The organism is Agarivorans sp. JK6 (assembly GCF_045277145.1).
Taxonomy (GTDB): domain Bacteria; phylum Pseudomonadota; class Gammaproteobacteria; order Enterobacterales; family Celerinatantimonadaceae; genus Agarivorans; species Agarivorans albus.
Genome location: NZ_CP113525.1, coordinates 4,498,037 through 4,613,379, shown reverse-complemented (window position 1 = coordinate 4,613,379; position 115,343 = coordinate 4,498,037). Strand labels below are relative to the sequence as shown.

At 45.0% G+C, this 115,343-nt stretch carries 105 protein-coding genes (2 of these 105 running past the window's edge); 59 read left to right on the top strand and 46 right to left on the bottom strand.

Annotation, left to right across the window (positions count from 1 at the left end):
* The 4 genes from OV592_RS21215 to OV592_RS21200 form a co-directional block, all read left to right on the top strand.
* On the top strand, positions 1-292 hold the final stretch of the coding sequence (locus OV592_RS21215; RefSeq protein ID WP_406609935.1) for a helix-turn-helix domain-containing protein. It extends 569 nt beyond the left edge of the window; only the last 292 of its 861 coding nucleotides appear in the window; the start codon falls outside the window, past its left edge; it ends in the stop codon at positions 290-292.
* Between the two features lie 315 nt (positions 293-607).
* Entirely contained in the window at positions 608-2,962 is a 2,355-nt protein-coding gene (locus OV592_RS21210) for a right-handed parallel beta-helix repeat-containing protein (protein ID WP_406611452.1), read from the top strand.
* 62 nt (positions 2,963-3,024) lie between these two features.
* A complete protein-coding gene (locus OV592_RS21205) occupies positions 3,025-3,444 on the top strand; it encodes a DUF2141 domain-containing protein (protein ID WP_406609934.1) in 420 nt (139 codons plus the stop codon).
* 92 nt (positions 3,445-3,536) lie between these two features.
* On the top strand, positions 3,537-5,021 hold the full coding sequence (locus OV592_RS21200; RefSeq protein WP_406609933.1) for a hypothetical protein: 1,485 nt from the start codon (positions 3,537-3,539) through the stop codon (positions 5,019-5,021).
* Here OV592_RS21200 and OV592_RS21195 read toward each other — a convergent pair.
* The 4 genes from OV592_RS21195 to otnK all read right to left on the bottom strand — a co-directional run bounded on the left by OV592_RS21195 (position 5,004) and on the right by otnK (position 8,525).
* Entirely contained in the window at positions 5,004-6,209 is a 1,206-nt protein-coding gene (locus OV592_RS21195; RefSeq protein WP_406609931.1) for a winged helix-turn-helix domain-containing protein, read from the bottom strand. The genes OV592_RS21200 and OV592_RS21195 overlap by 18 nt on opposite strands.
* A gap of 84 nt (positions 6,210-6,293) precedes the next feature.
* On the bottom strand, positions 6,294-6,581 hold the full coding sequence (locus OV592_RS21190; RefSeq protein WP_016400182.1) for a putative quinol monooxygenase: 288 nt from the start codon (positions 6,579-6,581) through the stop codon (positions 6,294-6,296).
* Positions 6,582-6,603: 22 nt separating this feature from the next.
* Positions 6,604-7,254, bottom strand: coding sequence for an aldolase (locus OV592_RS21185; RefSeq protein WP_406609929.1), 651 nt, complete (start codon positions 7,252-7,254; stop codon positions 6,604-6,606).
* Complete coding sequence (gene otnK / locus OV592_RS21180) at positions 7,251-8,525, bottom strand: 3-oxo-tetronate kinase (RefSeq protein WP_406609928.1); 1,275 nt, start codon at positions 8,523-8,525, stop codon at positions 7,251-7,253. Before otnK ends, OV592_RS21185 begins: the two co-directional genes overlap by 4 nt.
* 137 nt (positions 8,526-8,662) lie before the next feature.
* Here otnK and OV592_RS21175 point away from each other — a divergent pair, with 137 nt between their 5' ends.
* The 10 genes from OV592_RS21175 to OV592_RS21130 all read left to right on the top strand — a co-directional run bounded on the left by OV592_RS21175 (position 8,663) and on the right by OV592_RS21130 (position 23,397).
* Positions 8,663-9,343, top strand: a complete 681-nt coding sequence (locus OV592_RS21175) for a GntR family transcriptional regulator (RefSeq protein ID WP_016400179.1) — start codon at positions 8,663-8,665, stop codon at positions 9,341-9,343.
* 212 nt (positions 9,344-9,555) lie between these two features.
* Positions 9,556-10,659 carry an isocitrate/isopropylmalate dehydrogenase family protein gene (locus OV592_RS21170; protein ID WP_406609927.1) on the top strand — a complete coding sequence of 368 codons (1,104 nt, stop codon included), beginning with the start codon at positions 9,556-9,558 and terminating at the stop codon, positions 10,657-10,659.
* Between the two features lie 102 nt (positions 10,660-10,761).
* Entirely contained in the window at positions 10,762-11,790 is a 1,029-nt protein-coding gene (locus tag OV592_RS21165; RefSeq protein WP_406609926.1) for a Bug family tripartite tricarboxylate transporter substrate binding protein, read from the top strand.
* Positions 11,791-11,894: 104 nt separating this feature from the next.
* Complete coding sequence (locus OV592_RS21160) at positions 11,895-12,677, top strand: tripartite tricarboxylate transporter TctB family protein (protein ID WP_406609925.1); 783 nt, start codon at positions 11,895-11,897, stop codon at positions 12,675-12,677.
* 31 nt (positions 12,678-12,708) lie between these two features.
* On the top strand, positions 12,709-14,238 hold the full coding sequence (locus OV592_RS21155; protein WP_406609924.1) for a tripartite tricarboxylate transporter permease: 1,530 nt from the start codon (positions 12,709-12,711) through the stop codon (positions 14,236-14,238).
* A gap of 2 nt (positions 14,239-14,240) precedes the next feature.
* Complete coding sequence (locus OV592_RS21150; RefSeq protein WP_406609923.1) at positions 14,241-15,272, top strand: Gfo/Idh/MocA family protein; 1,032 nt, start codon at positions 14,241-14,243, stop codon at positions 15,270-15,272.
* Entirely contained in the window at positions 15,272-16,234 is a 963-nt protein-coding gene (locus OV592_RS21145; RefSeq protein ID WP_406609922.1) for an SMP-30/gluconolactonase/LRE family protein, read from the top strand. The genes OV592_RS21150 and OV592_RS21145 overlap by 1 nt, the downstream gene beginning before the upstream one ends.
* Before the next feature lie 151 nt (positions 16,235-16,385).
* Complete coding sequence (locus tag OV592_RS21140) at positions 16,386-17,213, top strand: mechanosensitive ion channel family protein (protein ID WP_406609921.1); 828 nt, start codon at positions 16,386-16,388, stop codon at positions 17,211-17,213.
* Positions 17,214-17,364: 151 nt separating this feature from the next.
* Positions 17,365-18,918 carry a M14 family zinc carboxypeptidase gene (locus OV592_RS21135; protein ID WP_406609920.1) on the top strand — a complete coding sequence of 518 codons (1,554 nt, stop codon included), beginning with the start codon at positions 17,365-17,367 and terminating at the stop codon, positions 18,916-18,918.
* 300 nt (positions 18,919-19,218) lie between these two features.
* Entirely contained in the window at positions 19,219-23,397 is a 4,179-nt protein-coding gene (locus OV592_RS21130; RefSeq protein WP_406609919.1) for a putative Ig domain-containing protein, read from the top strand.
* Between the two features lie 251 nt (positions 23,398-23,648).
* On the opposite strand, the gene OV592_RS21125 is transcribed toward OV592_RS21130, so the two are convergent.
* Positions 23,649-24,914: a GGDEF domain-containing protein gene (locus OV592_RS21125; RefSeq protein ID WP_406609918.1), complete on the bottom strand. Its 1,266-nt coding sequence runs from the start codon at positions 24,912-24,914 to the stop codon at positions 23,649-23,651.
* Between the two features lie 136 nt (positions 24,915-25,050).
* The gene (locus tag OV592_RS21120; RefSeq protein WP_406609917.1) at positions 25,051-25,818 is read right to left on the bottom strand and encodes an endonuclease; all 768 of its coding nucleotides are present in this window, start codon (positions 25,816-25,818) and stop codon (positions 25,051-25,053) included.
* 365 nt (positions 25,819-26,183) lie between these two features.
* On the opposite strand from OV592_RS21120, the gene pulA reads away from it, so the two are divergent.
* Positions 26,184-33,377, top strand: coding sequence for a pullulanase-type alpha-1,6-glucosidase (gene pulA, locus OV592_RS21115; RefSeq protein ID WP_406609916.1), 7,194 nt, complete (start codon positions 26,184-26,186; stop codon positions 33,375-33,377).
* Between the two features lie 136 nt (positions 33,378-33,513).
* Here the strand turns inward: pulA and OV592_RS21110 are convergent, their stop codons facing one another.
* Both OV592_RS21110 and OV592_RS21105 read right to left on the bottom strand, forming a co-directional pair.
* Entirely contained in the window at positions 33,514-33,873 is a 360-nt protein-coding gene (locus OV592_RS21110; protein ID WP_406609915.1) for a DUF6172 family protein, read from the bottom strand.
* Positions 33,874-34,041: 168 nt separating this feature from the next.
* Positions 34,042-34,902, bottom strand: a complete 861-nt coding sequence (locus OV592_RS21105; RefSeq protein ID WP_137675385.1) for a YicC/YloC family endoribonuclease — start codon at positions 34,900-34,902, stop codon at positions 34,042-34,044.
* A 126-nt stretch (positions 34,903-35,028) separates the two neighbouring features.
* Here OV592_RS21105 and rph point away from each other — a divergent pair, with 126 nt between their 5' ends.
* From rph to OV592_RS21090, 3 genes are all read left to right on the top strand, one after another.
* Positions 35,029-35,745, top strand: a complete 717-nt coding sequence (rph, locus tag OV592_RS21100; protein WP_152785282.1) for a ribonuclease PH — start codon at positions 35,029-35,031, stop codon at positions 35,743-35,745.
* 13 nt (positions 35,746-35,758) lie between these two features.
* Positions 35,759-36,403, top strand: coding sequence for an orotate phosphoribosyltransferase (gene pyrE / locus OV592_RS21095; RefSeq protein WP_220719798.1), 645 nt, complete (start codon positions 35,759-35,761; stop codon positions 36,401-36,403).
* 180 nt (positions 36,404-36,583) lie between these two features.
* The gene (locus tag OV592_RS21090) at positions 36,584-37,174 is read left to right on the top strand and encodes a hypothetical protein (RefSeq protein ID WP_406609914.1); all 591 of its coding nucleotides are present in this window, start codon (positions 36,584-36,586) and stop codon (positions 37,172-37,174) included.
* 60 nt (positions 37,175-37,234) lie between these two features.
* On the opposite strand, the gene OV592_RS21085 is transcribed toward OV592_RS21090, so the two are convergent.
* Positions 37,235-37,912 (bottom strand): potassium channel family protein, encoded by a 678-nt coding sequence (locus tag OV592_RS21085; protein WP_152785288.1) that lies wholly within the window; start codon positions 37,910-37,912, stop codon positions 37,235-37,237.
* Positions 37,913-38,312: 400 nt separating this feature from the next.
* Between OV592_RS21085 and OV592_RS21080 the strand changes: the two genes are divergently transcribed.
* Positions 38,313-38,768 carry a hypothetical protein gene (locus tag OV592_RS21080; RefSeq protein WP_221075332.1) on the top strand — a complete coding sequence of 152 codons (456 nt, stop codon included), beginning with the start codon at positions 38,313-38,315 and terminating at the stop codon, positions 38,766-38,768.
* 64 nt (positions 38,769-38,832) lie between these two features.
* On the opposite strand, the gene mscS is transcribed toward OV592_RS21080, so the two are convergent.
* The 4 genes from mscS to coaBC all read right to left on the bottom strand — a co-directional run bounded on the left by mscS (position 38,833) and on the right by coaBC (position 42,113).
* The gene (gene mscS / locus OV592_RS21075; RefSeq protein ID WP_016400156.1) at positions 38,833-39,663 is read right to left on the bottom strand and encodes a small-conductance mechanosensitive channel MscS; all 831 of its coding nucleotides are present in this window, start codon (positions 39,661-39,663) and stop codon (positions 38,833-38,835) included.
* 127 nt (positions 39,664-39,790) lie between these two features.
* Positions 39,791-40,384, bottom strand: a complete 594-nt coding sequence (slmA, locus tag OV592_RS21070; protein ID WP_406609913.1) for a nucleoid occlusion factor SlmA — start codon at positions 40,382-40,384, stop codon at positions 39,791-39,793.
* 51 nt (positions 40,385-40,435) lie between these two features.
* Positions 40,436-40,891, bottom strand: a complete 456-nt coding sequence (gene dut, locus OV592_RS21065) for a dUTP diphosphatase (RefSeq protein ID WP_221075330.1) — start codon at positions 40,889-40,891, stop codon at positions 40,436-40,438.
* A 13-nt stretch (positions 40,892-40,904) separates the two neighbouring features.
* Complete coding sequence (gene coaBC, locus OV592_RS21060) at positions 40,905-42,113, bottom strand: bifunctional phosphopantothenoylcysteine decarboxylase/phosphopantothenate--cysteine ligase CoaBC (RefSeq protein WP_406609912.1); 1,209 nt, start codon at positions 42,111-42,113, stop codon at positions 40,905-40,907.
* Positions 42,114-42,244: 131 nt separating this feature from the next.
* On the opposite strand from coaBC, the gene radC reads away from it, so the two are divergent.
* From radC to mutM, 5 genes are all read left to right on the top strand, one after another.
* The gene (gene radC / locus OV592_RS21055) at positions 42,245-42,919 is read left to right on the top strand and encodes a DNA repair protein RadC (RefSeq protein WP_221075328.1); all 675 of its coding nucleotides are present in this window, start codon (positions 42,245-42,247) and stop codon (positions 42,917-42,919) included.
* A gap of 133 nt (positions 42,920-43,052) precedes the next feature.
* Positions 43,053-43,289: a 50S ribosomal protein L28 gene (rpmB, locus tag OV592_RS21050; protein WP_016400150.1), complete on the top strand. Its 237-nt coding sequence runs from the start codon at positions 43,053-43,055 to the stop codon at positions 43,287-43,289.
* Between the two features lie 23 nt (positions 43,290-43,312).
* A complete protein-coding gene (rpmG, locus tag OV592_RS21045; protein ID WP_285762680.1) occupies positions 43,313-43,468 on the top strand; it encodes a 50S ribosomal protein L33 in 156 nt (51 codons plus the stop codon).
* A gap of 139 nt (positions 43,469-43,607) precedes the next feature.
* On the top strand, positions 43,608-44,075 hold the full coding sequence (locus OV592_RS21040) for a hypothetical protein (RefSeq protein ID WP_406609911.1): 468 nt from the start codon (positions 43,608-43,610) through the stop codon (positions 44,073-44,075).
* On the top strand, positions 44,068-44,880 hold the full coding sequence (mutM, locus tag OV592_RS21035) for a bifunctional DNA-formamidopyrimidine glycosylase/DNA-(apurinic or apyrimidinic site) lyase (RefSeq protein WP_406609910.1): 813 nt from the start codon (positions 44,068-44,070) through the stop codon (positions 44,878-44,880). The genes OV592_RS21040 and mutM overlap by 8 nt, the downstream gene beginning before the upstream one ends.
* A gap of 5 nt (positions 44,881-44,885) precedes the next feature.
* Here the strand turns inward: mutM and coaD are convergent, their stop codons facing one another.
* The gene (gene coaD / locus OV592_RS21030) at positions 44,886-45,368 is read right to left on the bottom strand and encodes a pantetheine-phosphate adenylyltransferase (RefSeq protein ID WP_221075325.1); all 483 of its coding nucleotides are present in this window, start codon (positions 45,366-45,368) and stop codon (positions 44,886-44,888) included.
* 205 nt (positions 45,369-45,573) lie between these two features.
* Here coaD and OV592_RS21025 point away from each other — a divergent pair, with 205 nt between their 5' ends.
* Positions 45,574-46,617, top strand: a complete 1,044-nt coding sequence (locus OV592_RS21025) for a glycosyltransferase family 9 protein (RefSeq protein ID WP_406609909.1) — start codon at positions 45,574-45,576, stop codon at positions 46,615-46,617.
* A 4-nt stretch (positions 46,618-46,621) separates the two neighbouring features.
* On the top strand, positions 46,622-47,692 hold the full coding sequence (locus tag OV592_RS21020) for a glycosyltransferase family 9 protein (RefSeq protein ID WP_406609908.1): 1,071 nt from the start codon (positions 46,622-46,624) through the stop codon (positions 47,690-47,692).
* A 2-nt stretch (positions 47,693-47,694) separates the two neighbouring features.
* On the opposite strand, the gene OV592_RS21015 is transcribed toward OV592_RS21020, so the two are convergent.
* Entirely contained in the window at positions 47,695-48,480 is a 786-nt protein-coding gene (locus OV592_RS21015; RefSeq protein WP_406609907.1) for a glycosyltransferase family 2 protein, read from the bottom strand.
* Entirely contained in the window at positions 48,477-49,526 is a 1,050-nt protein-coding gene (locus OV592_RS21010) for a glycosyltransferase family 9 protein (RefSeq protein ID WP_406609906.1), read from the bottom strand. The genes OV592_RS21015 and OV592_RS21010 overlap by 4 nt, the downstream gene beginning before the upstream one ends.
* Before the next feature lie 89 nt (positions 49,527-49,615).
* Between OV592_RS21010 and OV592_RS21005 the strand changes: the two genes are divergently transcribed.
* Positions 49,616-50,335: a 3-deoxy-D-manno-octulosonic acid kinase gene (locus OV592_RS21005; RefSeq protein WP_406609905.1), complete on the top strand. Its 720-nt coding sequence runs from the start codon at positions 49,616-49,618 to the stop codon at positions 50,333-50,335.
* On the opposite strand, the gene waaA is transcribed toward OV592_RS21005, so the two are convergent.
* From waaA to rfaD, 6 genes are read right to left on the bottom strand one after another with little or no spacing between them, the layout of a single operon-like run.
* Positions 50,332-51,582 (bottom strand): lipid IV(A) 3-deoxy-D-manno-octulosonic acid transferase, encoded by a 1,251-nt coding sequence (gene waaA, locus OV592_RS21000; protein WP_406609904.1) that lies wholly within the window; start codon positions 51,580-51,582, stop codon positions 50,332-50,334. The genes OV592_RS21005 and waaA overlap by 4 nt on opposite strands.
* 6 nt (positions 51,583-51,588) lie before the next feature.
* A complete protein-coding gene (locus tag OV592_RS20995; RefSeq protein ID WP_406609903.1) occupies positions 51,589-52,923 on the bottom strand; it encodes a 3-deoxy-D-manno-octulosonic acid transferase in 1,335 nt (444 codons plus the stop codon).
* A 20-nt stretch (positions 52,924-52,943) separates the two neighbouring features.
* Entirely contained in the window at positions 52,944-53,345 is a 402-nt protein-coding gene (locus tag OV592_RS20990; RefSeq protein WP_406609902.1) for a GtrA family protein, read from the bottom strand.
* A 2-nt stretch (positions 53,346-53,347) separates the two neighbouring features.
* On the bottom strand, positions 53,348-54,280 hold the full coding sequence (locus tag OV592_RS20985; protein ID WP_338622653.1) for a glycosyltransferase family 2 protein: 933 nt from the start codon (positions 54,278-54,280) through the stop codon (positions 53,348-53,350).
* Positions 54,281-54,316: 36 nt separating this feature from the next.
* On the bottom strand, positions 54,317-55,348 hold the full coding sequence (waaF, locus tag OV592_RS20980) for a lipopolysaccharide heptosyltransferase II (RefSeq protein ID WP_406609901.1): 1,032 nt from the start codon (positions 55,346-55,348) through the stop codon (positions 54,317-54,319).
* A gap of 48 nt (positions 55,349-55,396) precedes the next feature.
* Positions 55,397-56,353: an ADP-glyceromanno-heptose 6-epimerase gene (rfaD, locus tag OV592_RS20975; RefSeq protein WP_016400135.1), complete on the bottom strand. Its 957-nt coding sequence runs from the start codon at positions 56,351-56,353 to the stop codon at positions 55,397-55,399.
* A gap of 156 nt (positions 56,354-56,509) precedes the next feature.
* Between rfaD and OV592_RS20970 the strand changes: the two genes are divergently transcribed.
* The 6 genes from OV592_RS20970 (at position 56,510) to OV592_RS20945 (ending at position 62,902) form a co-directional block, all read left to right on the top strand.
* Positions 56,510-57,154 carry a TetR/AcrR family transcriptional regulator gene (locus OV592_RS20970; protein WP_406609900.1) on the top strand — a complete coding sequence of 215 codons (645 nt, stop codon included), beginning with the start codon at positions 56,510-56,512 and terminating at the stop codon, positions 57,152-57,154.
* An 82-nt stretch (positions 57,155-57,236) separates the two neighbouring features.
* Positions 57,237-58,430, top strand: coding sequence for a glycine C-acetyltransferase (locus OV592_RS20965; RefSeq protein ID WP_406609899.1), 1,194 nt, complete (start codon positions 57,237-57,239; stop codon positions 58,428-58,430).
* 2 nt (positions 58,431-58,432) lie between these two features.
* Positions 58,433-59,458: an L-threonine 3-dehydrogenase gene (tdh, locus tag OV592_RS20960; protein WP_406611451.1), complete on the top strand. Its 1,026-nt coding sequence runs from the start codon at positions 58,433-58,435 to the stop codon at positions 59,456-59,458.
* Between the two features lie 188 nt (positions 59,459-59,646).
* Positions 59,647-61,065 carry a capsule assembly Wzi family protein gene (locus OV592_RS20955; protein ID WP_406609898.1) on the top strand — a complete coding sequence of 473 codons (1,419 nt, stop codon included), beginning with the start codon at positions 59,647-59,649 and terminating at the stop codon, positions 61,063-61,065.
* Positions 61,046-61,594, top strand: coding sequence for a hypothetical protein (locus OV592_RS20950; protein ID WP_406609897.1), 549 nt, complete (start codon positions 61,046-61,048; stop codon positions 61,592-61,594). Before OV592_RS20955 ends, OV592_RS20950 begins: the two co-directional genes overlap by 20 nt.
* Before the next feature lie 132 nt (positions 61,595-61,726).
* Entirely contained in the window at positions 61,727-62,902 is a 1,176-nt protein-coding gene (locus OV592_RS20945; protein WP_406609896.1) for a CDP-glycerol glycerophosphotransferase family protein, read from the top strand.
* Between the two features lie 15 nt (positions 62,903-62,917).
* Here OV592_RS20945 and OV592_RS20940 read toward each other — a convergent pair whose 3' ends face one another.
* Positions 62,918-63,346 (bottom strand): adenylyltransferase/cytidyltransferase family protein, encoded by a 429-nt coding sequence (locus OV592_RS20940; RefSeq protein ID WP_016400128.1) that lies wholly within the window; start codon positions 63,344-63,346, stop codon positions 62,918-62,920.
* A 125-nt stretch (positions 63,347-63,471) separates the two neighbouring features.
* Here OV592_RS20940 and OV592_RS20935 point away from each other — a divergent pair, with 125 nt between their 5' ends.
* Genes OV592_RS20935 through OV592_RS20925 form a run of 3 tightly spaced genes read left to right on the top strand, consistent with a single transcriptional unit; the run spans position 63,472 to position 66,407 of the window.
* The gene (locus OV592_RS20935; protein WP_406609894.1) at positions 63,472-64,554 is read left to right on the top strand and encodes a glycosyltransferase family 9 protein; all 1,083 of its coding nucleotides are present in this window, start codon (positions 63,472-63,474) and stop codon (positions 64,552-64,554) included.
* A gap of 14 nt (positions 64,555-64,568) precedes the next feature.
* Positions 64,569-65,342 (top strand): glycosyltransferase family 25 protein, encoded by a 774-nt coding sequence (locus OV592_RS20930; protein WP_406609893.1) that lies wholly within the window; start codon positions 64,569-64,571, stop codon positions 65,340-65,342.
* 42 nt (positions 65,343-65,384) lie between these two features.
* The gene (locus OV592_RS20925; RefSeq protein WP_406609892.1) at positions 65,385-66,407 is read left to right on the top strand and encodes a glycosyltransferase family 9 protein; all 1,023 of its coding nucleotides are present in this window, start codon (positions 65,385-65,387) and stop codon (positions 66,405-66,407) included.
* A gap of 3 nt (positions 66,408-66,410) precedes the next feature.
* Here OV592_RS20925 and OV592_RS20920 read toward each other — a convergent pair whose 3' ends face one another.
* Positions 66,411-68,198, bottom strand: coding sequence for a polysaccharide deacetylase family protein (locus tag OV592_RS20920; protein WP_406609891.1), 1,788 nt, complete (start codon positions 68,196-68,198; stop codon positions 66,411-66,413).
* Between the two features lie 131 nt (positions 68,199-68,329).
* Here OV592_RS20920 and OV592_RS20915 point away from each other — a divergent pair, with 131 nt between their 5' ends.
* Both OV592_RS20915 and OV592_RS20910 read left to right on the top strand, forming a co-directional pair.
* Positions 68,330-71,497, top strand: coding sequence for an ABC transporter substrate binding protein (locus OV592_RS20915; RefSeq protein WP_406609890.1), 3,168 nt, complete (start codon positions 68,330-68,332; stop codon positions 71,495-71,497).
* Between the two features lie 125 nt (positions 71,498-71,622).
* Entirely contained in the window at positions 71,623-72,300 is a 678-nt protein-coding gene (locus tag OV592_RS20910) for a class I SAM-dependent methyltransferase (protein WP_152785481.1), read from the top strand.
* Between the two features lie 692 nt (positions 72,301-72,992).
* On the opposite strand, the gene OV592_RS20905 is transcribed toward OV592_RS20910, so the two are convergent.
* From OV592_RS20905 to OV592_RS20855, 11 genes are all read right to left on the bottom strand, one after another.
* Positions 72,993-73,400, bottom strand: a complete 408-nt coding sequence (locus OV592_RS20905; protein WP_338622628.1) for a GNAT family N-acetyltransferase — start codon at positions 73,398-73,400, stop codon at positions 72,993-72,995.
* On the bottom strand, positions 73,397-74,590 hold the full coding sequence (fabV, locus tag OV592_RS20900) for an enoyl-ACP reductase FabV (protein ID WP_406609888.1): 1,194 nt from the start codon (positions 74,588-74,590) through the stop codon (positions 73,397-73,399). The genes OV592_RS20905 and fabV overlap by 4 nt, the downstream gene beginning before the upstream one ends.
* A gap of 125 nt (positions 74,591-74,715) precedes the next feature.
* Positions 74,716-76,359: a diguanylate cyclase domain-containing protein gene (locus OV592_RS20895; RefSeq protein ID WP_406609887.1), complete on the bottom strand. Its 1,644-nt coding sequence runs from the start codon at positions 76,357-76,359 to the stop codon at positions 74,716-74,718.
* Between the two features lie 185 nt (positions 76,360-76,544).
* Complete coding sequence (locus OV592_RS20890; RefSeq protein WP_406609886.1) at positions 76,545-78,017, bottom strand: dihydrolipoyl dehydrogenase; 1,473 nt, start codon at positions 78,015-78,017, stop codon at positions 76,545-76,547.
* Positions 78,018-78,088: 71 nt separating this feature from the next.
* Complete coding sequence (locus tag OV592_RS20885) at positions 78,089-78,817, bottom strand: glutathione peroxidase (protein ID WP_152785351.1); 729 nt, start codon at positions 78,815-78,817, stop codon at positions 78,089-78,091.
* Between the two features lie 274 nt (positions 78,818-79,091).
* On the bottom strand, positions 79,092-79,949 hold the full coding sequence (locus OV592_RS20880) for an ABC transporter permease (protein ID WP_152785353.1): 858 nt from the start codon (positions 79,947-79,949) through the stop codon (positions 79,092-79,094).
* Positions 79,950-79,951: 2 nt separating this feature from the next.
* On the bottom strand, positions 79,952-81,193 hold the full coding sequence (locus tag OV592_RS20875) for an ABC transporter permease (protein ID WP_406609885.1): 1,242 nt from the start codon (positions 81,191-81,193) through the stop codon (positions 79,952-79,954).
* A gap of 23 nt (positions 81,194-81,216) precedes the next feature.
* Positions 81,217-82,263: an ABC transporter substrate-binding protein gene (locus OV592_RS20870; RefSeq protein ID WP_016400114.1), complete on the bottom strand. Its 1,047-nt coding sequence runs from the start codon at positions 82,261-82,263 to the stop codon at positions 81,217-81,219.
* Between the two features lie 18 nt (positions 82,264-82,281).
* Positions 82,282-83,391 carry an ABC transporter ATP-binding protein gene (locus tag OV592_RS20865; RefSeq protein ID WP_016400113.1) on the bottom strand — a complete coding sequence of 370 codons (1,110 nt, stop codon included), beginning with the start codon at positions 83,389-83,391 and terminating at the stop codon, positions 82,282-82,284.
* A 186-nt stretch (positions 83,392-83,577) separates the two neighbouring features.
* Entirely contained in the window at positions 83,578-83,907 is a 330-nt protein-coding gene (locus OV592_RS20860) for a LysR substrate-binding domain-containing protein (protein ID WP_406609884.1), read from the bottom strand.
* Entirely contained in the window at positions 83,888-84,499 is a 612-nt protein-coding gene (locus OV592_RS20855; protein WP_406609883.1) for a LysR family transcriptional regulator, read from the bottom strand. Before OV592_RS20855 ends, OV592_RS20860 begins: the two co-directional genes overlap by 20 nt.
* Positions 84,500-84,622: 123 nt before the next feature.
* On the opposite strand from OV592_RS20855, the gene OV592_RS20850 reads away from it, so the two are divergent.
* Complete coding sequence (locus OV592_RS20850) at positions 84,623-85,618, top strand: NADP-dependent oxidoreductase (protein ID WP_406609882.1); 996 nt, start codon at positions 84,623-84,625, stop codon at positions 85,616-85,618.
* 43 nt (positions 85,619-85,661) lie between these two features.
* Here OV592_RS20850 and OV592_RS20845 read toward each other — a convergent pair whose 3' ends face one another.
* Positions 85,662-86,279 carry a glutathione S-transferase family protein gene (locus OV592_RS20845; protein ID WP_406609881.1) on the bottom strand — a complete coding sequence of 206 codons (618 nt, stop codon included), beginning with the start codon at positions 86,277-86,279 and terminating at the stop codon, positions 85,662-85,664.
* 104 nt (positions 86,280-86,383) lie between these two features.
* On the opposite strand from OV592_RS20845, the gene OV592_RS20840 reads away from it, so the two are divergent.
* The 9 genes from OV592_RS20840 to OV592_RS20800 all read left to right on the top strand — a co-directional run bounded on the left by OV592_RS20840 (position 86,384) and on the right by OV592_RS20800 (position 93,415).
* Positions 86,384-87,259, top strand: a complete 876-nt coding sequence (locus tag OV592_RS20840; RefSeq protein ID WP_406609880.1) for a LysR substrate-binding domain-containing protein — start codon at positions 86,384-86,386, stop codon at positions 87,257-87,259.
* Between the two features lie 35 nt (positions 87,260-87,294).
* Entirely contained in the window at positions 87,295-88,239 is a 945-nt protein-coding gene (locus OV592_RS20835; protein ID WP_152785366.1) for a chemotaxis protein, read from the top strand.
* A gap of 78 nt (positions 88,240-88,317) precedes the next feature.
* Positions 88,318-89,040: a substrate-binding periplasmic protein gene (locus OV592_RS20830; RefSeq protein ID WP_406609879.1), complete on the top strand. Its 723-nt coding sequence runs from the start codon at positions 88,318-88,320 to the stop codon at positions 89,038-89,040.
* An 84-nt stretch (positions 89,041-89,124) separates the two neighbouring features.
* A complete protein-coding gene (locus OV592_RS20825) occupies positions 89,125-89,943 on the top strand; it encodes a DUF2797 domain-containing protein (protein ID WP_406609878.1) in 819 nt (272 codons plus the stop codon).
* Between the two features lie 80 nt (positions 89,944-90,023).
* Positions 90,024-90,263, top strand: a complete 240-nt coding sequence (locus OV592_RS20820; protein ID WP_194164211.1) for a DUF2607 family protein — start codon at positions 90,024-90,026, stop codon at positions 90,261-90,263.
* Positions 90,264-90,410: 147 nt separating this feature from the next.
* The gene (locus tag OV592_RS20815) at positions 90,411-90,992 is read left to right on the top strand and encodes a DUF2796 domain-containing protein (protein WP_406609877.1); all 582 of its coding nucleotides are present in this window, start codon (positions 90,411-90,413) and stop codon (positions 90,990-90,992) included.
* Position 90,993: 1 nt separating this feature from the next.
* Complete coding sequence (locus OV592_RS20810) at positions 90,994-91,710, top strand: ABC transporter ATP-binding protein (protein ID WP_406609876.1); 717 nt, start codon at positions 90,994-90,996, stop codon at positions 91,708-91,710.
* On the top strand, positions 91,697-92,923 hold the full coding sequence (locus OV592_RS20805; RefSeq protein WP_406609875.1) for an ABC transporter permease: 1,227 nt from the start codon (positions 91,697-91,699) through the stop codon (positions 92,921-92,923). Before OV592_RS20810 ends, OV592_RS20805 begins: the two co-directional genes overlap by 14 nt.
* 12 nt (positions 92,924-92,935) lie before the next feature.
* Positions 92,936-93,415 (top strand): DUF3299 domain-containing protein, encoded by a 480-nt coding sequence (locus OV592_RS20800; protein ID WP_406609874.1) that lies wholly within the window; start codon positions 92,936-92,938, stop codon positions 93,413-93,415.
* On the opposite strand, the gene OV592_RS20795 is transcribed toward OV592_RS20800, so the two are convergent.
* Both OV592_RS20795 and OV592_RS20790 read right to left on the bottom strand, forming a co-directional pair.
* Positions 93,412-93,657, bottom strand: coding sequence for a DUF6868 family protein (locus tag OV592_RS20795; protein ID WP_016400099.1), 246 nt, complete (start codon positions 93,655-93,657; stop codon positions 93,412-93,414). The genes OV592_RS20800 and OV592_RS20795 overlap by 4 nt on opposite strands.
* 89 nt (positions 93,658-93,746) lie before the next feature.
* On the bottom strand, positions 93,747-94,739 hold the full coding sequence (locus tag OV592_RS20790) for a DUF2914 domain-containing protein (protein WP_406609873.1): 993 nt from the start codon (positions 94,737-94,739) through the stop codon (positions 93,747-93,749).
* A 335-nt stretch (positions 94,740-95,074) separates the two neighbouring features.
* On the opposite strand from OV592_RS20790, the gene OV592_RS20785 reads away from it, so the two are divergent.
* A complete protein-coding gene (locus tag OV592_RS20785) occupies positions 95,075-95,812 on the top strand; it encodes a gamma-glutamyl-gamma-aminobutyrate hydrolase family protein (protein ID WP_406609872.1) in 738 nt (245 codons plus the stop codon).
* A 35-nt stretch (positions 95,813-95,847) separates the two neighbouring features.
* The gene (locus OV592_RS20780) at positions 95,848-97,125 is read left to right on the top strand and encodes an NAD(P)/FAD-dependent oxidoreductase (protein WP_406609871.1); all 1,278 of its coding nucleotides are present in this window, start codon (positions 95,848-95,850) and stop codon (positions 97,123-97,125) included.
* A 5-nt stretch (positions 97,126-97,130) separates the two neighbouring features.
* On the opposite strand, the gene OV592_RS20775 is transcribed toward OV592_RS20780, so the two are convergent.
* Positions 97,131-98,132, bottom strand: coding sequence for a substrate-binding domain-containing protein (locus OV592_RS20775; RefSeq protein WP_016400094.1), 1,002 nt, complete (start codon positions 98,130-98,132; stop codon positions 97,131-97,133).
* A 322-nt stretch (positions 98,133-98,454) separates the two neighbouring features.
* Between OV592_RS20775 and hemB the strand changes: the two genes are divergently transcribed.
* Complete coding sequence (gene hemB / locus OV592_RS20770; RefSeq protein ID WP_406611450.1) at positions 98,455-99,447, top strand: porphobilinogen synthase; 993 nt, start codon at positions 98,455-98,457, stop codon at positions 99,445-99,447.
* 49 nt (positions 99,448-99,496) lie between these two features.
* Positions 99,497-100,798, top strand: a complete 1,302-nt coding sequence (locus OV592_RS20765; RefSeq protein WP_406609870.1) for a hypothetical protein — start codon at positions 99,497-99,499, stop codon at positions 100,796-100,798.
* A 260-nt stretch (positions 100,799-101,058) separates the two neighbouring features.
* On the opposite strand, the gene OV592_RS20760 is transcribed toward OV592_RS20765, so the two are convergent.
* The 4 genes from OV592_RS20760 to purE form a co-directional block, all read right to left on the bottom strand.
* The gene (locus OV592_RS20760; RefSeq protein WP_406609869.1) at positions 101,059-101,958 is read right to left on the bottom strand and encodes a DMT family transporter; all 900 of its coding nucleotides are present in this window, start codon (positions 101,956-101,958) and stop codon (positions 101,059-101,061) included.
* Between the two features lie 52 nt (positions 101,959-102,010).
* Complete coding sequence (locus OV592_RS20755; protein WP_406609868.1) at positions 102,011-103,084, bottom strand: GGDEF domain-containing protein; 1,074 nt, start codon at positions 103,082-103,084, stop codon at positions 102,011-102,013.
* A 135-nt stretch (positions 103,085-103,219) separates the two neighbouring features.
* Positions 103,220-104,296, bottom strand: coding sequence for a 5-(carboxyamino)imidazole ribonucleotide synthase (purK, locus tag OV592_RS20750; RefSeq protein ID WP_040306733.1), 1,077 nt, complete (start codon positions 104,294-104,296; stop codon positions 103,220-103,222).
* A gap of 11 nt (positions 104,297-104,307) precedes the next feature.
* Positions 104,308-104,805, bottom strand: a complete 498-nt coding sequence (gene purE / locus OV592_RS20745) for a 5-(carboxyamino)imidazole ribonucleotide mutase (protein ID WP_220719864.1) — start codon at positions 104,803-104,805, stop codon at positions 104,308-104,310.
* Between the two features lie 307 nt (positions 104,806-105,112).
* Between purE and OV592_RS20740 the strand changes: the two genes are divergently transcribed.
* Positions 105,113-105,907 (top strand): hypothetical protein, encoded by a 795-nt coding sequence (locus OV592_RS20740; RefSeq protein WP_406609867.1) that lies wholly within the window; start codon positions 105,113-105,115, stop codon positions 105,905-105,907.
* Between the two features lie 3 nt (positions 105,908-105,910).
* On the opposite strand, the gene gppA is transcribed toward OV592_RS20740, so the two are convergent.
* Both gppA and rhlB read right to left on the bottom strand, forming a co-directional pair.
* A complete protein-coding gene (gene gppA, locus OV592_RS20735) occupies positions 105,911-107,398 on the bottom strand; it encodes a guanosine-5'-triphosphate,3'-diphosphate diphosphatase (protein WP_406609866.1) in 1,488 nt (495 codons plus the stop codon).
* A 21-nt stretch (positions 107,399-107,419) separates the two neighbouring features.
* Complete coding sequence (rhlB, locus tag OV592_RS20730; RefSeq protein WP_016400084.1) at positions 107,420-108,709, bottom strand: ATP-dependent RNA helicase RhlB; 1,290 nt, start codon at positions 108,707-108,709, stop codon at positions 107,420-107,422.
* A 345-nt stretch (positions 108,710-109,054) separates the two neighbouring features.
* Between rhlB and trxA the strand changes: the two genes are divergently transcribed.
* The 6 genes from trxA (at position 109,055) to fre (ending at position 114,257) form a co-directional block, all read left to right on the top strand.
* Positions 109,055-109,381 (top strand): thioredoxin TrxA, encoded by a 327-nt coding sequence (gene trxA, locus OV592_RS20725; RefSeq protein ID WP_016400082.1) that lies wholly within the window; start codon positions 109,055-109,057, stop codon positions 109,379-109,381.
* Between the two features lie 201 nt (positions 109,382-109,582).
* Positions 109,583-110,848 (top strand): transcription termination factor Rho, encoded by a 1,266-nt coding sequence (rho, locus tag OV592_RS20720; RefSeq protein ID WP_040306731.1) that lies wholly within the window; start codon positions 109,583-109,585, stop codon positions 110,846-110,848.
* A gap of 38 nt (positions 110,849-110,886) precedes the next feature.
* Entirely contained in the window at positions 110,887-111,789 is a 903-nt protein-coding gene (locus tag OV592_RS20715; protein ID WP_406609865.1) for a hypothetical protein, read from the top strand.
* Positions 111,790-111,818: 29 nt separating this feature from the next.
* Complete coding sequence (gene ubiD, locus OV592_RS20710; RefSeq protein WP_152785397.1) at positions 111,819-113,285, top strand: 4-hydroxy-3-polyprenylbenzoate decarboxylase; 1,467 nt, start codon at positions 111,819-111,821, stop codon at positions 113,283-113,285.
* Positions 113,285-113,557, top strand: coding sequence for a 2Fe-2S iron-sulfur cluster-binding protein (locus tag OV592_RS20705; RefSeq protein WP_406609863.1), 273 nt, complete (start codon positions 113,285-113,287; stop codon positions 113,555-113,557). Before ubiD ends, OV592_RS20705 begins: the two co-directional genes overlap by 1 nt.
* 4 nt (positions 113,558-113,561) lie before the next feature.
* A complete protein-coding gene (gene fre / locus OV592_RS20700) occupies positions 113,562-114,257 on the top strand; it encodes an NAD(P)H-flavin reductase (RefSeq protein ID WP_016400077.1) in 696 nt (231 codons plus the stop codon).
* Positions 114,258-114,321: 64 nt separating this feature from the next.
* On the opposite strand, the gene OV592_RS20695 is transcribed toward fre, so the two are convergent.
* Positions 114,322-115,343, bottom strand: partial view of a heme biosynthesis HemY N-terminal domain-containing protein gene (locus OV592_RS20695; protein ID WP_406609862.1) — the 3' portion only. Its footprint extends 148 nt past the window's final position; the window shows 1,022 of its 1,170 coding nt (coding positions 149-1,170); the start codon falls outside the window, past its right edge — the gene reads right to left on this strand; the stop codon is at positions 114,322-114,324.

Genomic DNA, 115,343 nt, shown 5'->3' with positions numbered 1-115,343 from the left:
GCAGCGAACCTTGGAGAGAAGTTTTCAGCGGGTAACAGGGTTAACGCTTAAACAATGCCAATCGATGAATCGCTTAGAGGCGATGTTGGAGTATGTGTACCAACGTGAATCAGCAGAGCTAGATTGGGTAGACATCGCGTTTAGGTTTGGCTTTAGCGACCAACCTCATTTGATTCGACATCTCAAAAAGCAGTTAGGCTTTACGCCAAAAAACTATGAAAAAGAGCGTGGCTTAACCATTGATGTTTATGGTGGGGTGAGTTCCGCTGCTAGTTCTGAACAAAAGAAATAAATAATAAGGAGCTGAGTTACTTTACATCGCTTGGTGAGGGAGCCAATTTTGTTGTATCTCAAGCTGCGTTTCCTTAGCCAAGTTTAATGGCTTGCAACACCTGCTTTATTAACCCCCAGGCTTTACCTAAACTCAATCTAACAGTTGTTCTCAATATGACGCTCTCGGCCCTTTCTAAATATATATAATACAATTTAAGTCTTTGTTTTATAATAAATTGATCGCTTGTCTTATTTAGTATAGAGTTCCGCTCACTAATATTAAAAGTAATAATAATGAGAGCGCGTAGTGCAAAGGAACTTATTAAAAACAGGGATGTTAGTGGCGTTAATAGCTGTGTGTTTCCCACTTAGTGCAGCTAATTATTATGTTGCTACTAACGGCAACGACGCTAACGCGGGTACCTTGGCCAGCCCTTTTTTAACGCTTGCTAAAGCCGCTGAGCTGGCGCAAGCCGGTGACGTGGTAAACATTAGAGCAGGTAGTTACCACGAAGTATTACGCCCTAGCCATTCTGGCACTGCTGATCAGCCGATTGTATTTCAGCCTTATCAAGATGAGAAAGTGATTATTACCGCCATGGAAGCGGTGAATGGTTGGTCACTAGACGCTGAAAATATTTACGTTGCCGACGTTGGCTGGGATTTAGGCCAGTCCAATTTTGTTATGCAAGGCAACACTGCAATGGATTTGGCGCGTTGGCCAAATAATATTGATGGTGACCCTTTTACCCAAAACTCTTTAAGAAATACCGGTGGTAGCGGCAGCGATGTTGCCAATAACGCCTATCTAGATTACGCACCGGGCATCCCCGATGCGGATTGGTCGAAAGGCGGTTCGCTGTATTTTTACGGAGATAAGCCGGGCTCTGGTTGGACAACGTGGCGCGCATTTATTACCAGTAGCACTCCTACCCAAGTGAGTTTTGAACTGGATAAAAACCCTACTTGGATCCGCACTTTTCATGCCCCTGCCGACGGTGGCGACTTTTTTCTGCAGGGGATTAAACAAGCCTTAGATTACCAAAACGAATGGTACTTTGATGCTGACACTAAAAAGCTATATGTGCAGCTACCCAATGGCGTAATGCCTAGCGATAACCAAGTACAGATGCGCAAACGTGAACAAACCATCGATTTATCTGCACGCAGTTACATTCATATTAAAAACTTGGCGGTGTTTGGTGGGTCTATCGAGATTACTAATGGTGCATCCAATAACCATATTTACGGTGTAACCAGTTTGTACGGTAACTATACCTTGGGTGTGGTTAGTGGATTTTCTTCGAATAATCAGAGCATTAATATCCGTAGCGATTGGGGAAAATATAACTCGCTAAACAATGTTATCGAAAAAAGTGAAATTGGTTTTGGCTCGGGCACTGGCATTTATGATTCGGCTGAAAATACCCAAATTATTAACTCTTACATTCATGATTTTAATTACTTGGGTAACTACGACGCGATTATCAATGCCCGTGGCGGTAACAATACTAAGGTACTTAACAATACCATTACTCGCGCTGGGCGCGATGCGATTCAAGCTTTTAATAACAATGCTGAGTATGCCTATAACGATGTGTCGCGCAGTAACTTGATTGCCGATGATTGTGGCTTGTTTTACACCGTGGGTGGCCCAAGCAACAGCGAGATTCACCATAACTGGCTGCATGATGCTTATTCATCGGGTAGTAAAAGCAAAGCTGCGGGTATTTATTTAGATAACGACGCGGCCGGTTTTGAGGTTCACCACAACGTAATTTGGAATACCGAGTGGTCGAACATTCAAATTAACTGGAATGGCACCGACATTAACATTTACAACAATACTTTATGGAACGGCAGTGCCACCATGGGCGCGTGGCATAAAGAGGGAACTGAGTTTTCTAATGTAAATGTATGGAATAACTTGTCGGATAAAAGCTCGTGGGAGCCGCAATCGGATAAACAAAATAACCTAACGGTGGCTGACTCACCGTTTGAGGATTATGAAAATGGAGACTTTCGCCTTAAAGCTAACGCTAGCCCCATCGATGTGGGCAGGGTGATATCCGGCATTACCGACGATGTATTAGATGGTAAGCCCGATGTAGGTGCTTATGAGCGTGGTGGTGATAATGCCAATTGGGTGGCCGGTATTGATTGGGATCGTAAGCTGGGCCCTACAGGTAATGGCTGTTACGGCCTGCCTGGAGAAGATTGCCTTGATCCCGAAGTGAGCCTGCCTTTAGTTAACTTTGTTGTTTCAAATGTTGAGCTTAACGAAGGCCAAGAAATAACGCTAAGGCTTAATCTATCTAAGGCCGCAGCCATCTATCCGGTAATGATTCCCTATCACCTAAGCGGCACTGCCGATAGTAACGATCATAACCTAAGCGCCGGTGATATCGCGATTAATGCTGGAACCGAAGGTTTGTTAGAGGTGCAGGCTCTCGCCGATGCATTACTTGAGGGTGATGAAACCTTGGTGATAACTTTACAAGCACCTAGCAACGCACTGTTAGGTGAGAATAATACAGTTGTTGTAACCATTAAGGACCAAACTGTAGACCCAGACCCAGACCAGCCTAGCCAAGGTTCAGAAAATGGTGGAGGCAGCAGTGGGTATGAGGTGGTATTGTTGTTGCTACTGGCGACATGGCGTTTGAGTAAACGGATTAATCAGCCATAGTTAAAAAGAGCTAAGCGAGCATGGCCTGCATGTTGTGTTGGTTAATTAGAGGTTGGCGTTGTATGAAAAATTGGGCGTATCTCATCGCAACACTGCCATGCTATGTCTTTGCTGCAGATGTGCATATCGATGTAGTGGGGGTAAGTTCGGCAGAAGGGCAAATAGTGCTTAGAGCATGGGACTCTAGTGAAAGCTACTTAAAGCAGCCTATTTTTAGTAAAACCGTGCCAGTAAAAAATGTGGCTAACGGTGAGTTACGCATTAGCGTGAGTGAGCCCCTGCCAGCCGAGTGTGCGATAAACGTTTATCATGATAAAAATGCTAACGGAGTTCTTGATACCAATTGGTTTGGCATTCCCAAAGAGCCGACTGGAATGAGTAACAACCCCAAGGGGACATTTGGCCCACCAAGCTACCAAGACGCTAAAATTAAACTATCTGGGCAAGAGCAGGTAATTCGAATTAAAATTGAAGAAATTTGAGCAATTGCTTATTGTTGGTTCATAGCGATTAGCAGATCGCCTCTTCACTAAATTGGGCTGCAGGATGCAGCTTCAACGCAACAAGGATAGTAATGAGAAATCCTCTAGGTTTTTGCCTTGGCATATTTGCCCTGCTTACCTTGGCTGCTTGTTCTAGCAAAACCGTGATTCCAAGCGGTGAGCGAGAGGCTGTGCGACAGCAAGTTGAGCAACAAGCCAAAACGGCTATTGAGCGCTTGGTAGCACTAAATCCCGACCTACAGCAAGAACTCGACCAAGCCGAAGGCTACTTCTCCTCTGAGCTATCTAGCTTTAAGGTACCAGTGTTAGGCAAGTCCAGCGGCTTGGGCGCTCTTTACAATAAGCAAGACGACAGCATTACCTATATGGACGTGGAGCGCTACGATGTAGGCGTGGGCCTGGGTTTAAGCTCCTATTACATTATTGGCTTGTTTGAAGATCAGCAGAGTATAGACGCCTTTACTCAAGGTGGTTGGGGCACTGGCGTGTCGGCCGAATGGCGTTTGGGTGAAAGCGGCCAAACCTATGCAAGCACCATAGAAGTGAACCAACACAACATTCCAGCATACGTGGTGAACGATAGCGGAGCTAATGTTTCGGGCTCTGCGGTATTGGTGAATTTATCGCGTAATGAAGAACTTACCGATAGCGGCTTAAATAAAACCACTTTACCCATGCGCGATACTAAATCGCCTGGTAGCCAAACTGAGCACTCGCCACGAAAATGGGACCGAGTATTGCCATTTTATGGGCAGCGAGTGATTGATTTGGGCTACGATCTTCCCTTGCCTATTGGCATTAGTTTTATCTATGTTGATACCTATCAGCACATGGATCTCGATGAGTTAGAAGTGGGTGCTGGTGGCAGTGGTGCTAACGTACCCATCGATTTTGTCGCCTTTAGCGATAATGATAACCACACCCAAACGCCACAGATTAAAGTGGATGCTTGGATATTTCCTTTTATGAATGTGTTTGGCACCTTTGGCCGAATTACCGGCGAAGCCAATGTTAATTTTGCGCTAAACGGTGATGATTTATTGGAGCAGCTCGAAATAGACTGTTCCGGCATTATTAGCCACCCGGCTTGTCGCGTATTAGAAGGTAAAGAAACGGTGCCGTTTAATGTGAATGTAGACGTAGACGGCTATAGCTATAGTGTTGGCACAGTATTAGCCGGCGGTTGGCGCTCTTACTTTTTGGCAGTGCCGCTCACCTTTACCTACGCCGATATGGACAGAACCAACAGCGATGGCATTGTGTTTAGCGCTGTGCCGCGGGCTGGCAAATTGTTCCAGTTTGAAGATGACCGCAGTTTAGCGGTATATGGCGGCGTAAGTTACCTAGATAGCGAATTACGCATCGACGGTAACCAGCCAATTCCCGGCACTGATCTCTCTATCGACTACAAAATTCGCCAAGAAAATACCGATAAATGGCAGGGGCTTGTGGGCGCTAACTTCAACCTTAATGCCTATTGGTCTGCCATGTTTGAATATGTAGGTTTTGGTGGCGATCGTCGCCAGTTTATTGCCGGTTTAAACCGTAGGTTTTAGTTCGCTTAGCTGAGCGCTTATGCAGGGCTGCGCTGAATTTGGTTGTACTTGATGAACAGCCACTTGTTCACATTGGTTAAACTGCATAAAAACGTTAAGTTCTTTGCTTAAGGCTTCGCTAAACTTGGTTATGTTTTTAAGACTTGGTTCCAACACCAAGTTGTAAATGTGCAAGGTGCGAGTTTGGCGCTCGGCTTTGCAATCCATTCTTGCGACTAGTTGGCCTTCCCACAAAATAGGTAAACAAAAATAGCCGTATTGGCGCTTCGCTTTTGGCACATAGCATTCGATAAGATAATCAAAGTTAAACAGCTGCTGCAGACGTTTACGTTGAATTACCAGGTTGTCGAAGGGCGATAAAATCTTTAGCTTGCTGCGAGCCAACGGTTTGTTGAGTAAGTTTAAGCTGTTTTCTAGCGCGTAATAAGTTTGCCCAGCAACCGCTACTTTAATGACCTCACCGTTTAATAACATGTCATTTAAACAATGGCTCAAGGGGCCTTTTAGGTTCTTAAGTAAATAACTCATCTCGCTTACTAGACCAATGCCGTTAGCACTTAAGTAGCGCTGGATTAAGTGCCTGCAGTATTCTTGCTGGCTAGGAATGCGGGTATCTGTGTTGTTTGGCAATACTTTTTCGGTAAGTTGATAAACCTTATGAAAGTTATGGCGATAAGGCACCATTAAGTCGCCTTGCATAAACAAACATTCCAAGGCTTGTTTTGCCGGCTTACTTGCCCAATCAGCAGTCTTTTTTCCCTGATGTTCAAAGTCTTTGGCCATGAGTGGGCCTTCATCGTCAATTCGCTTTAACACCGCATCCATTAAGGCATGGTTTTTTTGATACCAATGCTTTTGTTGGCCATTAGCAAAAGCCTGTTTACGTAGCAAGCTAAAGCGATAATCTCGCATCGGCAAATACGCCGCTGCATGTGACCAATATTCAAATACTTGGTGGTTACGCATTAGGGTATCGAGATGACTTAACTGATAGCGAGGGTTGCGGCACCACAAAGTATGGTGATGAGCGCGCTGAATGACCGATATAGTGTCTATTTGCACGTAACCTAGCTGTTCTATCGCCGCTAGGCTAGCATCAAGCGCCGAGCCTTTGGTTTTAGCTGATGGCAGGCGCTGAGAGTGTAAAACCAGTTTTCTGGCTTGTTGCAGGGAGAGCTTTTCGGTCATGGGCAACGCTTAAGTGGTAACAATAGCAACAGCTTAGCCTGCCTTACGTTGCTAAGCTATGGCAAACCCAGTGCTAGCCTTGGTTTATTTTAGCTGAATGTAGCTGCTTATTTGCTTGTCTTCTATCCAGTTTTTGGTGGTTTCGCTGAAAGACAAAAAATGCGCTGAGTTTAGGTGATCGTCAAAGGCTTGTTGGTGTTGGTAAACCTCGTAGAGATAAACCTGATTGGTGTTTTCTGTTGATTGGCACACATCAAACTGCAAGCAGCCTGGCTCTTGTTTCAAAGAGGTAGCTGCATTGGCCAGCATCTCTGGCAAGAACTTGTCTAAATATGCTGGCTTAATTGAGAACAGCACAGTGATCACGTACATGGTTGATCTCCTGATGGTTGATTTATAACTTACCCTTGTAGGCGTTTTGTAAGTACTCGATTTGCTGTTGGCTTAAGTAATTGACTTGCTGTTGGCCAAGCAAGAGTTGTAGTTTGCAGCTTTCTTCGAGTTCTTCCATGGCATACATTGCTTTTTCCGGGCTATCGGCGGCTACTATTGGCCCGTGATTGGCCATTAGTACGCCAAGGTAATTAGCTGCTTGCTGCTTCAGGGCGTCCACCAAATCGGTGCTGCCCGGCGGATGATAATCAACCATAGCAATTGCTCCTAAACGCATGCGCAAATAAGGAGTAAGCGCAGGGATTGCGTCACTTTTGTTTAAGCCTTTTAAGCAGGACACTGCCGTGGCGTAAGTGCTGTGCAGGTGGAGCACGCAGCGCATGGCGGACTGCTGTTGATAAAAGCATTGATGCAGCAAAAACTCCTTAGATGCGGGCTTGCCACTCACTAAATCTCCCTTGGCATCCAAAACCGATAAGTCGTCGTATTCAAGAAAGCCAAAACATGAGTTAGTCGGGGTGACTACAAAACCGTGGTCTAGGGCAATGCTCATATTGGCGGAGGCGCCGCCAGTAAGCCCGCGTTGAAAAATCGACAATCCAAACTTAATAATGCAACGTTTGGCCTGCTCCAGTTGCTGGGCGTGGTTCATGCTTGCGCTCCCAATTGTTGAATTAAGCTCAAGGCTTGCTTAAAGAAGTGTTTGTCGCCAAAGTTGCCAGACTTTAAGGCAAGGCTAATAGCACGCTGATCGTTAGACTGCATTATTGGAACGCCCGGGCAAATGGATGGCCCTATGTTAAAACTGCTTATGTTCAAGGCGCTTACCACTGCGCCAGAGGTCTCGCCGCCTGCTACCACAATATTGCTGGCTTTAGATTGCACCGCCGTTTGCGCTAGTAGGTTCTCAATTTTCTCAGCAATGTTTTGCTGGCCTAGTAACTGTTGAGTTTGGCTTACTTGTTCTGGTGCTTGCGAGGAGTAAACCAATACTGCTGGAGCCTGTTGCTGGTGTATCCAGTCCAATATGTGTTTTAGCTTAAGTTCACCTTTGGCCAGCTTGACGGGATCAACACAAAATTGCGGTAAAGCGCTGGCCTCGGCAATTTGTTCTCGAGTTGCCTTGGAGCATGAGCCAGCAATAATCAGCACCGGTTGAAGTAAGGGTTTTACCGCGCATTGATGTTGCTGGGAAAGCGTGTTACTTCGCGCTGTTAATAGCTGCGCCATGTATTCAGCTAAGCCAGAACCGCCAGTTAGCAGCATTGCAGGTTGTTGGGCGATGAGTTGAGCTATTTGCGATAAATGTTGTTGGTTGATGCAGTCACAAATTAAGTAACGTGCCTGTTGCTGGCTTGGGTTTAGTTGCTTTGCATTTAAATCATCAATACTTAGGTGTTCAATGGCTTGCTGATAAGCAGGGGCAACTTGCGGCCTAAGTAGCTCGGCTACCCGCGAATCGGCCATTGGCGTGAGCGGGTGATCCTTTAAGGGGCTATCGCTAAGCAATTGCTGATAAACAAACAAATGCCCCTGATAAACGGTTCTGCCATTCGCTGGTAAGGCTGGGCAAATAATGGCTTGAACTAAGTTTAGTCGCGCTAACAGGGCATCGATGACTGGGCCAATGTTACCTTTTGCCGTGGAGTCAAAGGTGGAGCAATATTTAAAGTAGAAGTATTGGCAGCCCTGTTCAAGCAAAAACTCTAAGGCCTGCAGGCTTTGCTCGAGCGCTTGTTCCACCGCTACGGTGCGGGTTTTTAAGGCTAGCACAATCGCGTCACTATTAAGGGTTTGCTTGTGAATGCTGGCTAAGCTATTGATTTGAATGCAGCTCATGCCACCTTTCACTAAAAAGCTGGCCATGTCGGAGGCGCCGGTGAAGTCATCAGCAATAACGCCGAGTAGCGGTTTTGTTGCCATTGCTTAATCCCTTAAGTACAAAAACTAATCGCAGTATAGATTGATGAATAACTTAATGTATACATTAATTTGTGTAATAATCCCAAAATCAATAGAGAATTTGGCTCTAACTAATCACTTACTGGAAGAGTAAATCGATGTCTGTAACTACCAAACGCCAAGACCTACCGCTCGCTCAGGTGGCTTATCAAACCTTGCGCGAGTTAATTTTGAACAATGAGTTTAAAGTGGGAACTCAATACCTAGAAAAGGTATTGGTAGAGCGTTTGAATATTAGTCGAACCCCAGTGAGGGAAGCCTGCGTTCGCTTAGAGCGGGAAGGTTTAATTGAGATTCAGCCGCGCCATGGTATTCGGGTTAAGCCTATTTCTCCTGATGATATGCGTGATATCTACGAAATTCTCACCGCTTTAGAGTCGCAAGCGATTGGCACCTTGGCGAGCAAGGGTCTAAGCGAGCAACAATTACAACGTTTAGAAAAAACTACTGCAAGAATGGCCGAGGCTCTGCAGCAGGATAACTTAGAAGCTTGGGCCGAAGCGGATGAAGAATTTCACCACACCCTATTGGACCTCACCGACAACCAACGGCTAAAAGATGTGGTACTGCAGTTTTGGGGGCAGGCACACCGAGTACGCTTTGTTACCTTGCACCTGCGTGATACGCCACATGATTCAACCAAAGATCATAGTGAAGTGGTGCAGGCTATTCGCGAGCGAGACCCAATTAAAGCAGCTGATATTCATCGTGAGCATAGGATTAAAGGCGGCAAAGCCATGGTCGCTTTGTTAGAAAAACTACGTTTAGCCAATATCTAAGCTGACCCACTGGGTTGCTCGTTATTCCAAGCCGCTTTTAGCGGCTTTTTTAATGGCTGCGTTAGCTGTGCTTCATTATTCGCTGGTCAAATATTTGTTAATTAAATGTTGACAAAGTAAATCATCGGTATACATTTATGTACAAATTAATGTATACATTGATTGTTGGCAGAAACTTCACTTGGCCAATTCACAAGGAGTGAATGCAGCTTATGAGCAAACAGATATTTGAAATCACCGTGTTTCCTGGCGATGGCATAGGTATAGAAATTACCCCTGTGTGCTTAGCGCTGATCCAGGCGGCAATTGATAAAGTTGGTGGGCTAAAGCTTAACTTCACCAGCTTTGAAGCAGGTGCGAACTACTACCAACAACACGGCATTGCACTTCCTGAGCAAGCCATGAAGCATGCTAAGAATTCTGACGCGACTTTGTTGGCGTGTATGGGTATGCCAAGTATTCGTTATCCCGATGGTCGTGAAATTGCTCCCCAGTTAGAACTGCGTGAAACCTTAGATTTATTTGCTGGTGTTCGCCCGGTAAAAACCTTGCCCGGTATTCCGCTGCCGTTGGAAGACGCCCGCGGTAAGCAGCTGGATTTTGTATTGATAAGAGAGAGTACCGAAGGCCTATTTGCTAGCCGAGAAAGCTTTAGCATTAACGGTAGTGGCAAGGAAGAGTTTGCCACAGACACCCAAAAAATTAGCCGTAAAGGCTGTGAGCGGCTGTTTGAGTTTGCCTTTGGCTTAGCCAAGCAGCGCAAGGGTTTAGGTTACAAGGGCGAAGTGACTTGTGTAGATAAAGCCAATGTATTGAGCTCGTTTTATTACATGCGACAAATCTTTGATGAGGTTGCCGCCAATCACCCTAGTTTAGCGGCTTCACATATCTATGTTGATGCTGCCGCTTTGCAGTTGGTGCGCCAGCCTTGGCAGTTTGATGTGATGGTTACCGAGAATATGTTTGGCGACATATTGTCGGATTTAGGCGCTGGGCTAATGGGTGGTATGGGCATGGCGCCATCGGCAGATATTGGCGAGCGACATGCGGTGTTTCAACCTTGTCACGGTAGTGCCCCGGATATTATTGGTCAAGGCAAAGCCAACCCCACAGCGATGTTTATGTCGGCAGCGATGATGCTGAATTGGCTGGGTTTGCAACACCAAAATAGCGATATTCAACAGGCTGGACGGTTTATCGATAAGGCCATTGAGCTGGCCTATGCCAGCGGAGAAATTCTGCCATATGAGTTAGGCGGCAGCGATGGCACAGAAGCCATCACCAATAAAGTATTTAGTAGTTTGGCGTTACTTTAAGTTTATAAAAATAAAGAACTAATTTACGTTCAAATCTGCGTAGTAATCAGCCTTGAATGTCGATTAAGCAGAAACAATCTATGATTCTGAAGAGGGCATAACATGAAAGCTAATTATAAATCTAAAATCGCATTATTTGCGGCAAGCGCCACCTTAGTGCTGGCGAGTATTAGTCAGCCGGTTATGGCGGCAAAAACCTATCCATCTCGCACCATTACAAATACCGTGGTGTGGGGTGCTGGTGGTGGTACCGACAGTATTAACAGAATGATTATGGCTGAAATGGCCAAAGCCTTGGATGTGAGTATTAAGGTGACGAATAAAACTGGCGGGGTGGCTGGTTCGATTGGCATGAGCAGCGTGTTTAGCAAGAAAGCCGATGGCTACAACCTAGTGGGCTTATCCGAATCAAACGTTACCGCGGCGGTAAATGGTGGTTGGGATCAGCGCTTTAATGTGTGGTCTCCCTTTATTGTTGGCGGCTCACCCGATCTTATCTCGGTGAGTGCTAGCTCTCCTTACAATAATCTGCAAGAGTTAATTGATGCGGCTAAGCAGCAACCTGGCTCAATTAAAGCAGGTGCTGGTGGCGCGGGTTCTATTCATCACCTTAATTTGTTAGCGCTAGAAAAAGGCACCGGTGCGGCATTTAAGTTTGTTCCTTACCCTGGCTCTGCTCCTTCGCAAACTGCGGCGGCTACTGGAGAAATCACCGTTGTGGTTACCTCTGCTGCAGAGCAAGCAGCATTATTGCGCGCCGGCCAATTACGCCCCTTAGCGATGTTGGTTGAGCAAGATTTTACCATTCCTGATGTAGGCACGATTCCTTCGGCATTTAGCAGTTATGCTAGCTTGTCTGACTACTTACCGATTAGCCAAGCCATTGGTTTTGCAGTGCGAGATGATGCGCCGGCAGAAGTAAAAGCTAAGTTAGGTGAAGCGTTTGAAGCTGCCATGGCCTCAGACACCGTCAAGCAATGGGCCGATAAAAACCTCTATTCGCTCAGTGGCGCACATGGCGCGCAGGCTAAAGATATTTTCTCTAAGCTTGAATCTAATTTCTCGTGGACCTTGTGGGAGTTAGGTTCGGCTAAGGTTGAACCCAGCCAATTTGGTATTCCTAAAATTTAAGTTTGTACTGGCTTTGCTCTCTTGCCCACGGGGAAGAGAGCACCAATAGTGACATTTAAGTATTTGACTATACTTGGTTTTCAATACTTTCTTAGGTATACCAAATGAATCGCAATAATCCTGAAGGTGCCACTCGTTTACGCCAAACTGACTTTAAGGTGTCGGTTGTATTATTGGCTCTGTGCGCTTATTTAGCTTGGGAAACCTTGTCTTTTCCTATGAGCGGCAGTTTTGGCGGTGTAGATAGTCGCTGGTATGTTTCGCCCGCGCTGTTCCCGTTTATTTTGCTGCTGGTGCTAAGCATTGCCAGTAGCATACTGCTGATGAATGCGATTAAAAATGCAGGCCATAGTGAGTTTTTTAAGCTGAGCCGCTGGATAGGTGATAATCGCAAAGTGATAAATCGAGATCGCTGGTATGTGATTACTGCACTGTCTCTTTATATCTACTTATACATTCCTTCATTAGATTTTTACTTAGCGACAGTAATGTTCTTGCTAAGCCTATGTTTGCGATTTTATGTGGACAACAACAAGCTCAAAAACGTGATAATTCAAGCCAACTTGGCCTTGAGTTTATTCATATTGGCGATGCGTTGGATGTTTGCCCCGCAGTTTTATTGGTTGGCTATGGAAGCAACGGTCGATGAGCCACTAATACTTACCTGTGATGTTGGCGCGATCATCGCGATTGTAGTGTGTTTACTGTTGCTATGGCTAAGCCCTGTGAATCAACAAAAACGTCATCACATTCTAATAACAGCGCTAGCTGTACCCCTGTTACTGGTGTTTTCTTTCAACTTTCTATTACAGGTGCCTATGCCGGTGGAATATGGCTCGGTCATCAAATTAATGGAATATATTTGGTATGAAATTTTAGCTTTGTAGCGGCCACTGCAGGCTAAATAGGACAACAATAATGATGGACCAGTTTGCACACTTTTTTGGAATTTTGTTTGAGCTTTGTACAAGGCCAAGTAACTTGTTGGTATTGTTTGGCTCTAGTTTGCTCGGCATTTTATTTGGCTCTATGCCTGGCTTAACCGCTACTTTGGGCGTGGCCTTACTTACAACACTTACCTATAACCTAGATACTAGCACGGCGCTTATATCGCTATTGGGCATGTATGTGGGGGCGATTTATGGTGGCTCGTACCCCGCGATTTTAATCAATATTCCTGGTACGCCTGCTGCTGCAGCAACCGCCATGGACGGTTATCCTTTAGCGCTAAAAGGTGATGGCGGGCGAGCCTTAGGTTTAACCACTACCGCTTCGCTAATTGGTACGGTAATTGGGCTTATTTGCTTGGTGGTATTATCGCCACTTATTGCCAGTTTTGCCTTGCAATTTACCTCTTGGGAGTTCTTCTTACTGGCGTTATTTGGCATTGTAATTAGCGGCACCTTAACCAGTAGCGATTTGGTGGTTAAGGGTTGGATAGCCGGATTTATTGGCTTGTTTTTGGCCACCATCGGCCGCGATACCCTGCAGTTTTATCCCCGTTATACCTTTGAGCAAAGCCAGCTAGATAGCGGCTTAGAGATTGTGCCAGTGTTAATTGGTGCCTTTGCTATACCGCAAATTATTAGGGTGCTAGCCGAGAAACAAACTCTGCGAAAAGCAGAAAAATTTGGTCGAATTTTGCCAGATTTCCGCACCATTGCGCGCAATATTAAACATATCGTTCGTTCTTCAATGATTGGTGTTGGCATTGGCTCGGTACCTGGTGTAGGTGAAGATATTGCTGGTTGGGTTTCGTATAGCACCGCAAAAAACACCTCCACTAAACAGCAACAAGAGGAGTTTGGTAAAGGCAGTGCTGCGGGGTTAGTTTCTTCAGAAACCGCTAACAATGCCAGCATTGGTGGGGCGCTGATCCCATTACTTACTCTGGGTATTCCGGGTAGCCCGCCCGCAGCGATGTTACTGGGTGCACTGCTGTTACATGGGGTGGTTCCTGGCCCTACTATTGAAGCGGAACATCCCGGATTTTTACTAGAAATCACCGCCATTATGGTGATGGCTTCGTTTGCTATGTGGGCAAACGGCATGCTGCTAGCTAAACAAGTGATAAAGATTCTAAGCATCCCTAGCCCACTGTTTATACCGGTTGTGGGGGTGTTATGTATTTTGGGCTCTTACGCCTTGGGCCTTAATTTGTTCAACCTGTATTTAATGCTACCGGTGGGCATTGTGGCGTTTGTGTTGAGCGAGAATAAGTTCCCCATTTCACCATTGGTGATTGGCTTGGTGTTAGGTGGAATGGCTGATGAAAGCTTGCGTCGTGCCTTGCTGATCTCTGACGGTAGTTTTTTGCCGATGTTGCAGCGACCAGTTTGCCTAATTTTAGTGCTGTTTATTCTGTATTTTTTGTTATCGCAATTTGGCCCCGTAAAGCGTTGCACTCAGCGTTTGTTTAGCCGATTTAAACCAGCCGTGGGAGGCTAAACATGAGCTATAAAAACCTTAAAGTTGTGGCGGTGGGTGCGGGTTACTTTAGCCAGTTTCATTATGAGGCTTGGCAGCGGGTAGTTGGTGCTGAGGTGGTGGGAAATTGCAATCGCCACATAGAGGCCGCAAATGAGATTGGCAAACGTTACGGCATTGCTCTGCAAAGTAACAACTTAGCGCAGCTTATTGAGCAAACTCAGCCCGATATTGTAGACATTATCACTCCACCACATACTCACCTCCAACAGCTAGAAATTGTTTGTGAAGCTGGCGTTGATGCGATTATTCAAAAGCCTTTTGGTGAGTCTTTGGCGCAAGCGAAACAGCTCACCGCTATGGCGAAACAAGCCGGTATCAAGTTAATTGTGCACGAGAATTTTAGGTTTATGCCTTGGTATCGAAAAATCAAACAGTTGCTTGATGACAAAGTGCTTGGGCGGCTACTCAATGTGCAATTTAATCTGCGCCCCGGCGATGGCCAAGGGCCGGAAGCTTACTTAGAGCGCCAACCTTACTTTCAGCAAATGGAAAAGTTTTTAGTGCACGAAACGGCGATTCACTTAGTTGATACCTTTCGTTACTTATTTGGTGAAGTGGAAAACGTATACGCCAGTTTGCGTAAGTGTAATCCGGTTATTGCTGGCGAAGACGCTGGCCTGATTGTGTTTGGTTTAGCAGGCCAGCTACAAGCTGTGTTTGATGGCAATCGCTTACTTGACCATAAGGCTGACAATAAGCGCACCACTATGGGAGAAATGCTGATCGAAGGTAGCCAAGCTAGCCTGCGCTTAGACGGTGATGCCAATATATTTTTGCGCAACTTTGGCGTCAATAACGAGCAACAGATTGATTACTCATGGCAAGCGAAAAACTTTGGTGGGGACTGTGTTTATCAGCTTATTGAGCATGTGGTGGCGCATTATCAGCACGGAGCTGAGCTAGAGAATCTCGCTCAGCAGTATTTGCGAAATATCGAAATTGAGAATGCGATTTATCAGTCTCATCAACAACAAAAGCGAGTGAGTATTTAATGTCGCAAATTAACCTATTTAACCAGCCCTTAGTTAAGCTGGGCCAGCAGCTAACTCGGCCAGAATGCGTATTAACCAATGTTTTTGGCGATGTATTTGTCTCGGATTTTAGAGGCGGTGTAACTCGTATCGCAGCAAATGGTGAGCAAAGTTATTGGGGAGGAGCGCACCCAGAATTTGGCCCTTTGCAAACCAATGGCTTTGCGATGCTAGCCGACGGCAGCTTTCTTATTGCGCATTTAGGGGCCGAACAAGGCGGAGTATTTAAACTCACTAGAGACAATGCAATTTATGATTGGCTGCTGGAGGTGGATGGCGTGGTGCTGCCTCCCACTAATTTTGTTTATCTAGACCATCAAGGACGCATTTGGATTACCGTGAGCACTCGCACTCAACCTAGAGCAGATGCTTATCGTAAAAGCTGCGATGATGGTTTTATTGTGCTGGTAGATGAGCAAGGTGCTCGCATTGTTGCCGACGGTTTGGGCTACACCAATGAGCTTTGGGTAAACCCTGAGGGGACAGAGCTATACGTAAATGCAACCTTCTCTCGCGAGCTGATTAAGTATCAAATCGTAGATAACCAGCTGCACCAAGCACAAGTCATTACCCAGTTCTCCGCCGCGACCTTTCCTGATGGATTAACCATGGATATTAGTGGCAACTTGTGGGTAACCAGCATTGTGAGTAATCGGGTGATTCGAGTTAGCCCAAATGGTGAGCAGCAAATATGGTTAGAAGACTCCGACGATGAGCACCTACGGTGGGTTGAACAAGCCTTTCAGGATGATGTTATGGGAAGGCCACATTTAGATGGCAACCCGGCTAAGCAGCTTCGTAATATTTCATCTCTCGCGTTTGCCAAGGATGGCATTCTTTTAGGATGTTTATTGGGCAACAGCATCACTAAAATTAAAACAGATATTACAGGGATTAATCCTGCACATTGGCGTTTTAAGTAGCCTTTACTAGGCTAAAGCGACTAAATTACGGGTTTATTTCAAGCTGCCAAAATCATCGCTTCGAGCTACAATTAACTGAGAGAGTATAACTAAGCTTCTGATAATTCAGGCGCTATGCTCAGTGTATTTGTAATATAGCAAGGACCGCTAAATGATTGACCAAGAACTCGCCCAACTTGAATCGGTATACCAAACCATTGTCGACTTTTTAGTGAGATACAGCTTCCAACTGGTGGGTGCAATTATCATTGTACTACTGGGTTTATGGTTTGCCGGCAAAGTGGCTAAGTGGTTATTTAATACCCTAGAGCACAAAGGTTTAGATATCACCCTCGCCAACTTCATTGCCAATGTGGTGAAAGTGCTGTTAATTAGCATTACGGTGATCATTGCCTTAGGCAAACTGGGTATTAGCATTACCCCCTTTGTGGCCGCATTGGGTGCTATTTCTCTAGGTGCTGGCTTGGCGATTCAAGGTACTTTGTCTAATTACGGGGCGGGCTTAGCAATTATTCTTACGCGACCGTTTGTGCTTAAAAACACCATTACCGTAAAGGGCTACACCGGTATTGTTGAAGAAATTAATTTAGCTACCACGGTGCTCATTAATGAAGATAACGAGCGGGTGACCATTCCTAATCGCCATATTGTGGGCGAAATACTTAAAAACACCGAACAAAACAGCTTAGTTGAAGGCGAGGTAGCAGTCGCTTATGGCAGCAATCCAGAGCAAGTTATTAGCTTAATCGAAGAGACCTTGGCGGCTATTGCCGAGGTTCAGCAAGTCCCTGCTACCAAGGTGGGCATTGATGCCTTTGCCGATAGTGGCATTAATATTAGTTATCGCTTTTGGGTGCCAACACCGTTATTTCATCAAACTAAGTTTGCCGCCAATCTGGCGGTGTTTAATGCCTTGCAACAAGCGGGTGTGCAAATACCTTTTCCACAACGCGAAGTACGTATGCTATCGGGTGAGTAATTTGCTAAGTGATTTAGTGCAAAGGAAAAAATACAGTAAATAACCTAGAAGAACTTACTAACTTAGTTCTCATTAATCTCGTATGGCTCTATGATTAATTTTTGACAAGATGTTGACCATGCAGCCAGCATCAAAAAATCAGGGATGATCAATGAACATGCGTGAAGTGATATGGATGTTAAGTAAAAGTAAGCTTTGGGCTTTGCTGATTGGGGGGCTAGCTAGTGCCTCAATTAGTGCCACCCCACAGTTACACTGGCAATCAAATAACCAAGACTATTGGCAACTGTCTCGTTATCAAGATTTGCAATTTCAGCTGAGTTACCTGCCCTACTTTTCTAGGGTGAAAATGCAAACAGGGCCGTTAATTATTAACGGAAACAACGGTGGCTTGTTAAATATTGACCAAGCCCTTCCTGCAAATTTAAACATCAATTATCAGGTCTGTGGTGAGCAAGTTGAAGCCGGTAGCATTCGCCAAGCTGTTGTGTGTACCGTTAACGATGGTGGACGTGGCAATGTTAACTCTGAGCGTGTAGGAGCTTCCACTCAAGGCCGTGATCTGTTGGCTATTCGCATGGGCAACCCTAATGGTACTCGAGTAATGGTGATTACTCAGCAACATGGCAATGAGCCGGCGGGCACCGAAGCAGCCTTGAGCATTGTTCGTTGGTTAAGCACTGGTTTTGGCCGTAAAACTAAAACCATTTTAGCCAATCTAGATCTCTTAGTTTTATTGCGTGCCAACCCTGATGGTGGTGAACCAGATCCTGAGAATTGCAGCTTGAATCCTATACCGGGAACAGTTATTGATAATGACTGTGCGCTAATTCGTCAAAATGTTGATCCCATGGCAGGCGGCGCCTTTGCCGATAATTCAGAAGCAGATTTTGTGGGCATTGTCGGCCGAGGTTACGATTTGAACCGCTATCACCATGTGACCTTAGATAAACCCATTCGCCCGTTAGAAAGCCAAGCCATGGTTGCTGCAGCATTAGCGTTTCAGCCGGAAGTTGTTCTTGATTTACACGGCGACTTACAAAAAACCGACTGCCAATTAGATTTCACCTCCATCAAACCAGCCCAAGTATTGGGGCAGTTACCCACTGCTAACTGCTTACATGGCCAAACCGCCCATAACTTTCGGTTGTTAAGCCCCTTCGCCGATGCACTTCCTGGCTCACCGCAACAGTTTTTAGCGCAAAGCTTGGCGGTGAAAGTGATGAAAAAAATTGACCGGGTATTTGTCGGTTCAACCGGGCGCTTTTCTCAGGTACAACTTGGCGCCGGAAACATTAGTAGCGGCGCGACGGCAAATTATCAACATATTGGAGCGGCGGCTGGTGGTTGGGAGACAGTAAATTTTGTACAAGATTTACGTGCCGACGTTACAGCTGTGCATCTTGGTCAGCCGCAAATTGGCGTTAACCCAGGCCTACCGGACCCAAGCTTTCTGAGCAAACAAATCTGGATAAACCGAGTGGCCTTATTTGAAGCGCTCGCCACTTTAGCCAACTACAGCGATAATGCGCCAAGTGACAGTAGTGGGTTTTGTGATTACCCCTTAGCACAAGGCTTACAAGCAAGTTTACCGGTAGAATATTGGGGGCCGCAAGCCACCAATGGCGCCGTGTTAATACCCATAGAGCCCAGCATTGGCGTACCTTTGTACATTAGCGGCAACTGCCCAGATAATCCTTTGTAAGTTCATCATTTGTTTTAGCTTCAATGCTTGTTTTTCTTAAAGGCTTATCAAGTGCTGCTAGTTTAAATAGCGGCACTTTTTTAAACCATTGCCAATCACTCAATTGCGGTAAATCATCTTTCTGTGGGTTTATTTGTCTTATTTTTTGACATAACGCTAAATAACAGCATTTTTCCTTTTTGTATGCTTGTTAACTCATTTCTTATTTGTAGCATGTTGATGTTAATGGCCTTTTTTTAGGCTAAAAACTCTAATAAAAATTACTACTTACAATAGCAAGTTTTGGAAAGGACTCTAAATATGAAGTATGCCAAGTCGAAGTTGGCTTCGCTGATCGCTGTCTCGCTTTCGCTAACCGCGTGTGGTGGAGGTGGTGGAGGCGACTCTACCCCTGTAAATGTAGCTCCCAATATTGGTGGTACACCACAAACGAGTATAGATGAGGGCGTAGCATTTACGTTTACCCCAACTGCCAGCGATGAAAACAACGATGAACTAACATTTTCGATTACCAACAAGCCTGCTTGGGCAAGCTTTGATGAAGCTACTGGTCAGCTATCAGGGACGCCTGCTCGAACAGATATCAGTACTTATTCAGACATTGTTATTAGTGTAAGTGATGGCAGTGAAAGCGCTTCTTTGGCCTCTTTTGAATTGACCGTGAACCGAGTGATGGCCTTAAGCGGTAAAGTAATTGATGGGTATGTAGCTGGTGCTGTTGTTTTTCTTGACCTTAACCTAAATGGTCAGCTTGATGAGAATGAGCCTAGCGCTATTAGTGATAATACTGGTGCATACACATTAGCTTTAAAAGGCGCCGACATCAGCAGCTTAAAATCGGCACCTATTCGTGCCTTGTTAGGCGAAGGAGCTACAGATATAGATACTGGTGAAGACTTCTCTGAAAATCCAGTCGTACTTTCTGCTCCTCCATTGGTTGATTTAGACGAAAGCATTGACCCAACAGGCGCCGCGATTTCCCCGTTTACCTCTTTGGTTGTTGATGAGTTAAAAGAGAGCCTAATTTTGTTAGCTAGCGGTTCTGTAACCAGCGAACAAATTGACCGGGAGCTAATGGCCGCGAAAACCAAGGTGATTGGTGACTTAGGCTTAGATGGTGGCGTTGATGTAATTTTAGGCGACTTCTTGTCTGATGATGTTGGTGAAGCGATTAAAGAAGCCTTAGCGAAAGAGGCGATAGAGCGCACCACCGAACGCCAAGAAGCCGCTAAAAAAGAGCAAGAACTTAAACAGGACTTGGAAGATAACCAAACGGTAGAAGTTACCACCCAGCGAAGCAGTCGAAAAAACTGGATTACTGGGAAAGAAGATTACTTCCTAGTTGAACAAAGCAAAATTACTACCTTATTAGACGATGGTACGAAAAAAGTAGAAGCTGAGTCCGCTAGTTACCTCACCGATGCTAACTATAAAAGGAAGCTAGATGAGGATCAGGAAGCACTGATTTATGAAAAAGAGTCTTGGACAGAAAACTATTTAGCTGATGGGGCTTATACAGCTCATTTTTATTGGGAAACCGATTTAAACCAAGACAACCTTCGAACTTTTAAAGGGCGAGTTTATCGAGTTGGAACCCATGATGAAGCTGGTCAGCTTTCATACCTAGCATATCATGATGAGTCTTCTTCAATTGACGAAGGTGGCTATGACGATGATGAAAGCTTTGATGATATAGATATTGAAGCAGCTGTTAATGCTGGAAACCTTTCTCAAATTGAATGGGTTCAAAGAGTTACACATTCTTCTGAGACCTTAGAAAGCGGTGAACAGGTAAAAACTAGAATCAGTGAATCTTTAGATAAAGAAGAACTAGAGCCTTACTTTAGAAGAACCCAAGTGACCACCTCTTTTGCTGACGGCTCTGTTTCGAATGAGGAGCTGAGAGATTCTTCAGCAGATGGAACGATAAATGACTATACCAAAGAAACGCTAAGGCCAAACGGTGAAAGAGAGTTCACCCAACAAGGTAGTGTTTATACTTGTTGCATCAATGGTGTATTTGAAGAGTATGCGCAATACCGCTGGGATGGAGGTTCGCTGACTAATTATTGGGAGGACTTTCAAGAATCAAGCAAACTAGTGGAGGGCTTAAAGGTATCGGAAGGTTCTGGTGGGCGTTATGTATATAGCAATGACACCAGGATGGCTGAATTAGGTTCTGATGGCCAAGCTATTAAGTTTCAGGATTGGAAGTATACAACTACCGATCTATCCGAAACTTTAAGCCTCGAGTTTAATGGATATCACCACTACGGCTTAGATAACTATTCATTTACTAAAGAAGAGCCTGGCCAAGCAGTTAAAGTTTGGGAGAAGGGTGATTCGGGTTTATGGCTTGGTCACGACTATCCAGAATGGAACTCTGCCGAAATAGAAGGTCTCGATAGTAAAATTAAAGCCGCCTTAGATAGTGGCTTATCTTACGCTGAAATTGATGAAAGTGTGGTTGCAGGCTTGAGTGCTTATAACGTACTGCGTTTTAGCGATAGTTTTGTTTACCAAGAAAATGGCGATGTAAGAACGTGGTTCTTAGTCAACCAGTTTGAAGGGGAGTGGGAGCTACAAGAGACAGGTTTAGAACAGCTACCGAACGGCTGGCGCTTTAACGTTGTCCCTGGTGGAATGATCGTTGAGCTGGATACCAGTGGTAACGATTATTCACGTAACAATTATACCTCAGTGCCGTTGGTTGATGCTGATGTTGATACGGGTTACTTCGAATCTCAAATGTATTGGGATCCGAATCAAACGTTTTATGGCTATTTAGATCAAGCAGAAGCTCAAGCTAAATTAGATGCGCTTATTGCTGAAGAGATCGCCAGAGAAGCTGCCATGCCGCGTGAGCAAGTGAGCGTGTTATTTACTCTTCCTAGCGAGCAAACCGCTGGCTTAAACCAAGCTGAATTAGAGGCGCTATATGCAAGCTATAGCCTGCGAGCTGAAAATGCTGGCATATGTAATAGCTTAACCAAAGCTTATTCCGACAAAAGCGCTGTAGGTGAGACTATATCGCTTAGCTCGGTTGACGTGCAGGGCGCAGTGTTCAATGTTGATATTTACACTGAGGTGGGCGACGGCTGTTTTGAGTTTGATGTAGTAAAAGATAACGGCTCGGTATTTGCTGTAAGCCCATTAACCTTTGAGCGTGAAAAGTATGCCTTAGCAGAAACTACTGTAGATAGTGACGTAGTTGATTTTGTTGGTCGGTATGTTGATCACGCCAGCTGTGATTTGGAGCCACTGGATGAATTCGGACCGTTTAAACAAGGGGTCTATGGGCGTGGGTTCTATGGGCATGAATTTTTCGGGAATAGGCTAGAATTTGCCTATGTCGGAAATAATACCTATCAAGCTAAGGTGTTCTCTGAAGGTGGTTCTTATAATCTCGAGATCGAATCAGAAGATGAAAGTTTAATGTTTAATGCGCTTACTTCTTTAAGTTGGGATAGCGGTCAAGCAACATTGCTTCCGAAGTTTGATTTTAACTTTTCGAGTTATGTAAGACCTTATAACCACAAAGTTTCTCTAATAGCTTTTGAGATAAATGATGACTTAAATTTGGGTGCAATCTCCCTTACAGCCTGTGAAGACGGTACACTGTCAAATGTAGAAAGCACTACTGGCCCAATGTTGATGTCGGATACGGAGAACTTTGAAGAGTATTCGCATTATGTTTATAGCTCACCATGGCAGCTTACGGACTATTGGTCAGAGAATACCCTAGCCAAGAAAGTTGAGAATGGAGAAATCGTTACCGAGCAAAGTGGTAAACGCTATGTTATTAACAGCAGCAAAAACGCTGCAGAACTAGATGCTTCAGGGGAGCGTATAGAGTTTAATAATTGGCAATCTACTGAGACTCAAATAAGCGAATCGCTATCGATCAACAGAACCATTTATCAACATTTTGCTTTGGATGACTATAGCTTCACCTTGTCGGCTGATAACGCTGGGCAATCGGTAAGAGTATGGGAGAAGGGCAACACTGGCATTTGGGTTGGTCACGATTACGGAGAGTGGAATAGTCAAGATGTAACAGACTTAGCTGGTAAAGTGAGAGCAGCCATGGATGAGGGTAAGTCTTATGCTGAGATTGATAGCTCGGTGATTCCAGCTTTAGATGCATATAATAATCTGCAGCTGAATGAGAGTCTTATTGTTGATGAATTTGGCCTAGAGCGAACGTGGTATCTAGTGAATGAGTTTGATAACCAAGGCTGGGAAGTTACCACTACTACCTTAACAAGCTTGCCAAATGGCTGGGAGTTTCATGCGAAAGCTGGCGTTTTATTCCTCAAGCAATCTGGTTTCCAAAATATCATTCCAATCACTGCTGCTGATTCGGATAACGGTTCTTTTGAAGCGAAAACGGGTTGGGATGCCGGAGATACGACTTTCTATGGTTTCTTAGATTCAGCCAGTGCCGACGCCAAGTTGTTGGAGTTAAGTCCTCCTTAGGTTTTAGGTTTCATATGACCCGTCCTGATATGGGTTGATACTTGATTGACAAAAGGCGCTCACCAGCGCCTTTTTTGTTGGCAAACAGCATTGCGTTCATTGACGCTCATCCGCTTATGAGTCAGCTGTGTAAGCGCAGTACTGTGCAAATAATGGCTTTGCGGTGACTAAGAGGAAAAGGCATTGGAGGTGGGTTGATATCATTAAAAAACAGAGCTTAAAAGAGCAAGCTTAGTTACTTGTACTAGCTCTTAACTTGCCGCAACTACCTTATTGCGGCCACCTTCTTTGGCTTGATAGAGCGCTTCGTCGGCACGTTTTATCCATTGCTCTAAGAAGCCAGAGTTGATTTCGGCTACGCCAAAAGAGCTGGTTATGCGTGTTTCTTCGCTTAGGATGGTGTTTTCGATACTTTGGCGAAGGTGTTCAGCAAGTGCGCAGGCTCCTTTTAGCCGGGTATGGGTGCATACCACCAAAAACTCTTCACCGCCCCAGCGGGCTAAGTAATCGCCTTCTCTAATTTGCTGGCGCACCAAATTTGCTAGATTAACCAGTACTTTGTCGCCTTCGTCGTGGCCGTATTGGTCATTGATTTTTTTGAAGTGGTCTATGTCGAATAAGACGATACTAGCAGGCATACCAATTTCAGCGTATTCGATAATGATGTCGCCAAAAATGCTGCTCAAACCGGCGCGATTAAAGCAGCTGGTAAGCGGGTCGGTTTTGGCCATAAATTCGTAGTTATCGCGCTCAATGCTCAGGTAGCTATTGATTTTATTTAGCTCTAGCGCGTGTTTATTTGATTGCTGGTGTTGCTCTTTTACCCCACGGGTTACACTGAAAAAAGCGTAAGTAATACTGACTAACCAAATCCCCAACAAGGCCAAATATAAATCTTTGGCTTGCAACCATTTGCCAGAAAACTGGACTGAATGGAGCGATAACTCGATATTTTTATCCTGAGTATTGTCACCAGTGAGCAAGCTAATGTAGGTGATCCTAGCATCTTGCTGCGAGTGTTGATTTTCACCCTGAGCAAACTGCCACCAGGAGGGCTGATATAAGTTATCTACATCTATGCCGTAACTGGCGCGCCCTTGTTTGGGCAAAATACTTTGTTGGTGTAGGTGTAAATGTTTTGCATTGTGTTGAGTAAATACCTGTAGCCAAATGGAATCTGGTACAGTGCTTTGAAAAGACAGATTTAGTTGGATGTTTTCAAAGTTGGCTAGGTTTATACCCGCTTGATTATTTTCCACTAACTTTAACTGCAAAGCACAGGCATCGGGTTGCTGGCTATTGGAGATATTGCAAAATAGCGTGGCTTTGTTTTGTTGACGCAATAACAAGCCTTTGCCAACACGACCATCGGCAAGCTGAGTAGAAAGAGAGATGGGGGATTCTTCGTTTAGTGAGTAATTAAGGTGTCGCTCCATGCCTAGGTACTGCCAAAGCACCAATCCCAAAGAGATCAGAAATAGTACCGGGTAATAAATGTCGCGTTGTTGCTGATTCATAGTGTGCTTTAGCGTGGACAGAACAAAAACCTACCTTGGTATTATTCACTAAATCCATGCTTTATAAAGGGTTGTACTACGCAATTATAAGAATATCTCTGTTTGCAAATTCCATATACAGCACAAATTTAGGGTTTTAGTTCTCAAGATTTATGCAACGCGACGCCAAAATGGGATTGTTGTTTTGTTGAGTTTGCGCAATCAACTCGGCTCTTTGGCATTCTTGAGCGCTAACCGGATGAAGCTTGTCCCAAGCTTGCATTAACTTGCGTTGACTGCTGCTCATGGTAAATCGGCTATAAGTGGCATCCATGTATAAATAACTGCGTGCTATTGGCCCTCGCGAGGATTCAGGCGGTTGTACTTTACGGTTCTCTATACGCATATCGCAGCTACCAAAACTAGATTGCTGAGTACTTAACATAGTGAAGTTGTAGTTAGAGCGCGCCGCATTTACCGCGCCAATAGCCGGATACAGGTTGTACATGTCGGCTTGCATTAAGCGGTATTCTGCATTGGTTTTTTCTGCACAGCGCCTGCCCTTGTAGGCTTTGCCTTTTGAATTGACACATTTGGGGTGGCCTTCACGCCACTCAACAAAATTGCGGCCAAAGTTCTCTGCTGGCACAACGTGCTCGGTCTCGTAACGTCTTAATCGGTTAAGATATTTGCCGGTAGCAAAACCAGAATTAAGTGTGACATTTTTATTCTCATCAAACTTAGCCTCGCAATACAGTGTTTTACGGGTATTTGGCTCCGCGTATACCTGTTGCAGTAAAAGCCGCTTGGCGGTGGTAAATGACTCAATGCTTTGATTACCATTTGCAAGCGCTAGCGAAGGTAGGGAAAGGGCAAACAATAAGGCATAGCTGGCTATGCTACGTAGGGTTGTTTTTAAGTACATCTTAATCTTATAAATAACCGTAAAAAAACAGCCCAAAATTTAGCATGCAGCTAGGACGTACAGCTAACTATCAATAACTGTGTTCAGCTTTGTTTGATTACTGAAGATTTATTGATAAAAAAGCAAAAAACTTGCTTGGCTTTGAAAGCGTTTTCTATCAAGCACCGCCTAGCTTGGGCGTATTTAGCTGATTTTCTGGCTTTTTTGCAAAGTTTCAAAGGGCGCGCTAGGTCACAAAAATCTCATTCAGGCTGAACTATCTTTGTGCCGTTTTGCCCTTGTTAGGGCAGCTAATCTGCCAGAGCCCATTAAGTAGTAGGAAGACTTACTGGCAGCAAACCAAACACAACAAGGATATGTTGTAGATGATTTTATTCAGCGGGTGGACAAAGCATTCAGCAGTAGTGGCTGGATCGCTTCTCTTAACGGCGTGTTATAACGTTGGCGGAGAAGTAGAGGGCTTAAACGGCAAGTTAAGCCTACAGTTAAACGAGAAAAAACCATTGGCCATCACTCAAGATGGTCCTTTTGTATTTAAAACTAAATTACCAGCGGAGCAAGCCTTTACCGTTGCGGTTGTTGACGAGCCGATGACGCAATCTTGTACGGTTACCCCCGAACAAGACGTAATGGCCGAACAAGACTACATGCAGCTTGTTGTTGCCTGTGTCGACAAGCCTTGGGAGCCGCATTTTCCACCTGTTGCTAACCCCAATATTGACCTTACGCCGCCAACAGAGTTAGCACTGGCTGGCCCTAATCAGCTGCGTTTGAACTATATTGACCCAGCAGCGGCCACTCGTGAAGATGCAGCTGCGGATTACGCTTCATGGTCGCTTCATTTATGGAACAACGCTGCTTGTGATGCAATTGCTGAATCGGCATTAAATACCGAATGGGCCGATCAATCTCTGGTACCAGCAGGTTATGATCAATATGGTCCCTACTGGGAAGTGGACTTAAATAAAGAGTCTGGCTGTGCCAACGTGATTATTCGTGACGGTAGCCTTTCTAAGTTAATTGATGCCGATTTAGCTATTTCTTTTGACCAGTTCACCGATCGCACTGTGAGTGTTATTCAAGGGAATAGCCAGATATTCGATAGCCGAGAAGAGGCTTGGAATACTAACCCTCCTGGTTTGGGCATAATTAATGCCTCGGCCCACTTGGTTGATGCAAATACCTTGGTGTGGGCAGACGCTATTGCTGCAGATTATGTACGTTTGTACTCCTCTGCCGATGGTAGCTTTACGGTTAACAGCGATGGTACCGTAGATGGCGCTTACCAAATGGTGATGCTAGAGCCGGGTCAAGTGAGTGATGAAGCGCAAGCCGCTTTCCCTCATCTAGACTTTAGCTCCGCTTATCAACTACCAGATGATGCAGACCTAAAGAGCTTGCTGAAAGGCGAAGTGGTTGCGATGGCGCTTACCGCCGAAGGTTATGTGTATAAAACTACCGAGGTGCAGTTTGCTGGCGCGTTAGATAGCTTATATGCCGCGGCCAATGATGATGACGTTCAGCTAGGCGTGAGCCCTAGCCAAAAAGGTTATCAATTCCAACTTTGGGCACCAACGGCTCAATCGGTAACTCTGCAAACTTACAACAAACGTAAAAAAGCCAAGCGTGCTTACTCAATGGAGTGGCAAGCAGACTTAGGTACTTGGTTGGTTGATACGCGAGTTAAACACGGACAATATTATCGCTACGTGGTAGAGGTTTATCACCCAGCTTCTGGTGAAGTAGAAACGCTAGAGGTAACCGACCCCTACTCGCTAAGTTTGGCGACTAACTCTCTGTATTCACAAGTTGTTGATTTAGAACACCGTAAAACCAAGCCAGCCGGTTGGGATTCTCACGTGGTGCCCGAGCTGCCGATGACTAACATGAGCATTTACGAAGCCCACGTACGTGACTTTAGTGCTCATGATCTATCAACTAGTGAAGAAAACCGTGGTAAGTACCTAGCCTTTACCGAGCTAGATTCTGCGCCAATGCAGCACCTTGCCGAGTTAAAACAAGCTGGCCTTACTCACCTACACTTGTTGCCTGCTTTTGACATTGCCACCGTTGAAGAAGACGAGAAGCGCCGTGTTGAAATTAGCGACACTGTAGGCAAGTTATGTAGTATTCAGCCAGACAATGCCTTGTGTGGCGTTGAATCTAATGGTGCGGTGATTGCCGACTTATTAGAAGCCTGTGACCCTAGCACCCAATGTGCCGACGACATTGTTGACTCATTACGCTGGTTAGACGGCTTTAACTGGGGTTACGACCCATTCCACTTTGGCGCACCTGAAGGCAGCTATGCCAGCAACTCAGATGGTTTTGCGCGAATTAAAGAATTCCGCGCCATGGTGCAGTCGGTGCACGAGATGGGCCTACGAGTTGCTATGGATGTAGTGTATAACCACACTAACGCCTCTGGCCTAAACGATAAATCGGTACTGGACAAAGTGGTTCCTGGTTATTACCAGCGCCGCAATGCCATTACAGGTGCGGTAGAAACCTCTACCTGTTGTGATAACACTGCCACCGAACACGCCATGATGGCCAAGTTGATGAAAGACACTTTGGTCATTTGGACGCGTGATTACGGCATCGATGCCTTCCGCTTTGACCTCATGGGTCATCAGCCTTTAGCGGCTATGGAAGAATCTTTAGCGGCGGTTAAAGCGGCAGATCCAGACAACTACTTCTACGGTGAAGGTTGGAATTTTGGTGAAGTACAAAACGATGCTCGTTTTGTTCAAGCAACCCAGCTTAACTTAGCTGGAACCGGCATTGGTTCATTCTCTGATCGGATGCGCGACGTAGTTCGTGGCGGCAGCCCATTTGATAGCGCCGAAGCGATTCGCGGTTCTCAAGGTTTAGCCAATGGTTTGTTCCATGATCCCAATGAGCTAAATGCCAGTGATGATGCTACCAAGCTAGTATTGCTACAGCATACCGACATAGCACGGGTAGAGCTGGCAGGCTTGTTGTCTAGCTTTAAGCTAATCGATGCCAATGACCAAGTGGTTACAGGTAGTGAAGTTGACTATAACGGCCAACCAGCTGGTTACACAGCCTCTCCTTTAGAGGCTGTGTCTTACGTGTCTAAGCACGACAACCAAACACTGTGGGACATTAACCAATACAAATTGCCAAGCGGTATGAGCCCTAGCGATCGCGTGCGTGCGCAAAGCTTTGCTTTGAGCTTCCCGCTATTAGGCCAAGGCGTACCATTTATTCACATGGGCTCTGATGTTCTTCGTTCTAAATCTATGGAGCGAGACAGCTACGACTCGGGTGATTGGTACAACAAGATAGATTTCACCGCTCAAGACAATAACTGGAATGTGGGTTTACCCCGTTACGGTAAAGATGGCCTAGACGGAAACTACCCACTAATTAGCCAGATTATCGCTGACCCAAGCACCGACGTAGCAGCTGGAGATATTGCCCAAGCTAAAGCGGTATTCAACGAGTACCTAGCACTGCGTAACGCCACACCATTGATTGGTTTGGGTAGCGCAGAGGCGATTACTACTCGTGTGGATTACCACAACATGGGCAGCGCGCAAACGCCGGGTCTAATTCTAATGTCGGTGAATGACGGTGCCGGCCTTGAAGATCTTGATACTAACTACGACGCTATCTTAATTGCCTTTAATGCGGGTGCTGATCTTGTTGGTTTTGATACTGGCATCGCCGGTTTAGAGTTACATCCTAGCCAAGTGCAGTCTGTTGATTCTGTTCTAGCCTCGGCAAGTGTTAACGGCACCGCGATTAACGTACCCGCCTACAGCACAGTAGTGTTTGTTCTGCCGCAAGGTAATGAGCAAGGTGTGGGTATTCCGGTTACTGATAAGTACGACCCAGCCCAACCTACCTTTGGTGACACCGTGGTGTACCTGCGTGGTGGCATGAATGGCTGGTCTACCGACAATCCACTAGAGTACGTCTATGACGGTGAATACAGCGCCTTAGTTGAACTAGTGGCAGGCAGCTACGAATTCAAATTTGCCGATGCAGATTGGGGCGCGCAAGGGGTTAACTACGGTGGCTTTAGTGCTGTGGTTGCTCAAGGTTCGTTGCCAATTGTTACCGGTGCTGACAACTTAAGTGTGACCATTGCAGAAGATGGCCAATACTTGATCAGCTTTGCCGTAGACAAGGCTGACCCAAGCATCGCAACGGTAAGCATTACTTCCCAAGTTGAAGAGGCACCCTATGGCGATACAGCGGTATTACTGCGCGGTGATATGAATGGTTGGGGCGAGAGCTTACCATTTAGCTACATTGGCGGTGGTATTTACAGCCAAACCGTTAATCTTGCTGCGGGTGATTATGGCTTTAAGTTAGCCAGTGCCGATTGGAGTACGGTTAACTTGGGCGGTGGTTTAGCTTTAGTGGCTGGTGGTGAAAGCGTAGCCCTGCAGCCGGGTAGCAACGACAACCTAAGTTTGAGCGTAGCTGCATCATCAGATTATACCTTTACGCTTAATGCGTCTGATATTGCAGCACCTAGTCTATCGGTAAGTTTTGCAGATGTTGGCGCAGTGTGTAGCGAGCTAGCTACCGTGGCGGAAGACGGTCCACTTGCTGAAGCCTTAGCCATTCGTGGTGAAAACTCAGATTGGGCTTGGGACGCGGCCTATGCCTTTAGTCATAAAGGTAATGGTCTTTATCAGGCGGTGGCTGACTTTAGCGGCACCTTCATGTTCAAGCTGGCCACCGACGATTGGGGCACCCAGTATTTTGTGGTGGAAGACGACAGCTTGATTGAGCTTGAAACCGATGTTGAGTACCTAGCAGTAAGTGGTGACGCAGGCTTAAGCAATAACAGCATTACTCTTAGTGAAGGTCGTTACGCCTTTAACCTAGATGTATCGGGTGACCAAGCCACTTTAAATGTGTGTGAAATTGGCACGGTTAAAACCGAGATCCCAGAGCCAGCAGTGGCCGATGGAAAAGCGGTAATTAGCTTTGTTGATGCCGAGTCGCCAGTGACTGACCCAGCCACTAAATACGCTAGCTGGTCACTGTACATATGGAATGATGCCAGCTGTAGCGCAGCCGATCCAAGTATGACACTAGACTGGGCCGATCAAAGCATCGCACCCGCGGGTGTAGATGAATACGGCCCTTACTGGGAAGTAGACTTAGCCACACTAGACGGTTGTTTCAATTACATCATTCGTGATGGCGCGCTAAACAAAGTCGTAGAGGCTGATTTACAACTCAACCTCACTAACTACCCTGAGCGTGCTGTTGCGGTTATTGCCGATGGTCGCGAATATGCTACTCGCCTACTAGCGTTCCAAGGTTATAGCGAAGAGCCAGAGTATGACTATCTTGCTTTCCAATGTGCTGCCGAAGACCAAGCTAAGTTCAACGACTTGCGCATTTACCAAGTAATGACCGAAGCCTTTATCGACGGTGACAGTAATGCAGATTACGGCACTGGTTATGGCAGTAGCCATCATAAAGGTGACTTGCAAGGCATTATCGACTCGCTAGATTACATTCAATCACTGGGTATGAATGCCGTTTGGCTTACGCCTGTGTTTGAAACAGTAGCGGTTGACGGCCAAGAGCACTGGATGGATCGCTTAGATGCAACAGGTTACTTTGCTACAAACTACTTCAATATCGACCCTAATTTTGGTGATATGCAGTTAGCTAAAACCTTGGTTGATGAAGCTCACGCCCGCGGCATGTATGTATTCTTCGATGGTGTATTTGGTCACTTTAAATCAAATGCCCAAGACTACGCATCTCCAAACGGCCTAGCAGTTACCGAAACAGGGCCAGCACAAGGTAGCCTTGGCCGCCGATCTGAGTATCCAGAAGATTTGGCCTTCTTTAAAGAAGTCGCCAAGTTCTGGATCGAAGAGCTAAAAATTGATGGCTGGCGCTTAGACCAAGCTTATCAAGTACCGGTAGGCGCTTGGGGCGAAATCCGCCAAGCGGTGGCTGAAGCATCGCAAGGTGTAAGCTATCAGATGAATGGCGAAACCGTTAACCCACTGGGTTACATGGTTGCCGAAATCTGGTCTGGCGAAGACCAAATTGCCGAAACAGGCTACGGAACCAATGAGCAACACGGTTTATGTAGCGCCTTCGACTTCCCTGGTCGCTATCGTGTGGTGCAAAACTTTGCTGCTCAAGAAGACGGCTTCTTCTTTACAGATGCCTCTACACTTGCAGGTATATTTGATACCCATGCAGTATACCCAGAGCACGCCATCCCTAACTTAATGATTACCAACCACGATGTAGTTCGCTTTGGTGATTTACTGCAACGTGCAGGTATCGCCGAGCCTAGTGATGCCGAGTACTGGCAACGCCACAAAGCAGCTTACGCTTTCTTAACTGCGTACACTGGCCCTATTACCTTGTATTACGGTGATGAGATTGGTGATGAAGTGGCTAACTTTGCAGAAAGGTTAGATTGTGCCAGTGACGGCGGCGTTGGAGCAATTGCAGGTTTGTGTGATGACCATGTATCTCGTTCTAGCGGTAAAGTGGAAGGATTAGCCAGCGAGCAAGGCGGTGAAGTATTTACCGCTAATGCCCAACAAGCAGAGCTTCGCGACTATATCACCGACCTTATGCAGCTTCGCGCAAGTTATCCTGCGCTTAGCCAAGGTGAACGCCTAAGTGTATTGAGTGTTGGTGAGTTATACGCCGATATGAAGAGCCTAGGTGAACAGCAAGTTCTCTATATTGCTAACATGACCGCGACAACTCAATTGGCAGTATTGCCACCTGAGTACATGGGATTGGGTAATCACAATACTTTCCAAGATCTGCAAAGTAATGAGCAATACGCATTTGCTGCTGGAATTGTTGAGATAGAGCTAGCGCCATTCGAAGCTAAGTTCCTATTGGTGGGTGGTGAAGAGCCTGTTCAGCCTTACAACGAAACCGTATATCTACGCGGAGATTTGAATGGCTGGGATACGAGCCTCGCCTTTGAATTTAAAGGTGCAGATACCTACGATGTTAGCTTGACCTTCCCTGCTGGAACTACCGAGTTCAAGTTAGCTGATGCTAATTGGGCCAATCTCAACTTTGGTGCGGGCGTAGATGGCGGTGAGTTGGAGGCTGCAAGCTTTAAAACTCTTGCTGCTGGTGGCGGAAATCTGAGCATTACACTCGAAGAAGCCACTCCATTACTGCTAATTTTGGACGCGCGAGACCCTGCCAATCCGGTACTTATTGTAGAAGCTGATTTAGCCTACGCTCCCTACCAATATACGCCGGTTTACCTGCGTGGTGACATGAATGGCTGGGTCGCAGGCCCAGATAGCCAAATGCTTTATCACGGTAGCGGAAAATACGAGATTACTGTGCAGTTAGACGCGCAAACTTACTTGTTCAAGTTAGCCGATCCTGATTGGACTAGCATCAATCTTGGTGGTGGTACAGAAACGCTGGTAAACCCAGAGTTACCGCTGCAACTGTTCGATGGTGGAGCAAACTTAAGCTTTACCCCTGCAGTGGCAGGCAGCTATGACTTTATACTAGATGCCTCCGACCCTGCGGCAATAAGCCTAACAGTGCGTTAGTACTTAGCGTGTAAAAACTAAAAAGCCGCTTTTAAAGCGGCTTTTTTATTTGCAATAACGGCAGTGGTATCAGCGTTTGTGTTTAACCGTATCTAAGCACTAAACATCGCATTTCCGTTTTCTAGAGAGCCAAATTTTACTCGGCGTCTCTATCTAGCTCTTGCTCTGCGTCAGCGATTATATCGTCAAGGTCTGACGATTCTTCCACATCTGGCTTTTCTGGGCGATTGGCGGGTTTTGCCATAATCTCTAAGTAAAACGATGGCAATTGCTGCTGCTCGGCTTTATCCATACAAGCGTTAATCTGCGAAACGTGGATCTCTTCTGCTTCTTCTTGATTAGGCCCGTACTTACAATCAAAGGCCCAAAAATCGGCACCGGCAGGCAAGGTTTTGTTCTTCTCGCGGCGAATATATTTTTTAGCATCATACTTAGCGGCTTCAACAATGCGCGCCAATTTAAGCTTGGGGTGAGTAAGCGGATAAGTCTTTTTCATAATAATCCTAGAAAACTGCCGAAAGTAGCAAAGGGAGGCACACTGTAATGATTCTAGGCTATAGAGCAAGGTTTAATCGAGATTGTTTGCAAAAGCACAGCATAGCCGAGGTTGAAAGTAACAAAGCCTCTTTGAATAAGAGGCTTTGAGGCTATGGTTATGATTAGGTTATTCGAGGTTTTGGATCTGCTCGCGCATTTGCTCGATTAAAACCTTAAGCTCTACCGCGGCTTGAGTGATTTCGGCGTTAATCGATTTAGACGCTAGGGTGTTTGCTTCGCGGTTAAACTCTTGCATCATAAAATCGAGGCGTCGGCCACAGGCGCCGCCCTTTTTAAGGATTTTTTGCGTCTCGCTTACGTGTGAATCTAGGCGGTCTAGCTCTTCAGCCACATCAATTTTTTGCGCTACCATAATCATTTCTTGCTCGATGCGCTGCGGGTCTAGCTCGTCAATCACATCGGCTAGGCGGGTTTTTAAGCGCTCGCGCTGCCATTGCATAACGGCTGGCATTTGCTCACGTACAAAGGCCACTTGCTCGGTAATTTTATCAAGGCGGGTGGTAATCATTACCGCGGTATTTGCCCCTTCGCTGGCACGGCTTTCGATAAACGCCGTTAGCGCTTCTTGCCAGCCTGCGAGTAGCTCTTTGCTAATGGCGTCGGCGTCTTGCTCTGGAGTTTCCATTACGCCAGGCCAGCGCAGTATGTCTACTGGGTTAATTTGCCCGCCCGCTTGCTGCTGTACCCATTCGGCATTTTGAATAAGTTGTTCGGCAAGGGTTTTATTTAACTGCAGTTCGCCACGGTTGGCTTGGTCGGCCTCGAAGCGCAGATTACATTCAACTTTACCGCGCTGTAGGGCCTTGCGGATTTTGTCACGCAATACTGGCTCTAGGGAGCGAAACTGTTCTGGCATGCGCCAGTAAGTTTCTAGGTAACGTTGGTTTACGCTGCGAATTTCCCATGTTGCACTGCCCCAATCGCCTTTAAGTTGGTGGCGTGCGTAGCCTGTCATGCTGTGGATCATAGTTGAATGCCCTTAATAAATTTGCTCGATTATAGCGGCTATTGGGCGCTTAGTCAGTCTAGGCGTGACCAAGTGCGATAAAAGCCTATATAATAGCCGCGAATTTTAAATTACAGGGTTATTACCATGCGTCCGAACGGAAGAGCTGTTGAACAAATGCGTCCAATTACTATTACTCGAAACTACACGGCGCACGCCGAGGGTTCTGTTTTGGTCGAGTTTGGCGATACTAAAGTGCTATGTAATGCCTCGGTAGACGATGGTGTGCCACGTTTCTTGAAAGGTAAAGGCCAAGGTTGGATTACCGCAGAATATGGCATGTTACCGCGCTCTACTCATAGCCGTATGGGCCGCGAAGCTGCTCGTGGTAAGCAAAGTGGTCGTACTCAAGAAATCCAACGTTTAATTGGTCGCTCACTGCGTGCTGCAGTTGATTTAGAAGCGCTTGGCGAATACACCATTGTAGTGGATTGTGATGTTATTCAAGCCGATGGCGGCACGCGTACTGCGGCTATTACTGGTGCTTGCGTAGCCTTGCAAGATGCCATTTGGTGGATGATGGAGCAGAAGAAACTAAAAGTTAGCCCTCTTAAGCAGCTTATTGCTGCAGTATCGGTAGGTGTGGTTGATGGCAAAGTAGTGTGTGACCTTGAATACACCGAAGACAGCGTAGCCGAAACCGACATGAACGTTGTTATGTGTGAAGACGGCAACATGATTGAAGTGCAAGGCACTGCAGAGGGTGCACCGTTTAGCCACGAAGAATTATTAGAAATGCTGGCCTTTGCTAAAGAGGGTATTAGCCAAATTAACATTGCCCAACGCGAAGCCCTAGCTAAGTAATTGAGAGAGAAAAATGAAAGCTTATCAACGAGAGTTTATTGAATTTGCTTTAGCCAAAGGCGTATTAAAGTTTGGCGAATTTACCTTAAAGTCTGGCCGAACTAGCCCGTACTTCTTTAATGCTGGTTTGTTTAACACAGGCCGAGATTTAAACCGCTTAGGCAAGTTTTACGCTGCGGCGCTGCAAGACTCAAATATTGATTATGACTTGGTATTTGGCCCAGCTTATAAAGGTATTCCTATCGCTACCACAACGGTTGTAGCTTTAGATGAGCACCATGGTAAAGATGTGCCTTACTGCTTTAATCGCAAAGAAGCGAAAACCCATGGCGAAGGTGGCAGCTTGGTTGGCTCTGAGTTGGCTGGCAAAGTAATGTTGGTGGATGACGTAATTACTGCTGGCACTGCGATTCGTGAATCTATGGACATTATTAATGCCCATAACGCTGAGTTAGCCGGTGTGCTTATTGCCTTAGATCGCCAAGAGAAAGGTAAAGGCGAGCTGTCGGCAATTCAAGAAGTTGAACGCGATTACAACGCTACGGTTATTTCGATTGTTAAGTTGGCAGATTTAATCACCTACTTAGAAGAACAGGGCGATAATCAAACTGCACTAGAGGCAGTTAGCGCTTATCGTGAGCAATACGGTATTGCTTAGCATTTATAATATCTAAACCTAAGGCGGCTTTGTTAAGTCGCCTTTTTTGTATCTAAAATACGTTAATTGTCATTAGTGTATTGATGGTTTTATTTTTAAAAGATAGAGTAGCGTGGCTTGGGGTTTAATACCCCACTAATTAGGATATTTGCATGTAATTCAGAGAACTAAGGAAGTCTCATGTCTGTTGAACTAAATGCCACCAAAACTCAAATCTCTCTGCTCGTGTCGAACGCTTTAACCGCGATAAAAAACCGCAACACCGACGCTCAGTGGGAGCAAAAAGTGAAAGCGGTGGCCGATAAATTAGCGCATTTAAGTAAAACCATTAAATCATCTAAAAGTAATGTGCAGCACTTTGGCAACGCTCAACAAAAACAGGCTGCGCCGCAGCATCGTTTTAGCGCTAAGCAATCAACCAATAGCAAATTGGCTAGTATGAATGGCTTAGAAGAGGCTGTGAACAGCGCGATGAAGAAGATTGCAAAACAGCTTAAGGATGAGTCGGTTAAATCTCCGTTTAAAGACAAAAAAGCTTATGAGTTGATGGATATGTTAGCCGGTGAGGTTAGCTCTTATGAACAGCTGTTAAGCTCTTTAGAAAGCTTAGCTAAAAGCACGTCTACTACTGCTAATTCCAGCAATACCATAGTGATTCAAAACAATACCACCTTGCTTAAAGCGCAGGGGGTAAGCGGGCCAAGCGTTCTTATGCTGGTGGCATTATCGCTACGTGTTGTTGCGATGATGATAGCCACCAAACAAAAGTAGCCACTGGTTTATTGGCTGCTTAAAGGCTGTTTAGTCTCTGCCTAAGCAGCCTTGGCTTCGCTAATCTCGTTCGCTCTCGCGCTCCGACATTCTTGCGCCTACTAAGCTTGCTACCAATATTGCCATGTAGAATTGGCCAAACACTGCTTCACTAAAAGTGAAAAAGCGGGAGATAGGCGTATTAGGGGTGATTTCTCCGTATCCTAGGGTAGTTAGCGTAACAAAGCTAAAGTAGATGAAGTCAGTCATTTGGGTGCTCCAATGCTCTTTAGGCACCCCGTTAAATGCGTCGTTTAACCAAAAGTTTAAAATGGTATATAAATGCGCCCAGCCTAGGCCTATCAATAAAAAGATACAGATTGCACCCACGATCTTGTTGCTATCTATATGGCCGGTAAATAGCACCTGTTTCAAAGCTGTCCAGGTAGTTAATACCAAATAACAGAACACAATGGTGAGGTATAAACTCACTAAACCTTCTGCTTCAAACCAATAACTAAAAAAAGCCAGTACCGAGGTGGTGAATAAGAAGCCGATGCCCGTTACATACCATAAGCGCTTGCCTTTGGCCTGCCACACTCCAGCGGCTAGCACCAGTACCATGGCTATTTGTAAAAACCTAAAACCATCTCCCTGCCAGAATTGATCTAAGCAAGCGGCGAGAAAGATATAACCCACCAAAGCAATGGTAAGAAAGTAGAAGTTGTTCTTTTCGCTCCAATCCATGAGCTTTTTCATGTAGCTAACCTATATCAATGGTTTAGTTAATAATTTAGCAAATTTGCTAACGAACTGCTTAACAATTACTAGGAGCTGTTGACCTTTGGTGTTGAAATTTTGTTCGCTTATCTGGACTCTTCGGGCTGCATTTCTTAGCCATTTATTCAGCGTTAGCGAGCGATTGTTAAGCCCACTTAACCTCGCGCTCACTGCCTTTCCTAAATGGCTGATAAGTTGCTGCAAAAACCATCAGCATAGGTCAATAGATCCAAACGTGATTAAAGCTTGCGATAACTCTCAACTTTGCGTTTTGGCCGCGGTGCATTTTGATGTAAATCAAGCCAAGATTGCTTAGCTAAAACAGATGAAAAGCTAGCTTCTACACTGTAACTATCACCAGTTACACGGGAGAGCTGATATGCGATTTAATCAACTAAAACTGCTACTGGAGCACTTTGTATCGTGCCGCGAAGCAATGATGGCCCTATATCGGCGCTTGGAGTTAAATAGCGATGCAGAGCGAGTGCGCATGTTACTGGCTTACCTGCAGCATCAAGAGCGAGAAAATGCCGAGCATTTACAGGATTTTATTAGCCAGGCCAAACCTGAGTTGTTAGAGACTTGGACCGACATTCGCGTGGAAAAAGATTTATTGGATTATATGGCTAAGCTGAGTCAACCAGCCGATATTAGCAGTGATGATGTAAGCAATTTGGCCTTGGAGCTTAGTGAGCAGTCTTTAAGCTTATTGCGCTTAGCTAAAGATGAGTTAACCATGTTAGGGGCGAGGCAGTTTTTAGCTAACTTGATTGAACACCAAGAAAAACGCCAACAGCAAATGGTGCATGCCACTCATAGGTTAGATGATATTTAGTCAAAAGTAAGGCACAAGAAAGCACAGCCTAGGCTGTGCTTTTTATTTGGTATAAAGCAGCCTATTAGCTGGCGACTTTGTCCAAGTGAACATCCATTTGTGGGAATGGAATTTCGATGCCAGCATTATCTAGAGCCACTTTGATGTTCTCGTTTAGGTCAAAGTAAGCTCCCCAGTAATCGGCGCTATTTACCCATGGGCGAACCACTAGGTTCACTGAGCTGTCGGCTAATTCGCTTACACCAATGGTGATGTCTGGATCTTTTAATACACGAGAGTCTGCTTCACATACTTCGCGCAATATCGCTTTAGTTTTAGCTAAATCGGCGTTGTAGCTAACTCCAACCACCAAGTCTACACGACGGGTAGGATGGGTAGAGTAGTTAACAATGTTACCGCCTAATACCGCGCCATTTGGTACAACAATTTGTTTGTTGTCAGGCGTTTTTAACACGGTGGTGAAGATTTGCACTGATGCTACCGAGCCCGCTGTACCCGCAATCTCTACAAAATCACCGGCTTTGAATGGGCGGAAACCAATAATAAGTACACCTGCTGCAAAGTTAGACAATGACCCTTGCAAGGCCAAACCAACAGCTAAACCAGCGGCACCAATAATGGCAACAAACGAAGCGGTTTGAATACCAATGCGTGATAGCGCAGCAATAATCACAAAGGCAATAATGATGTATTTCACCATTGAGCCAACAAAGTGACTAATTGTTGTATCTAATTTGCGAGCGTTCATTAGTTTTTCTACGCTTGACGCCATTACGCGCGCAACGATCATACCAACAAACAAAATGGCGATAGCAGCAGCAATGTTGATTGCGTATTGCATTAGCAGGTCTTGGTTGTTCTCAAACCAACTGGTACCTTCGGTAAATACGTCCATGTGTTAAGCCTTCTTATGGAATGAAATTAGCTACAAATTTAGCAGCTTTTTTAATACAAACAAGTGTCTAGATTCTTTACAGAAAGGTTTACGGCCTGCCGGGGGATTTAGCAGGCCTATTAAGCGCTTAGCTTTGCATTAGTTGCTGCTTTAAAAAGCCCCAGTGAGTGTCAAACTGGGCGGTAGGTTCTAGTTTAAATTCACTGCGCACGTATTGGCTAATGCGTCCTTCGGTATAGGCCAGTAACAAGGTAGCTAGGCTATTTTCTTCAATTAAGAAGCCTTGTCCTTCACGTAGCCTACGCTCGCGTAATACTTGTTTAAGTTGCACTTCAATTTTGTCGAACAAAATACTGACTCTGGCGCGCAAACGCTCGTGCTCACCTTGTAAGGCATCGCCAGTTAAAATGCGGCTTAAGCCTGGGTTGCGCTCGGCAAAACCCAGTAACAGCATGAGTATGTGCTGGCAGCGATTTAAGGTGTCTTTTTGTTCTTCCTGAATCAGATTAATGCGTGATAGCAAGGTTTCTTCGATAAATTCTATTAAGCCTTCAAACATCCTAGCTTTGCTGGGAAAGTGACGATACAAAGCAGCTTCTGATACGCCTACTTCTTTGGCTAGGCTTGCAGTGGTGATGCGTTGTCCGTGGCTGGTTTCTAACATGCGCGCTAGCGCCTGCAGAATTTGTTCGCGGCGATTGCTTTTTGGTTTTCCCGCCATGGTTATGGTAATCCTTTTTATTAGTCTATTAGCGTACTACTTGAGAACCGTTTACTTTGTACCGGAATGGCCAAATCCACCTTCACCACGCTGGCTAGCGGCAAAATCTTCTACTATCTCAAAGCTAGCTTGTACCACAGGCACAAATACTAACTGGGCGATGCGCTCGCCGGGTTCGATGGTAAAAGTAGTTTGTCCGCGGTTCCAACAAGACACCATTAATTGCCCTTGGTAGTCGGAATCGATCAGTCCAACGAGGTTACCCAGAACAATGCCGTGCTTATGGCCAAGGCCAGAACGCGGTAAAATGGTGGCAGCAAGAGTAGGATCGGCTATATGAATCGCTAAGCCAGTAGGAATTAGCTCGGTTTGGCCGGGGGCTAATGTTATGGCTTGGTCTAAGCAGGCGCGTAAATCCATACCTGCTGAACCTGGTGTCGCGTATTCTGGCATTGGAAAAGTAGTGCCAATTCTTTGGTCTAGTATTTTTAGTGCTATTTGTTTCATTTTTTTGTTTTGATTATTGTGCAGCGTACTGCTTGGCGATTAATGCCATTAATTGTTGTGCCAATTCTGATTTATCAGCGAGGTCTAATTGCTGATGGCCAGTTGGCCAAAATACCGATAAGGCATTTTGTTCACTATTAAAGCCTTGTTCGGGCTTTGATACGTCGTTGGCGGCGATCATGTCTAGGTTTTTTCGCGCCATTTTGTCTTGTGCGTAATGTGCTACGTCTTGTGTTTCAGCAGCAAAACCCACCGTAAAGGGTTTGTTAGCTAATCCAGCAATGGTGGCTACAATATCTGGATTTTTCACTAAACGTAACTGCATTTCGTCGCTGTCATCGGTTTTCTTGATTTTTTGTTCAGCAACATCGGCTACGCGGTAGTCGGCTACTGCTGCGCAAGCGATAAAAATATCACAGCTTGCGACTTGATTTAGTGTTGCGTCGAGCATTTGCTGGGCAGTATTAACCGCCACCTTATTAACGCCAGCTGGTGTAGTTAAGTTCACCGGGCCTGAAACTACCGTAACCTTGGCGCCAAGTTGTTCGGCAGCAGCGGCTAAAGCAAAACCCATTTTACCGGAGCTGTGATTGCTTATATAACGCACCGGATCAATCGCTTCACGAGTTGGACCGGCGGTAATCATCACATTTACGTCTTTTAGTAGCGCTGGGGCTTTGGGAGCAAAAAACTCTTTAATGTGAGTGAGCAATTGAGCGGGCTCAAGCATCCTACCTGGGCCTACATCGCCACAGGCTTGTTCGCCTTGGGCTGGGCCCCATATGTGCACCTGGCGTTGCTTAAGCTGGCTTAAATTAGCCTGAGTAGCGTCTGCTTGATACATTTGTTGGTTCATTGCTGGCGCAATGGCAATTGGGGCGGCAGTTGCTAGCATCAATGTGCTTACTAATTCGTCGGCCAAACCATGGGTAAACTTAGCAATGCTATTGGCGGTAGCGGGCGCCATCAATACTAAGTCTGGCCATTTGGCGTAGGCGATGTGACCCATGGATGCCTCTTGAGCTGGGTCGACCACTTCTAAGCCTACAGGTTCGCCAGATACTGCCTGTAGCGTTAAGGGAGTAATAAAGTGGGTGGCGTGTTTAGTCATTACCACTTTTACTTCTGCGCCTTGCTCTTTTAGACGACGCACCAACTCTGGCATTTTGTATGCCGCAATCCCGCCTGTAATCGCGAGTAGAATCTTCTTGCCCGTTAACATGCTGATACCGCTTCGATAATCTCAGTTTGATATCGGCAAGCCTATCACAAAACTTAAGATCTCCGCATACACAAGCCAGCAGTTTCGACTACGCTTGTTTTTATTGATTCATTCATTATTTACTAGAATGCATGGCAATTTGTGATTGGCCGGCCGAACAACGGCCAAGAGAAAAGTTATTAAATAGTGGTGCCCAAAGTTTAAGTGATGCTGAATTACTGGCAATTTTTTTGCGGGTAGGATGTGCTGGATTAGATGCAGTGAGTTTAGCTCAGCATTTACTCGCTCAGTTTGGCTCCTTACGAGCGGTATTAGCTGCCGATCATCAGCAGTTTTGCGCAGAAAAAGGTTTGGGTAGCGCAAAATTTGCACAGTTACATGCTTCAATAGAAATGAGTCGACGTTATTTGCTGGCCGATATTAGTGAAAATAGTGTGTTAGATAGCGCCGAATCGGCAAAAAACTACCTTTCTATGGAATTATCTCACCAACAACGTGAAGTATTTGCAATATTGCTATTGGATAATCAGCATCGAGTGGTACAATTCGCGCCGCTATTTTTCGGAACGATTGATGCCGCCAGTGTTTACCCACGGGTGGTGGTACAGCGAGTATTAGAAAAAAATGCTGCTGCAGTAATATTTGCCCATAATCACCCCTCGGGTGTGGCAGAGCCAAGTTTGGCTGATAAGCAAATTACTACCAAATTAATCAAGGCCTTAGCACTGATTGATGTGCGAGTTTTAGACCATGTTGTAGTCGGCTGTGGAGAGACTGTGTCTTTCGCCGAGCGCGGTTGGATCTGATCTTTGTTCAATTTTTAGTTGATCTAGGGTTCTATTTCCTGTATAAAATGCGGCCTTTCTGTCGTCCCGGGCGACGGCCTAACGGGGCATGAACAGATGCTCGAGCAGAAGTACATATTTGGAGAAGACTGACATGTCTAGAGTATGCCAAGTTACTGGTAAGAAACCAGCTGTTGGTAACAACGTATCACACGCAAAAAACCGCACTCGTCGTCGTTTTTTGCCTAACCTTCAATCTCACCGTTTTTGGGTTGAGACTGAGAAACGTTTTGTTAAATTACGCGTATCAACTAAAGGTATGCGCATCATCGACAAAAAAGGTATCGACGCTGTTTTAGCTGAGATGCGTGGTCGTGGTGAGAAGGTATAAGGAACTAAGAAATGGCTAAAGGTATTCGCGAAAAAATTCGTTTGAACTCATCAGCTGGCACTGGTCACTTCTACACCACTGATAAGAACAAACGTAACATGCCTGAAAAAATGGAGATCAAAAAATTTGATCCTGTTGTTCGTAAGCACGTTATGTACAAAGAAGGCAAAATCAAATAGATTTTGGCTTTAATGAATCAAGAAGCTCAGCTTAGGCTGGGCTTTTTTTTGCCTGTTTTTTAGTGGCTACAACAACCTAGTGCCCTTTACTCACCAAAGACTTCCCGCTTATGATGCTCCTAATTAAAGGAGAATCTCGATGAAAATGAGCCGCAGAGGCTGGAATAACATCATCATATTTGCTGTTGCCTCGATGATTTTGATTTTCAAATACGTAGAAATGAATGAACAGGCCGCCCCAAGCGAGCAAATAGCGGTTGGTCAGTTATTGCCGCAGGGAGCCACTATTTTGCGGATTGAATTGCCGAGCGTGGTAATAGAGCGGGTTGGCACTCAATGGCGCAGCGAACCCCCTCTAGAGCGTTCGATAGCTGTTATTGATGCATGGTTACATATTCAACTAGAACCTTGGCAGGATGCTTTAGGTGGCGCAGCAACTAGCCGTAGCATAATGGTTTACCTAGCCAATTCTGCCGTGCCACTTGAGCTCACCTTATTTAGCTTGGGCGAGCAGCATTGGCTTACTAACTGGCAAGGCCAGCTTTTGTCTGTGGATAGCGATAGCTACCATGCTCTTTTCCCAACGATGAGTTCACCCGATGCCTGAGTTACCAGAGGTAGAAACCAGCCGCCGCGGGATTAGCCCGCATATCGAAAAACAAGTAATTAGCGAAATAGTGGTTCGCCAGCCTAAATTACGCTGGCCAGTGCCTGAGTTGATCCAGTGCTGTGTGGGTTTAGCTATTTTGTCGGTAACACGGCGAGCTAAGTATTTGCTGCTGGAAACTGAAGCTGGCCACATCATTATTCACTTGGGCATGTCGGGTAGTTTGCGAATTGTTGAGCAAGGCCTAGCAGCTGAAAAACATGACCATGTAGATATAGTATTGGCAAATGGAAAAGTGCTTAGGTTTAACGATCCTCGTCGTTTTGGCTGTGTACTGTTTAGTCAGCTACCCATTGAGCAACATAATTTGTTGGTTAATTTGGGGCCAGAGCCCTTACATGACGAGTTCTCAGCTATGTATTTAATTGCGCAAGCCAGCAAGCGCAGTGTGGCGATTAAGCAATTTATTATGGATAACAAAGTGGTCGTGGGCGTAGGTAATATCTACGCCAACGAGGCTTTGTTTAGAACGGGCATCCACCCTAAACGTGCTGCTAACAAAGTGAGTAAAGTGCGCCTGGAGTTGCTTACCGACAACATCAAACAAGTGTTGGCAGAAGCCATTGAACAAGGTGGCACCAGCCTCAAAGATTTTACCAATGCCGATGGCAAGCCTGGCTACTTTAAGCAAACCTTAGCGGTATATGGCAGAGAAGGCGAAGCGTGCGATACTTGCGGAGAGCTGATTAAGGCATTGCGCATTGGCCAGCGCAATACCTTCTTTTGCCCACATTGTCAGCGCTAGTTCTTTTATTTAGCGAGCTTTTCACTGACGGCTTGGGCAACGTGCGGCGCAACAAAGCGTTCGATCTCGCCGCCATGTTTGGCCACTTCTTTAATCAGGGTGGAGGAAATAAAACTTACCCCCTCGCCTGGTGTAAGAAACACGCTTTCTAAGTTGGGATCCAGTTGGCGGTTCATATCGGCCAGCTGCATCTCATATTCAAAATCAGAACCGGTGCGCAAGCCTCGTAATAATACGTTGGCATTTTGTTGTTTGGCTAAGTCTACCAATAACCCAGTAAAACCAATCACTTCAATATTGGTATTTGCACTAATCGTTTGCTCCAGCAACTTAACCCTTTCTTCTAAGCTAAACAGAGGTTGTTTACTGGGGCTGGCGGCAACCGCCACAATTACTGTGTCAAACATACGCGCCGCGCGTTGGATTAAATCGCTATGGCCGTTGGTCACTGGATCAAAGGTGCCAGGATAAATTACCCGAGTTGTCATGAAGCTATGCCAAAAATTAATGTTAGCTGGATTATAACCCCAAGCTTTCAGAAGATGCAGGTATTCACGCTAAATCCTGTTAAAACGCTCGGGAAAAGATTTACTTAAGCTGCTTCAGCTAACTGGCTCACAGGCTTGGGGAAAATTCTTGAGCCCGAGTGCAAGATTGGTCACAATGCGCAGGCTAAATTATAGAGATGAACACATGCAAAAACTGTTGGTAGTGCGAAACGACAAAATTGGCGACTTTATGCTGGCATGGCCTAGCTTTGCGCTGCTAAAAGCTTCATTACCTAATTGTGAAATAAGCGCTTTGGTGCCTAGCTATACCGCTCCTCTCGCAGAACTTTGCCCTTGGATTGACAAGGTGATTATTGATTGCGGAGCGGATGGTGATGCTGGCGAGCAAGCTGCACTACTTAATGAGGTGAAGCAACAGCATTTTGATGGTTATTTGTGTTTGTTCTCGACCATGCGTAACGCTTGGTTGGGCGCACGTGCCGGTATTAAGTTACGCTGTGCACCGGCCACTAAGCTTGCTCAGTTTTTGTATAATCACCGTGTAAAGCAACGCCGCTCTCAATCTCGAAAACCTGAATTTGAATACAACTTAGAACTTACTCGCGCTTTTTTAACTAAGTTGCAAGTCAACCTGATAGAGCCTACTGCTCCTTATTTGCAGTTTAGCGCTGAGCAAATTGCTAAACGTAAGCAGGCTGAGTTTGCCGAGTTGGATGCTAAATCCTTAGCAATGGTACATATTGGCAGTGGTGGCTCGGCAAATAATTTAAGCATTGAGCAGTATTTTAGTTTGATTGATTGTCTGGCTAAGCTTAAGCCCGAGTTACACTTTGTTATTACTGCAGGGCCTGGCGAGTTAATCGCCGCCCAAGAGTTGGTAAATCAGTTAGATACTGCAGAGGTGTCTAGTCAGCTATATTATTCAGAAGAGGGCTTAAAAACCTTTTGTGAAGTATTGGCCTGTGCCCAAGTATTTATTGCTGGTTCAACCGGGCCGCTGCATATTGCAGGGGCTATAGATGTGCCAACTGTAGGCTTTTTCCCTAGTCGTCGCAGTGCAACACCTTTGCGTTGGCAGCCTCTTAATAGCCAAGGCCGACATATTTCTTTCTCGCCGCCGGCAGGTGAGCTTACTCAAGAAGATATGAGTTTGATTAATGTGAGTGACTCAGCGGTTAAAATTAATTTGTGGTGGCAAAAGCTGCAAACAAAAGAAGTAGCAGAATAAAACGATGAGCGTAATAAAAAAGATAAGAACGGCGCTGCGACAGTTTGATGCAAAGCGTCGCAATAATTCGGTGGCTCTAGAGGCTGCATTTTTAAAGCTAATAGGTGGCCGTAAAGGGCGCCAGCAGCAAATGCTTGAACCGCAAGAGGTGAACCGAGTACTAATTGTGCGAAATAACAAGCGCATTGGTAACATGTTTTTCCTACTGCCTTACGTAAATAAAGTGATAGAAATGTATCCCGATGCGGAAGTGGAGCTATTACTTACCGATCCTTGGCAAGGCCAAGTTTTCGAGAATTTAGGCTTAAGTAAAATTCATTATTCGCAATTTGGCTTAAAAACTATTTCGGGATTTTTCGCTACTATGCGCCAATTGCGTAAACAAGTTTATGATGTGGTGTTAATACCTTACAGCGGTTCGAGCGATCGCATAGTCACAGCATTAGTGACGGCCAAAAATGTTTATGGGTACGATGATAAAGTTAACGGTGCCGTTTGTAGCCATACTTTCAAGCAAACGCGCCGCTATAAACACTATGCTTTAGGTTGTATGGAGCTTCTAGAGCAATTACATCAGGTGGAGCCTAGTGATTATTATGCTCGTTTGGTGTTAAGTGAGTTTGAACAACAGCACGCTCGTAACGAGCTAAATGGGTTGATAGGCCATAATAATAAACCCTGCTTAGCTTATTTTAGAGGTGCTCGGGGAGCCAAAGTCATTGCTGATAAAGATTGGCAGATCTTGTTAGACAAGTTCAAAAAGCATTATGGCGGAGAGCTAAACGTTATAGAAATTCTGAGCCCTGATGTTGCCAAGCCATTAGTAGACGCGGAGTTCACATACTCAAATAGTGATTTGCGAAAGCTTGCTGCGTTTTTGCAGCAAGTACCCTTGTTTTTCTGTGGTGACACCGGCCCGTTGCACTTAGCAAGCTCTGCTGGCGCTTATTGTGTAGGTTTGTTTACCGTGACCAATGTGGCGCAATATGGCTGCTTAGGAGAACATGCGGTCAATGTGACCGATCTAGCTGCTATAGATGCAGCTAACTTGTTGGAAGAACTTAAACTTCAGTAAGTTTACTTTTTGTAATGGCTGTCGTTTTCTCGTGCCCATAAATCGGCGTACTTAACAAAGGTTGAATGCGCCGACAATATTGCAATTAAAAAGCCCGCCTTACCATCTAAAAAGCCTCGCTTGAGCAAATACATTTTTGCAAAGCAACCTATAGCGTGCGTTATGCCTTGCCCTAATGTTGCACGTTTGCCTTTGGCCTCTCGTTGATCGGCCCAAGCTTTGGCATAACCAGCAGATTTTACTAAATAATGATGTATTGAGTCATAAGTGTAATGCAATAAGTCGCCAGATAGATGTTTAACTTTGCTTTCTTCTGGAATAACGAGTTTTTCGTGCACTAAAGCATCGTTGTATCGGGTTAGTTGAGTAGGATGAAGCCGTAATACTTTGTCGGGATACCAGCCGCTATGAGACAAAAATCGGCCAAATACCCAGGAGCGTCGGGCGACACTAAAGATGGTTTTGTTATCGCTCTTTATAGCCTTTTGTATCGAACTTGCTAACTCAGGTGTGACCCGCTCATCGGCATCTATCCAGAAACACCAATCAGTGCTGACTTTTTGTTGGGCTAGCTGGCGCTGGTTGCCAAAACCTTGCCAATCGACATTTTGGTGAAACTCAGCACCAAGCTGTTCTGCAATCTCTTGACTGTTGTCGGTACTGCCAGAGTCAAAGACAATCACTGTGTTTGCCCAGGTTAATGAGTCAATACAGTCTTTAAGATTTAGCGACTCGTTTTTAGCGATAATGATAGCTGTTACCGTGGCTTGTTGATTCATTTCGCTCATAATTGCTGCTCTATTTTAATCGTTTCAAACATCTCGATTACGCAATCGAGTGTAATATCTTGCATGGCATTTGGGTCTTTCACTCTGCTTCGCCAACTAAGCTGAGCTGCGGGTTTGCCTTGTTCTTTTTCAATCAGTGTTTGCCACACGCTCACCACGTAATCTCGATAATGATAAGGACCAGTGCGTTGCGGGTTGTGGTGAGCATACAGTCCTAGAACGGGTGTATTTACCGCTACTGCCATATGAGCTGGGCCAGTATCTGGCGATATTAGCAGATCTGCTTGGGCAATGAGTGCCCAAAGCTGGCTTAAGTTGGTTTTTCCACAAAGGTTGTTCAGTTTACCTTGGCAGGCTTGGTTAATTTGCTCACTTAACGCAACTTCATTGCTAGCCGGGCTGCCGATTAAACTCACTTGGTATCCCTGTTCGAGCGCGTATTGGGCGATGCCTACATAACCTTGAAGGGTCCAATTTTTATAGGCCTTGCTAGCCGCTGGGCAGATCACGATATGCTTATCAGAACTGCCTAGCAGTTGTTTTGCGGTATCTTGATCTGCTTCTGAGAGTGGCACTTGCCAATTTGGGGCTTGAATATCTATTCCTAGTGGCAATAAAAATTGTAGAAAGCCATCTAATACATGGGCCGAATTAGCCGGAGCAATTTTCTCGTTAGTAAATAGCCACTGGCCATCTTTAGCGCGGCTTTTGTCAAAACCAATTTTACGTTTTGCGCGAATGCAGCAACTTAACAAGCTGGCGCGCAGTGCTGCTTGCATGTGCAGCAATACATCAAATTGCTGGCTTTTAAGCTCCCGTTTAATGGCGAGCATGCCTTTTAAGCCATCTTTTTTGTTGTATACAACTAGTTTTATATTGCTGAAGGCAGCCAATAACTGTGCTTCAGCTTTGCCACATACCCAGGTGACATCGGCATTTGGGTAACTGTTTTGAAGTTGCTGAACAACAGCCAAAGCATTACAGACATCGCCGATGGCTGATAGGCGTAAAATACAGACTTTTAAGGTGGTTTGCTGCTTGGTCATTTTGGCAAAAGTGGCGGATTTTCTTAAGTATTATGCTTTTTGCAGCTTGCGTTGTAAAATTGCTGAGATTTGTTTCACAAGCGATAACTATGCAGATTGAAAAACAGAAAACCGCTGACGGCTGGCTATTTTATAATCCGGCAGTGTGGCAGCAGGTAAGTGATGCTTATTTTGAGCCCCGCCATTGGCAACAAAATAGAGCAGTGGTAGGCCAAGCGATGGGCCGAGGTAAAACCCTGTTTTTTCGTTTTGAACATCGAGAATTTGTATTACGCCATTATCACCGTGGTGGCTTAGTCGCTAAATTGAGCAATGACCGCTATTTGTATTCAAGCCTACAGCGCAGTCGAGTATGGAAAGAGTTCTCGCTGTTGATGAAATTGCAAACCTTGGAGCTTCCTGCACCAGTGCCAATCGCTGGCAGGGTTAAACGCAAAGGCTTGAGCTTCCAGGCGGATTTAATTTTAGAACGCATAAGTGGCGCTAAAGATCTCGCTAAGTTGCTTAGCGAACGCCGCTTACCCTTAGACCTATGGCAAAAAATTGCCGAGACGATTGCGCAGTTTCACCGGGCCGGGGTTTATCATGCCGACCTCAACTTACGTAACATCATGGTTGATGAGCAACAGCAGGTTTGGCTTATAGACTTTGATAATGGCCGCATTTGTCGACCGAGAAAGAAATGGCAGCAAGCTAACCTTGCTCGATTCTACCGCTCCTTAGAAAAAGAACAGGCGAAGCCTGGTTACTGCCATTGGCTAGAGTCTGACTGGCAGTATTTTGTTGCTTGTTATCAACAAGCCCTTTAGTTCAACAGAGCAGCTAGGCTACGCGCTAAAGCGCCTTGGTTCTGCTTTACAATAGACAAGCCAGCATCCCCTGCTTTGTTGCGCTCTTCAGCATCGCTTAACCATGCTTTAAGCCAATTAGCCAGTTGTTCGGTGTCAGCACTAAGTTTAAGTGCGCCGCAGGCTTGTAGCTGTTGGCTGATATCTGAGAAGTTAAAGTCATGTTCGCCTGCAACGCAAGGTAAACTTAGCGCAGCTGCTTCTAAGTAATTATGCCCGCCAATGGGCACTAAAGAACCGCCGATGAAGGCGGTATCTGAGCAAGCATACATCAGCAGCATCTCGCCCATGGTATCGGCTAAATACACTGCATCTTTTGCTTCAGGGCTTTGCTGTTGGCTGCGACGAGCGCAATCAAAGCCGCTGTTAGCAATTAATTCGGCCACTTGGTCGAAACGCTCAGGGTGTCGGGGAACCAATATTAGTAAGCTGTCGGGAAGCCGCTTACGAACCTGTTGCATCACCTCAAGCACTTTCTCGTCTTCGCCTTTGTGGGTGCTGGCGGCAATCCATATTAAGCGCTCACCAAACAAACTAGGCCGAAGTTGTTCTGCTTGTTGCTGTATGTTTTTGGTATCGGGTAGATCGTATTTTATGGAGCCTGTTACCACCAAGTTGGCTGCTGTAACTCCCAATTGATTAAAGCGCTGTGCGTCATCTTGGTGTTGCGCCAATACTAGCCCCAATTGCCCATATAAGCGTTGACTAAAGCCTTTGAAGCGCAAATAGCGTTGGCAAGAGCGTTGTGACATACGGGCATTGATAAGCGATACCGGAATGTTTTGGCTTTGGCAAAGTTGCAGCCAATTTGGCCACAGTTCGGTTTCCATAATCCATAGCTGCTTGGGTTTGTGTAAATGCAGAAACCAGCGAATACAGGGCCATAAATCAAAGGGCGCATAGCGATGAATGACTAAATCCGCCAGTTTTGATTGCGCTTGCTCAGCACCTGTAGCGGTAGTGGTGGTCAGCAATATATTGCATTGTGGTTGCTGCTGCTTTAGTTGAGTAATTAAAGGAATGGCCGCCAATACTTCACCAACTGATACAGCATGGAACCATACATCAACTGCTGATACTTTTTTACTTACACCAAAATGCTCTGGCCAACGCTTGCCTACCGAAGGTTTTCCAGCTCTTGGCCAGTACAGTTTGTACATTGCTAAGGGCAAGGCTGAAAGTAGCAAGATATTATAAAAAATACGCATGGTTATTTAGTTACTTTTATTTTCTTCTATTAGGTCTTCTATGCTCAAACCTTGTTTTTCTAGGTAGGCATCAACCTGCTCTTGGTAGCTAATTAGATAAGAGTACTTATTGCTGTCGTGGCTAGCGACGAGGTTTACTACAAGGAAATAAGCTGCAACTATGGTTGTTAGCTTTGCTAATTTTTCTGGTTTTTTATTTTGCCAGTATTCGGCGTAGTAAAGCACCGGAAGCAAGGCGAAAGCAAAGGCAATGATTAGGTGCCAATAAGAGAAAATAATCGGCGATAGCATTGCCGAGATAATAATGCCTAAGAACGCAGAAAACGCGTAATGCATTAGCCATTCAGACGAGGCTAAATTTAATGCTTGTCTGCTTCGCCAATGCGGTTTGACAACCTTCCAAGCTTTTTTGTTAATTACCCAAGCACATACAACGGTAATACCGCCTACCGTAAAGAGTATTGCTTGCCATATATAATCAACAACCATTCTTAGCCACTCTATATCGGTGAGCCAATGAAAATTAGCATCAACAATAATGCGATTGGTAAACAAGAAAGAGCTATAGCGTAGCCAATACAAGGCAGCTTTGAGTACTGGGTAAACATTTACTGCACCCCAGCCAATATATCGTTCGCTATCTTGGCCTTGAATTGAGGAGTTCTGCAATACTTCCATGAAATAGGGGACCAAACTGGCCAATACGGCTAAGCCACCGGCAATTAAACCCCACCAACTTACTTTAATGATACCCCGATAATATAGGTAGGCTGACATCACGGCTAAAATTGGCCATGAGTAATGAATTTGCATGGCTAAGCCAATAGCTACAACATGCAAAAAGCTAGAAATAAAACTGCTTTTTTCTCTCATATTGAATGCTGTCCAGCAATGCAGGGCAGCAAAAAAACATAAATAAGCGGGGTTGTAAATGATGCTGTCGAATAGAAACCAAGGGCTTAGCAGGTATAGTACGGCGAAGCCAATTCTCACTACAGGGCTAAAGCATTGCTTAATAACGTGATCGAAAAGAAAGAATGACATTAAACGTATAAAGGGTAACAACAACATTGGTGACCAAGGAGAGTCCCAAACGAGTAAAGGTAAACCAACCAATAAAGTGGACAATGAACCAGGTACATTACCCACTACACTGGCTGCATTACCGTAGCTTAACCACGTTCCGTGATAGGCGCCCAAGTAGCCTTTTAATAGCATTTGAGTTTGATCACCGGTGAGGATTTGGTTGCTAGCGTATACGAGTAATAAAGCAACAGAGCTAACAAAGATAGACCAGTAAATTAGTGTGAAATGTTTTTCAATTTGTTGGTTTAAAGACACAATTGAGCTCTGTAGGTTAGTTAAGGTTTATGGGTTTCTGCTTGGGAGTATGTCCAGCAGCGATGGATAACAAAGGTAACAAGAGGTAGTAAAACAATCACTACCGCAACTTTAATGATATTCGAAAAATCGTTAAGTAAAGATGATAATAAGATAGATAAGCACAAGGCTGAAGTCTGCACCACAAAAAAGCGCAAGGCATTGTTTAATGAAGGCTGGTTTTGAAATACCCAACAAGTTTGTAATAGGTAGGAGAAAACAAATGCTAAGCTAAAACCAACAAAGTTAGCCAAAGCAAAAGCTTGCGGCCAGTACTGTAAAACCGCCAAAGCCAAAACAAAGTGAATCGTTGTAGCAATAACCCCAGTAAAACCATATCGCGCGACGCGAAGACTAAATAACTTAGCTATTAAGTGAGCCATGTTTAGTTGTCTTCTTCGACAATGTAGATAGGTCGGCGTTTTGACTCCATAAATAAACGGCCAATATACTCGCCTAAGACACCTAAACCGATTAGTTGTACCCCACCTAAAAATAGCATTATTGTTATTAACGATGCGTAACCAGGGGCATCGATACCAAATAGTAGTGTCTTAATGACAATAGCGCTGCCATAAATAAACGCTAAGGTAGAAATAGCTAAGCCAATGTACAACCAGATTCGCAACGGAGCAGTGCTAAAGCTGGTAATGCCTTCTAGGGCGAAGTTCCACAGCTTCCAGCCATTAAAACTGGTTTCACCTGCGACTCGAGGGTCTCGCTTATATTCTACAGTTTTCGTTTTAAAACCAACCCATGAAAACATACCCTTCATAAAACGTTGGTTTTCGGGCATTTGTTGAATGGCAGACACAACTCTGCGAGTCATTAGCCGGTAATCACCGACATTTTCCGGAATTTTCACATGAGATATTTTATTGTGAAATTTGTAGAACAATTCAGCACTGAGCTTTTTGGCGAAACTGTCACTGGTTCTATCAACACGTTTAGCTACAACAACATCGTAACCATTGTTCCACTCCCGAATGAAGTCATGAATAAGCTCGGGTGGATCTTGTAGATCAACATCAATGGGAACAATCACTTGGCCTTTAGATAAATCTATCCCTGCGGTAAGTGCTGCTTCCTTACCAAAGTTGCGCGCAAGATTAATGACTCTTATTCCAGCGTGTTGTTTTTGCAAATCTTTGAGTGCGGCTAAGGTGTTATCGCGACTGCCGTCGTTTATAAAAATAATTTCGAAACTAAGCTCGGTTTTTTCAAGTTCTGGCAGCATGGTATCGATGAATAAACCCACTGTATCTTGCTCGTTAAAGCAAGGGCAAACTATTGATATAACCGGAGGCTTTGTGCTCATAGGGAGTCTCGATAACGTTAAATAAAGTAAGTGTAGTTAAGTCAATAAATCAGCAATAGACGAAATTGCGCGCTCTGGTGCTAGTTCAGTTAAGCATTTTAAGTGGCCGAACTGACAAGTCTTTTTAAAACACGGGCGACAATCGATATCAGTATGCAAGATAGCGGCATTTTCGGTTAGTGGTGGTGTGTATTTTGGTGAAGACGAACCATAAATGGCGATCAACGGTAACTCTAGCGCTGCCGCGATGTGCATTAAACCTGAGTCATTACTTACCGCCAAAGTAGCTAGCGCCATTAAGTCGATGGCTTCAGCTAACTTAGTTTTTCCTGCAAGGTTGTGGCAGCTCATTTGCAATTCTTGTGGAGCGTGGCTAATGATTTGCGCTCCCACAGCTTGATCTTTATCTGAGCCAAAAATCCATACTTGACCTTTGCGTTCATTAATCCAGTGGGCTGCCACTTGTGCGTAGTGTTGCTCTGGCCAGCGCTTTGCTGGGCCAAATTCTGCGCCAGGGCATAAGGCTAATATAGGATGCTGTGTGTCTAACGCCAGCTGAGCCAAAGCCTCTTGTTGATTCGCTTGGTTGGCTTGTAGCTGAGGGTGCAGATAAGTGGGCAGATCAGCTGCTGATTGCATCGACGCTTTAGGGTGAGCCAAGGAAACATAACGCTCCACCATTAATGGGAAGTCGTGTTTGTTGCTGCGCAAATCGTTCAGCAGGCCGTAGCGGCTCTCCCCCTTCCAACCAGTACGTTGTTTAATGCCGGCAAACCAAGGGATTAATGCTGACTTTAAGGAGTTGGGTTGGGTAATAGCCCAATCGTAGCCGTTTTGTTTGAGCTCACGGGCTAACTTCCAACGTGTTGTAAGCTGCAAATCACCGTGGCCTAGGGGCATGCGCAGTGCATTATCTACTTCGGGCATCCGCTCTAGCATGGGGCGGCACCAGTCTGGCGCTAATACATCCAATTGCGCCTTTGGGTGCAGTTGTTTAAGGGTTTTGTACAAGCTTTGCGACATCACCATGTCGCCTACCCAAGATGGGCCTACCACCAGAATCTTCATTCATAACCTACGTTAAAAAGGGGCTTGTCGCCCCTTGAGTATTTTTTGTTACTTGTTTAGCCAGGCCATGTATTCAGCGACCCCTTGAGCAACATCTTTAAATGGTTCTGCGTAACCGGCTGCACGTAGCTTGTCGATATTTGCTTGGGTAAAGCTTTGATAGCGACCTTTTAGGTGATCTGGGAATGGAATGTACTCAATTTCACCTTTTTGGTGATAGTTGATCACCGCTTCAGCCACCGCACGGAAAGGTTCTGCTTGGCCTGTACCTAGGTTGAAAATACCGCTTTGGTCTGGGTTTTTCCAGAACCATAGATTTACTTTTACCACGTCGCCCACGTATACAAAATCGCGGCTTTGTCCGCCGTTACCATAGCCGTCATAACCTTCAAATAATTTAGGGTTTTGCCCATCATTTACTTGGTTATTTAGGTGGAAAGCCACACTGGCCATGCTGCCTTTGTGTTGCTCGCGAGGACCATATACGTTGAAGTAGCGAAAGCCCACAACTTGAGAGTCAATTTCAGGTAACAAACGGCGCACGTAATTATCAAACTGCAGCTTTGAATAACCGTATACATTAAGTGGGCCTTCGTATTGCTTCTCTTCTTTGAAAATTTCTGTGTCACCATAAGTGGCGGCAGATGAGGCATATAAGAACGGAATGCGACGATCTAAGCAGTAATGCAATAGCTCTTTCGAGTACTCGTAGTTGTTTTCCATCATGTACTTGCCGTCCCACTCAGTGGTGGCTGAGCAAGCGCCTTCATGGAAAATGGCTTCAATTTTTTGGCCGTATTCAGCGCCGATATCTTCGCCAGAAACAATACGAGCTATGAAGTCGTCTTTATCGAGGTAGTCAGCGATTTCTAGATCAACCAAATTGACGAATTTGGTGCCGTCTTTTAGGTCATCAACCACAATGATGTCATTATGGCCTTGTTCGTTGAGACTTTTTACAATGTTTGCGCCAATAAAGCCTGCGCCACCTGTTACGATAATCATAATACTGCCATTCCAAAAATTGCCGTTAATCTAAGGATTTTATGCTGTGGCGAGGTGAATAGCAATTGTGCCTCCAGTTGAATCTAGTTAATAAAAACTGGATTTTGGCAGCGTTTGCAGGTATCAACGTAATATCATTGAAAACTTTTTAGCCAAATGAAAACTAAAGACAAAATAATTCATACTTCTCTCAAACTCTTCAACGAGCGCGGCGAAAGACAAATCACGACCAATCATATCGCCGCCGAGCTGGGCATTAGCCCCGGGAATCTTTACTACCATTTCAGCAACAAACAAGAAATTATCCGCAGCATTTTTGATTTATACGTGGCTCAGTTAGAAAGCAGTTTTCGTCCTCATGCTGATCAACGGTTAAGCCTAGAACACTTAACGCAGTACTTGGATGCCAGCTTTGAGCTAATGTGGCGTTTTCGTTTTATGTACGCCAACTTGTTAGAACTGTTGGCGCGAGATGCTGAACTAGAACAGAAATACCAAGCCTTGCAGCTAGAACTGGCTAATTGGAGCCGAGATATTCTCTTTCAGTTACGCGAGAGTCGCTTTCTAAGTGGTGACGATGCAACAATGGCTGAGTTAGCCGACAGCGTTAAGTTTATTATTGGTGCTTGGATTGGCTACCAAAGTGCTCAGTTAAAAGGTGGCGAGATCACCAAACCTCGGTTGTATCAAGGGGTGCTTAAAATCTTGTTTACCTTGCGCCCATACTTTACTGAGGAGTCTCAAAACATCTATCAAGATTTGCATCAACATTACGTAAATTGTGCTGAACGCAGTGAATAGTTTTTAATTTAGATTTAAGGCTGTATTTGCCAAATAAAACACTATAATTCAGCTATTATTCTGGATTTAAATAGGGTTTGCCATGACAGCCGCTTTCTCAGCACACATTTCTCAGCTCTTACAACAAGTAAAAGATGACGGTTTATATAAGCATGAGCGAGTAATCAACTCGCAGCAGCAAGCCGCTATCGCTGTTGAACAAGGCCAAGTTGTTAACTTTTGTGCTAACAATTACTTGGGCTTAGCCAATTCCCCAGCTCTTATTGAGGCAGCCAAATCGGGTTTAGATAGCCACGGTTTTGGTGCTGCTTCGGTGCGTTTTATTTGTGGTACTCAAGATATTCACAAACGCTTAGAGCAAGGCTTGAGTGAGTTTCTGGGTATGGAAGATACGATTTTGTATTCTTCCTGCTTTGATGCCAACGCTGGGCTTTTTGAAACCTTATTGGGTCCAGAGGATGCGATTATCTCTGATGCACTAAACCATGCTTCGATTATTGATGGTGTTCGTTTGTGCAAAGCAAAGCGTTTTCGTTATGCCAATAACGACTTAGCTGAGCTGGAGCAATGCTTAAAAGCCGCCGATGAAGCGGGAGTGCGTTTTAAGCTGATTGCCACCGATGGCGTGTTCTCGATGGACGGCGTGATAGCCAACTTGCCAGGAATTTGTGATTTAGCTGATAAGTATGATGCCATGGTGATGGTTGATGATTCTCACGCCGTTGGCTTTGTAGGTGAACATGGCCGTGGCACTCACGAGTATCATCAAGTGATGGAGCGAGTAGACATTATTACCGGCACCTTAGGTAAAGCCATGGGCGGTGCTTCTGGTGGTTTTACTTCAGCCAAAAAAGAGGTGATTGATTGGTTGCGTCAACGTTCGCGTCCTTACCTCTTCTCTAACTCGCTGGCGCCGGCCATTGTTAGTGCATCTCTTAAAGTATTGGAATTACTCGCTGAAGGAGATGCTCTGCGTAAACAACTGTGGGATAACGTCGAGTACTTCAGAACTGAGATGAGCCAAGCGGGCTTTACCTTAGCGGGCGCCGATCATGCCATCATTCCTGTGATGTTAGGTGACGCTAAACTGGCAAGCACCTTTGCCGACAAATTACTTGAACGCGGCATTTACGTGATTGGCTTTTCCTTCCCTGTAGTACCTAAAGGCCAAGCAAGGATCCGTACGCAAATTTCAGCAGCGCATACACGCGAGCAGCTAGAAAATGCCGTTTCAGCCTTTACAGAAGTAGGTAAAGAGTTGGGGGTGATTGAATGAGCATTAAAGCCTTAGCAAAGTTAAAAACAGAGCCTGGAATTTGGATGACCCAGGTTGAGATGCCTGAGCTCGGTCACAACGACCTACTCATCAAGATAAACAAAACCGCTATTTGCGGTACCGATGTGCATATTTATAACTGGGATGAGTGGTCACAAAAGACTATTCCAGTGCCAATGGTGATAGGCCATGAATATGCGGGAGAAGTTGTAGATATTGGCCAAGAAGTGCGTGGCTTTTCGGTGGGTGATAGAGTCTCTGGCGAAGGACACATCACCTGTGGCCATTGCCGAAACTGTCGCGGTGGCCGTACTCATTTGTGCCGCAATACTGTTGGAGTTGGCGTAAATCGTACTGGCTGTTTTTCTGAATACTTGGTTATTCCTGCGGTTAACGCTTTTAAATTACCCGACGAGATTAGTGACGATTTAGCCGCCATCTTCGACCCTTTTGGTAACGCAGTTCACAGTGCCTTGTCGTTTGATTTAGTGGGTGAAGATGTATTGATTACCGGTGCCGGCCCTATTGGTGTAATGGCTGCGGCTATTTGTAAGCACGTTGGTGCGCGCCATGTGGTGGTAACTGATGTAAATGACTACCGCTTGGACCTAGCCCAAAAAATGGGAGCAACTCGGGTAGTTAATGTTGCCAAGCATTCGTTGAAAGATACCATGAACGAACTCAACATGACCGAAGGCTTTGATGTAGGCCTAGAAATGTCCGGTGTGCCAAGCGCTTTTAGCTCTATGTTAGAGCTGATGAATCATGGTGGCAAAGTGGCAATGTTGGGTATTCCCCCTAGCGATATGGGCATTGATTGGAGCCAAGTAATTTTTAAAGGCTTGGTGATTAAAGGAATCTATGGCCGAGAAATGTTTGAAACATGGTATAAAATGGCATCTTTGGTACAATCTGGCCTCGATTTAAGCCCAATAATTACCCATCATTATAGTGTTGACGATTTTCAGCAAGGTTTTGATGCGATGCGTTCAGGACAAAGTGGTAAGGTTATTTTGGACTGGGGCTAAATGCTTGAATGTTTACAAAAGTGACAACTAACTTGACTGTTCCTTAAAGGTAAGTGACAAATATCATATCGACAGTTTGTTGTACTCTTTGCTAAGGTGGTTCAGGCATTAGCTTAGGTAAGTATACGGTGTTGCAGTTGTTGTTTTGAAGCGCACTCCACATATAGGTTGTAAAAAGGAATTTCCCTTTGTTTTCAAAAAGTAGTCACTTAAGGCGCTATATTCTGGCGGGATGCCTTGCTTTAATTAGTTTTGGCGGGGTAGCGCAAGTATCCCTGTACCTACCGCTAAATCAAAATCGGATTATAGAATCTGATATAGAAAAACTAATCACTATCACATCAGCCCCAGGCATGAAGCGCCCTTACCCAGTTACTCAAGTTAGGCATTATGCGGAGATGATTACTGAGGTTTATCCTGCACTGTATAAGCGCATTGATAGCTATTTAAAGCGTTATGAGCAACAGCTTGCTTTAACCGATGCAAATTTAGAGTTATCAGCGGGAAATGGTGAACAAAGTATCGCCAATGCACGAGGGCAAAAAGTTGAGGACAGTATTCAAGGTAGCTTGAGAGGGCACTGGAGAGCAACTGATTGGGCCGCATTGTCCTTAGGCGCTCATTACACCCAAGCTAATCAGTTCAACCCCACTGAAACATTTGTTGCTTTAGGTTTCGATTGGATGCAACTAGATGTAGGGATGCGTGAGCATTGGTATTCCCCTTTTAACGACTCATCGATGTTGATGAGTACACATGCACAAGTATCTCCTTCTATCACTCTTAGTAACTCTAAACCGCTAACATCTTGGCGTTTTCAATATGAAATCTTCTACAGCAAGTTAGAAGAAGTCGATTGTATCAACGTAAAAGGGGAGTGCCGTAAAGACCGTCCTGAGTTGATTAGTTATCAAATTACTGCGATGCCTGTAGATTGGTGGCAGATTGGTTTTAGCCGTAATTTTCAGTATGGCGGTGATGGTGTGAACCGGTCTTTTGGCGATATAGTAGAAGCGCTTTTTTGCCCGACTTGTGTACAGCATAATGAAGCCGGGGAAGACGCTTGGGGTAACCAACAGATGGCTATTCACAGTCGTTTTAATGTCGATGTTGGCCAACCAATGAGCATCTATTTCGAGTATGGCGGCGAAGATATTGCTATTGGGCGAGATAATCGTTTAGGTAATATTACTTTTGGCGCAGGGGTTTACTTACCTTTGCTCACCGAGCAGTCATCTTTACGTCTAGAATGGAATAGCTGGCAATCTCAGTGGTATAACCATTGGATGTATCGAAATGGCTTTACCAATAATGGAAATGTGATGGGGCATTGGGGGGGCGGTAACCGAAAAGATATAAATGAAGCTCCGGGTGCACATGCTTTTTCTTTTCAGTATCAATATACATTAAGTAACCAAGAGCAGCTGTTTTCTACTCTTCGCTTTATCAAGAATGAAGAACACTATTCAGACTATAGCCTTGGTTACGAGTTAGACATGATGTATGGGTTTAAGCTATTTGGTCAAAATGTAACAGCTGGGTTTTTAGCTGGACGTGATACTTCTAAAGACTCTTATGGACGATTGTATGCACAATATCACTTATAAAATAGTACTTGCAGTACTCTTAAGCACCACATTCACTGTTAATGCCAAGCCCTTGTCGATAAAAGATACCCAATTTGTTCCGAGCGTTCATGTTGGCTTAGGGGTGCATAAAATTGGCGATCACCGAGGTTACGAGAACTTTGCTGCGGGTGACATAGCTGTTGAGTATCACGGTATTCTTTCAGACAAATTTGAGTTAGGTTTTGGTGGTGGTTTTGTCGGCGATCTTACTGACTTCGAAGCACAGAACTCTTATTGGTATATTAAAGCCGTTGATGCGCGCTACCGATTTTATGAGCAATTCCACATAGGTGCTTTTGCGGGTGGTTCATACAGTAACCGATTTAATAAAGCTTATGGCATGTTATTAGGTGGGTATATTCGCTACGACTTATCTGACACATGGTCACTCAGCGCTGAATATCGCGAGACTTCAAATGATACCGACAACAACTTAGGTTACCCAGAAGGTGAGTTCAATATTCGAGACTATGACTTGTTGCAGCTGCGTTTGTCGTACAATTTTTAGTTTACTATGTTAGAACGGCTAAACGCCGAGCTTCAGGTCAGTGTTTAGTCTTTAGTTTGTTATAGTTTTCATGTGGTGGGCAACTAAACTTCCTCACTTGAACCGCTCGATTGTTACTCTATAGGATAATGTGTGGCTAATTTAGCTAAAGTTTCAACGGCTACCTTGTTAGCTGAAACTGCGAGAATTGCGTACTTTTTTAGCAAACCATTTTTCAACAAGAAAATTTGGTTGTTATGTGAAACAGAAACTCAGGCTCAAGAAAATGGTTACGAGTTATTTCGTTGGATAAAAAGCAATGCGCCATCTATCGAAGCCTATTATGTGATTCGAGATGATTCGCCTTCTATTAACAAGTTTCAATCGAATGAAGAGTGGCTCGCACTCGACTCGTGGAAGCAATATTTCTATATGTATCACGCCGAGGCTATTATCTCGACTCATGGCCTTTGGATGATTCCTGATGAGTTAGGTATCTTGAAAAAGCTGACTCGAAAAACCTTAAAAGCTAAGCGAGTGATGCTCAATCATGGGGTTGGGTTTCTAAAAAATGGCAAGCAGTTTTATCACAAGAGCGTATTTCCGCTTAACTCTCAAATTATGGCTTTATCACCGAAGCATAAAGCTATTTTTACTGAGGAATACGGGTATGAAGATAGCGAGGTGGTAATCGCTGGCTATCCTCGCTTTGATGGCATGACTGATTTGAGCGCAGAGGCTAAATGGCCTAATTTGATCGTTTATATGCCAACATTCAGGGATGATGAACAGAATTTAGGCGATGCTTTTCAAGAAACACAACTGTTTAAGCAAACCAAAGCTTTATTACAAAGTGACAGTTTTAAGCAGTACCTAGAAGACAATGATGCCCATATTGCCATCTATCTTCATCAAAACATTCAGCAAAGTTCCAAGTATTTAGACCAATTCTCTTCTGCTCGGATTCATATTCTTAGGCAAGGTCAGTATTCTGTGACTGAGCTGTTAAGGATGGGTAAGTTGTTGATAACTGACTATTCAAGCGTGTTTTTTGACTTTGTTTATATGAATAAGCCATTTATTTCTTATCAGTTTGATTATGAGAAGTTTATTGGGGCTAGGAAAAACAAAGCGTTTATCGATATACGACGTGACCTTCCAGGTTATGTGGCAGATACGCCAGCAGAGTTAGAAGAGAAAATTAGAATGGTGTTTGCTAACCAGTTTGTTCCTCAAGATGATCACCTGTTAAAAATAAAAGAATACTTTAGTTTTCAGGACCAAAAAAACTGTGAACGTGTGTTTAATGCGATTAACCAGCGCGACTAGTCTCGCTGGTTAATCTTAGCTTTGCTCTTTATACATGTTTTCTAATACTTTTCTTAAGATTGAGCTTGATGTGTGCTCTGTATAAGAAAAGTAAACAATTTCCACGCCTATTTCTTTGAAAGAGGTTTCGAGTTTTGTCCACTTCTCGGTGCCTTTCCAATCATCACCAACAAACATTCTATCGAACTTTAAGTTGTTCCACGCTTCCATTTTGTCGTAGTTTACTTGTGGGGCAACTTCATCAACAAACTTAATCGACTCAACGATTTTTAGTCGCTCTTGAAACGGAATAATGGGTTTCTTACCTTTTGCTTGTATCGACAGTTCGTCAGTAGTTACACCAACGATAAGATAGTCACATTCTAGCTTAGCGCGTTGTAATACATTGAGGTGACCAATATGGAACATATCGAACACACCTGTGGTGTAACCAATCTTTTTCATGCTTCACTCTGCTTATTAAAAGAAACTGTTTAAGTTTTTAGTGCTCATTCTGAGGCTTAAGGAGTTCTTGTGCGATATAATACAACGATTAATTAAAGTTTGCGCTATTAGAGAAGGTTAACTACTTGCTTAAGGATAATACGTTTGGCCGTTTACTCAAATGGAGAGAGCGACTCAGCTTTGTCATTGGAAAATGGTTATTTGATAAACCAATAGCGAAATTAGAAGCAGCTCGTTCCATTCAAAGCATTTTGGTAGTGCGAGGTGATGGCAAGATCGGTGATAGCGTTGTGTCATCTTTTCTATATCGAGAGTTAAAGAGCAACAATCAACATTTAAGCATCGGCGTGCTTTGCACACCAAACTCTCGGCATTTGTTCGACGCAGACCCACATATCGATAAGGTTCACTGTTATCCCAAACGTGCTAAGTTGTGGCAGGTCCGGAGCTTGCTCTCTGAATTGCCAGACTATGATGCGGTTGTTTTTTTAGCAGAGGTATTTAAACCCCGAGATTTCTTGATGTTACGTTGCTTAAATGCAAAAGCGAATGTTGGTGTAGCGGATAACGTTGCACTAATAAATTGTAATATAGCAAGCAAGGTAGCTGGTCAGCATAGCCAGCAATATTTTGTTGAAGCCGCAAAGAGCTTAGGCTTTGCCGTGAATGACTTTAGCTATCATTTTAATCTACCCGACGTAATCGACGAGCAAGTACTTTCGTTTTTGGGTGACAAACAAGGTCGTTATATAGCGATCAATGCATTTGGTAACACTTCTAAGCGTTCATTTTCGGAAGCAAGGTTGAGGGAAGTTCTGTTAGCGCTTAAGGTTCGCTTCTCTTATCCTATTGTGGCTTTGGCTTCCCCTGTTACTCAAAAACTAGTTAGTAGCATCTCTGCTTCCATTGATGGGGTATTTTGTTTAGACGGAACAGAGTCAATCGAACAGAATGCTGCACTCATCAAACATAGTAAGTTGTTTATTAGTGTAGATACAGCGACTGTGCACCTCGCACATTGTTTTAAAACCCCGATGGTAGCTATTTACCGTCAAGACCCAGCAAACTTTGCTATGTGGTCACCTAATTATCAGCCTACAAAGGCTATATTTACTCGAGCAGCGAAAACTCGTTCTGAGGAAGTGAGTATCGAGGAGTTTGACCTCGATGAGCTGCTGGATGCAGCAGCTAAGCTTTTGCATAATTAACTCAAGGTTTGTAGATGAAAATATTTGTAATTAGTTTATCCCGTTCTACAGGACGTAGAGATCTAATCACTAGGGAGATGGCTAAGACGGAATTGGATTTTGAGTTCTTTGATGCGGTCGATGGCGTTAAAGGAGAGCACTCGCTATTTCAAAAATATGATGAAGCAAGAGCTAAGTGGCAGGGCGGTGCTGGCCTTAATGCTGGTGAGTTAGGTTGCTTTGCTAGTCATTATTTGATGTGGCAAAAGTGTATCGAGCTTGATGAGCCCATATTTGTTTTCGAAGATGATGTACTTATTCCCGATAATTTTTACGAGGTGTTTACCCTGCTAGATGAGGTTTTACCACGCTATGAATACATTAAATTGGGCCGTGGTCGATTGCGGTCTTTGTGGCCTGTTGGTGAATTTGTAGAGGAAGAGCCGCTTGGACCTCTGCAGATAGTAAAATATATGCGACAAACTGATTGCGCTCATGCGTATGCGCTTACTCCCTCCGCCGCTAAACGTTTCGTAAAAAATGCCAGCTCTTGGATACATCCAGTGGATGATTATATGGATAAAGAGCAGCTGAGTGAGGTCTTACAATTTGGAGTTGAACCACGCTATGTGTTTCAGCGTGGTGAAGATTCAGATATCAAACAAACAATAGATGAGAATACGAAGAAAAAAAAGCTGAGCACTATCAAACGTATTCGTCGAGAATATTATAGATATAGAGACAAATATGCCTGCAATTGGATTAACTATTGCTATTGGTTTAAGTATAAAACAGGTTTGTTTAAATAGAGAATTTAAGTCTTAGTTTATTAGCTAAGTAGCGGAGTATTTTTGAAGAAATATTGGATTGAGCGTGGTGGTTATGCGAAAGCTAGTGCCAAACAACAAATAGCGCGAGTAGATTTTAATAAAGTAGAACGTATCGCTATCATTCGCTATGCCGCTTTAGGCGATTTAATTCTGGTAAGGGCTTTTATTGTTGAAGCGAAGCGCCTTTTTCCAAACGCGAAGATTGTGTTGTCGGTGTTATCTCACTACAAAATTGGCATGCCCGATGATCTTGTTGATGAGATCCATGTTGTAGAAACGGCAAGAGAAAAGAAACTGAGCCTATTAAAAACGCGGAAAGATATTCAAGGTTTAGGTCAATTCGATTTTGTTTTTGATCTTTCGTGTACCGCCCGCTCTCGAGCATTTCTAATGTTTGCGCAATGTCGGTTCAAAGTAGGCTTTCCTTATAGTGTTATTGAGCAACGGGTGTTTCATGACTTTTGTGTTCTCCGCAGTGACCTTAGTACAGAGTTAAATTGTTGTATTGACCAGCTCAGAGTCTTTGGTCATAAACCCTTAGTTACTCCTAATTTTGCTTTGGAGGTTAACGAAGTGCCTAGGTTGGGCGCCAAGCAGGCCAAGATAGGTTGGTTTGTGGGTGCGTCTACCGTAAAAAAACAGTTTGACCGTGCAACCTGTCTCTCGTCAATTAAACTGGTTAATCAGCGTTACCCAGATGCCGAGATCATTTTTTATGAGGGTGTCGGTAAAGAAGAGAAAGCGGACTTTTTGAGCTCAGAAGGTATTAAAAACCTGCGAGTAGTGGAAGCTGGCTCATTAGAGTCGCTGCGTAAAGAGCTAGTGAACCTTGATGTGCTTGTTTCACCAGATACCGGAGTTAGAAACTTAGCCATTACTACGCACACACCCACTTTGGGTATTTTTATGTGTACGCCTGTCCATCGCTATTGGCCACAGATAAACGGCTTACATCAAGTCGTTTATCAGCTTGATGGAGAACACCCTTCGGCTGAGTTGATAGTAGATGGTTTGATAGACCATCTACAAGAGCTAGCTAAGTAAGTTTCAGTTGTTCTTATTTATGGCTTTTCGGTAGGTATAGTTTCCTCTTATTTTGCGCCATAAGCCAAACTTAGTGGTGCTGGGGAACATTACAATTCGGCGAATTTGCTGTAAATCTTGGTGCAGGCCTATTGGACCGGAATCCGTGGCTACTGTATAAGCATAGCCAGCTTGTTTAGCTAATTGCTTTGTCTGCTGGCTATGATTGCCATAGGGGTAAGCAAAGGTAGTGAGCTCACGTCCTAGCAAGCTCTCTAAGTCTTTTTTGTTTTGCTCTATTTGGTGCTGTTGCTCAGGCTCGCTCAGTTCCGCGAGTTTGGGGTGATTCAGGGTGTGCCCACCAATCTCTACAAATCCACTTCGGTCTATGTCGCGCATAGTTTCTGGGCTCATCAACTCAAAGCGTTGATCTGGTTTTGTGGGGTGGCTTGCGTCCCATTGGTTATGGTCGGTGCCACTAACCGCATAAATTACTGCTTTAAATTGGTATTTTTTGAGTAAGGGTAATAGCAGGTCATAATTGTCTTGGTAGCCATCATCAAAGGTGAGAATGATATAGCGTTTTCCGTGATCGAAGCGATGTTCCAATCCTATTTTAGCTAACTCTTTGAAAGTAATTGGAGTCAATCCCATAGCTTTAATGGTTTGAAAATGCTCTTCTAAGCGCTCTTCAGCAACGTAAGTGCCATACACCCCGTGTTGGCTGTCATCATTTATTACCCGGTGATACATGATGATAGGTATTTCACGCTTTTTGGTGTAAACATAGGCACTTTGGTAAACGTTTAATAGCTTCTTACATACTTCATCTAAATCGTATTCAGCTTTAATATTTGTGACTAATTCGTCGCTAACGCTGGCACTAACTATCGCTCGCTTAAGCTGGTTTGCGACTGATTCATAATCTATATCAAGTTCCGTTTTACCTTCTAAAGCAATATCGCCAAAGTTACTCTCAAGTGCTGTAGGTAGGTTATCCAAGTTGATTAATCCAACAGATTTTGCCTCGCCCACCGCAAACACCGGCTTTTGGCACAACAAGGCTTCCATAGCTACCCGCCCTGCACCAATAACTAGATCTGCTTGGCTAATTGTCGAGCGTATGTTGTCGCTGTATCCGCAAAATTCTACCTTATCTTCAAACTCTGCAAAGCGTGGCTCCACTTTACTACCGCTAATCACTTGTACTTGGTTGGCGTCTAAATCAATGCATTGTTTAAGCAATTGATAAACAAGCTCGCCTTTGGGACCGGTTAATCGCCCGATGATTTGAATAATGGGTTTATCGTTATTGGCAGCTGAGAGCGGAGAAAATTGTTGGCTATCAACGCCATTGCGAACCACACTTACTTGTTCGCTAGGCACACCTAAGTCACGAATAATTTGCTGAGCGATGTTTTCACATACTGCGACAGCATGATAACCCAGGGCGTGAAACTTTTTACGTGAACGGTGCACTGGTTGGCGACCATGCACACTGGTAACCATTGGCGTATTTGTTAGCTTACAGGCGATATAAGAAGACCACCCAGAAGCACGGCTATGTGCATGTACCAGTTGAATTTTATATCGAAGAATTAGATAGATAAGATACAATACGTGCCATACTCTGCGAGGAAGACTACGTTTGTTAAAGCGCAAGCTAAAGTGCTGGCCTTTATGCGGACAACTTAAGGTATCTGATACGTAAAATACTTGATGACCCCGTTGAGTGAGTCGATCGCCAACTTGGGTAGCGTAGACTTCGGCTCCGGTCACTTCGAGTTGTGATAGAGCCATCAAAATATTCATAAATATGATAGACCTTGCTGCAATTTGGTAACATATTCTACAGAAGTGACTTGGCTACGCCTAGTGATAGTGTCAAGGTCGATAAAGGCTTAATAATTGGTGATAAATGTGAAGGGTGGCCGTTTATTTTTGTGAGTAATTCATTAATAAGAGTCTATTCACTGAATCAGGTGATTAAGCCAATTTTGTTGCTGGTGTTGTTTAGTTTAGCGCTATTGTCGTTAAAGGCAGAAGCGCGCACCGCTCGGGTGTTAATGCTTAACTCTTATCCTGCAGGTTTACAGTGGGATGCCAGCTTTGACAGAGGTTTGCGTCAACAATTGGGTAATCGTTCAGTGTGGTTATTTAATCACCGAATAGAGCCAAGCCCTTCGCAAGACCCTAGTTATCGTTTAGCCCAATTCGATTTGCTTAATGAAATCATTCTTTACTACCAATTTGATTTAGTGGTGACTGTGGGCGAGCAAGCCCTACACACTGCTTTAGCTCTGCAAGATGAAGCGATACTTCAAGCGCCAATTGTGGCTGCTGGAGCCGACCTTTCGGCTTATATGGGACCTAGGGAGCGGCGTATAACGGGGATTCACGAACAGCTGCCAATGCGTGAAAATCTGTTGCTGATCCGTCAACTAATCCCAGATTTAGAAGCAATTTACTTACTAGTAGACGATAGCGAAGCTAGCAGTGAAATCACCAAAGAGTTTGTACAGCTGGCTGAGCAATTTGCTATTCCTTATACCCTTTGGCAAGACCAAGACTATGAAGAAGTAAAAGCAAAAACCTCGCTGTTAAGTGCCAAGCAAGCAGTATTGTTGGGGGCTCTACAGCAATCGCAAATTGGTAATACCCAGCTTACAGAGCAAGCTGTTCAGTCTTTATCTATGGTGTCTAGAGCACCTATTTATAGCCTATGGCAGCATGCGATAGGTAATGGTGCGGTGGGTGGTTTTGTTAGTTTGCCGCAACCATTGGGTCAGGCTCTTGGTGACACCGTGTTACAAGTGCTGCAAGGCACTGATGTACGCGACATTGCCATTAGTGCCCGTGGACCTCAAACCTATTTGTTTGATAATAAGCAACTAGTCCGCTGGAAAGTATCGCGCGGTAACTTGGCCGAGAATAGTCATTTTCTTAATCAGCAAGCTTATAAAACCTTGCCACAGCGTTATCAAGGCGCTTTGTTAGTAGGCATTACTTTGCTACTTGCTAGTTTGGCTATTTACGGAGTTTGGCGAGCGTTAACCCGCACTCAACGAGAGTTGGCGGAGCATGAGCAAAATCTTCAGTCAGTATTTACTTTTACCGAGCAAGCCAGCGCTCTGTTAGACGAAAATGGTCACGTACAGTTGTTAAACCAAGCTTTGATGGAGTTACTCGGCGAGCGAGCAAATTACATCGTGGGTAATTCCTTGCTTGATAGCCATGTGTGGCAACATCAAGTGCCTTTAAAACAGCAGCTGCGAGATGCCATTGCTAAAAGTTTAGCCGGTGAAAAAGTCAGATTTCAAGCGGAGCTAAACCTTGAGAGCCGCAATGTACTTTATGATTTTGCGCTAACTCCACAAAGCGCCACCAACGGTATTGTTGAACAAGTATTGCTCGAGTTGCGAGATTTAGAGTTAATTCAGTTAGAGCATCGTCAGCTTAAACAAAGTGAGCAACACTATCGTTTGTTGTTTGAGCAAAGCCCGGCGTTGTTAATGTTGGTGAACCGCTTGGGGGTAATTGTTTGCTGTAATCAAGTGGCTGCTAAACATCTTGGCATGTCTAAAAAACAATTGGAGTTATCTCAGCTTCGTAGTTTGTATGCCGAGCAGTCTCAGCAAGTATCCTTGTTAGAATATCTTGAAGGGATTGGCAGTAATAAAGTTACCCGACAGATCGCCTATAACAATGGTGATAATAAGCAGCTTTGGTTTAAAGAATCTTTTGTGCGAATGGCAGAAGAAGATTTATTCATGTTGGTGTGTGAAGACATTACTGCTACCCGTAGCTTGGCAGAAGAGCTTGATTTTCATGCCAATTTTGACCTGCTCACCGGCATCTATAATCGAGGATTCTTCGAGCGACGTTTAGAGTTGTTACTTAATTCTTCATTATCTGGTGAGCAGCAACACGCCTTGCTCTTTATCGATTTAGCCCAGTTTAAAGTGATTAACGATACCTTTGGTCATGGTTCGGGTGATCAGGCCTTGAAGCAAGTCGCCGGAGTATTGGAACAGATGATCCCAGAGTCTGCCGTGGTGGCTCGTTTGGGCAGTGATGAGTTTGCCATTTTACTTGAAGATAGCTCGCAACAAGGCAGCTTAGATTTCGCTAACTTGGTGATTGACCGACTAAACGATACTCACTACGTTCGTGATGAGCGGATGTTCAGCTTTGGTTGCAGTATCGGCGTAACCCTATTCCAGCAGCAGCAGGGTTCTTCTCAAGAGGTATTGGCCCAAGCTGATAACGCATGTTTCACTGCAAAATCTTTAGGCCGTAGCCGTGTTTATCTGTATCAAATGGACGACCAGATGTTGCTTGAGCGCCAAGGACAGATGGAATGGGTAACCCGTATTCAAAAAGCGCTACGTGAAGAAAGATTCTTATTGTACGCGCAAGCTATTGTGCCGGTTAAACCGAGTGAGAGTGATTACCTCCACTACGAAGTTCTATTAAGAATGATCGACGAGGAAGGCCGAGTGGTGCCTCCTGGGGCGTTTTTACCCGCGGCAGAAAACTACAACCTCGCAGATCAAATCGACCGAGTTGTCATTCAAAAAACACTGCAGTGGCTATCGGAAAACCCAGGGCATTTAACCCGTCTTAATATGTGCTCAATGAACCTCTCTGGGCAGTCTTTAGGCAGCGCAGAGTTTGTTGCTTGGCTGCTGCAAACGCTGGAAGATAGTGCGCTACCAATGAACAAGCTCTGCTTCGAGACAACTGAAACAGTGGCCATTGCTAATTTGGACGTTGCCACCGAGTTCTTTAACAAGGTGCGTAAATTAGGCTGTAAAATTGCGCTTGATGATTTTGGCTCTGGTTTATCATCTTTCGGCTACTTGAAAAACTTGCCCATCGATTACCTCAAAATCGATGGTATTTTCATTCGTGATTTAGAAAACGACCATATGGATGCAGCCATTGTAAAAAGCATTAATCAGATGTCTCATGTGATGGGTAAGAAGACCATTGCAGAGTTTGTTGAGAATGAGGCTATCAACAAGGTGCTGGCCGACATCGGAGTCGATTTTGCGCAGGGTTATCATTTTGGCAAGCCCGTTCCTATTGAGATGTTGGTCCTGAACTAAGCATCATCTGTTAAACTTGTTTTATTTCTTTATGGAGCCCTGCCTTGGACAGCCAGCAGCCACGTTTGTATTGTGAGCAATCCGCCGACACTGACTACGCCAATAGCTTAATAGAGCGCTTTGCTATGCAGCGATGTGAACAGCTGCCAGAAACCGGTTTTTGCTTGGTGCTAGATGGTGAGAGCTTAGCCTTGCGCTACTGCGATGAGGCTAAATTGGGCGACGTTAAAGTCGACTTTCTAGCGGGCCGAGTTGCCCATCGCCGTCAATATGGTGGTGCGGAAGCGGTGAGTAAAGCGGTTGGTGTAAAAAAAGGTCAACGCCCCAGTGTTATAGATGGCACAGCGGGTTTAGGCAGAGATGCTTTTGTATTAGCCAACCTTGGTTGTGAGGTCACCATGTTAGAGCGCTCCCCTTGGGTGGCAGCCTTACTTGATGACGGATTACGACGGGCTAAAGCAGACGCCGACATTGGCTCTTGGGTTACAGAGCGAATGCGCTTGATATACGCAAGCAGTATTGATGATCTAGCTCATCAACAATTACAGGCCGACGTGGTTTATTTAGACCCCATGTATCCTCACCGGAAAAAATCTGCACAAGTTAAAAAAGAGATGCGAGTTTTTCAGCTACTGGTAGGTGCCGACTTAGATGCAGACTTGTTGTTGGAGCAAGCTTTGAAAGTTGCACAAAAACGGGTAGTGGTAAAAAGGCCCAGTTATGCAGAACCTCTAGCAGGTAAAGTTGCCCATAACCATTTAAGTACTAAAACCCACCGCTTCGATATTTATTCACTGATTTAGTCGCTTGCTCAACGACCGTGGCTTTGTCGAGCTGATAAGTGATAAAGCCACTTAAATAATCGTTTTATCCCTTGATATTGCTCAATTTTTTTCACGCAATTCGCTGCTTTTTTTAACTTGGAATTTTCGAGTGAAAATAGCAATTATTTATTGAAAACAGTTGCTTAGGCTTGGCGTGTAATCAAATGCAACGATTCTTTGATCTAGATCACGGATGCCTCTAATTTAAGTGAGCTCGATCTAGTTTCTTGTGATTGACCGGGAAAATGCTTGCATCAAGAAAACGCTATCATTACTCTATTTCCATCGTTCCAAGGATTGGCGCGATATCGAAAGAAATAAGATCTGACCTTTGTTGACCGACAGAAAAATTGGAGAAGCCATTGCTTCTCCTTTTTTTTCGCCTGCAATTTGTAGGGAGGTTGTTACTAGGGTCTGTTGATCTTTGCTGATGGTTTTTGCAGCAATTTATTAGCCATTTAGGCAAGGCAGTGAGTGAGCAGTTAAGTGGGCTTAATAATCACTCGCTAACGCTGAGTAAATGGCTAAGAAATGCTGCCCGAAGGGTTCGGGTAAGCGAACTTTATTCTTTGTTAAGCACTTCTTGCTTAGCCCACTAGGCTTCTAAGTGCTCGCCGCGATTAAAGCCCGCTAATCTCGAACAAAATTTCAACACCAAAGATCAACAGACCCTAAAGTGCTTTTGCCATTTTTACATAGTCAACGCCGTGTTTATCAAACACTTCACTCGTCACTAAAAAGCCTAAACGTTGATAAAAACCAATAGCGCTGCAACGTGCGTCAAACCAAAAACTAGTTAATGGTTTACCCGCTTGTTGTTCAACCATGTAATTGAGCATTTTGCTTCCGTATCCTTTCCCTTGGTGCTCTGGCAAACAGGCAAATTTACGCAGCCGAATCTCGTTTCCACTAGTAAATAACGAAGCCACCATGATGAGTTGGCCATTAAGGTAAGCACCATAGTGCTCACCAGTGTCATCTTCAGGTACTCGACAAAACGCCAAATCATGGCTAGGCCATAGAACTTGTTGGCGAATTGCTAGGGTTTGTTCGGCGCTAATTGTGTGAATGTCTATCATGGTTTGAGCTGGCTTAAAGCCTCAACATCGCAAGGTTGCTGATAGTCTACCCCAGCTACTGCAAAGCCATTTAGTCGTAAAAACGCAGTTTTGTAACCGTCAAAGTCGGTGGTTTGTTTGAAGTTATCCGCTGTGACCGTGGGGTAACGTAAGTCTATTTGTTGTTGCACCTGTGGGCTTAGCTCTAGGTCGTCAATACGAAGCTGATTTAGTGTGTCTAATCGAACTTGACCATCTTGTGGATAGAGGTGTTGGCTAAATAATCGATAAGCTTGCTCAATGCATTCTTCGTGGCTGCCCTGCTCTTTCATTACTTTGTACAGTAAAGAGATGTAGGGCGACATTACTGGGATGTAGACACTGGCTTTAGTTACCAAGGCTTTACATACACAAGCGTAGGCATGGCCGCTTACCTGCGTTTGCAGCTGTTTATCCAGCTCTTGTGCAGTGACATGTAGGTGCTGTTTAGCTCGGCCTATGGTGCCATCGCGATAAATCGCGGCGGTGCGTTCTGGCCCTACATAGGAATAAGCAATGGTATTGCAGCCTTGGGCTAATACATCGGCTTTTTGCAGTGCATCTATCCAGTTTCGCCATTCATCGCCGCCCATGACTTTAGTGGTGGCTTCCACTTCTGCAGCATTGGCCAATTCTACAGTCTGAGGTTCTAGCTGTTCGGTTTCTAGGTTAATGCTTAAGCCATGTAGTGGCGCGTCGGTGGTTTTTAGTACCGAGTGCCATTGTCCTGATTCGGTTTTGCGCTTACCCGTAGCCAAGCTGTAAATCACCAAATCAACTTTGCCGCCAAACTCTTGCTTAATGTACTCAATGACTTGGCTACGCATGGCTGGATCAAAGGCATCACCGATAAAGTTTTTTGCTAGTAAACCCTGTTTCTCGGCGAGTTCTTTGCAGAAAATATTATTGTACCAGCCAGCACTGCCCAAGCCTTTTTCATTAGGGCCGCGCTCGAAGGATACGCCAATGGTATCGGCTCCTCCTGCTAAGGCTAAGCTTAAGCGAGAGGCTAAACCAAAGCCAGAAGAGGCTCCCAAAATCAGCACCTTTTTTGCGCCGCTTATGGTCGCTTGTTGTTGAATATAATCCGCTTGTTGTTGCAAATAGGCTTTACAGCCTGGCGGATGACAATTGCGAGCGATATTGCCCGTTAATTGTGGGGAAATAAGCATGGTCAACTCCATGAGAAAAGTTATGCAACAAGTTTAGTGGATGTCTTAGACCAGTAAGTTACACCATATCAAGCTATTGCTCGACTCCTATTGCTGCAAAAGTCAGCTCGAAAGATAAACAGCCCCTAGGGTTGTTGATTAAGCGCAACTAGCTTGGATTTACGTTTGCGTTGGGCTTTTTGTTGGTACATGGTCATATCTGCTCGGTAAAACAACTGTTCTGCGTCTTGGCAATCATCGGTGCTGGCGCTGCCAAAGCTAATACCACTTTGTGCGGTGCCATTAAGTTGGATGATTTTGTCGGCAATGGCCAGTTTTTCGTCAATCTCACTGCAAGATAAGGTGTCAGAAAAGGCCGCAAACTCATCACCGCCAATGCGGTAAAGTTTAACTTGGTCGCTGAGCACCATGTTGAGCGCTTCAGCCACCAGCTTAATTAGCTTATCGCCTTCTTGGTGGCCGGCATGGTCATTAATGCTTTTCAGATAATCAATGTCGACCAAGGCGAGACTGGTGTGATGCTCTTCATCAAATTCAATATTGCTTACATATTCGTTAAAGGCATAGCGGTTTTTTAAGCCAGTTAGGGCATCTAAACGAGCAGCATCGCGTTCTTCACTCAACTGCTTAGCGACTAATAAGGACTCTAAGGTGAGTCGCTTAAATTTGTAGTGCAACGCCAGTGACATGAACAAGGTGCTAAAAATACAGCTAAGTAGAATGGATAAGTCGGCCGCCAACAAGGTGGTGGTGTTTTTAGGCACAACGGCCATTGCTAACAGTAACGCGGGTATTAGTAATAGTAGGGTTGATAGTATGAAAAGCTGCGCCTGTTTCGAGCCTTGACGCCAGCATTGTAAAGCACTAGAAAGCGCTAAAACTACCCACAGTAAGATCACGCAGTAGACCAAAATTACCGCCCAATTTACCCAAATAACCGCAACCGGAATACTGAGTAAGCACAGTGCAATTAGGTAGCGACTTGCCAGCCACAGCTTCGGTGCATATTGCTGCAAACTAAGAAAACGGCAGTAAAACAATACACTAAAGATTGGAATCAACAACACGGGTAATAGGTGTAATTGGGTAATGCGTAGATGTAATAAGTGCGCAGCAACATGGAAAACCAAGGCCAATGCTAGGGTAATGGAAAATAAGTAGCCGCTGAAGTAGGCAAATACGCGATCTTGCTGCACTAGCCCTACTGCACCGTTATATATTGCTAGGATCAGCAAGCCGCCTAGGCATAAGGTGATTACGCTGGCTCGCCAATGATAGAGTTGGCTCATGTCTGACTTGTGACCAAAGCTGAGCTGTGGTTGTTCGGTATAATATTGACTAGAAATGCGGGTAATCAGCCAGTATCCGCCTAAGCTTGGCGTGTCAATGTGGCGGGCATAACTAAACAAATATTCGTAGGGGTGTAAGTAGCCACTACTCAGGTGACGCATTTGATTACCTTCTGAATACAGATAGTAATCAATGTTCTCAATAACTGGGCCTTCTACATTGGCTATCCATTGATTTGGTTGAGAGATATTTATCTTTTTTACTAGCCAATAGCTGCCGCCACTAAGTTTTACCCGATCAACTTGGCTCAGTTTATTTAGCCAGCTAGGTATATCACTGTAGCGATGCGGTAATACTTGTTGGTCTTCTGCTAAGTAGATTTGCTGTGAACTGGCATTCAAATCGGCAGCAATTGCAGGCTTATAACAGGCCAAATATAAAGTTAGAGCTAAGCTAATAAAAAATCTAAAAGCAGACATAAGCGTTTGTATCGTTCATCCTTGTTTCAACAAAGCTGCAAATAGCATAGAGCAAACTACCCGTAATGATAAGCTTTGTTGGCAATAGTTGGATGCTAACATATTTATTGATTTTTTAGTCACTTAAATGAAAAAAGCCCCATGGCGTTTAACCACAGGGCTTGTTTTGTAGCGTTTTTGAGGGTTTAGCTACCCACTCCACACTCCATGCAGGCATCAATCATTTCTGGACCAAGGTGCAACTTAGCGTTTAGGTCGCGTAATGCTGTGCGCACGCCCTCTTCAATCACTGGGTGATAAAACGGCATATCCAGCATTTGTGAAACCGTCATTTTAGCTTGATGCGCCCAAGCCAATAAGTGAGCTAAGTGTTCGGCATTTGGACCGATAATTTCTGCTCCCAAAAAGCGGCCTGTGCCTTGTTCACCATATAAGTGAGCAATGCCTTTGTTTACTAACATCACTCGACTGCGGCCTTGATTTTCAAAGCTTACTTCGCCAACTTCAAAGCAACCACAAGAGCCTAAGCGTTTTTCAATATCGCGGTAGCTTTCACCCACCATAGCAATTTGCGGATCGCTAAATACTGCTGCGATTGGCGTGCGACGTAAACCAGCGCGCACTTCTTTACAACGTCCGGCGTTATCTCCAGCAATTTTGCCTTGGTCGGCGGCCTCGTGCAGCAGAGGGATCTGGTTACTAGCGTCACCGGCAATAAAAATGTGGCTTATCGATGTTTGCAAAGTGTAGTGGTCGGCAACCGGCACACCGCGTTCATCAAGCTGAATATCTAGCTTATCTAATCCCAGTTTATCGGTATTAGGTCTACGCCCAGTGGCAGCAACGAGGTAATCAACTTCAGTTTCAACTGTTGCACCTTGTTTATCGATATAGCGAAGCTTGACCCCATTTTCACTGCGCTCAATTAACTCAACCTTAGCGTCTGAATCTAAATAAAACTCTTCGGCGTAAGTGGTATTGGCATAATCAGTTAAGGCTGGGTCGGTAAGTGGGCCTACTGCGCCACCCACACCAAACATTAGTACTTTTACACCTAAACGATGTAAGGCTTGACCAAGCTCTAGGCCAATTACGCCTGGGCCAAATACCGCAATCGATTCTGGTAAGGTATCCCATTCAAAAATATCGTCATTTACCAATAAGCGGTCACCTAGCTCGGCCCAAGGTGCTGGAAAAGCTGGGCGTGAGCCGCTAGCAATAACAATGCGCTTAGCTTCAACTTGAGTGCTTGAACCATCGCTATGTTTAACGCTAAGTTGGTTCTCAGTAACAAATTCTGCGTAGCCATCTAGCTTGTGCTTAGCATCGATGCCTTCTACAGACTCCAATACAAAACCCACAAAGCGGTCGCGTTCAGATTTTACCCGCTGCATCACAGCGTGGCCGTCAATCTGCGGCTTACCCAAGTTAACCCCAAATTGGGCCGACTTTTCATATTGATGGGCATTTTCAGCAGCTGCAATTAGCAATTTACTTGGCATACAACCTACCCGTGCACACGTAGTGCCATAGGGGCCTGCTTCAATCATTAATACCGAATCGGTATGCTCTTTTGCGGCGCGGTATGCGGCTAAACCTGCGGTTCCGCCACCAATAATGGCTACATCTACAGATTGCTTAACTTCTGAATTTGACATGATAACTACCTTTGAAACCTGCGAATTGAGTTGTTCAGGCGAGTAGACCGTCTCGCCTGAATTTTTATTACTTAAGCTAAGTAAGCTTCTAGCTCTTCACTACCGCCAATGTGTTTACCGTCTACAAATACTTGTGGAACAGTGCTGCGGCCGCTAATCGCTTTAAGACTTACGCTGGTGGCGTCGGTGCCAAGTATTACTTCTTCAAAAGCCATGCCTTTGTCATGTAGCAATTGCTTAGCTTTGGCACAGAAAGGACAACCTGGCTTGCTAAATACACTAATTGCAGAAGGCTTTTTAGCGTCGGCATTAATGTAGTTAAGCATGGTGTCGGCATCTGATACTTCAAACGGGTCGCCTGCAACATCTGGCTCAATAAACATTTTTTCGATTACGCCGTTTTTCACCAACATAGAGTAGCGCCAGCTGCGTTTGCCAAAACCTAAGTCGTTTTTGCCCACTAGCATGCCCATGCCTTCGCTGAATTCGCCGTTTCCATCTGGAATTACAGTAATGTTTTCGGCTTCTTGGTCGGCTAACCATGCGTTCATTACAAACGTATCGTTAACACTTAAACATACAATTTCATCAACGCCATTTTCTTTTAGAACACCAGCTAGCTCGTTGTAGCGTGGTAAGTGTGTTGATGAACAAGTTGGTGTAAATGCACCAGGTAGGGCAAAAACAACAACGGTTTTATCTTTGAATAACTGCTCTGTTGTAATGTCTACCCAAGCGTCGTTTTGACGAGTATGAAAAGTAACACTTGGTACATTTTGGCCTTCGCGATTCTCTAACATATCTTTCTCCGTAAACTCTAATAAGGTGTGTTCGTTTGATGGGTCTAGTATCAATTTTTCGCGTTGATTTGTAAAAGCAATTGAATCTATCTTTACGATAGGTAATTGCTATTAAAATTAAATTCAAAGGATTAGCACAGCAATAATAGGTGTTAAAGCGTGAATATAGGGAGTTAGATTAGAGGATAGTCGTGAATTGCTTGTTTATGATCAATTTATATCTGTGAAATAGCCAAGATAAAATAAACGCATGTAAGTTGTTGTAATAAATAGATTAGCTATCTAGTTCTCCACTTTGAATTCGCTCGCTACGGGCGCGCAGATACTCAATGGTAAATAGCAGCATGGCAGAAATCACAATCAATAAAGTGGCTACTGCCAAAATGGTGGGGTTAATTTGCTCACGTAAACCAGAGAACATTTGTCGCGGAATGGTTCGCTGCTCAGGCCCAGCTAAAAACAGTACTACCACCACTTCATCAAATGAAGTGATGAAAGCAAACAGGGCGCCAGATATTACACCAGGGCGGATGAGCGGCATAATAACTTTAAAAAAGGTGGTGAGAGGGCGTGCGCCAAGGCCTAGTGATGCGTTAACTAAGGAATAATCAAAGCCAGACAATGCTGCGTTTACGGTGATTAAAACAAAAGGTGTGCCCAAGGCAGCATGCGCTAAAATCACGCCTAGGTAAGATCCTGCCAAGTTTAGCTGGCTATAGAAAAAGTACATTCCTGCTGCTGTGATAATGAGTGGCACGATCATCGGCGACAATAAGATTGCCATCCAAAGTTTTTGCCAGGGCATAGCTGGGTTGCTTAAACCAATTGCCGCTAAGGTGCCTAATACGGTAGCAATTAAGGTGGCGCATATGCCAATAAAAAAGCTGTTTTTAATTGCTAATAACCACTTATCGTCGTGCCAGATTTCGGCATACCATTTCAAAGAGTAGGCCTCGGGCTCTAGCGCTAACATACCCTCGGTAAAACTAAAAAAGGGCTCTACGTTGAACGAGAGTGGAATTATTACCATGATTGGCAGCATCAAAAATGCCAGCACCAATAACGAGCAAAAGCGCAGGCCGTAGTGAGCTAAGATATGCCAGAAGGTGAAATATTTAGGATAACTTTTCATGCTTAGCCCAACTTAATATTGTTTACGCCAACAAAGCGATCGTAAACCCAGTACAGAGCAATGATTAAGGCTAGCAATAACGAGCCGAGTGCTGCTGCGAGTTCCCAGTTATTGGAAGACTGCATGTGGAAGGCAATAATATTAGAAATCATCTGCCCTTCGGTACCGCCGACTATGGCTGGGGTAATGTAGTAGCCAATCGAAATAATAAATACCAATAGAGCGCCGGCACTTACCCCTGGGATGGTCATTGGTAGGTAAATTTTGATAAAAGCCGGCACTGGCCTCGCTCCTAAAGACAGCGCCGCGCGAAAATAACTCGGGTCGATATTTTTCATCACGCTATACAAAGGCAAAATCATAAATGGCAGCAAAATATGGGTCATAGCAATGATGGTGGCAAATTGGGTGTAGAGCATTTCAAAGGGTTCATCAATCAAGCCTAAGGCTTGCAGGGTTGAGTTGACCACGCCGTTGGTTTGTAAAATGGCTATCCAAGAGGTGGTGCGAACCAGCAGTGAGGTCCAAAAAGGCAATAAAACCAACACCATTAAACGATTGGCAATTTTACTGGGCGCATTGGCCAAGTAGTAGGCCAAAGGATAGGCTAACAAAGCGGTTAAAAAAGTAATAATTAGCGCTATTTTTAAGCTTTTCCAATATAGCTTTAAATAGATTTGAGTATCGCGCTGCTCGATCTCTCCAGCGGGATTACGCTTTAAATCAAAGGTTGTAAGGTAGTAGCTGTCGGTAAAGGCTTGCCCAGAGCGTTTTACCGCACGCCATAAATTGATGTCTTGCCATTTTTTGGAGTAACCAAGCAACAAGGTGTCGCCACTTTGCTGTAATTCTTCGAGAGATTTTTTCTTAAGTTTTCTGGCACTGGATTTTATTAAACTAGAGCTACCAGGTTTAAGCCGATTCACTTCTTCGGCTAGCTTGCCCGATAAGCGCTCTTTAGAGAGCCCTTGCAGCTCAATGGCAAATTGCTTGAGGGCTTGGCTATTAGGAAGCTGATCGCCAGCTTCGTCCCAAGTGCTTAGTTCCTCCAAACTTAAAGGAATTAACTGGCTAACCGTTGGGTGGTAAACACTGCGGTATAGCATGGTGGCAATGGGGGAGATAAAGGTGATGAAGACAAATATCAACAGCGGCATGGTAAATGCCAGCAGCATACGCTTTTTGCGTTTAAGCAAGCGTTTGCTCTCGAGAATTTCTTCAACGCTAAGGCTGTTGTTATCCATCTTCACCTCTAACTAAGTTGCTATTACTTCAGCAGCCACTCGTTAAATTTCTCACCTAAGGATTCACCATAATCAGCCCAAAACTCACCAGATGCTTTAACACCTTTATCCAGGTGTGAAGATGGCAGTTTTGGAATAACCGCTTTATCTACATAAGCGTAAGATGAGTTACGAGTAGGGCCGTAAGCCACCTCAGGCATGCCGCTCAATGGTTTTGAGCTGGTGGCAAAACGGATAAACTCCATGGCTAAGTCTTTTTTCTTGGTGCCTTTTACAATGGCCCAAACGTCCAGGTCATATAAGTGAGCATCCCACACCATCTCAAAAGGTTTTCCTTCGCTTTGAATGGCGTCGAAGATCCGCCCGTTGGCCGATTGAACCATCACGGCACCACCATCATTGAGCAATTGCGGCGCTTGTGACCAGCTGTCGAACCAAACGATGTCGTCGGCAATAGTGGCTAACTTAGCAAAGGCGCGAGCTTGGCCTTCGTCGGTTTCTAATACTTCATAAACCTGTTCTTTTGGCACACCATCGGCAATCAGTGCCCATTCCAAATTTACTTGTGGGCGCTTACGTAAAGCACGTTTCCCAGGGTAAGTTTTGGTATCGAAAAAGTCGGCTATGGAGCTAGGTTGGCCGCCTTTAATGGTGTCGTTGTTGTAGGCATAAAGCACCGTCCAAACAATGTTACCCACGCCACATTCATTGGCGAGTGCTGCTTCGCTAAAGTCTTCTGCTGCAGGCACGCCGTCATCACCAGGTGGTAGGCTGGCGTGGTCAATCACTTCTAATAGGCCTTCTGAACAGGCGCGTTCGAGATCAATCACCTCTACGTCGATCACGTCCCAAAGAATGTTACCACTCTCTACTTGGGCTTTAATTTCGGCAATACCACCGGAGTAGTTTTCAAATAAAATCTTGTGGCCGGTTTCTTTCATGAAGGGGTCTAGCATATGTTTTTGCTGGGCTGCGCCATACGCACCACCAAAGGATACGGCGGTGAGTTGGTCGGCATTGGCAATGCTACAGACCGACGCGAGAGCAAGAACTGGAAGTAAACGTTTCATAGGTACCATCCTTTACCATTAAGAGCTTGGGGGTGGATTAAAAGCTAACCCGTCATTAACGGACCACGTTAGTTTAGTGATTGTGCCAGCGGCAATTTGTGGTGCATCGTGATCGTTGAGCACTTTTACCATGAGCTCGGTTTTGTCACGAAGCTTAAAGAAGTAGCGAATAAAGTCGCCCACATAGAGGCGCGTAATAAACTCTGCTTCAATTCGGTTATCAAAGCGATGTTTGTCGCTTTCTATAAATAGATTCTCTGGGCGCACAGCCAGCACACAAGCATTGCCAGACTCTGGGCAATCCATGGCTTGGCCACTAACCACGCTGCCATCACTTAGCTCTACTTTGGCTAAGCCTTGAGCGCGATTGAGTACCTTGCCTTTGAGGTGATTGTTTTCACCGATAAAGTCGGCGACAAAGGCGTTTTCGGGGCGCTCATAAAGCACGTCTGGTGCGGCGCATTGTTGCACAACCCCATCGTTAAATACGGCGATGCGATCTGACATTGTGAGTGCTTCGGTTTGGTCGTGGGTGACATAAATAGCAGTAAAGCCGATGGCTTCGTGCAGCCGCTTAATTTCCAGCTGCATTTGCTCGCGAAGGTTTTTATCTAATGCGCCTAGCGGTTCATCCATTAATACAATCGAAGGCTCAAAGATGAGTGAGCGCGCTAGGGCAACCCGTTGTTTTTGGCCGCCAGATAAATGCCCAGGGTAGCGTTTGCCAAAGCTTTCTAGTTCTACCAAGGCTAAAGAGTCGGCCACTCTGCGGCTAATTTCTTCTTTGGGAAGTTTACGAACCGCTAAGGGATAAGCGAGATTTTCGGCTACGGTCATGTGAGGAAATAATGCGTAGTGTTGGAACACCATGCCAATATTGCGATTGTAAGGTGCAACGTTAGTAATCGCTTGGCCATTTACTAGAATTTGACCACTGGTGACATCTTCAAAGCCGGCGAGCATCATTAAACAAGTGGTTTTGCCAGAGCCTGAAGGACCTAGCAAGGTAACAAACTCACCCTTGCGAATATCAAGATTAAAGTTTTTTACCACTAAGCTGCGTTGATCGTAGCTTTTTTTAACGTCAACAAAGCGCACATATTGTTGGTCACTGACCGGCTCGCCCATAAACAGTTCCTTTTGCTAAGAGCTTGTTGCTAAAAGTAGACCAAGTAATCAAGAATCGAACGTAACATTATCTTAACAAACAAGTTTGCAGAGAAAAGTGCAAAGTTTGAACAGCTTAGTGGAAACATCAGCATAATATGCTGAATAGTTAAACACGCAGGGTTTAACTGTTGGCTGCTTTGTTTGTTAGCCTAAGTATTCACTAGGCTGCTGCATTAGTTGCGATACGATAAAGTCTACCGCTACCTTTACCTTAGGAATTTGATACTTAAGCCCTTGGTACAAAAGGTAAATGCCGGTAGCTTCAGCAGGCGATACACGTATATCTTGGCCTACTGAAAAACGCACTAAACTGCCTTCGGCAAGTTGTTGGCTAATTCCCCACTCTGGCAGTAAAGCAATGCCATCACCACTTTTTGCTGCGTTGACTAAGCTTGTACCATGATTGCTAATTAAGCGAATAGGTGGATGTAATTCTTGCCATTTTTGTTGTTCTTTATATAACCAAGGCAGCACTTTTTTCTGGGCTTCGATAGCGTAAGCTGGGGTGTTGATTAAGCTCGAGAGGGCTTTGTGGTTGGCCATTGCGCGCTAAATATTCTGGCGAAGCACACAAAACAAAATGATTATTCGAGAGCTTTTTGGCAACAATGCGTTCGTCGGGTGCGGTGCCGCCACGAATTGCGATATCTATTTGGTCGCGGCGCAAGTTACTTAACTGATCACTAAAGTGAAGATCTAACACGATGTCTGGGTAACGTTGTGAAAATTCACTCAAAATAGGCGTTAAACATAGCTCACCGTAACTTGGCATCGCACTAATTGACAGTAAACCACTGGGGTGATGTTGCTGTTGTTTAAGCAGGTCTTCTGCATCACTTAAGCTGTGTAAGGCTGGTAATATCTGCTGATAGTATAAATCGCCCAACTCGGTAAGTTTTACCTGACGAGTGCTGCGGTGCAGCAATTGTTGTTTGAGTAAGGCTTCTAAATCGGCAATCCGTCGAGATACCGAGGAGGGCGGCACATCAAAGGCATTGGCAGTATTGGTGAAGCTGCCAGATTCAGCAAGGTGAGCAAAATATTGCAGGGCGCGTAACTTATCCATCAGGGTCACTTTTGTCTAAAAGGCAATAAAGTTTAGCTTAAAGGGCTATTTATTCCTATTTGTAAAGCTATTTACAATGAAAGCGTAAATAATGATGAATACTATTCACTTAAGGAAGCCTGCATGTCGAGCTATCAATCAATTCATTTGGTCAAGCGCCCTGTTACTAACATTGAAGCCAGTTGCTTTGAAAGCCGCAGCCACGCTGTAGAGGCTTTGCAAGATGGCGAGTTTAGGGTTAAACAAACACATATGTCCTTAGACCCAGCAATGCGCGGCTGGATGAGCGCCGATACCGAGAGTTACATTCCTCCGGTCGCTTTAGGTGATGTTATGCGCGCTAGCGGTATTGCTGAGGTGATCGAATCTCGCAATGCGCAGTTTCCGGTAGGTGCTACGGTAATGGGCATGTTTGGCTGGACCGAACAAGCTGTCAGTAATGGTGCTGGGATAAACATTATTCCTGCTGGTTTACCTGCGGAAGCGGTGTTAGCAGTTTTAGCCTTACCAGGCATGACCGCCGCTCAAGGTTTGTTAGAGATTGCTAAACCAAAAACAGGGGAAACCTTATTGGTAAGCGGAGCTGCTGGCTCGGTAGGCTCTTTGGTTGGGCAAATTGCCAAGGCCGAAGGTTTGCACGTAGTGGGTGTGGCTGGTAGCGATGAAAAATGTCGCTGGCTAGTAGAAGAATTAGGCTTTGATGGTGCTGTTAATTATAAAACCGATAATATTGCCGAAAAAGTCGCTGAGCTAACACCCAATGGTATTGATATTTACTTCGAAAATACCGGTGGTGAGATCCAGCAAGTGGCCATTGATAATATGAATGCTTTTGGTCGCATCGTAGTGTGTGGAATGATTGCCGATTACAACACCGAGCAGCCTTCGGCTGGCCCTAACTGGATCCCCATTGTTAAAAAGCGTTTATCTATTCAAGGCTTTACCATGCCAGACCATTTGGATAAAGCTCCACAGTTAATGCAGCAAGTAAGCAGCTACTTGCAAGCGGGCAAGTTAAAGTATCGCGTTCATGTTTTAGAAGGCTTAGGTTCAGCCATCGAAGGCATCAATTTGCTGTTTAGCGGCGAAAACCAAGGAAAGTTACTAGTTAAATTGTAAGCGTTTGGCCAAGCCGATTGTCGGCTTGGTCTTTTTTACTGCTCTAGTTTACTCGTGCTGAATCATCGTTAATGCTGACATAGTTGTTTACTTGAGCCACTCTCTCTAACCAAGCCAAAACGGCTGGGAATTTCTGTAAATCAAATCCGCCTTCTTCAGCTACGTGGGTATAGGCATACAAGGCAATATCAGCAATAGTAAGAGTGTTCGCCACAAAATAATCATGTTGGCTAAGGTGCTGCTCCATCACCGCTAATGCAGCGTAGCCTTGCTGTTGTTTATCGGCTAACTGAGCCTGACGCTCTGCTGTTACGCCAGCGTGGGTAAGCCAAAATCGTGGGCTGGCAATGTTTGGCTCATGGCTATATTGCTCGAAACTCATCCATTTTATAACTTGAGCTTGTTGCCAAGCATCTTGCGGCCAAAACGGTGTTCCTTGGGCTAGATAAAACAAAACAGCATTAGACTCTGCCAAGCAGCGTCCATCGTCAAATTCAAGCACAGGTATTTTGCCGTTAGGGTTTAATGCTAAAAATTCAGCAGTGCGTGATTCACCCTTCACGATGTCATAGCTTTTAAGTTGATAGCTTTGGCCTAGTAGGCTAAGCAATAAGCGAATTTTGTAGCCGTTTCCAGAGGGTAAGTAGTCGTGCAAAATCATAGCGAATCCTTGTGCTTAGGTAATGCGGCTAGTGTGACAAGTTGCTTGTAGTTTGAATAACGATTATTTTTGATGGCAACTATTAACAATGGTGATGGGTTGAAATGGACATTGATGCTTTACGCAGCTTAGTGGCTTTTGTAGAAAGCGGTAGCTTTACCCGAGCGGCTAGCCAAACCTTTCGCACCCAGTCTGCAATTAGTGCACAAATGAAAAAATTGCAGCAAGAAAGCGTTAGCCCTTTGTTTGAAAAAGAAGGCCGTAGTTTAGTGCTAACCCCTGCTGGTCAAGCCTTAGCGAGCTATGCGCGGCGTATTATTAGCTTGCACGACCAAGCTGTCACAGAGTTGAAGCACAGCCACGATAGAGTGGACTTACGCATTGGCTGCCCAGACGATTATAGTGTGTCGGTGTTACCTTTATTGTGCGAGTTATTGCAGCAAACCATTCCCAATTTGTGTTTACGCTTGTCTGCTGCACCCAGTGTGAAATTAAGAGAAAGCTTGGATCAAGGCGAACTTGATTTGGCCATTCTTACTCGCAGCCCAGATAGTGATGAAGGTTATTTGTTGCGCCATGACCAAGGCGTTTGGGTAAGCCATAAAGATCGCGATTTAAGTCAATTACGGCCTATGCCATTAGCCTTATATGAAACTGATTGTAAGTTTCACGCCAGCGCGATTGATGGATTAGATAAGGCAGACATACCTTATCGTTTGCTCGCAACCAGTGCCAATCATAGTGGCCTGTATGGATTGGTCTCGCAAGGATTAGCCGTAGCCGCTCTGGCGCGATCTAGCAAGGGCGAATTGCAAGAATTGTGCGCTAAAACAATGCCTCCCTTGCCAGCAATTGATATTGTAGTTGTTGCTGCCACCCAGCCACACGCGGCGTGTAGTAGTGACACAGTTAAACAAATTTGTCAGCGGTTTCGCCAGCAAGATGCCTATTTATTAGACACGCCAGCTGAAGCGGTATAACGTTGAAAGTTATCTAAATAGAGTAAGGATGCTTCATGAGTAGCGCCACTAGTCAAACCCAAGGTTTATTGCACTTTAGGCTGTCCCTAAATCAGCTATTTGCAATTGGCACCTTAAAGGTGCGTGAAATTGTGCCTTATACCCGACTTACTGCCCTACCGCATTCTCACCAATATGTGCTGGGTTCTGCCTCGCTGCGTGGCCAAACAATTTCGGTGATCGACATGGCTGCCGCCGTGGGTTACCGACCTATTGCCGAAGAAGAGCTTGAGTCTTGCTCGATCATTATTACCGATGTTAGCCGCCAAACTGTCGGCTTCTTAGTGCGTGGCATCGAAAAAATAACCGAATGTCGCTGGCGCGATATCGATCCACCACCGGGCTCTTTAGGCAAAGACGCTTATGTAACCGGAGTGACTCGGGTTGATGACAAACTGGTGCAGTTATTGGATATTGAAAAGCTAATTGCCACGGTTTTCCCCGATGATGAAGACCGAGTACGTGTTTCGGTAAGCTTGCCAGACCAAGCGATTCTTGCGCAGCTTAAAATTTTGTTGGTGGACGATTCGGCCACCGCCCGTAAACAGTTAGCCAGTGCCCTAGATAGCATAGAAATTGACTATCAAATGGCCAGCGATGGTGCCACTGCATTTAAAATGATGCAGCAAGCCGCGGCTCAAGGTAAGCCAATTGATGTGCTGGTGAGTGACATTGAAATGCCGGGCCTAGATGGTTACGAACTCACTTTTGAAGTTCGCAGTGACCCTGGTGTTGCTAATGCCTACATTATTTTACATACCTCGTTATCTAGCGAAATTAGTGTTGATAGGGCTAGCCAAGTGGGGGCTGATGAAGCCTTAACCAAGTTTGATGCGGGTGAATTGATCGACGCTATGTTACGTGGTGCCGAGCGGGTATCTGACGACATTACTAAGGTTGGTTTGGCAAAAAAGACCGGAATCCTTGAGGGGATGTTTTAGTAAAAACTAACATTTTCTGCACCCTTTGGTGCGGCTTTACTATGCTTAAAAGGTGAACCACTTATAGGGTTTAGCCTAATGAATGGCCTTCGTTGCTTTTTGTTACTCTGCCTTCATTGCTCTGCTTTGGCTGACAGCAATAGTATTAAAGTAGCCACCGATGAGTGGCTAAATTATTCCAACAAAGATCAAAGCGGTTATTACTTTGGTTTGTTGCAACGGGTTTTCCCCAATCACACCTACAACGTTCAGTTTATGCCCTATTTGCGCAGTATTGCCATGCTGGATCAGCAGCAGGTAGATATTGTGTTTGGCGGGGCGGCTGACGATTTTACTCGTGCCAACTGTTCAACTTTCCCGATAGAAATAGATCGTAGCGACATGTTAACTAGCCCCGAATTGGCTGGGCACTATCACTCTCCGCAAGATCTCATTGGCAAGCAAGTGGTCTCGCAGCTTGGTTACGATTGGCAAGATCTTTTGCCGGAAGGAGTGAATTACCGTGAGTACGCAAGCTTAGAGCAAATGATAAAGTTGTTGCACCATAAGCGCGTGGATGCAGTATTAAATTACCAAGAAGACATTAATTATTTGCTAGAGCAAAAGCCAGAATTGGCTGGTGATTATGTGCTAGTGGAAAACGTATTGCATTACAGCTCTACTTTTTGCTTTTCCGCCAATCCGCGGGGGCGTTATCTACAAACACGTTTTGATAAAACTATACCTATGCTGGTGAGCAGTGGCGAGTTAAAACAGTTAATGCTGCTAGAGCTGGGCAGCGACGATAATTATCCCTATTGATGCTATGGCTTCTGTGGGCTTGGACAGTTACCCGCTTTGCTTTACACTGCTCAGCCATAATAAGACTTCAGAGAGTGGCGGACCGTGCAGGGACATCTATCAAAAATGCGAGCAGAACTGGGCGAACAAGTTCAGTACTATTTGCCTATTGGCGAGCAAGAGTTACATCTTAATCCACTAATCGGTGAATCTTTAGCTTTTGAGTTTACCGGTAAAATAAACTGCCGAAGCTGTGGTAAAGCCACCAAGAAAAGTTACTCGCAAGGCCATTGTTTTGTGTGTATGCGTAAGCTGGCCAGTTGCGATATGTGCATTATGAAGCCTGAAACCTGCCACTATGCCCAAGGCACCTGTCGTGAGCCAGAGTGGGGAGAAGCAAATTGCATGATTCCTCATTATGTTTACTTGGCAAACACCTCTGGCTTAAAGGTGGGCATTACTCGCCATACCCAAATACCAACACGTTGGATTGACCAAGGTGCTACTCAAGCCCTGCCAATATTTAAAGTTGCCACGCGCCAGCTTTCTGGTTTGGTAGAAATAGAATTAGCTAAGCTGGTGGCAGACAAAACCAATTGGCGAGCAATGTTGAAAGGCGATGCTATAGAGCTAGATTTGATAGCTGAGCGTGAACGATTGTTGCCACAAATTGGTGAGGCCTTGGCCGATTTAGCAGAGCGCTTTGGCTTAGAAGCCATAAGTGAATTGCCCGATGAGCAAGTGATCGATTTAAACTTTCCTGTTGCTCAATATCCAAGCAAAATAAGCAGTTTTAACTTAGATAAAAATCCCTTGGTAGAAGGGCAGCTGCAAGGAATTAAGGGCCAGTATTTAATCTTTAACAATGGTGTGATAAATATTCGCAAGTTTGGCTCTTACGAAATTAAACTATTGTCTGAATAAGCCAATTTACCAGCAGTATCGGAAACAGAATGATCTTACAGACTTGGCAAAAGAGACTTACATGCATACTGATTTTATCAGTGTCTTGGTTTGTCTTGGCTTGGGCTGAACATCAAGTTGAACGGCTTGATCCAGAGCACTCCGAGCTACATTGCCAACTCTGTTTTAATTTAGAAAAACTGGCAACGGCGATAGTAAGCAGCGTACCGCTGATTGTTTTGCTTAAACGTCGCCAAGCTTTTGTTAGAACTGTTTACTTATACACCAGCCAGCATGCGCTCGCTGCTAGTGCCCGCTCTCCACCGTCCATGAGTTGCTAATTTAGCTAAACAAGGTTTGAATCTCGCAATACAGCTGAGTATGGTTAGCGTTAAGCAAACACGCTTGCTCCTTGCTGTTAGCCAGTTTAGTTAGATTGGTATTGATTGATTTAGCCACTTACTTTTTAAAAATCATGGATACTTATAATGAAGTTAACGCCTATATATGCGGCCGTTTTTGGCCTGTTTTCTTGCGCAGCTAGCGCCCAGTCTGCTCACCAACATGGTGTTGCCGAGCTCTTTTTTGCCGCCAGTGGTGAAGAGCTAGAGATTGAAATCCACTCTCCGGCCGATAATTTTCTTGGTTTTGAGCATGCACCAGTCAACGAGCAACAGCACAAGATATTGGATGACGCAAAAAAACAAGCAGCTCAAGGCATGAGTTTGTTTAGTTTTGCCGGTGGCGAATGTGAGCTTGAAGAAGTGACTCAGCATTGGGGAAGCCTAGACCAAGCGGATTCAGAGCACAAAGACCACGATCACCATGACCACGCTGCGCACGACGAGCATAAAGGCCATGACGATCATGACCACGCTGCTCATGCTAGCCACGAGGATGTCCGCTTAACTTACCACTTCCATTGTCATCACTTAGATGAACTGAAAAGTTTCGACCTAGAGTTGTTTAAGCTTTTCCCTCGTATGGAAAAAATCCAAGTACAAGGTGCTAGTGAGCGTGGCCAAGTAGCGTTTGATGTTACGCCAGCGCAAAACAAGGTGAACTTATAATATGAGCCAGTCTGCTTCTCTATTAGCCTTAGAAGAAGTGGTATTTGCGTGGCCGGGTGAAACACTCCCGGCCATTCATATTCCTCATTTAACTATTGCTGCGGCTAGCCATACCTTTATTCATGGGCCAAGCGGCTGTGGTAAATCTACGCTACTCAGCTTGATTGCTGGGGTGATTAGCCCGCAACAGGGCAAGTTAAGTTTCATGGGACAAGATTGTGCCAGCTTAAAAGCAGCGCAACGTGACCAACTGCGAGCCGATCATATTGGCTACGTATTTCAGCAGTTCAACCTGTTGCCCTACTTGTCGGTACTCGAGAATGTCGCTTTGGCTTGTCAGTTCTCTAAGTTACGTCGGCAGCGAGCTTTAAGCCGCTCGTCGTCGGTATTGGATGAAGCGCGTCGTTTATTATCGCATCTGCAGTTGCCTGATAAGCAGCTTAATCAGCCAGTGGGTCAGTTGAGCATTGGTCAACAACAGCGGGTGGCTGCGGCCCGCGCAATGATCGGCTCTCCTGAGTTAATTATTGCCGATGAACCCACCTCAGCATTGGATAAAACCAATCGCGAACACTTTATGAACCTGTTGATGTCTGAGTTAGAGCACTGTGATAGCAGCTTGTTATTGGTGAGTCACGACCAAGAGCTAGCTAATCGTTTCCATCAGGTGGTTGATTTGCCAGCGCTTAATTTGGGAGGTCAACATGAGCTTGCTTAAATTGGCTTGGCATAGTTTGTGGGCTAGGCGTGGTACCGCATTACTTAGTTTGCTTACCATCGCCCTTAGTGTGGCCCTATTGCTAGGTGTGGAAAATCTACGTACACAAGCTAAATCGAGTTTTGCCTCAACCATTTCTGGCACCGATTTAATTGTGGGTGCACGCAGTGGCCCTACTCAATTACTGCTTTATTCAGTATTTCGTATTGGTAATGCCACCAATAATATTAGCTGGGACAGTTACCAAGAAATTGCAGGTCAGTCGTCGGTAAAATGGTCGATTCCTATTTCTTTGGGGGATTCGCATCGCGGCTATCGGGTAATGGGCACCACCAATAGCTTTTTTGAACATTATCAATACGCCAATAAACAGCCTTTAGAGTTTGCCCAAGGCCAGCAATTAAACGATACCTTTGAAGTGGTATTGGGCGCCGAAGTTGCCCGCAAGTTGGGTTATAAACTGGGTGACAAAATTGTAGTGGCACACGGAATTGCAGCAGTAAGTTTTGTTAATCATGACCAGTTCCCTTTTGAGGTGAGCGGCATTTTAAAACCTACTGGTACGCCAGTAGATAGAACGGTGATTACCTCACTTGCTGGCATCGAAGCGATTCACCTGCCGCCGCAAACACAGCCGTTTACCGAAGCCCAGTTAACGCCTTCAAGCATCACCGCAATGATGCTGGGCACACAATCACGCTTACAAATTTTTAATTTGCAGCGGCAGATTAATCAATACAAAAATGAAGCGCTGTTAGCAATATTGCCAGGAGTGGCTTTGCAAGAACTGTGGGGCATATTAAGCATTGCCGAAAGTGCTCTGTTAGCGGTATCCATTTGTGTGGTTATCACTGGCTTAATGAGCATGTTAAGCACCTTGATGGTGATCTTAAAAGAACGACGTAGAGAGATGGCAATTTTGCGCTCGGTAGGGGCTAAACCGCGACATATCTTTGGTTTGTTACTGATTGAAGCCTTGTTATTGAGTGCGCTAGGCGCTTTGCTTGGCTTAGCCAGCATGTATCTAATTTTAGGGGCAGCTAAACCTATACTGCTTAATCAGTTTGGTTTCTATTTAGTGTTAAACTGGCCTACTGTAGAGCAATGCTACTTATTGTTGGCCGTAGTTGTGGTGGGCTTTTTAGCTGGCGTACTACCTGCTTGGCGCGCTTATCGATATTCGCTTAGCGATGGCATGAGCATAAAAATTTAGTAAGGGTAAAACATGAAACTAGCTTATTACGTAGTGGGTTTATTGCTGGTTAGCATGAACCTACAGGCCAATGGCGTAGACGTTTGGAACGAGTTGCTGCCAGAAAATGAACGCAACATGCCGATGCCTGAAATTGATCACAACATACCGTTGGATCAGGCCGGTCAGCAAAATCTCAATGTGAGCGTAAATAAAGAGTTGGACAGCAAGCCAATCCGTATTCCGGGCTTTGTAGTGCCGCTGGATACCGAAGGGGAGTTGGTGAAGGAGTTTTTATTGGTGCCGTACTTTGGTGCTTGTTTGCATTATCCACCACCACCGCCAAACCAAATTGTTTATGTTACTCACTCAAAAGGTTTACAGCTAGAAGACCTATGGGAACCTGTTTGGGTTGAAGGAACCATCAATACTCAAGTTCAAACTGTTGAAGGGGTAGCCACCGCTGGCTATTCAATCAGCGAACCTGAGTCGATCGTGCTGTATACCGATTAATCTAACACAATACCTAGGGCGATATATGGCACAACGTAAAACGCAATAATGGCGGTTTTATATAGTGCCAAGCCTAGGTAATGAAAGCGGTCGAACTTCTCTACGCTAAGGTTGAACCATTTAGAGTGCAGTTTGTAGGTCCAGTCGTGAGCTAGGGTTAAAAAAGCAAACCAATACAGCAATACCGCAATATTGATAATGGCTCCCCAGCCTAACGCGCTGCGAATTAACTCAAGTTCCATAACGTCACCTGCATATCTTTAATTATTTGAAAGCAACTAAGCCACTTAATCAATTTACCATTGCTTAGTGTCACTGCAAGCCTATTGGCTTATTCCACAGTAAAGTTTTGTTCAAAAATGCGTACTTGCTGTTGATTGTATATCGCGACTTGCCAGTCACCGCGACTGTTTAAGTCAAAGCGTTTGCTGGCATTGGTGCGCCAGCGTGGGCCACCGATGTCTAATTCAACCGATGCCTGAAGTTGTTGCTGGCGATACCAGTTTACTTGAATGCTTTGACCTTGCATCTCACGCAACTCCATAAACAAATAGATTTGCTGAATTTGACTGAGCTCAACCCGAGTTAAGTTATCCACTGGCTCTCGTTGGCTAATGGCAGAACTTAGCTGGGCTCGAGCGACTTGGCTCGATGCTATATTGGTTTGCTTAGATCTGTGAGCAAGCTTCTTATCAACATTTTCGGCCGCAATGGCCTCTTCATTAGTTGCTGTTTCAACCTTGCTTGCTGCTGGCTCTACGACAACCTTAGCTTGAGCGGCAGGTATGCTTATTTGCTCGCTAGCAAGCTCTGCTTGTTCTGAAGTGCTGGGAGAGGTGCTGGCTAAGTGATCAGCTTGCTGCTTAGCTTGTGCAGTATCGGTTTCCGGCTGAGCTTGGTTTGTTTTTGAGGTGTTCTTTGTTACTGCGACTACCGGCTCACTAACAGCCTGTTTCGTTGTTGAGAGCTGCAGCTGTGGTTCTTCTGTAGCCACTGTAGGTGAACTTTCAGCTGTAAGTTCTTCAATTTGTTCGGCGTGAGATTGCTCAGTTGAAGCTTCTATAGCTGGTAATTGTTCCTTATCAACAGTGTTCTCAACTTGGCTGATTTGTTGGCTTTTGGTGGCATTCAACTCGGCTGTAGGTTCTGCGTTAGCTGGCCACATTAAATGCAGCAAAGCGAATATAACTAAGGCAAGCACTATCAATGCGGCAAAAACTTTGCGTAAGTCAAAAGGGGGCTTTGGCGCGGGAACTTTATCTATAGTTGCCGCTTGGTCTGCGGATGAGTTGAAATGTATTTTGATGCTTACTTGTTCTGCCATGACTGAGGATTTGCCCCATACTCCAATGAAAACTGCTGGGCGATTTTACCGATTATGCGCCTTAGCTGCTATTGATTTACCTTAAATCTGGTCGTTGTTGTTGTGTGGTTGCGTTATGCCTTCCGTCTACTGTTTAGTAAAAGCGTTCATTTCTAGTTAGCTTTAGGCAGAAAGCTCAGCATATTGTCTTAAAATCTCTTTTATATTCGGAATTATCTAGCTTTTACCCTTCGACTTCAAATAATGGGTGTTAAATATATTTTACATTTAGTCTTTTGTGTGCCAATTTAGCTTTAATTAAATTTGCTAAATTTTGACGAGGTTTTGCAGAGGATATGGAACATAAACAAGCTCTCATTGGCGTTATTACTTGTCATAAACCGCAAGGTTTATATCAGGTGCAAAGTGTTAATGAGTTTTACTTAAACGCTTTGGAAAGCTATGACGCAGCCCCGGTATTACTGACTCACCAGCTAAAAGGGAGAAGTTTGCAACGGGTATTAGATGGCCTAGATGGAGTATTATTTACCGGTAGCCATTCTAACGTGCACCCGGAGTTATATGGCGCTACGCATTTAGAGCCGCGCTTAGACCGAGGGCGCGATAGCTTGGCATTCTCTATTGTTGAATATTCTAAACAGCATGGCTTACCTGTTTTGGGAATTTGTCGCGGCTTTCAGGAAATGAATGTCGCCCTAGGTGGCAGCCTGCATCACAAAGTCTATCAACTTGGTGGTTGTGTAGAACACCGAGAGCCGGATACCGAAGACTTCACTAAAAAGTATGCTGAACAGCACTCTTTGCAGCTTGCTAAAGACAGCTGGCTGGGCGATTGGTTAGATAGCGATACGATTCAGGTTAACTCCTTACATAATCAAGGCATTAATCGGCTCGCTGATCCTTTGTTGGTCGAGGCGCAAGCAGAGGATGGTTTGGTAGAAGCGTTTCGGCTTGCTGAACACCCATTTTTCTATGCTGTGCAATGGCATCCCGAGTGGCAAGCCAGCGAAAATAAGGTATCGCAAGCCATTTTTAGTCAATTTTTGGCAGCGGCAAAACGCCGTGCTGCGTAGCAGTAACTAGGGCAAACAGATCATTGGAGAGCACCATGCAACAACACACATCGTCTTATTACGCTGCCAGCACAAATAACCAGCGAGAGTTTCCTCAGTTAAATCAGGATATTCGTTGTGATGTTTGCATTATTGGTGCTGGTTTTAGTGGTTTGTCTTCGGCCTTGCACCTCGCCGAGAAAGGTTTCCATGTGGTGGTGTTAGAGAGTGCCAAGGTGGGCTTTGGCGCAACTGGGCGCAATGGCGGACAAGTGGTTAACAGTTATAGTCGCGACGTGGACGTAATTGAGCAGCGCTATGACAAAAATACTGCCCAAGCCTTGAATGAAATGATCTTTGAGGGCGGGGAAATCATCCGTTCTCGCATCGCCCAATATAATATTGAGTGTGACTACCAAGCCGGTGGTGTTTTTGCCGCCAACAACCCTAAGCAGTTTAAAGGCTTACAGGAGCAAAAAGCCAATTGGGAGCGTTTTGGCAATCACCAATTGCAATTGTTAGATAAAACGGAGTTAGAACAAATAGTAGGTACCACTGCCTACCAAGGTGGTTTATTGGACATGCAAGGTGGGCATATTCATCCGCTTAATCTTGCTCTAGGTGAAGCCGAAGCGGTACTTGGTTTAGGTGGTGAGATTTATGAGCAATCGGCAGTGTTCAGTTACCAAGCGGGTGAGCCTGCCAAAGTCACTACCGAACATGGCAGCGTTACTGCCAACTATCTATTGTTTGCCGGAAATGCCTACTTGGGTGAGCTTGAGCCAAAGCTGAGCGATAAGGCGATACGCTGCGGCACCCAAGTAATAGCCACTGAGCCTTTAAGTGATGAGCTGTGTCAGCAGCTATTACCAAAAAACTACTGTGTGGAAGATTGTAACTACTTACTTGATTACTACCGGTTGACCGCAGATAAACGTTTATTGTTTGGCGGAGGAGTGGTTTATGGCGCTAAGCCTTTGGCGTCTATAGAAAAGCAAATCAGGCCTAAATTCGAGGCCCTGTTCCCGCAACTAAAAGGGACCGCGATTGATTACGCTTGGACCGGAAACTTCTTGCTTACATACTCGAGAATGCCTCAGTTTGGCAGGCTCGATAGCAACATTTATTACTTGCAGGGGTACAGCGGCCATGGTTTAACCTGTACTCATTTGGCCGGTAAGCTGTTAGCCGAAGTGCTTAGTGACCAAGCGCAGCGTTTTGATGTATTTGCTTCACTTAATCACTATCGTTTCCCGGGAGGACGTCATTTGCAGGTGCCATTCACCGCACTGGGTGCGGTGTATTACAACCTGCGAGACAAATTAGGTATTTAGATTGCTTAGTCTTTAGGTTGGCTTACCGAATCACGTTTTACCAGCGTAGGCACGTATTTATGAATAGGCGCAACACTTTCGCCACTAGCCAAGGCTAAAGACATCTCGGCGGCTTCCATCGCCATCATCTCAATAGGGTAACGCATGGTGGTGAGTTTAGGACGCAAGTAGCGAGACAGTAATACGTCATCAAAGCCTATTACCGATACATCTTCGGGTACTCGATAGCCGTTGTCGCAAAGTACGGTGATGGCGCCAGACGCCATGGAATCGTTGTAAACAATTAGGGCGGTAAAGTCTAAGCCGCGCGCTAATAGGTTTTGCGCCGCAATCTCGCCGCCAATTTCATTAGGATCAGATGAGGCAATGGCATGTTCAGCTAAGGGCATGCCTTCTTCACTCAATACCGACTTAACACCTTCTAAACGCAAGCGTGGATCTTCGATGTCGTAGCTACTTGTTATGCAGGCAATGTTTTTGTGGCCTAATGATAACAAGTGACGAGCGGCTGCTTCTCCGCCGGCCTGGTTGTCTAACCATACACAACGGTGAGCAATTTCTGGGATATAGCGGTTAATTAACACTAAAGCCGGAACGGCTTCTGCGTAGTCAATTAAGGCTTGATTGCTTAAGGCTTTAGAGTGCACAACCAAGGCCTGACAACGCTGTTCTAAAAGCGTTTCAATGGCGCGCTTTTCACTCTCTGCACTGACTAAACCATTACTGATCAACAACTGGATATTGTTGTTGCGGGTTACTTTCTCTACACCGCCAGCTAGCGTGGCAAAAAATGGGTCTGTTAGCTCACTAAACACTAAACCTAAAGTAGGGTTGGTTTGGGTAACTAGAGCGCGGGCATTGGCGTTAGGCCGATAGCCTAGCTCTAACATCACCTTCTTTACAAGGTCGCGGTTTTTGGCACTTACTTTGGGGCCATTATTGACCACCCGAGATACGGTGGCGACAGAAACACCGGCGGCAGCTGCTACGTCTTTAATTGTGGCCATTTATACTCCAAGAAAACGGTTTTGCTTGTGACTAAGTTGAAAACACTAGCTATAAGATGTGCTGGCGTCACGACCAGTGACTAGGCGATGTAGTATCTATAATTTAACAAATGTAAATCAAATGTGGAAACGTTTTCCTTTGAACGCGAGTGTAATCACATATTATCTATGCTTTTTTTCGCTGTGGTGGCATGGCCTGAGCTGTTCTGAAACTGTTAAGAAAAACTGTTACATACACTTGCTCGCTAAGCATTAGCCGCTTAAAGTAGCGCTAGATGCTAACAGCAACATAATTAAGGAGCGCTGAGTGAGCGTATCAAGAATGTTCCCTGCCACCCGCATGCGTCGAATTCGCCGTCATGATTTCTCTCGTCGCCTAGCCAGTGAAAACCAGTTAAGTGTTGATGATTTGATTTACCCAATGTTTGTGATTGAAGGGGAAAACCAAACAGAAACGGTTGCGTCCATGCCTGGTGTAAAGCGTTTTAGCATTGATCTGCTGTTAAAAGAAGCTGAGCAATTAGTGGCCTTAGGTGTGCCGATGATTGCCTTGTTCCCGGTAACGCCGCTTGAGCAAAAGTCATTGTTGGCAGAGCAAGCCTATGCCGATGATGCCCTAGCGCAACGAGCGGTGCGCGCACTTAAACAAGCTTTTCCTGAACTTGGAGTGATGACCGATGTGGCATTGGACCCGTTCACCACGCATGGCCAAGACGGCATTATCGATGACGATGGTTATGTGCAAAACGATATAACCACCGAGATTCTGGTGAAACAGGCCTTATCTCATGCAGCCGCAGGGGCTGATGTTGTTGCGCCATCGGATATGATGGACGGCAGAATTGCCGCTATTCGAGAAGCGTTAGAGGAAGCGGGTTATCACAACACCATGATCATGGCTTATTCAGCCAAATATGCCTCTAGTTACTACGGACCATTCCGCGATGCAGTGGGCAGTTCTGGTAACCTAAAAGGTGGCAATAAAAAGACTTACCAAATGGATCCCGCCAATGGTCAAGAAGCACTACACGAAGTGGCTTTAGATATTGAAGAAGGCGCCGACATGGTAATGGTAAAACCAGGTATGCCCTATTTGGATGTGGTTCGCCAAGTTAAAGATGCCTTTGCAGTGCCTACCTTTGCTTACCAAGTAAGTGGCGAGTATGCGATGCATAAAGCCGCCATTGAGAATGGTTGGTTAGCCGAGCGCCCGGTAGTGCTTGAATCTTTACTTGCCTTTAAACGTGCTGGTGCCGATGGCATTTTAACTTACTTCGCTAAAGACGTAGCGCAGTGGTTAGCCGAAACTAAATAAAACCTTACTAGGTAGTTGCTAAGCCCCCACCGAGGGGCTTTATTGTAATATGAAGAAAATACTGTTTGCCCTACTCAGCCTTAGTTTATTGCTTGCTCTGGCGGTATTAATCGCCTTTGCGTTGATGGTATCTAAGCAAGCTAGCGTGCTTACTCCTCCTTCGGTGAGTGCTCGGCAAGTTGCCGATGCTAAAGACTGGCTTAAACAAAACTTGCAGCTTTTTCGTGGCGGGCAGCAATCGGTTGATATTCAACTTAGCCAACAACAGCTAGATGGCTTGTTAGCTTTATCTTCCACAGCTTTTAGTGGTTTAGATGCTGAAGCAGCGTTTGCCGAATCTGAGTTACGCCTGCGTGGCAGCATTGCCTTGCCTACGAGCATTTACCAAGGTTATGTAAACAGCGAGATTAGTTTACATTCCTCAAATCAAGGCTTGCAGTTTGGTCAATGGAAGATAGGCCAATTAAGCTTACCGGGCAGCATGGCGCAACACATAGCGCTGCGCTTGGCAGAGCGTTTGTTCCCAGAGTTACAAGCCGATGAGCTATTAGCTAGCATTAAAGCAGTAGACGTTAGCCAGCAGCAGGTGCAGTTTAAGGTTGAGCCAGTAGAGGATTTAGGTTTAAAAGTCGCTGGTGCTTATAAGAACCTCAATCAATTGAAAGATCCGCAGCTAGCCAGCTTACCAGTGGCGATTTACTACCAAAAGTTAAGCCAGTTAAGAAAGCAGTATGGTGAACAGCAAGCCATTTCTTTATATGATTATCTGTACCCACTGAGCTTTGATGTGGCAATGCGTGGTGAGCAAAGCGATGTTCTACAAGAACAGCAGGCTTTAGTGTGGGCAATGGCGATTTTTTTCAGCCAAGGTACTTTTCAAAAAGTGATGGCGCAACGTTTTGCTGATGACCTGACTCTAGAAGCCGCTCCAAACAACGTAACCCTTGCAGGGCGCAGAGACTTACTGCTGCACTTTGTCTATTCGGCGGGCTTGAGCATGGCTGCAGAGCAAGGTTTTAGTGCTTCAATTGGCGAGTTTAAAGAGCTATTTGACTCTTTAGAGGGCGGCAGTGGTTTTAGTTTTGCCGATCTAGCAGCTGACCGCACTGGCATTGAGTTTGCCGAATCGGCGAAGAATCTCGATAAAGCGGATCTGTTTTTGGCTGCTATGCGCTCCGCACGCTCAGAACAGGCATTTTTCCCGCGGATAGATGATTTAGCCGAAGGCATTAGTGAGCAAAGCTTTGCCCAAGTTTATGGCTCCACGGACTCTGAGTTGTATCAGCAAAAAGTGTTTTTTATTGATCAGCGCATCGCTCACTTGCCGGCTTTTCTTAACCCTGAACACTAGGGTCTGTTGATCTTTGCTGATGATTTTTGCAGCAATTTATTAGCCATTTAGGCAAGGCAGTGAGTGTGCAGTTAAGTGGGCTTAATAATCATTCGCTAAGGCTGAATAAATGGCTAAGAAATGCTGCCCGAAGGGTTCGGATAAGCGAACTTTACTCTTTGTTAAGCACTTCTTGCTTAGCCCACTAGGCTTCTAAGTGCTCACCGCGATTAAAGCCCGCTTATCTCGAACAAAATTTCAATACCAAAGATCAACAGCCCCTAGCCAAATATTAGCAAGGCGCTGCCTAGTACACATAAACCGGCGCTAAGCCAGGCCGAGCGAGTAGGTGCCTGTTTGGTGACTATCCATAACAGCGGCAGCACCAACACTGGTGAAGTTGATGATAACAGGGCAACCACTGATACATCGCCATATCGCAGGGCAAACAGCATCAATGTCATGCCGACCGCCATGGCTAAAAAGCCATTGGCGGCGATCATAACAAATAGCTTTGAGTTAATCGGCTTAAGTGTTCTTGCAAGTTTGTAACCACTTAGCCATAACAAAAAGTGGGCTAAAAAAGCACTTAACATTCGCAATGCCGAGCCCGCTACTGGGTCTATAGCACTGTATTCTGGGGCGCTCATCAGCGGTTTTAGCATCACTGTTCCAAGGCTTTGGCAGAGCGCCGCCGTTAACCCCAAAGCAACCGCTATGCTGACTGAGCCGGTAATCTTTTCCCAGCTGTGCTGCTCACTTCGGCGACCAAAACTAACAGCTAATATTACGCCTAAGAACAAACAGGCAGCGCCCAGTAGCGGCCAACCAAGCAAATCTTCATTGAATAGCCATACTCCTAAAAAGGCAGAGAAAGCGGCGTGACAAGCAAATAACAAGCTAGCGCGGCGTGGTCCTAGGCGGTTCATACAGGCAAACAAGGCGGTGTCGCCAACAAATACGCCAATAAAGCCCGACAAAGCAAACAATCCCGCTTGCGACAGGCTAATCATTTGCCATTGGTTATTGTATAGAGCGGCGCCAAGCAGCATTAGGCTAACTAAGCCCATGCGCCAGCGGCTATAGGCAAAAGCGCCCATCACTCGGCTAGGGGTTACCGAGATTAAGCTGGTGCACGCCCAAAGGGCAGCGGCCAGCAAGGCTAACCATTCATAACTCAAGGTATGCTCCTAAAACGCAATAAGAGAGGGCTAAGTGAAACGCTGAGTTAACTTAGGCTGGTACCGCTTGGCTTGGCTGTGCCCACGTGGTGACAAAGGTATTACGACCTTTGCGTTTGGCAGCATACATGGCATTGTCGGCGTCAATCAACAAACGGGACAAATCTTTTCTTTGGGTTTCAAAGGCAATGCCCATGCTAATGCTAATGGCGAGGTGTTGGTCGTTAACCGAGCAAGGCTTTTCGGCAACTCGTTTGACAATGATATTGGCTAAGTCTTGAGCATGTTGGCGCTGACAATTGGCCCACAATATACAAAATTCATCGCCGCCAAATCGGGCAAACATTGCTTCTTCAGGGAGTTGTTGTTTTACGCAGGCCACAACATGTTTTAGTGCATCATCACCGGTGTGATGGCCGTATTGGTCATTAATGTGTTTAAATTTGTCTATATCAAACAGCATTACTGCCATGCTTAATACCGATTCGCATTGAGTATCAAGCTGGCGCTCTAATTCTCGGCGATTCAAGATATTGGTGAGAGGGTCGATGCGCGCTTGCTCAGCAAGGTGGCGATGAGCGCGCTGAGTATCGATAGAAAACAGCTTGGCCACAATACTTAATAGAATGGCGCAGTTAATAAACACCAAGCCCATAGAACTACGTTTTTGCTCTACATCACTGGGGAACATAGGGTCGCTCGGCCAGTAGAATACCGCAAAAAAGGCCACGCTTATTAGGGCCAAAATGGCATTGCGAATGGACGGCTTTTCTTGCCATAGCAAAAATGCCACTGGATAAATAACAATAAGATGGAAGAAAATGAAGGACTCGATACCAAACCAACGGGTAGAGGCCAAAGTAATATCGAGAACAAATACCGTTAACAGCCAGGCTCGGGCTAGGTCATTTTGATTTAACCAGTTAAACAGCAGCGTTAGGGTGTAAGCAAATACCACTAAGCCATTAACCAGCCAGAATTCAACCGCCGTAATGTTGTGCTCAAGCGCTTGAACAATAACGTTTAGGGCAAGTAAAGGCAGGCCTATAACCACAAATAGATTGGTCATACGAACGGCGTGACGCTTTCCTTTGCTGGTGCCTATGTTAAGTATCTTGTTGAGCAACCGTGTTCCTTACAGTTAATACTCAAATAAAAACGATTGTATACCTGAAAAAGTAAAACTACTGTGAATTAGCTTAGATCGCGACTGTTTAATCGAAAGTTTGGCAATGTCACCCAGGTTACATTGCCACGTTACTTAATCTAGGTGCTTAATTAACCAAGCTATTGCGTCGGCGTATACAGGCGTCATCAGCGGTTCTAATTTCGCTAAACTTGCTAGTAATTGTGAACGCTCTGCAATGCTGATGTTGATGTGGCCAACTTTACGCCCTGGTCGAACGTCTTTGCCATACCAAAATACTTCAACCCCTGGCACGCATAGCCATTGATGATTGTATTCAACACCAATCAGATTAAGCATTACGCTTTGGGTTTTAACCAAAGGTTGCACTAAGGGCAAATCTGCCACGGCTCGAATATGCGCCTCGAACTGACTAAGGCTAGAGCCTGCTTGGGTCCAGTGGCCGCTGTTGTGTACGCGAGGTGCTATCTCATTAATAAGCAACTTATCGCCAACCTGGAAGCATTCCATGGTCATAACACCCACGTAATCTAGCGAGTCCATTAGCTTACCAAGCATATTTTCAGCCTGGCCCTGAAGGCTCGCTTTACTCGCAACCGGTGATACCGTGGCTAATAAAATACCTTCATGATGCTGGTTAATCGCAAGTGGGTAGAATGCGGTGTCACCGTTGGCGTGGCGCATACCAATAAGTGATACTTCTTCGTCGAAGCCTATCGCTTGTTCTGCAATACAATGATCTAACCAGTCTTGTGGAATGGCACGTTGTTCAGCGTTGCCACTAAGCTTTAACCAGTGTTGACCTTTGCCGTCGTAGCCGCCGGAGCGCTGCTTTAGCAATACTCGTTCGCCTAACTCAGCAAACAGTTGTTCAGCGCTGTGACCTTGTTTTACATCTACCCAAGGGGCGGTGGCTAAACCTAAACTGTCGAGCAATTTCTTTTGGCTTGCTCGGTCAGCTAGCTGAGCTAAAGCCGGGCCGTTAAGAAAGCTTGAGTGTTGAGTAAGCTGCTCGGTGGCTGGCGTTACTGGCCAGTGCTCGCGCTCAACGGTAATTATGTCGTTGGCAGCGATATCAAAGGTATCAGTCTCGTCAGTTTCTACTGGGCGAACCTCAATGTTTAATGGTTGCGCTGCGTGTTTTAGCATTGCTCCCAATTGGCCCGCACCTAAAATCCAAATCTTATTCATTTTGCTTACCACTACTCAGCTACGCGAGGATCTGGGTGGGCTAATACTGATTCTGTTTGGGCACTGCGGAAAGCCTCGATACGCTCAGCTAGTTCTGGGTTAGTGGTAGCTAAAATCTGTGCAGCAAACAATCCCGCGTTATAAGCACCAGCAGTGCCAATGGCAAGAGTACCAACTGCTACGCCTTTTGGCATTTGGGCAATCGATAACAAGCTATCCATACCGTTTAAGGCTTTACTTTGAACGGGCACACCAAGTACTGGTAAACGGGTTTTAGACGCTACCATGCCTGGCAAGTGAGCTGCACCGCCGGCACCACCAATAATCACTTTAATACCACGGTCGGCAGCGTTGGCTGAAAATTCCATTAATTTGTCGGGAGTGCGGTGAGCACTAACCACTTCAACCTCAAATTCAACGCCCAATTGTTGTAAAACTTCGGCGGCGTTTTCCATAGTTGGCCAATCACTTTTTGACCCCATGATGATGGCAACTTGTGGTTGTGGCATTGTATTCTCCTCGACTTAAATAGCACAGTGGTAACACGTTTCTTAGCGGCAACAAAATTGTTGTCTATTTGCGCGCGCAGTTTGCCAGCCTTACCCGCCAAGGTCAATATTAGCGCAGTGTTAGCCAGCAAAATCGAATTTTGTTCTAGCTGTACAGTGCTTTGTTTGGGTAAAAGTTCAGGAGCTTGCTATTTTTGTGATGTTTACTGCTTAATCAATACGAATTGAGTAGATTTGGACTACTGTTAAATGAGTACAGTAGCCTATAGCTAACAATAGAATTCATTAGCCTCTAAGGAGAGAAGCAATGTGGAAACTTGTGGTTATTTTATCTCTACTCAGTGCCCCGCTAATGGCAGCTAACGTAGAGTTACGTTTGCCTGCTTATTCCGATGATTCACACATTTATTATCATGAACTGCTAGAGCAAGCCCTACTTGAAGCCGGGCATCAGCCAGTGATTGATGTTCCCTCATCTAATTTACCGCAAAAGCGGGCTGAGTCGATGCTACGTAATGGCCAATTAAGTTTAGTGTGGCTGTTAGCGTCGGCCGAACGTGATAAAGATCCTAATTTCACCCCAGTTCGTGTGGGCTTAACCAACGGCTTAATTGGTCACCGATTATTGTTGGTGCCACGCTCTGAGGTTGACGCTTATCGTTTTGTAAATACGCTAGAAGACTTTCAAAAGCTGGATAAAACCGGTGGTTTTGGCAAAAATTGGTTTGATGTAGATGTATGGCAAGCCAACCAGCTAAAAACCGTTGAAGTTGATGGAGAGTGGCGTCGTTTATACAAAATGGTGGCTAACCATAAACGTGGAATCGACTATTTCTCACGTGGTTTTACCGAGATTATTAATGACTCATTACAACACCCTTATTTAGCGATAGAGCCCTATTTAATTCTGCAGTATGAGCGTGATTTTCAGTTTTACGTGAGTAACTCTCAGCCAGAGCTGGCAGCCATTATTGAAGACGCTTTAAAAAAGGCTGAAGACAGTGGCTTGTTGGATAAGCTGATTGAAGAATACTGGCGAGAAGACTTTGATTTACTTAATTATCGCCGACGGGTAAAAATTGAGTTGGCTACACCTAACTAGCCCTCAACAAAGCGCTTCAATAATCTCTAAAGGATAACCCGCTTGGCTTTGCACTTTGGCTTCCAGTTCTAGTTCGGCTGCGCGTAAAGGGTGTTGTTCATTCCAGGTGGGTGGAAAACATAGCCGCCAATCCTCTTCGGCTTGAAACACGCTTATCTTAGGTACGCTACCTTCGGTGCGGCGCATGCACACGATGATGGCAATGCGTAATAATCTAGCCAGCACCAAAGCTTCGGGCTTTTCTAAGGCATTTTGTTGAGCAAGAAGTTCGCTTTGCCAATCACCACGCTGGTTTAACAACAAGCAGGAGACAAAGTGTTTTTGTGCGCTGGTAAAACCGGGCAAATCTGAGTGATCAATAATATATGCGGCGTGTTGGGGCGCTTTCTTAAACTCAATATTTAACCCAACTTCGTGGAACATAGCTGCCCACTTCAACAGGCTTAATGCGCGATCACTAAGCTTAGGTGTTACTTGTTGCGCCATAGTTAAGGCGCAGTTTGCTACGCGTTCGGCGTGTTGATTGTCGATGCGATGACGTTTTACAAAGCTTTCTACGGTGCGGGCTCTTACACTACTGGTATCTTTTTGGCTAAGTAGGCCATATACCAGTCCTTCACGTAAGGCACCTCCGGCTAAGGAAAGTGACTCGATTTGCAGGCTTTCGAATAGCGCAATTAATATCGCTAAACCAGATGCAAAGACCGGTTTTCGCTCTTCAAGCAAACCTTTAATGTCAAGCTTTTCAAGCGTGCCGCAAGTAACCACTTGTTGTTGAATTGCCTTTAATTTTTGGTAGGTAATACGTTCATCAAGACCTTGAGCGGTAATAATTTCTAACAGTGCTTGAATAGTGCCTGAAGCGCCCACGCTGCTTTGCCAACCTAGACGGCGATAATCGCTAAGTACTGGGGAGATCACTTCTTTAGCTGCATCAATGGCTAACTGAAAGTTGGGTTCGCTAAGCTCTTGTTGGAAGAAACGTTTTAACCAAGTAACACAGCCCATATCTAGGCTGTTCAGTAGCAAGGCTTCGCTTTGCTCGCCGACTACTAGCTCGGTACTGGCACCGCCAATATCAATGACTAAACGCTTGCCACTGCCGCTGCTGGTATGTGCCACGCCACGGTAAATAATTTTAGCTTCGGTTTCGCCGCTAATGATATGGATCTTGTGGTTGAGAATTTTTTCGGCTTGCTGCAAAAACTCATCAGCATTAGTGGCGCGACGCAAAGTAGCTGTGGCGACAATTTTAATTTGCGCTTCTGGTATGTCTCTTAGCTGCTCGGCAAACAAGCTCAAGCATTGCCAACCACGCACCATGGATGCGTGATCGAGCTTGTCGTTGGCGTCTAAGCCTGCGGCTAAGCGCACTTTTCTCTTCACCTTGGCAATGGTTTGCACGCTTCCACTCAGCTCCCGCACAATTAACATGTGGAAGCTGTTGGAACCTAAATCAATGGCTGCATATAGGGGTGAAACTTTTGACACGCTGTTCCTTGAATCTACTGCTTAGTGACGCTGACGTCGCTGGTTAGAGTGACCGCTATTACCGCGACTGTTTTTGCGGTTACCGCCACGGCTATTATTACCTTTGGTGCGATGGATTCGCGTTGCCTTGGGTAAATCACGCATTAGCGCTTCGGTATCATATTGGCTTACCGGCACTGGGTGCTTAATGTACTCTTCAATTGCAGGTAAGTTAAATACGTACTCTTCACAGGCCAGGCTAATGGCATGGCCACTTGCGCCAGCACGACCTGTTCGGCCAATACGGTGCACGTAATCTTCGGCATCGTCTGGTAAGTCATAGTTGAAAACATGAGTTACCGACGGAATGTGCAAGCCACGGGCTGCAACATCGGTAGCGACTAATACGTCAAGTTTACCTTCGGTGAACTGTTCGAGTATTTGCACTCGCTTACGCTGCGGTATATCACCGGTTAGCAAACCAACGCGATGTTTGTCGGCACTTAAGTGGCCCCAAATATCTTCACAACGGTGTTTAGTATTAGCAAAAATTATGGCGCGTTCTGGCCACTCTTCTTCTATTAGAGTTTGCAACAAGGCCATTTTGTCGTCGTTAGACGGGTAAAACAGTTCTTCTTGAATGCGAGCGCCGGTCATTTGTTCGGGCTCTACAATAACGTGTTCCGGTTCGTTCATATGCTCAAACGCTAATTCTTTTACCTTAAAAGAAAGCGTGGCTGAGAACAGCATGTTTAAACGCGCTTTTGGCTCTGGCATGCGGCGCATTAAATAACGAATGTCTTTAATGAAGCCAAGGTCGAACATGCGATCGGCTTCATCTAATACCATGGCTTGCACGGCATTTAGGCTAAATGCACCTTGTTTGAAGTAATCGATCATTCGCCCGGTTGTACCGATAAGAATGTCTACACCTTCATCCAAAGTGGCACGCTGACTGGCATAACCTTCGCCGCCATATACCAAACCCAACTTGAGGCCCGTTGCTTTAGCAAGTAAGCGAGCATCGTTATGGATTTGAATAGCTAATTCGCGAGTTGGTGCGAGAATAATCGCACGCGGTTGATTTTGTTGGCGCGTTTCGGGCACTGCTGTGGTTAGCAAATGATTAAACGTAGCAACTAAAAAGGCTAGAGTTTTCCCCGTACCGGTCTGTGCTTGGCCCGCAATATCTTTACCTGTGGTTAAGATTGGTAGGCTTTGCGCTTGGATTGGGGTGCAATTGTGATAGCCGTGCTGCTCTAAGGCGGTTAATACCTTATCTTGCAGTCCTAACTCGGCAAATCGGAGTTCTGTTAAATGTGTTTTGCTCATTGCGTAAGCATATCACAGCTAAGTGGCACTACCAGCACCCATTCTTGGTAAATGTGTTGAGTTGTTTGCGGCTGTGATCTAAGCGCTGAGAATTTGCAGTTAATTCCCATGGAGGATTCCGCAGCAGACTCTAGTTACTTGCAATTATATCGGTCTATTGCCTTTCTTTATTTACTCGCGAGATTTTGTGAGCAAAACCAAATTGGGGTGATCAGCTAGCACTTATGTTAATTGGTAGTAGCTTAGATTCCCTTGGAATGAGCTTAGGCTTGCATTCATTGGTCGGATCATTTCAAATAGTCATGAAATTATCGAGACAGATAACATAGAATTTTGGAGTATTAAATGAGCGATAAATTAGTTCAGCTGAGCGATGACAGCTTCGAGGCAGACGTACTAAACTCAAGCACACCAGTACTAGTTGATTTCTGGGCTGAATGGTGTGGACCTTGTAAAATGATTGCACCTATCCTTGACGAAGTTGCTGACGAATACGACGGCAAAGTAGTGGTAGGTAAGCTAAACATCGACCAAAATGCTGGTACACCGCCAAAGTTTGGTATTCGCGGAATTCCAACGTTACTGCTGTTTAAAGACGGTAAAGTAGCTGCTACCAAGGTTGGTGCACTATCAAAAGCCCAACTAACAGCGTTTTTAGACGAAAACCTGTAGTAACAATGTGAGCAGGTCGACATTCGTTGCCTGCTTTTGCTGGATCTTTCCCCACATTAGTGCTAATTTTATTTTCGAATTTTTCCTACGCCCGTAATAAAGGCTACCTCTTGGCCGACTAAACAGTCGAGTAAGCTTCTCTACTATACCTAACTCATGCTGCCGTCAGCCTATTTCGATAAAAATTGAAAACTCACCATTATGAATTTAACTGAGCTAAAAAATACCCCCGTCCATGAACTGATTACGCTAGGCGAGTCAATGGGCTTAGAAAATCTAGCCCGCTTACGCAAGCAAGACATTATCTTCTCGATCTTAAAGGCTCACGCGAAAAGCGGCGAAGCGATTTTTGGTCATGGTGTGCTGGAGATTTTGCAAGATGGCTTCGGCTTTTTACGTAGCGCCGACAGCTCTTACTTAGCTGGTCCTGACGATATTTATGTTTCTCCAAGTCAAATCCGTCGATTTAACTTGCGTACCGGTGATACGGTAGAAGGTAAGATTCGCCCACCTAAAGAAGGTGAGCGTTATTTTGCTTTGCTTAAAATTGGCATCGTTAACCACGACAAGCCAGAAAACTCGCGTAACAAAATCTTATTCGAAAACTTAACCCCGCTGCACGCTAATGATCGTTTGCGTATGGAGCGCGGTAATGGCGCTACCGAAGACATCACTGCACGTGTATTAGATTTGGCTTCACCTATCGGTAAAGGCCAACGTGGGTTGATTGTTGCTCCGCCAAAAGCCGGTAAAACCATGTTGCTGCAAAACATTGCGCAAAACGTGGCATTTAACCACCCTGAGTGTGAATTGATTGTATTGCTAATTGATGAGCGCCCGGAAGAAGTAACCGAGATGCAACGTTTGGTTCGTGGTGAAGTGATTGCTTCTACCTTTGATGAGCCTGCTAGCCGTCACGTTCAAGTGGCTGAAATGGTAATTGAAAAAGCCAAGCGTTTAGTTGAGCACAAGAAAGACGTGATCATCTTGCTTGATTCAATTACTCGTTTAGCGCGTGCTTACAACACCGTAATTCCTTCTTCTGGTAAGGTATTAACTGGTGGTGTAGACGCCAATGCATTGCACCGTCCAAAACGTTTCTTTGGTGCGGCTCGTAACGTAGAAGAAGGTGGTAGCTTAACTATTATCGCTACTGCACTTGTAGATACCGGTTCTAAGATGGACGAAGTTATCTACGAAGAGTTTAAAGGTACCGGTAACATGGAACTGCACTTAAGCCGTAAGATCGCAGAAAAACGTGTTTACCCAGCTATCGACATTAACCGCTCTGGCACACGTCGTGAAGAGTTGTTAACTAGCGCTGACGAACTACAAAAAATGTGGATTTTGCGCAAAATTGTTCATCCAATGGATGAAACTGGCGCCATGGAGTTCTTAATTGATAAATTGGCTATGACCAAAACCAATGATGAATTCTTTGACGCGATGAAAGCGCAGAAGAAGTAAGTTAAAACTGGCCGTTAATTCGGCCAGTTTCGTTTTGGATGATGAAACGCTTACTGCTACTTCTTGGGCTATTATTTCACCTGTCTGCTCAAGCGGAGCAGCAAGGTCCTAATCCGCCCTCACAACCACTTTATCAAGATGTGCCGCTAATGATTTTGCAGCGCAGCGTCGATACCTTAATGCAAAATCAGCCCGCTTGGGTGATTGATCTACTGCCTTATTTACGCCCTCATGATCGAGAAGTTTTGCTTTTCGAAAGTCTGCGTTATTTACATCAAAATAATCACATTCCAGACCAAACCTTAAAAAACTGGTTACTAGAGCTGGCTTCTGAGCGACCTACAGTGCGCGAAGCTGCAGTCATCGACGGCTATGAAGTTATTCGCCCTAGTTTTGATTACCCTGCCCTGGCGCGAAGTTTAATTCTTAATAAAGTATCAGCAGAACGCTCACAGCTTTATTTAAGTGAACTGTTGCGTGATGAATTTCAATGGTCATTGATCTTTAGAAAAAACAATCCGTTACTATTGGCGCAACAGTTGGATGTGATGCGGGCTTTTAGGCAATTAACCCCAGAGCAGCTTGATTATGTAAAGCTGCATATGCCTGATCGTTTGTATTTTCCTGATAATAACGTTCGAGTTGCTATGGCAATAGGTATTGGCAGTGATGAAGCGTTGGCCGAAGTACTGAGCCTGCCAATGGATCAATATAGTGTGTCGTTGCTTGAGTGGCTTATTCAGCGGCTACCGGCAGAGCGCGCCTATCACTTGCTTCGCGGAGCAGCAGAAAATCCAGAACTGTTGTATTTTTCATACAGTGCTATTGCCCGTTTGGGTCGAGTATATCCTCCCGCTGCCCAGTTTATTTTGGCGCAGTTTAGAGAATCAGAACACCAAGAGTTGGCTGCAATGGTAATGATTGAGATGCAGTCTCAATAAGTACACAAGCCAGAAACCAGGTTATTACAATGAAATATAAAGACTTGAGAGATTTCATTGATTTGTTAGAGCAACGTGGAGAGCTCAAACGAATCAGCTTAGAAGTGTCTACCGAACTGGAAATGACCGAGATTTGTGACCGAACCTTAAAAGCCGGCGGTCCAGCATTATTGTTTGAGAATGTTAAAGGCCATTCAATGCCAGTATTGGGCAACTTGTTTGGTACCCCCGAGCGTGTTGCTTTAGGCATGGGTCAAGAGTCAGTGTCTGCCTTGCGTGAAGTAGGCACTTGGTTATCTTATCTAAAAGAGCCTGAGCCGCCTAAAGGGCTAAAAGAGTTATGGGAAAAGCTGCCCATATTTAAGCAAGTGCTTAATATGCCAACTAAAAAGCTGCGTTCTGCGCCCTGCCAAGAAATTGTATGGAGTGGTGATGAGGTGGACTTAGACAAGTTGCCGATTCAGCACTGCTGGCCGGGGGATGTTGCGCCATTGGTTACCTGGGGGTTAACTATTACCCGGGGTCCTTATAAAAAGCGCCAGAATTTAGGTATTTATCGCCAACAAAAGCTAGCCAAAAATAAGCTTATTATGCGTTGGTTATCGCACCGTGGCGGTGCGATTGATTTTCGCGAGTTCCAAGAACTCAATCCAGGTAAACCTTATCCGGTGTCGGTGGCGCTGGGCGCTGATCCCGCCACCATTCTTGGCGCCGTGACACCTGTTCCAGATACTCTATCGGAATATGCCTTTGCCGGTTTACTGCGTGGTGGTAGAACCGAAACCGTTCAATGTATAAGTAATGACCTAGAAGTGCCAGCCAGTGCTGAAATAGTTTTAGAAGGTTATTTAGAGCCCAATGAAACGGCTCCAGAAGGTCCTTATGGTGACCATACTGGCTACTACAATGAAGTTGATGAGTTTCCGGTATTCACTATTACTCATATTACAATGCGTAAAGATCCTATTTACCACAGCACTTATACCGGCCGTCCGCCTGATGAACCGGCTGTGTTGGGCGTTGCCTTGAACGAAGTTTTTGTGCCTATTTTGCAAAAGCAGTTCCCAGAGATTGTAGATTTTTACTTGCCACCAGAAGGCTGTTCTTACCGTATGGCGGTGGTCACTATTAAAAAGCAATACCCGGGGCATGCTAAGCGGGTGATGTTAGGGGTGTGGTCTTTCTTACGGCAGTTTATGTACACCAAGTTTGTCATTGTTTGTGATGATGATATCAACGCCCGTTCTTGGCAGGATGTAATATGGGCTATTACTACCCGAATGGATCCAACACGCGATACTACGTTAATCGATCATACACCCATCGATTACTTAGATTTTGCATCACCCGTCTCCGGTTTAGGCTCAAAAATGGGTATGGATGCAACCAATAAATGGCCCGGTGAAACTAATCGGGAGTGGGGCGAAGTAATTGAAATGGCTCCAGAAGTGAAACAGCGTGTAGATAGTATTTGGAATCAATTAGGCATAGACTAATGGCCAACAATTATCGAGTAACAATAGCGCAGCAAGAATTTAGTGTTGGGCCTCAGCAAAGTATTCTTGAAGCCGCTTTGGCGCAGGGCATTGATTGGCCACATCGATGCCGTCAAGGTGGTTGCTGCAGTTGCTTAGCCCGGTGTAAATCCGGCGAGATTATTTACCATGGAATGGCGCCAATGCTAAGTGAAGCCGAACAAGCCAAAGGTTGGTTTTTAGCTTGCTTAGCCAGTGCAAAATCAGATTTGAATATAAGTTTAGAAGGGTGAAAGTATGAAGCGCATTAGTTGTAAGGTTGCATCGGTCTCGCCGATTTTAGATGATATTTTTAATGTAGAATTACAGCCACAAGAGAGCCAGAGCTTTGTAGCTGGCCAGTACCTGCAAATTGTTATGGCAGAAGATGATAAACGACCATTTTCACTAGCCAGTTCACCCGAGCAAAGCGATGTACTAGAGTTGCATATTGGTGCCCCAGAAGGTAATCCCTATGCTAGGCAGGTAATTGACAAACTAAAGAAAAGTGGTGAAATCGAAGTTGAAATGCCATTTGGTAATGCCGGCTTTGATGAGGCCAGCCAGCGGCCAATTCTGATTATGGTGGGCGGTACCGGTTTCTCTTATGCTAAATCCATTATCGAACACCTTGTAGATACCGAGCAAGACCGCGAAATCTATTTGTATTGGGGCGGGCGTAACTTAGGGGGCTTGTATTTACATGAGTTGGCCTACCAATGGGAAGAGTTAGATCAGGTTAAGTTTGTGCCGGTGCTTGAGCAAGCAATGCCGCAGTGGACCGGTAAAAAGGGCTTGGTGCATGAAGCCGTACTAGAAGATTTCCCCGATATGAGCGGATTAGAAGTATACATTGCTGGACGGTTTGAAATGGCTGATGTAGCCAGAACTGCGTTTACTAAGCAGGGCTTGCCGATTGAACAATTACATGGCGATGCTTACGAATTTATTTAAGCGTTCTATTTGAATCAAAAAAGGCGAGCTAAGCTCGCCTTTTTTGTTTTCAGTTTTGGGTGTTTTAGATAGCCAGTGCCTGACGATAGTAATGAATTGCCTGTTCGGGTTCATCTAGTTGGCGGTGTACCTCAGCTAAACCTTGATAACATTCTGCACTTGGCGCTAGCTTCATGCTTTCTTCAAACAGCGCTTTTGCTTCTTCCCACTGTTGTTGTTGCAGGTGTAATTGAGCAATCAAACGCAGTAAAGCAGCATTTTCTGGGTGTTTACGGCGTAAGCTAGATAGCTGCTGAAGCAAGGGATGCACGTCGTTCAGGTGTAATTCTGCTGCAACCTCTAATAACTCACTATCAAGATTTCGATTGATGAGATCACCGAGCAATTGATAAGCCGCTGCATTATCGCCAGCGCTAATTAGAGCCCGGCAAGCGGCCGCGGCAATGGTCATCTGTTTCTTTTGTTTGCGGGGCATGCCATTCCAGTGTTGGGCTACGGCATCAGACCCTTGGCTATTGGCGAGTTCCAAAAACAAGCTTTTGTAGGCACTAGACAACTGTGTTTGATAATGGTCGTTGTCAATTAGGCCTGCTTTAAGGGCCAGCGGCAGTAAGTCGATATAGCGCTGCCAAAGGCTAAGCTCGGGAAGAATAGTAAGTAACATGCGTTTTACAGCATCTTGCTTGAGGTTCTCATGAGGCAGTTGCTCAATGCTGCTTAATGCTGCGCTGTAGTTTTGTTGCTTAAGTTGTAGGCGAGCTTGAGTGATTAATACTGCGGCATCGTTATTTGTGATGCGGGTTGCTTGCTCTAGGTACTTATCTCGTTTTTTATCTTGGCCTTGCTCTTGCGCCGCTTCAGCTGCGGTTAAATAGTTTAGTGCAGGTGCGTCGCTTAAACTGGCTGCTTTACTCACCAGTTTTTCGGCACTTTGATAGTCGCCGCGCATCATGGCCAGCATACCTTGCTGGGTATGGCTGTTAGCTTTTTGCTTACGACGGTGACCCCACCAAGCGCCGCTGCGGGAGAAACTTAACCACAGCCAACGAGCTAGCCATAGGCTGAGTAACAATACACAAAAGCAAA

Bases quoted from the DNA above. Each gene is read 5' to 3' on its own strand.
- OV592_RS21210 (WP_406611452.1), top strand. From the start codon at position 608: ATGTTAGTGGCGTTAATAGCTGTGTGTTTCCCACTTAGTGCAGCTAAT.
- OV592_RS21205 (WP_406609934.1), top strand. From the start codon at position 3,025: ATGAAAAATTGGGCGTATCTCATCGCAACACTGCCATGCTATGTCTTT.
- OV592_RS21200 (WP_406609933.1), top strand. From the start codon at position 3,537: ATGAGAAATCCTCTAGGTTTTTGCCTTGGCATATTTGCCCTGCTTACC.
- OV592_RS21195 (WP_406609931.1), bottom strand. From the start codon at position 6,209: ATGACCGAAAAGCTCTCCCTGCAACAAGCCAGAAAACTGGTTTTACAC.
- OV592_RS21190 (WP_016400182.1), bottom strand. From the start codon at position 6,581: ATGTACGTGATCACTGTGCTGTTCTCAATTAAGCCAGCATATTTAGAC.
- OV592_RS21185 (WP_406609929.1), bottom strand. From the start codon at position 7,254: ATGAACCACGCCCAGCAACTGGAGCAGGCCAAACGTTGCATTATTAAG.
- otnK (WP_406609928.1), bottom strand. From the start codon at position 8,525: ATGGCAACAAAACCGCTACTCGGCGTTATTGCTGATGACTTCACCGGC.
- OV592_RS21175 (WP_016400179.1), top strand. From the start codon at position 8,663: ATGTCTGTAACTACCAAACGCCAAGACCTACCGCTCGCTCAGGTGGCT.
- OV592_RS21170 (WP_406609927.1), top strand. From the start codon at position 9,556: ATGAGCAAACAGATATTTGAAATCACCGTGTTTCCTGGCGATGGCATA.
- OV592_RS21165 (WP_406609926.1), top strand. From the start codon at position 10,762: ATGAAAGCTAATTATAAATCTAAAATCGCATTATTTGCGGCAAGCGCC.
- OV592_RS21160 (WP_406609925.1), top strand. From the start codon at position 11,895: ATGAATCGCAATAATCCTGAAGGTGCCACTCGTTTACGCCAAACTGAC.
- OV592_RS21155 (WP_406609924.1), top strand. From the start codon at position 12,709: ATGATGGACCAGTTTGCACACTTTTTTGGAATTTTGTTTGAGCTTTGT.
- OV592_RS21150 (WP_406609923.1), top strand. From the start codon at position 14,241: ATGAGCTATAAAAACCTTAAAGTTGTGGCGGTGGGTGCGGGTTACTTT.
- OV592_RS21145 (WP_406609922.1), top strand. From the start codon at position 15,272: ATGTCGCAAATTAACCTATTTAACCAGCCCTTAGTTAAGCTGGGCCAG.
- OV592_RS21140 (WP_406609921.1), top strand. From the start codon at position 16,386: ATGATTGACCAAGAACTCGCCCAACTTGAATCGGTATACCAAACCATT.
- OV592_RS21135 (WP_406609920.1), top strand. From the start codon at position 17,365: ATGAACATGCGTGAAGTGATATGGATGTTAAGTAAAAGTAAGCTTTGG.
- OV592_RS21130 (WP_406609919.1), top strand. From the start codon at position 19,219: ATGAAGTATGCCAAGTCGAAGTTGGCTTCGCTGATCGCTGTCTCGCTT.
- OV592_RS21125 (WP_406609918.1), bottom strand. From the start codon at position 24,914: ATGAATCAGCAACAACGCGACATTTATTACCCGGTACTATTTCTGATC.
- OV592_RS21120 (WP_406609917.1), bottom strand. From the start codon at position 25,818: ATGTACTTAAAAACAACCCTACGTAGCATAGCCAGCTATGCCTTATTG.
- pulA (WP_406609916.1), top strand. From the start codon at position 26,184: ATGATTTTATTCAGCGGGTGGACAAAGCATTCAGCAGTAGTGGCTGGA.
- OV592_RS21110 (WP_406609915.1), bottom strand. From the start codon at position 33,873: ATGAAAAAGACTTATCCGCTTACTCACCCCAAGCTTAAATTGGCGCGC.
- OV592_RS21105 (WP_137675385.1), bottom strand. From the start codon at position 34,902: ATGATCCACAGCATGACAGGCTACGCACGCCACCAACTTAAAGGCGAT.
- rph (WP_152785282.1), top strand. From the start codon at position 35,029: ATGCGTCCGAACGGAAGAGCTGTTGAACAAATGCGTCCAATTACTATT.
- pyrE (WP_220719798.1), top strand. From the start codon at position 35,759: ATGAAAGCTTATCAACGAGAGTTTATTGAATTTGCTTTAGCCAAAGGC.
- OV592_RS21090 (WP_406609914.1), top strand. From the start codon at position 36,584: ATGTCTGTTGAACTAAATGCCACCAAAACTCAAATCTCTCTGCTCGTG.
- OV592_RS21085 (WP_152785288.1), bottom strand. From the start codon at position 37,912: ATGAAAAAGCTCATGGATTGGAGCGAAAAGAACAACTTCTACTTTCTT.
- OV592_RS21080 (WP_221075332.1), top strand. From the start codon at position 38,313: ATGCGATTTAATCAACTAAAACTGCTACTGGAGCACTTTGTATCGTGC.
- mscS (WP_016400156.1), bottom strand. From the start codon at position 39,663: ATGGACGTATTTACCGAAGGTACCAGTTGGTTTGAGAACAACCAAGAC.
- slmA (WP_406609913.1), bottom strand. From the start codon at position 40,384: ATGGCGGGAAAACCAAAAAGCAATCGCCGCGAACAAATTCTGCAGGCG.
- dut (WP_221075330.1), bottom strand. From the start codon at position 40,891: ATGAAACAAATAGCACTAAAAATACTAGACCAAAGAATTGGCACTACT.
- coaBC (WP_406609912.1), bottom strand. From the start codon at position 42,113: ATGTTAACGGGCAAGAAGATTCTACTCGCGATTACAGGCGGGATTGCG.
- radC (WP_221075328.1), top strand. From the start codon at position 42,245: ATGGCAATTTGTGATTGGCCGGCCGAACAACGGCCAAGAGAAAAGTTA.
- rpmB (WP_016400150.1), top strand. From the start codon at position 43,053: ATGTCTAGAGTATGCCAAGTTACTGGTAAGAAACCAGCTGTTGGTAAC.
- OV592_RS21040 (WP_406609911.1), top strand. From the start codon at position 43,608: ATGAAAATGAGCCGCAGAGGCTGGAATAACATCATCATATTTGCTGTT.
- mutM (WP_406609910.1), top strand. From the start codon at position 44,068: ATGCCTGAGTTACCAGAGGTAGAAACCAGCCGCCGCGGGATTAGCCCG.
- coaD (WP_221075325.1), bottom strand. From the start codon at position 45,368: ATGACAACTCGGGTAATTTATCCTGGCACCTTTGATCCAGTGACCAAC.
- OV592_RS21025 (WP_406609909.1), top strand. From the start codon at position 45,574: ATGCAAAAACTGTTGGTAGTGCGAAACGACAAAATTGGCGACTTTATG.
- OV592_RS21020 (WP_406609908.1), top strand. From the start codon at position 46,622: ATGAGCGTAATAAAAAAGATAAGAACGGCGCTGCGACAGTTTGATGCA.
- OV592_RS21015 (WP_406609907.1), bottom strand. From the start codon at position 48,480: ATGAGCGAAATGAATCAACAAGCCACGGTAACAGCTATCATTATCGCT.
- OV592_RS21010 (WP_406609906.1), bottom strand. From the start codon at position 49,526: ATGACCAAGCAGCAAACCACCTTAAAAGTCTGTATTTTACGCCTATCA.
- OV592_RS21005 (WP_406609905.1), top strand. From the start codon at position 49,616: ATGCAGATTGAAAAACAGAAAACCGCTGACGGCTGGCTATTTTATAAT.
- waaA (WP_406609904.1), bottom strand. From the start codon at position 51,582: ATGCGTATTTTTTATAATATCTTGCTACTTTCAGCCTTGCCCTTAGCA.
- OV592_RS20990 (WP_406609902.1), bottom strand. From the start codon at position 53,345: ATGGCTCACTTAATAGCTAAGTTATTTAGTCTTCGCGTCGCGCGATAT.
- OV592_RS20985 (WP_338622653.1), bottom strand. From the start codon at position 54,280: ATGAGCACAAAGCCTCCGGTTATATCAATAGTTTGCCCTTGCTTTAAC.
- waaF (WP_406609901.1), bottom strand. From the start codon at position 55,348: ATGAAGATTCTGGTGGTAGGCCCATCTTGGGTAGGCGACATGGTGATG.
- rfaD (WP_016400135.1), bottom strand. From the start codon at position 56,353: ATGATTATCGTAACAGGTGGCGCAGGCTTTATTGGCGCAAACATTGTA.
- OV592_RS20970 (WP_406609900.1), top strand. From the start codon at position 56,510: ATGAAAACTAAAGACAAAATAATTCATACTTCTCTCAAACTCTTCAAC.
- OV592_RS20965 (WP_406609899.1), top strand. From the start codon at position 57,237: ATGACAGCCGCTTTCTCAGCACACATTTCTCAGCTCTTACAACAAGTA.
- OV592_RS20950 (WP_406609897.1), top strand. From the start codon at position 61,046: ATGCACAATATCACTTATAAAATAGTACTTGCAGTACTCTTAAGCACC.
- OV592_RS20940 (WP_016400128.1), bottom strand. From the start codon at position 63,346: ATGAAAAAGATTGGTTACACCACAGGTGTGTTCGATATGTTCCATATT.
- OV592_RS20930 (WP_406609893.1), top strand. From the start codon at position 64,569: ATGAAAATATTTGTAATTAGTTTATCCCGTTCTACAGGACGTAGAGAT.
- OV592_RS20920 (WP_406609891.1), bottom strand. From the start codon at position 68,198: ATGAATATTTTGATGGCTCTATCACAACTCGAAGTGACCGGAGCCGAA.
- OV592_RS20910 (WP_152785481.1), top strand. From the start codon at position 71,623: ATGCAGCGATGTGAACAGCTGCCAGAAACCGGTTTTTGCTTGGTGCTA.
- OV592_RS20905 (WP_338622628.1), bottom strand. From the start codon at position 73,400: ATGATAGACATTCACACAATTAGCGCCGAACAAACCCTAGCAATTCGC.
- fabV (WP_406609888.1), bottom strand. From the start codon at position 74,590: ATGCTTATTTCCCCACAATTAACGGGCAATATCGCTCGCAATTGTCAT.
- OV592_RS20895 (WP_406609887.1), bottom strand. From the start codon at position 76,359: ATGTCTGCTTTTAGATTTTTTATTAGCTTAGCTCTAACTTTATATTTG.
- OV592_RS20890 (WP_406609886.1), bottom strand. From the start codon at position 78,017: ATGTCAAATTCAGAAGTTAAGCAATCTGTAGATGTAGCCATTATTGGT.
- OV592_RS20885 (WP_152785351.1), bottom strand. From the start codon at position 78,817: ATGTTAGAGAATCGCGAAGGCCAAAATGTACCAAGTGTTACTTTTCAT.
- OV592_RS20880 (WP_152785353.1), bottom strand. From the start codon at position 79,949: ATGAAAAGTTATCCTAAATATTTCACCTTCTGGCATATCTTAGCTCAC.
- OV592_RS20875 (WP_406609885.1), bottom strand. From the start codon at position 81,193: ATGGATAACAACAGCCTTAGCGTTGAAGAAATTCTCGAGAGCAAACGC.
- OV592_RS20870 (WP_016400114.1), bottom strand. From the start codon at position 82,263: ATGAAACGTTTACTTCCAGTTCTTGCTCTCGCGTCGGTCTGTAGCATT.
- OV592_RS20865 (WP_016400113.1), bottom strand. From the start codon at position 83,391: ATGGGCGAGCCGGTCAGTGACCAACAATATGTGCGCTTTGTTGACGTT.
- OV592_RS20855 (WP_406609883.1), bottom strand. From the start codon at position 84,499: ATGGATAAGTTACGCGCCCTGCAATATTTTGCTCACCTTGCTGAATCT.
- OV592_RS20850 (WP_406609882.1), top strand. From the start codon at position 84,623: ATGTCGAGCTATCAATCAATTCATTTGGTCAAGCGCCCTGTTACTAAC.
- OV592_RS20845 (WP_406609881.1), bottom strand. From the start codon at position 86,279: ATGATTTTGCACGACTACTTACCCTCTGGAAACGGCTACAAAATTCGC.
- OV592_RS20840 (WP_406609880.1), top strand. From the start codon at position 86,384: ATGGACATTGATGCTTTACGCAGCTTAGTGGCTTTTGTAGAAAGCGGT.
- OV592_RS20835 (WP_152785366.1), top strand. From the start codon at position 87,295: ATGAGTAGCGCCACTAGTCAAACCCAAGGTTTATTGCACTTTAGGCTG.
- OV592_RS20830 (WP_406609879.1), top strand. From the start codon at position 88,318: ATGAATGGCCTTCGTTGCTTTTTGTTACTCTGCCTTCATTGCTCTGCT.
- OV592_RS20815 (WP_406609877.1), top strand. From the start codon at position 90,411: ATGAAGTTAACGCCTATATATGCGGCCGTTTTTGGCCTGTTTTCTTGC.
- OV592_RS20810 (WP_406609876.1), top strand. From the start codon at position 90,994: ATGAGCCAGTCTGCTTCTCTATTAGCCTTAGAAGAAGTGGTATTTGCG.
- OV592_RS20805 (WP_406609875.1), top strand. From the start codon at position 91,697: ATGAGCTTGCTTAAATTGGCTTGGCATAGTTTGTGGGCTAGGCGTGGT.
- OV592_RS20800 (WP_406609874.1), top strand. From the start codon at position 92,936: ATGAAACTAGCTTATTACGTAGTGGGTTTATTGCTGGTTAGCATGAAC.
- OV592_RS20795 (WP_016400099.1), bottom strand. From the start codon at position 93,657: ATGGAACTTGAGTTAATTCGCAGCGCGTTAGGCTGGGGAGCCATTATC.
- OV592_RS20790 (WP_406609873.1), bottom strand. From the start codon at position 94,739: ATGGCAGAACAAGTAAGCATCAAAATACATTTCAACTCATCCGCAGAC.
- OV592_RS20785 (WP_406609872.1), top strand. From the start codon at position 95,075: ATGGAACATAAACAAGCTCTCATTGGCGTTATTACTTGTCATAAACCG.
- OV592_RS20780 (WP_406609871.1), top strand. From the start codon at position 95,848: ATGCAACAACACACATCGTCTTATTACGCTGCCAGCACAAATAACCAG.
- OV592_RS20775 (WP_016400094.1), bottom strand. From the start codon at position 98,132: ATGGCCACAATTAAAGACGTAGCAGCTGCCGCCGGTGTTTCTGTCGCC.
- hemB (WP_406611450.1), top strand. From the start codon at position 98,455: ATGTTCCCTGCCACCCGCATGCGTCGAATTCGCCGTCATGATTTCTCT.
- OV592_RS20765 (WP_406609870.1), top strand. From the start codon at position 99,497: ATGAAGAAAATACTGTTTGCCCTACTCAGCCTTAGTTTATTGCTTGCT.
- purK (WP_040306733.1), bottom strand. From the start codon at position 104,296: ATGAATAAGATTTGGATTTTAGGTGCGGGCCAATTGGGAGCAATGCTA.
- purE (WP_220719864.1), bottom strand. From the start codon at position 104,805: ATGCCACAACCACAAGTTGCCATCATCATGGGGTCAAAAAGTGATTGG.
- OV592_RS20740 (WP_406609867.1), top strand. From the start codon at position 105,113: ATGTGGAAACTTGTGGTTATTTTATCTCTACTCAGTGCCCCGCTAATG.
- rhlB (WP_016400084.1), bottom strand. From the start codon at position 108,709: ATGAGCAAAACACATTTAACAGAACTCCGATTTGCCGAGTTAGGACTG.
- trxA (WP_016400082.1), top strand. From the start codon at position 109,055: ATGAGCGATAAATTAGTTCAGCTGAGCGATGACAGCTTCGAGGCAGAC.
- rho (WP_040306731.1), top strand. From the start codon at position 109,583: ATGAATTTAACTGAGCTAAAAAATACCCCCGTCCATGAACTGATTACG.
- OV592_RS20715 (WP_406609865.1), top strand. From the start codon at position 110,887: ATGATGAAACGCTTACTGCTACTTCTTGGGCTATTATTTCACCTGTCT.
- ubiD (WP_152785397.1), top strand. From the start codon at position 111,819: ATGAAATATAAAGACTTGAGAGATTTCATTGATTTGTTAGAGCAACGT.
- OV592_RS20705 (WP_406609863.1), top strand. From the start codon at position 113,285: ATGGCCAACAATTATCGAGTAACAATAGCGCAGCAAGAATTTAGTGTT.
- fre (WP_016400077.1), top strand. From the start codon at position 113,562: ATGAAGCGCATTAGTTGTAAGGTTGCATCGGTCTCGCCGATTTTAGAT.